89 protein-coding genes, 2 tRNA genes and 1 riboswitch (1 of these 92 cut by a window edge) are annotated in these 115,343 nt (G+C 48.8%); of the genes, 58 read left to right on the forward strand and 33 right to left on the reverse strand.

All coding sequences use genetic code 11. The annotated features are described in order from the left end of the window. Positions 1 to 35: 35 nt before the first annotated feature. The 3 genes from BMY16_RS06990 to BMY16_RS07000 all read right to left on the reverse strand — a co-directional run bounded on the left by BMY16_RS06990 (position 36) and on the right by BMY16_RS07000 (position 2,558). Positions 36 to 704, reverse strand: coding sequence for a hypothetical protein (locus tag BMY16_RS06990; RefSeq protein WP_139207156.1), 669 nt, complete (start codon positions 702 to 704; stop codon positions 36 to 38). Positions 705 to 771: 67 nt separating this feature from the next. Then, positions 772 to 1,401, reverse strand: coding sequence for a metallophosphoesterase (locus BMY16_RS06995; protein WP_091841191.1), 630 nt, complete (start codon positions 1,399 to 1,401; stop codon positions 772 to 774). Positions 1,402 to 1,520: 119 nt separating this feature from the next. Next, a complete protein-coding gene (locus tag BMY16_RS07000; RefSeq protein ID WP_091841193.1) occupies positions 1,521 to 2,558 on the reverse strand; it encodes an RNA ligase, Rnl2 family in 1,038 nt (345 codons plus the stop codon). Between the two features lie 509 nt (positions 2,559 to 3,067). Continuing rightward, positions 3,068 to 3,181, forward strand: a riboswitch (SAM-I-IV-variant riboswitch). A 108-nt stretch (positions 3,182 to 3,289) separates the two neighbouring features. Here BMY16_RS07000 and BMY16_RS15465 point away from each other — a divergent pair. Further along, positions 3,290 to 3,436 (forward strand): hypothetical protein, encoded by a 147-nt coding sequence (locus BMY16_RS15465; RefSeq protein ID WP_170836035.1) that lies wholly within the window; start codon positions 3,290 to 3,292, stop codon positions 3,434 to 3,436. Positions 3,437 to 3,496: 60 nt separating this feature from the next. Here BMY16_RS15465 and BMY16_RS07010 read toward each other — a convergent pair whose 3' ends face one another. The 4 genes from BMY16_RS07010 to BMY16_RS07025 all read right to left on the reverse strand — a co-directional run bounded on the left by BMY16_RS07010 (position 3,497) and on the right by BMY16_RS07025 (position 8,303). Beyond that, positions 3,497 to 4,492 carry an HNH endonuclease gene (locus tag BMY16_RS07010; RefSeq protein ID WP_091841196.1) on the reverse strand — a complete coding sequence of 332 codons (996 nt, stop codon included), beginning with the start codon at positions 4,490 to 4,492 and terminating at the stop codon, positions 3,497 to 3,499. After that, positions 4,489 to 5,796, reverse strand: coding sequence for a DNA cytosine methyltransferase (locus BMY16_RS07015; protein ID WP_091841197.1), 1,308 nt, complete (start codon positions 5,794 to 5,796; stop codon positions 4,489 to 4,491). Before BMY16_RS07015 ends, BMY16_RS07010 begins: the two co-directional genes overlap by 4 nt. Before the next feature lie 714 nt (positions 5,797 to 6,510). Continuing rightward, positions 6,511 to 7,305, reverse strand: a complete 795-nt coding sequence (locus BMY16_RS07020) for a VapE domain-containing protein (protein ID WP_139207157.1) — start codon at positions 7,303 to 7,305, stop codon at positions 6,511 to 6,513. A 500-nt stretch (positions 7,306 to 7,805) separates the two neighbouring features. Next, positions 7,806 to 8,303: an ImmA/IrrE family metallo-endopeptidase gene (locus BMY16_RS07025; protein WP_262987325.1), complete on the reverse strand. Its 498-nt coding sequence runs from the start codon at positions 8,301 to 8,303 to the stop codon at positions 7,806 to 7,808. A gap of 98 nt (positions 8,304 to 8,401) precedes the next feature. On the opposite strand from BMY16_RS07025, the gene BMY16_RS07030 reads away from it, so the two are divergent. The 5 genes from BMY16_RS07030 (at position 8,402) to BMY16_RS07050 (ending at position 13,428) form a co-directional block, all read left to right on the forward strand. Further along, positions 8,402 to 9,619 (forward strand): AAA family ATPase, encoded by a 1,218-nt coding sequence (locus BMY16_RS07030; protein ID WP_091841202.1) that lies wholly within the window; start codon positions 8,402 to 8,404, stop codon positions 9,617 to 9,619. A gap of 322 nt (positions 9,620 to 9,941) precedes the next feature. Then, positions 9,942 to 10,982 (forward strand): N-acetylneuraminate synthase family protein, encoded by a 1,041-nt coding sequence (locus BMY16_RS07035; RefSeq protein ID WP_091841203.1) that lies wholly within the window; start codon positions 9,942 to 9,944, stop codon positions 10,980 to 10,982. A gap of 8 nt (positions 10,983 to 10,990) precedes the next feature. Further along, positions 10,991 to 11,689, forward strand: coding sequence for a pseudaminic acid cytidylyltransferase (gene pseF / locus BMY16_RS07040; protein WP_091841205.1), 699 nt, complete (start codon positions 10,991 to 10,993; stop codon positions 11,687 to 11,689). A gap of 4 nt (positions 11,690 to 11,693) precedes the next feature. Continuing rightward, the gene (locus BMY16_RS07045; protein ID WP_091841206.1) at positions 11,694 to 12,632 is read left to right on the forward strand and encodes a Gfo/Idh/MocA family protein; all 939 of its coding nucleotides are present in this window, start codon (positions 11,694 to 11,696) and stop codon (positions 12,630 to 12,632) included. 10 nt (positions 12,633 to 12,642) lie between these two features. After that, a complete protein-coding gene (locus BMY16_RS07050) occupies positions 12,643 to 13,428 on the forward strand; it encodes an SDR family oxidoreductase (RefSeq protein ID WP_091841208.1) in 786 nt (261 codons plus the stop codon). 10 nt (positions 13,429 to 13,438) lie between these two features. On the opposite strand, the gene BMY16_RS07055 is transcribed toward BMY16_RS07050, so the two are convergent. The 3 genes from BMY16_RS07055 to BMY16_RS07065 are packed head-to-tail and all read right to left on the reverse strand — an operon-like array spanning position 13,439 to position 16,356. Beyond that, on the reverse strand, positions 13,439 to 14,518 hold the full coding sequence (locus BMY16_RS07055; RefSeq protein WP_091841209.1) for a TIGR04133 family radical SAM/SPASM protein: 1,080 nt from the start codon (positions 14,516 to 14,518) through the stop codon (positions 13,439 to 13,441). Continuing rightward, positions 14,515 to 15,000 carry a radical SAM-associated putative lipoprotein gene (locus BMY16_RS07060; protein WP_091841211.1) on the reverse strand — a complete coding sequence of 162 codons (486 nt, stop codon included), beginning with the start codon at positions 14,998 to 15,000 and terminating at the stop codon, positions 14,515 to 14,517. Before BMY16_RS07060 ends, BMY16_RS07055 begins: the two co-directional genes overlap by 4 nt. Positions 15,001 to 15,057: 57 nt before the next feature. Next, positions 15,058 to 16,356 (reverse strand): MATE family efflux transporter, encoded by a 1,299-nt coding sequence (locus BMY16_RS07065; protein WP_091841212.1) that lies wholly within the window; start codon positions 16,354 to 16,356, stop codon positions 15,058 to 15,060. A 65-nt stretch (positions 16,357 to 16,421) separates the two neighbouring features. Here BMY16_RS07065 and BMY16_RS07070 point away from each other — a divergent pair, with 65 nt between their 5' ends. The 5 genes from BMY16_RS07070 to BMY16_RS07090 all read left to right on the forward strand — a co-directional run bounded on the left by BMY16_RS07070 (position 16,422) and on the right by BMY16_RS07090 (position 24,434). Next, positions 16,422 to 17,822 carry a sodium:solute symporter gene (locus BMY16_RS07070; protein WP_091841214.1) on the forward strand — a complete coding sequence of 467 codons (1,401 nt, stop codon included), beginning with the start codon at positions 16,422 to 16,424 and terminating at the stop codon, positions 17,820 to 17,822. A 477-nt stretch (positions 17,823 to 18,299) separates the two neighbouring features. Continuing rightward, a complete protein-coding gene (gene argS, locus BMY16_RS07075; RefSeq protein WP_091841215.1) occupies positions 18,300 to 20,084 on the forward strand; it encodes an arginine--tRNA ligase in 1,785 nt (594 codons plus the stop codon). Positions 20,085 to 20,102: 18 nt separating this feature from the next. After that, entirely contained in the window at positions 20,103 to 20,573 is a 471-nt protein-coding gene (locus BMY16_RS07080; RefSeq protein ID WP_091841217.1) for an RNase H family protein, read from the forward strand. A 109-nt stretch (positions 20,574 to 20,682) separates the two neighbouring features. Beyond that, complete coding sequence (locus tag BMY16_RS07085; protein WP_091841218.1) at positions 20,683 to 23,583, forward strand: ATP-binding cassette domain-containing protein; 2,901 nt, start codon at positions 20,683 to 20,685, stop codon at positions 23,581 to 23,583. A 47-nt stretch (positions 23,584 to 23,630) separates the two neighbouring features. Beyond that, a complete protein-coding gene (locus tag BMY16_RS07090) occupies positions 23,631 to 24,434 on the forward strand; it encodes a hypothetical protein (protein WP_091841220.1) in 804 nt (267 codons plus the stop codon). A 40-nt stretch (positions 24,435 to 24,474) separates the two neighbouring features. Here BMY16_RS07090 and ribD read toward each other — a convergent pair whose 3' ends face one another. Beyond that, positions 24,475 to 25,419: a bifunctional diaminohydroxyphosphoribosylaminopyrimidine deaminase/5-amino-6-(5-phosphoribosylamino)uracil reductase RibD gene (ribD, locus tag BMY16_RS07095; RefSeq protein ID WP_244512966.1), complete on the reverse strand. Its 945-nt coding sequence runs from the start codon at positions 25,417 to 25,419 to the stop codon at positions 24,475 to 24,477. A 129-nt stretch (positions 25,420 to 25,548) separates the two neighbouring features. After that, entirely contained in the window at positions 25,549 to 26,898 is a 1,350-nt protein-coding gene (locus BMY16_RS07100; protein ID WP_139207158.1) for a hypothetical protein, read from the reverse strand. Between the two features lie 197 nt (positions 26,899 to 27,095). On the opposite strand from BMY16_RS07100, the gene prmC reads away from it, so the two are divergent. The 3 genes from prmC to BMY16_RS07115 are packed head-to-tail and all read left to right on the forward strand — an operon-like array spanning position 27,096 to position 29,125. Then, entirely contained in the window at positions 27,096 to 27,929 is an 834-nt protein-coding gene (gene prmC / locus BMY16_RS07105; RefSeq protein WP_091841223.1) for a peptide chain release factor N(5)-glutamine methyltransferase, read from the forward strand. Next, positions 27,926 to 28,414 carry a regulatory protein RecX gene (locus BMY16_RS07110; RefSeq protein ID WP_091841225.1) on the forward strand — a complete coding sequence of 163 codons (489 nt, stop codon included), beginning with the start codon at positions 27,926 to 27,928 and terminating at the stop codon, positions 28,412 to 28,414. Before prmC ends, BMY16_RS07110 begins: the two co-directional genes overlap by 4 nt. Before the next feature lie 12 nt (positions 28,415 to 28,426). Beyond that, positions 28,427 to 29,125: a ComF family protein gene (locus tag BMY16_RS07115; RefSeq protein ID WP_170836036.1), complete on the forward strand. Its 699-nt coding sequence runs from the start codon at positions 28,427 to 28,429 to the stop codon at positions 29,123 to 29,125. 48 nt (positions 29,126 to 29,173) lie between these two features. Here BMY16_RS07115 and BMY16_RS07120 read toward each other — a convergent pair whose 3' ends face one another. Continuing rightward, complete coding sequence (locus BMY16_RS07120) at positions 29,174 to 30,046, reverse strand: RsiV family protein (RefSeq protein ID WP_170836037.1); 873 nt, start codon at positions 30,044 to 30,046, stop codon at positions 29,174 to 29,176. Between the two features lie 97 nt (positions 30,047 to 30,143). On the opposite strand from BMY16_RS07120, the gene pyrE reads away from it, so the two are divergent. From pyrE to BMY16_RS07155, 7 genes are all read left to right on the forward strand, one after another. After that, positions 30,144 to 30,773: an orotate phosphoribosyltransferase gene (pyrE, locus tag BMY16_RS07125; RefSeq protein WP_091841228.1), complete on the forward strand. Its 630-nt coding sequence runs from the start codon at positions 30,144 to 30,146 to the stop codon at positions 30,771 to 30,773. A 14-nt stretch (positions 30,774 to 30,787) separates the two neighbouring features. Further along, positions 30,788 to 31,219 carry an SRPBCC family protein gene (locus tag BMY16_RS07130; RefSeq protein ID WP_091841229.1) on the forward strand — a complete coding sequence of 144 codons (432 nt, stop codon included), beginning with the start codon at positions 30,788 to 30,790 and terminating at the stop codon, positions 31,217 to 31,219. Positions 31,220 to 31,225: 6 nt separating this feature from the next. Then, positions 31,226 to 32,557 carry an argininosuccinate lyase gene (argH, locus tag BMY16_RS07135; protein WP_091841231.1) on the forward strand — a complete coding sequence of 444 codons (1,332 nt, stop codon included), beginning with the start codon at positions 31,226 to 31,228 and terminating at the stop codon, positions 32,555 to 32,557. Continuing rightward, entirely contained in the window at positions 32,554 to 33,099 is a 546-nt protein-coding gene (locus BMY16_RS07140) for a hypothetical protein (RefSeq protein ID WP_139207159.1), read from the forward strand. The genes argH and BMY16_RS07140 overlap by 4 nt, the downstream gene beginning before the upstream one ends. An 86-nt stretch (positions 33,100 to 33,185) precedes the next feature. Next, positions 33,186 to 33,270 (forward strand) — tRNA-Leu (locus tag BMY16_RS07145). Between the two features lie 24 nt (positions 33,271 to 33,294). Further along, positions 33,295 to 34,329 (forward strand): DUF4369 domain-containing protein, encoded by a 1,035-nt coding sequence (locus BMY16_RS07150; RefSeq protein ID WP_091841234.1) that lies wholly within the window; start codon positions 33,295 to 33,297, stop codon positions 34,327 to 34,329. A gap of 31 nt (positions 34,330 to 34,360) precedes the next feature. After that, complete coding sequence (locus BMY16_RS07155) at positions 34,361 to 35,911, forward strand: YifB family Mg chelatase-like AAA ATPase (protein ID WP_091841235.1); 1,551 nt, start codon at positions 34,361 to 34,363, stop codon at positions 35,909 to 35,911. On the opposite strand, the gene BMY16_RS07160 is transcribed toward BMY16_RS07155, so the two are convergent. Continuing rightward, entirely contained in the window at positions 35,906 to 37,864 is a 1,959-nt protein-coding gene (locus BMY16_RS07160) for a DUF748 domain-containing protein (RefSeq protein ID WP_091841237.1), read from the reverse strand. The two genes, BMY16_RS07155 and BMY16_RS07160, sit on opposite strands and share 6 nt — an antisense overlap. A gap of 118 nt (positions 37,865 to 37,982) precedes the next feature. Between BMY16_RS07160 and BMY16_RS07165 the strand changes: the two genes are divergently transcribed. From BMY16_RS07165 to BMY16_RS07175, 3 genes are read left to right on the forward strand one after another with little or no spacing between them, the layout of a single operon-like run. Beyond that, positions 37,983 to 38,402, forward strand: coding sequence for a Fur family transcriptional regulator (locus BMY16_RS07165; RefSeq protein ID WP_091841238.1), 420 nt, complete (start codon positions 37,983 to 37,985; stop codon positions 38,400 to 38,402). Beyond that, positions 38,399 to 39,097, forward strand: a complete 699-nt coding sequence (locus tag BMY16_RS07170) for an HAD family hydrolase (protein WP_091841494.1) — start codon at positions 38,399 to 38,401, stop codon at positions 39,095 to 39,097. The genes BMY16_RS07165 and BMY16_RS07170 overlap by 4 nt, the downstream gene beginning before the upstream one ends. Continuing rightward, on the forward strand, positions 39,097 to 39,495 hold the full coding sequence (locus BMY16_RS07175; RefSeq protein WP_091841240.1) for an acyl-CoA thioesterase: 399 nt from the start codon (positions 39,097 to 39,099) through the stop codon (positions 39,493 to 39,495). The genes BMY16_RS07170 and BMY16_RS07175 overlap by 1 nt, the downstream gene beginning before the upstream one ends. Positions 39,496 to 39,511: 16 nt before the next feature. On the opposite strand, the gene BMY16_RS07180 is transcribed toward BMY16_RS07175, so the two are convergent. Continuing rightward, positions 39,512 to 42,364 carry a two-component regulator propeller domain-containing protein gene (locus BMY16_RS07180; protein WP_091841241.1) on the reverse strand — a complete coding sequence of 951 codons (2,853 nt, stop codon included), beginning with the start codon at positions 42,362 to 42,364 and terminating at the stop codon, positions 39,512 to 39,514. A 1,124-nt stretch (positions 42,365 to 43,488) separates the two neighbouring features. Here BMY16_RS07180 and BMY16_RS07185 point away from each other — a divergent pair. The 10 genes from BMY16_RS07185 to BMY16_RS07230 all read left to right on the forward strand — a co-directional run bounded on the left by BMY16_RS07185 (position 43,489) and on the right by BMY16_RS07230 (position 58,602). Then, complete coding sequence (locus tag BMY16_RS07185; RefSeq protein WP_091841496.1) at positions 43,489 to 44,643, forward strand: glycoside hydrolase family 43 protein; 1,155 nt, start codon at positions 43,489 to 43,491, stop codon at positions 44,641 to 44,643. A 172-nt stretch (positions 44,644 to 44,815) separates the two neighbouring features. Further along, positions 44,816 to 47,863: a SusC/RagA family TonB-linked outer membrane protein gene (locus BMY16_RS07190; protein ID WP_091841243.1), complete on the forward strand. Its 3,048-nt coding sequence runs from the start codon at positions 44,816 to 44,818 to the stop codon at positions 47,861 to 47,863. Positions 47,864 to 47,881: 18 nt separating this feature from the next. Further along, positions 47,882 to 49,552 carry a RagB/SusD family nutrient uptake outer membrane protein gene (locus BMY16_RS07195; RefSeq protein ID WP_091841244.1) on the forward strand — a complete coding sequence of 557 codons (1,671 nt, stop codon included), beginning with the start codon at positions 47,882 to 47,884 and terminating at the stop codon, positions 49,550 to 49,552. A gap of 167 nt (positions 49,553 to 49,719) precedes the next feature. Further along, the gene (locus BMY16_RS07200; protein ID WP_170836038.1) at positions 49,720 to 50,835 is read left to right on the forward strand and encodes a glycoside hydrolase family 88/105 protein; all 1,116 of its coding nucleotides are present in this window, start codon (positions 49,720 to 49,722) and stop codon (positions 50,833 to 50,835) included. Next, complete coding sequence (locus tag BMY16_RS07205) at positions 50,832 to 52,565, forward strand: heparinase II/III domain-containing protein (protein WP_244512969.1); 1,734 nt, start codon at positions 50,832 to 50,834, stop codon at positions 52,563 to 52,565. Before BMY16_RS07200 ends, BMY16_RS07205 begins: the two co-directional genes overlap by 4 nt. Before the next feature lie 358 nt (positions 52,566 to 52,923). Further along, positions 52,924 to 54,198, forward strand: coding sequence for a DUF2264 domain-containing protein (locus BMY16_RS07210; protein WP_091841246.1), 1,275 nt, complete (start codon positions 52,924 to 52,926; stop codon positions 54,196 to 54,198). 20 nt (positions 54,199 to 54,218) lie between these two features. Beyond that, complete coding sequence (locus BMY16_RS07215) at positions 54,219 to 55,550, forward strand: histidine-type phosphatase (protein ID WP_244512970.1); 1,332 nt, start codon at positions 54,219 to 54,221, stop codon at positions 55,548 to 55,550. Between the two features lie 162 nt (positions 55,551 to 55,712). Next, complete coding sequence (locus tag BMY16_RS07220) at positions 55,713 to 57,410, forward strand: helix-turn-helix transcriptional regulator (RefSeq protein WP_091841247.1); 1,698 nt, start codon at positions 55,713 to 55,715, stop codon at positions 57,408 to 57,410. A 92-nt stretch (positions 57,411 to 57,502) separates the two neighbouring features. Beyond that, positions 57,503 to 57,688, forward strand: coding sequence for a hypothetical protein (locus BMY16_RS07225; RefSeq protein WP_091841249.1), 186 nt, complete (start codon positions 57,503 to 57,505; stop codon positions 57,686 to 57,688). Positions 57,689 to 57,717: 29 nt separating this feature from the next. Beyond that, positions 57,718 to 58,602, forward strand: coding sequence for a hypothetical protein (locus BMY16_RS07230; RefSeq protein ID WP_139207160.1), 885 nt, complete (start codon positions 57,718 to 57,720; stop codon positions 58,600 to 58,602). Between the two features lies 1 nt (position 58,603). Here the strand turns inward: BMY16_RS07230 and BMY16_RS07235 are convergent, their stop codons facing one another. From BMY16_RS07235 to BMY16_RS07250, 4 genes are all read right to left on the reverse strand, one after another. Continuing rightward, on the reverse strand, positions 58,604 to 59,428 hold the full coding sequence (locus tag BMY16_RS07235) for a DUF3108 domain-containing protein (protein ID WP_244512972.1): 825 nt from the start codon (positions 59,426 to 59,428) through the stop codon (positions 58,604 to 58,606). Continuing rightward, entirely contained in the window at positions 59,412 to 61,406 is a 1,995-nt protein-coding gene (locus BMY16_RS07240) for an Ig-like domain-containing protein (protein WP_091841252.1), read from the reverse strand. Before BMY16_RS07240 ends, BMY16_RS07235 begins: the two co-directional genes overlap by 17 nt. Then, on the reverse strand, positions 61,403 to 62,896 hold the full coding sequence (locus BMY16_RS07245; RefSeq protein WP_091841253.1) for a GH3 auxin-responsive promoter family protein: 1,494 nt from the start codon (positions 62,894 to 62,896) through the stop codon (positions 61,403 to 61,405). Before BMY16_RS07245 ends, BMY16_RS07240 begins: the two co-directional genes overlap by 4 nt. Before the next feature lie 69 nt (positions 62,897 to 62,965). Beyond that, positions 62,966 to 64,678, reverse strand: coding sequence for a sensor histidine kinase (locus BMY16_RS07250; RefSeq protein ID WP_170836039.1), 1,713 nt, complete (start codon positions 64,676 to 64,678; stop codon positions 62,966 to 62,968). A 206-nt stretch (positions 64,679 to 64,884) separates the two neighbouring features. Here BMY16_RS07250 and BMY16_RS07255 point away from each other — a divergent pair, with 206 nt between their 5' ends. Next, positions 64,885 to 66,474 (forward strand): transporter substrate-binding domain-containing protein, encoded by a 1,590-nt coding sequence (locus BMY16_RS07255; protein WP_091841256.1) that lies wholly within the window; start codon positions 64,885 to 64,887, stop codon positions 66,472 to 66,474. After that, positions 66,471 to 67,373 carry a transporter substrate-binding domain-containing protein gene (locus tag BMY16_RS07260; protein ID WP_091841258.1) on the forward strand — a complete coding sequence of 301 codons (903 nt, stop codon included), beginning with the start codon at positions 66,471 to 66,473 and terminating at the stop codon, positions 67,371 to 67,373. The genes BMY16_RS07255 and BMY16_RS07260 overlap by 4 nt, the downstream gene beginning before the upstream one ends. Here the strand turns inward: BMY16_RS07260 and BMY16_RS07265 are convergent. From BMY16_RS07265 to BMY16_RS07275, 3 genes are all read right to left on the reverse strand, one after another. Then, a complete protein-coding gene (locus tag BMY16_RS07265; protein WP_091841259.1) occupies positions 67,366 to 67,671 on the reverse strand; it encodes an STAS domain-containing protein in 306 nt (101 codons plus the stop codon). The two genes, BMY16_RS07260 and BMY16_RS07265, sit on opposite strands and share 8 nt — an antisense overlap. Before the next feature lies 1 nt (position 67,672). Continuing rightward, positions 67,673 to 70,051, reverse strand: coding sequence for a SpoIIE family protein phosphatase (locus BMY16_RS07270; protein ID WP_091841261.1), 2,379 nt, complete (start codon positions 70,049 to 70,051; stop codon positions 67,673 to 67,675). A 90-nt stretch (positions 70,052 to 70,141) separates the two neighbouring features. Beyond that, positions 70,142 to 70,990, reverse strand: coding sequence for an alpha/beta hydrolase (locus BMY16_RS07275; RefSeq protein ID WP_091841262.1), 849 nt, complete (start codon positions 70,988 to 70,990; stop codon positions 70,142 to 70,144). A 92-nt stretch (positions 70,991 to 71,082) separates the two neighbouring features. Here BMY16_RS07275 and BMY16_RS07280 point away from each other — a divergent pair, with 92 nt between their 5' ends. From BMY16_RS07280 to BMY16_RS07315, 8 genes are all read left to right on the forward strand, one after another. Continuing rightward, on the forward strand, positions 71,083 to 72,537 hold the full coding sequence (locus BMY16_RS07280; RefSeq protein ID WP_091841264.1) for a sialate O-acetylesterase: 1,455 nt from the start codon (positions 71,083 to 71,085) through the stop codon (positions 72,535 to 72,537). Positions 72,538 to 72,552: 15 nt separating this feature from the next. Then, complete coding sequence (locus BMY16_RS07285) at positions 72,553 to 73,086, forward strand: NUDIX domain-containing protein (protein ID WP_091841265.1); 534 nt, start codon at positions 72,553 to 72,555, stop codon at positions 73,084 to 73,086. A gap of 87 nt (positions 73,087 to 73,173) precedes the next feature. Further along, a complete protein-coding gene (topA, locus tag BMY16_RS07290) occupies positions 73,174 to 75,486 on the forward strand; it encodes a type I DNA topoisomerase (RefSeq protein WP_091841267.1) in 2,313 nt (770 codons plus the stop codon). Further along, entirely contained in the window at positions 75,483 to 76,010 is a 528-nt protein-coding gene (locus BMY16_RS07295; RefSeq protein WP_091841269.1) for a shikimate kinase, read from the forward strand. Before topA ends, BMY16_RS07295 begins: the two co-directional genes overlap by 4 nt. A gap of 13 nt (positions 76,011 to 76,023) precedes the next feature. Further along, on the forward strand, positions 76,024 to 77,916 hold the full coding sequence (speA, locus tag BMY16_RS07300) for a biosynthetic arginine decarboxylase (protein WP_091841270.1): 1,893 nt from the start codon (positions 76,024 to 76,026) through the stop codon (positions 77,914 to 77,916). A 26-nt stretch (positions 77,917 to 77,942) separates the two neighbouring features. Next, positions 77,943 to 78,716: an acetylglutamate kinase gene (gene argB / locus BMY16_RS07305; protein ID WP_091841272.1), complete on the forward strand. Its 774-nt coding sequence runs from the start codon at positions 77,943 to 77,945 to the stop codon at positions 78,714 to 78,716. Positions 78,717 to 78,783: 67 nt separating this feature from the next. Next, on the forward strand, positions 78,784 to 79,302 hold the full coding sequence (locus tag BMY16_RS07310; RefSeq protein WP_091841273.1) for an RNA polymerase sigma factor: 519 nt from the start codon (positions 78,784 to 78,786) through the stop codon (positions 79,300 to 79,302). Then, positions 79,292 to 79,765, forward strand: coding sequence for a hypothetical protein (locus tag BMY16_RS07315; protein WP_091841275.1), 474 nt, complete (start codon positions 79,292 to 79,294; stop codon positions 79,763 to 79,765). Before BMY16_RS07310 ends, BMY16_RS07315 begins: the two co-directional genes overlap by 11 nt. Positions 79,766 to 79,928: 163 nt before the next feature. Here BMY16_RS07315 and BMY16_RS07320 read toward each other — a convergent pair whose 3' ends face one another. Further along, on the reverse strand, positions 79,929 to 80,687 hold the full coding sequence (locus BMY16_RS07320; RefSeq protein WP_091841276.1) for a CPBP family intramembrane glutamic endopeptidase: 759 nt from the start codon (positions 80,685 to 80,687) through the stop codon (positions 79,929 to 79,931). Further along, the gene (locus BMY16_RS07325; RefSeq protein ID WP_091841278.1) at positions 80,684 to 81,619 is read right to left on the reverse strand and encodes a bifunctional riboflavin kinase/FAD synthetase; all 936 of its coding nucleotides are present in this window, start codon (positions 81,617 to 81,619) and stop codon (positions 80,684 to 80,686) included. Before BMY16_RS07325 ends, BMY16_RS07320 begins: the two co-directional genes overlap by 4 nt. A gap of 89 nt (positions 81,620 to 81,708) precedes the next feature. Between BMY16_RS07325 and BMY16_RS07330 the strand changes: the two genes are divergently transcribed. Continuing rightward, positions 81,709 to 81,782 (forward strand) — tRNA-Ile (locus BMY16_RS07330). Positions 81,783 to 81,802: 20 nt separating this feature from the next. Then, positions 81,803 to 83,824: a DUF4842 domain-containing protein gene (locus BMY16_RS07335; protein WP_139207161.1), complete on the forward strand. Its 2,022-nt coding sequence runs from the start codon at positions 81,803 to 81,805 to the stop codon at positions 83,822 to 83,824. 18 nt (positions 83,825 to 83,842) lie between these two features. Here the strand turns inward: BMY16_RS07335 and BMY16_RS07340 are convergent, their stop codons facing one another. Further along, the gene (locus BMY16_RS07340; RefSeq protein ID WP_091841282.1) at positions 83,843 to 85,171 is read right to left on the reverse strand and encodes an LruC domain-containing protein; all 1,329 of its coding nucleotides are present in this window, start codon (positions 85,169 to 85,171) and stop codon (positions 83,843 to 83,845) included. A 190-nt stretch (positions 85,172 to 85,361) separates the two neighbouring features. On the opposite strand from BMY16_RS07340, the gene BMY16_RS07345 reads away from it, so the two are divergent. The 8 genes from BMY16_RS07345 to BMY16_RS07380 all read left to right on the forward strand — a co-directional run bounded on the left by BMY16_RS07345 (position 85,362) and on the right by BMY16_RS07380 (position 102,407). Next, a complete protein-coding gene (locus BMY16_RS07345) occupies positions 85,362 to 87,560 on the forward strand; it encodes a hypothetical protein (protein WP_139207162.1) in 2,199 nt (732 codons plus the stop codon). 431 nt (positions 87,561 to 87,991) lie between these two features. After that, positions 87,992 to 89,995 (forward strand): hypothetical protein, encoded by a 2,004-nt coding sequence (locus BMY16_RS07350; RefSeq protein WP_091841285.1) that lies wholly within the window; start codon positions 87,992 to 87,994, stop codon positions 89,993 to 89,995. Between the two features lie 321 nt (positions 89,996 to 90,316). Further along, complete coding sequence (locus BMY16_RS07355; RefSeq protein WP_091841286.1) at positions 90,317 to 91,645, forward strand: hypothetical protein; 1,329 nt, start codon at positions 90,317 to 90,319, stop codon at positions 91,643 to 91,645. Positions 91,646 to 92,342: 697 nt separating this feature from the next. After that, a complete protein-coding gene (locus BMY16_RS07360) occupies positions 92,343 to 94,670 on the forward strand; it encodes a hypothetical protein (RefSeq protein WP_091841288.1) in 2,328 nt (775 codons plus the stop codon). Between the two features lie 148 nt (positions 94,671 to 94,818). Then, entirely contained in the window at positions 94,819 to 96,108 is a 1,290-nt protein-coding gene (locus BMY16_RS07365; RefSeq protein WP_091841289.1) for a nucleoside recognition domain-containing protein, read from the forward strand. Positions 96,109 to 96,160: 52 nt separating this feature from the next. Beyond that, on the forward strand, positions 96,161 to 97,606 hold the full coding sequence (locus BMY16_RS07370; protein ID WP_091841291.1) for a polysaccharide biosynthesis C-terminal domain-containing protein: 1,446 nt from the start codon (positions 96,161 to 96,163) through the stop codon (positions 97,604 to 97,606). A gap of 15 nt (positions 97,607 to 97,621) precedes the next feature. Then, complete coding sequence (locus BMY16_RS07375; RefSeq protein WP_091841293.1) at positions 97,622 to 99,748, forward strand: S46 family peptidase; 2,127 nt, start codon at positions 97,622 to 97,624, stop codon at positions 99,746 to 99,748. A 64-nt stretch (positions 99,749 to 99,812) separates the two neighbouring features. After that, positions 99,813 to 102,407: a sugar-binding domain-containing protein gene (locus BMY16_RS07380; RefSeq protein ID WP_091841295.1), complete on the forward strand. Its 2,595-nt coding sequence runs from the start codon at positions 99,813 to 99,815 to the stop codon at positions 102,405 to 102,407. Between the two features lie 33 nt (positions 102,408 to 102,440). Here BMY16_RS07380 and BMY16_RS07385 read toward each other — a convergent pair whose 3' ends face one another. Further along, on the reverse strand, positions 102,441 to 102,971 hold the full coding sequence (locus BMY16_RS07385) for an LOG family protein (RefSeq protein ID WP_091841296.1): 531 nt from the start codon (positions 102,969 to 102,971) through the stop codon (positions 102,441 to 102,443). An 85-nt stretch (positions 102,972 to 103,056) separates the two neighbouring features. On the opposite strand from BMY16_RS07385, the gene BMY16_RS07390 reads away from it, so the two are divergent. Further along, positions 103,057 to 103,881, forward strand: coding sequence for a flavodoxin (locus BMY16_RS07390; protein ID WP_244512973.1), 825 nt, complete (start codon positions 103,057 to 103,059; stop codon positions 103,879 to 103,881). Positions 103,882 to 103,886: 5 nt separating this feature from the next. Continuing rightward, positions 103,887 to 105,683 carry a DEAD/DEAH box helicase gene (locus tag BMY16_RS07395; RefSeq protein WP_091841298.1) on the forward strand — a complete coding sequence of 599 codons (1,797 nt, stop codon included), beginning with the start codon at positions 103,887 to 103,889 and terminating at the stop codon, positions 105,681 to 105,683. Between the two features lie 31 nt (positions 105,684 to 105,714). Here the strand turns inward: BMY16_RS07395 and BMY16_RS07400 are convergent, their stop codons facing one another. Both BMY16_RS07400 and BMY16_RS07405 read right to left on the reverse strand, forming a co-directional pair. Beyond that, complete coding sequence (locus BMY16_RS07400; protein WP_091841299.1) at positions 105,715 to 106,881, reverse strand: FprA family A-type flavoprotein; 1,167 nt, start codon at positions 106,879 to 106,881, stop codon at positions 105,715 to 105,717. A 4-nt stretch (positions 106,882 to 106,885) separates the two neighbouring features. Continuing rightward, positions 106,886 to 107,854, reverse strand: coding sequence for a carbohydrate kinase family protein (locus BMY16_RS07405; RefSeq protein ID WP_091841301.1), 969 nt, complete (start codon positions 107,852 to 107,854; stop codon positions 106,886 to 106,888). A gap of 150 nt (positions 107,855 to 108,004) precedes the next feature. On the opposite strand from BMY16_RS07405, the gene BMY16_RS07410 reads away from it, so the two are divergent. After that, positions 108,005 to 108,202 carry a hypothetical protein gene (locus BMY16_RS07410; protein WP_091841302.1) on the forward strand — a complete coding sequence of 66 codons (198 nt, stop codon included), beginning with the start codon at positions 108,005 to 108,007 and terminating at the stop codon, positions 108,200 to 108,202. 6 nt (positions 108,203 to 108,208) lie between these two features. On the opposite strand, the gene BMY16_RS15470 is transcribed toward BMY16_RS07410, so the two are convergent. After that, complete coding sequence (locus BMY16_RS15470) at positions 108,209 to 108,364, reverse strand: hypothetical protein (RefSeq protein WP_170836040.1); 156 nt, start codon at positions 108,362 to 108,364, stop codon at positions 108,209 to 108,211. Positions 108,365 to 108,452: 88 nt separating this feature from the next. Then, positions 108,453 to 108,620 carry a virulence RhuM family protein gene (locus tag BMY16_RS07415; RefSeq protein WP_262987323.1) on the reverse strand — a complete coding sequence of 56 codons (168 nt, stop codon included), beginning with the start codon at positions 108,618 to 108,620 and terminating at the stop codon, positions 108,453 to 108,455. A gap of 673 nt (positions 108,621 to 109,293) precedes the next feature. Here BMY16_RS07415 and BMY16_RS15475 point away from each other — a divergent pair. After that, entirely contained in the window at positions 109,294 to 109,413 is a 120-nt protein-coding gene (locus BMY16_RS15475; RefSeq protein WP_170836041.1) for a smalltalk protein, read from the forward strand. A 36-nt stretch (positions 109,414 to 109,449) separates the two neighbouring features. Here BMY16_RS15475 and BMY16_RS07420 read toward each other — a convergent pair whose 3' ends face one another. The 3 genes in view from BMY16_RS07420 to BMY16_RS07430 are tightly spaced (at most 47 nt apart) and all read right to left on the reverse strand, a layout consistent with a single transcriptional unit that may run on beyond the window. Further along, complete coding sequence (locus BMY16_RS07420; RefSeq protein ID WP_091841304.1) at positions 109,450 to 110,862, reverse strand: glycoside hydrolase family 28 protein; 1,413 nt, start codon at positions 110,860 to 110,862, stop codon at positions 109,450 to 109,452. Between the two features lie 47 nt (positions 110,863 to 110,909). Further along, positions 110,910 to 112,571 (reverse strand): RagB/SusD family nutrient uptake outer membrane protein, encoded by a 1,662-nt coding sequence (locus BMY16_RS07425; RefSeq protein WP_091841306.1) that lies wholly within the window; start codon positions 112,569 to 112,571, stop codon positions 110,910 to 110,912. A 20-nt stretch (positions 112,572 to 112,591) separates the two neighbouring features. Next, on the reverse strand, positions 112,592 to 115,343 hold the 3' portion of the coding sequence (locus BMY16_RS07430) for a SusC/RagA family TonB-linked outer membrane protein (protein WP_091841307.1). The gene runs 239 nt beyond the window's last position; only the last 2,752 of its 2,991 coding nucleotides appear in the window; the start codon falls outside the window, past its right edge; it ends in the stop codon at positions 112,592 to 112,594.

The following is a 115,343-nucleotide window of genomic DNA, read 5'->3' on the forward strand; positions in this document are numbered from 1 at the left end:
TTGTTCATATCAAATCAGTTAATTATTCGTATGGCCTAACAGGCATAAAATACGAGTCGGATAGAATCCTCTGAGCACCATTCATCAGTCAAAAACTCATGGATGAGGGCGATGCCTGCAGCAAATTCCTTCAACCAGATGATTTCGTTCAGTTCTTCCCCCAAGTAATACTCCAGCATTTCTCCCTGGTCAATGTAGTCGTCCTCGTCTTCCTGCTGCTTCTTTTTAGTTTCAATCTTTTTCCCATTGACAGCCGCAAGAATCGTATCGAGTTTCTCTGAGATGCCATAAGAGAGTTGTTTGGAGTGCTCCGTCAGTATAGCCGACTTACATTTCTCCAACTGCTCATCCAAATATGACTGCAGTTCTGTCAAGTAGCACCACGACTTGCCCCATCGCCAGTCTCCGCCAAATACGCCGACATCCTTCTTCGAATCTATTCTTTCCTGAACCTTGTCAAACATCTCTTTCAACTCAGGGCTCAAGTCGTTTGGAAAGCCCCTGTCATTGAATGGCGCATCGTGACCAACCAACAGGTCTCTAACGCATCCTTGGCGTACAAGAGTAAACATACAACCCATCTTCACTCCGCCAATCTCTATGGGGTGATTATCGTCGGGAGAGGGGCCTTCGCCAAAATATCTCCATTCTTTATAATCGAGGGGCACAATTCCTTCAAGCAAATGCCACTGATCCTTTTTCATGAATTCGATAAAAATACTGCTATAAGTTCCCATATTGTTTGTTTTTTGTTAATTCATTACCATTTGTTTACCTCACTTCACTACGATAGTTGTTCTGTGCATACTCAGCAAAGGTGTTGCAATCGTACTGCTTAATCTTCTCTGTGGCAGCGTTGTAGATATCTTCTAGCGTCAAGAAACGCAGATTGGCGAGAGACCCGTCTATTCCCACGTCAAAGCGGAGGTCCATTAACAAAGCATTATAGTCGTCAAGTTTGCCGTGACTATGCCCATGCAGCATTATAGATCCTCGAGGTTTCTGGTTCCATGTCACCATCGGGTAGTGGCACATCACCACGCATAGATCCTCTTTTAGGAACGGTGCCACAGAAGGCTTGAAGCGCATCTCCTTAATCTGATAGACCTCCTTGAAATAGTTCTTGTACGCTCGAATCGAACCATCGTGGTTTCCCTCAATCAGAAACTTCTGCCCAGGCAGTTTCTCCAACAGATGGCGGGCATTCTCACTCTTCAGGAATGTCAAATCACCCAGAATATATACCGTATCACGCTTGTCAACCGTGCTCTTCCAAAGGTCAAGCAACCATTCGTCGTGTGCCACGATATCCACCGTATCCGAAAACGGGCGCTTAGGTGAATGTTTCAATATGTTCGAATGGCCGAAATGCAAGTCGGCTGTAAAATAAATCTTGTTCATTGTTCTATTCTTTTGAATTTTCTACCTATAAGTAGGGATAAATATGAAATGTTACATTGCAGAAGAGAATAGATCTTTCTTTATGTCTCCCCCAGCCTTTAACTGGGAGAGACGAATTACTATTCCATGATATAAGCCTGGCTCATATAGACCTGCTTCACAAGGGCAGTACAGAATTTGTTGAGTTCCTTGTTCAATAGTTTCTGCTCGCTCTTTTCAAGTGCAGTATACAAATTGCCATGCTCCTTGAGGAAGTCTTCGAGTACATCCTTGGAGAACAAACCCATCACCTTGCCGAAGTCCTTGGGGAAGTGCACCTCACCGATATGGCTCACCACGTTTGCCAGACGGTTCTCAGTGACGTAGGTTTCACCCTCGACAATCAGGGCCTTCAATTCATCACTATAAGGCACTGGCTCGACAAAGAGCTTGGTACGGCGCTTGGCGCTCTTCCGCTCTGCGAACCGCTCGTTCTTACTCTTGATAAGCACTCGAGAGCCGTTCCTTAGATACATTGGAGTGACAGGACGGATAACGATACCCTCGCAGATGTTGTCCTCGATAGCAGGAAGTTCAAGCCACTCGGCAATCTTGCTTTGGAAAGCGTTAGGCTGCTTCAGGCACTCGGCCAAAGTCCCTCTGAAGAGAGTCTTGGCATAAAAGAAACCACAGGTCTCAAAGATCTCGTTAACCTCATCAACAGGGAGGAACCTTCCACCCTCCTCAGTGAAGAGGTAGATGTCGAAGCCATAAAACTCATGGTCAGGAGTATAACAGACACCTCTTTGGATTAGGCCGACTTTCTGTTTTGCTTTAACCCCATCATGAGGATAAAGACCGCCGAACATCTCACCGAATACGGAGATGTGAGTTACCTCTGGATACTTAGCCTTGATGTCACCGAAGAGTTTCAGCACTCTGTCCCTGTATCTCTCGAGCAACTCAGGGTAGTCATAGAACTGCTCTCCGTCCTCCAGCATCGACGTACGCTTGGCAAACCTCACGGTCTCACCATCGCAGAGGAAGCTGGTGTTGGCACCATGTACCTTCTCCTGTACCACATATTCCAAATCCTGTGGCATCTCTGCCACTACGTGCTCCATAAACTCACGGCTAAAGGAGTTCTCGATAGAGCTGTACTTCTTGAATTCTAACATTTTCTTTTTCTTCTTTTGTGCGCATCGCGGCGCGGTTAATACTGTTGTGATTAGCGTATGCCCAGCTGCTAAGGCCGTGGAGAAGTACGGGAAATGGACACACAAATAACGAAAAAACCGTTGGAAAGTTTGGTAAACTCTTTCCAACGGTCTCGCTATCTTCTATGCTCTGATGGTCGGCTGCATCTATGCCGTCCGGTCAGATTCTCTATCTAATGATGTTCGTTGGAAATTTGGCGTGTACCAGTCACGTGCTGCAATACTCATCGAGTCGTTCGTATGAACATAGCAGAAGCCTCCAAAGCTCTCTTTGCCCTGGAGTGGTAACAGTGTTGATATGTTCATTCTTTGTTGCAGCATTGCTCTTAATTTACATAAATTTGAAAAACGGCGGCAAAAATATACATTTTTTCACAAACCACCAAACTTTTTCGTATCTTTTTTGCATTTTTAGTCAATTTCACCCAAGAAAGATTGGATATTTCGCATAATCTTAGTATTTTTGCACCCGAAAGCATCAAGAGCAGTCATCTTCGGATGGACTCGCCAACCGAGCAAAACGTAGCCACGGTGGTTAGTACGATGCGGAAGCAATAGTATTCACTTCAAAACAAAACGTTATGCAACAGCACATTTATTACATCAAGTTTGCTCTGCGCTTCGCAGATATGCAGATTCTCGAGTTAGTAACAGTATTCAACGCTCACGTGCAAAGCCGAAACTGGTCTAGTATGCGTTCTTATCATGATAAGGCGTTAGTGGATGAGTTCCTACAGAGAGGCATCGACGTATCATCAGTTTATGATGGCAAGGTTCTCTCCTTCGCCCATCCAGTCAAGTATGACCTACCCGACAACAAATTAATAGCCATCGGGTAACCCTATTCAATACACTCTGTCCCTGCCGTCTGCTCTTGGCTGTGGCAGAATTTACAATTATTATCCCTTGAATACTGTACTACGATGATATTCTAAATATTTTGCGCGAGAATCATTTATGGGCAGGAATTGAAATAATTGATTCTCCTTTATACCTATGCGTTCTTTCACTTGGCGTGACAGCCAATTGGAAATTGTTACTCGCTTGTCAACTGTGAAAGTGATATAACCTCGATCAAACAATTTGTCATATAGTGGTGAAAGTATGAAGCCATTGTTGGGATCTATACGTTCCTGAGAGTCAGAGACCGCCCAAGGCTTAATGTGGCTAGCAATTAACAAAGACTCTTCGTTAATCATGGTGATAGGACAAAACGGGCATTCTTCCAGTAATTTCCTGCGGTATTCATCCTGACCTTCACGGCTATATCTTATTTGAGGTCTTGGTTCTACATAATCTTCTCGCACACCATAGAAAGGATCTTCATTTTCCTGTTTAATTGTCCCGTAGTTTTCGATAAACGCTTTACGTTTCTCTATTTCTTCAAAATCAGCAAACAATTTCAGATAGAACATTGGTTGCCCGTTGTAATCAAGACGCATAGCAGAAATATAAGATACTAATGGCAGGGATATCTCACGTATCAGCTTATAGACTTTATCTGTTGAATTGACATATCCTCGCGAACCTGTAATTTGCGATTGTTCTTTGACCGTGAAAACAACAATGCCTGATGGCAGCGCGTTAATCTTCTCCATTCGTTCTGACCACAACATCCGCATTTCATCTTTTCCTCTGTATTCTTGTGAGGGAGTTAAGTATTCTGATTTAATGGCCAGCATATAGGCTTGTAAGTCTTGACGAAGCACAAAACATGTAGCTGTAAATCCAATCTCTCCAAAGAAACTCTCCATTTTGTCACGAGATCCTACATACAGCTTTGCTTCACCATTACCATCACCCAATTTGTTTTTGGGCATTACCCAACTATCAGCAACGGTAATGGGCGTTTCGAAAGTATCTTCAAACTTAAAGTTCTCCCCCTCAATAATCATAATTGAATTCCGTATTTAGTAATGTCCATCTGTTTCAAAATAGCAATCAGCACATCGACAACTATACTATTGCCTGCCTGTTGGTACATAGAGGTGTCCGAAACGACAATCTTGAATGTATCTTTGAAGCCCATCAGACGCAAACATTCCCTTGGAGTCAACTTACGGATACGCCCTTTATGAGTAACATAGTTGTCTACGCCAGCCCTATGCATTTTGTGCATGGATTGCAGTAGCGGACGAGCTACATCTAGATCTGTTTCTGTCGAAGTTTTAAAGTTTTTGGTACCTCCTGCCAACACATAGCGTGCCACCTTATCCGACAAATAATACTTTTCTTCCACATCGTGTACATCGAAAACGAATTCATCAAAAGCCTCGTCGGTAGGTGTCAATTCAGAATCTGGATGATACACAAAGTCACCATGCCAATTAAATTGCTGATTACGTTTCTGGCAAAGTTGAATTTCTCCATTTATCTGAGTGTAGAACTTGTCATGGTTCTTATGGCTGGTCACAAACTTGATACCTTTCTCCTTAAGAAAATACTTAGTGTCAATATAGTCTTCTAAAAAATCGTACATCTTATATTCTAACTCAATCGGTGCGGGGAACTCAAACTTCGTCTTTTTCTTGAAGCCAAGACAATAAACGCGTTCACGATGCTGTGGTATGCCATAATCACAACTGTTCAACACACGGAACTTTACGTCGTATCCCAATTCATTGAAGATGTCGTACATTACATGCCAGGTACGTCCTTTATCGTGATTAAGCAATCCACGTACATTTTCAAACAAGAACACCTTCGGCTGCGTTTCTTTTACCACACGGGCAAACTCATAAAACAACGTTCCACGAGCATCTTCAAAACCAAGGCGGTGACCCACCATAGAGAATGCTTGACAGGGCGCACCACCGATGACGAAATCTACATTTCCCTTATATCGGCGGGCATCGAAGTTGCGTATATCAGTAAACCAATCTTCCTCTTTAATGTCATAGTTTGCAAAATAGCTTTCCTTACATTTGGGTTCGATATCGCCAGCAAACATAATCCGATGCTTTAGCCCAAGGCGCTGGAAAGCGTGTTCAATAGCACCTATACCACTGAACACAGTCCCTATCCTAACAATGTTTCTTGGTTGAGAGAATTGTAAATCCTTCCACGATGGTCCTTCTGAAATCGGTGTTTGTGGTATCTGCTTTTTGTATTCCAGTGCCAACGCACGATCTTTTACGATGCGCTTTACTTCGTCTATCTTCTCTGAACTTTCGTTGATATCCTTTACTACTGTTGACATAAAAAGCCCTCTCCTCGTTTCGAAAAGGGGGCGTGGAGAGATTGGTAGAAGCAAGGCTTAGGACGGCCTACATCAGGCAACAATCGTATAGTCCACGCCCGTATGAGCGTAAACATCCGTTGCCTTGTCTGACTGATGTGTTTCCAGAGGTCCTAATTCTGCTTCTTCAGCCTAATCAAGGATGTCAAAGACTCTTATTACTATTCCTTTATCGTTAGTTCGTTCTTTTATAGTTGTTCGCCTTCACCCATACGAACAAGTATCACATTCGGTTAACTACAAAAGAAAAAACGTGGGTGCTTAACTCATGCCTGTTCGCTGTTCGAGGCCTTCCACAGCCATAGCAAGTAAACAGACAGAGTAAACACCCACGCAGGAGTATATAGACACCCGTAAAGTGTGCTAGTGAGGACATGATTAGCCCTCGCAGCACACTACGGAGAGTATATACTACACCCCGTGGAGTTACATCTGCATTTGTCTTGACTTGCTATTTCGATTGTGGAAGTTTCGAACAGCCAAAAACAAAGCGTCAGTAACGCCTTTCAATATGTAGTGCTCCGCCCATCGGCTCCGTCATCCTCAGATGACATCACAGCCCTATGGGCAGATAGCATTTGCAAAGATACAAAAAATTCTATTATCTTATTAAAATAAGGTGTAATTTAAATCAATTTTAACCGTCTGAGGCATATAATCCCACCTAAACGGCAATTATTTCTCGCAGAGCCAGTATTCCGAGCAGCCGTTCACCATGCGATGCTTGAAGCCGAAACGATAATTATTCATCGACTTGCCCAAGACAGTGGGTGTCGCCCTTTTCGCATCAAAGTAGGCATAGCGGCTGGCAAAAGTAGAAAGGATCTCCGTGGTTCCCCACCAACGGCCCTCGCCGTCTTTCGGCTTGCGGAAGGTCTCGTTGATCATCTCCACCAGATCGACGGTACGCTGGTAAGGCACGTTCTCCTCTATCAGCGTCTGTATCTCGTCATCTTCCAGCCAGAACCGTTCCCCATTATTAAACAGATGCAAGGCCTGGGCATAGAGCTGGCGATGGTTCAGATTGTCAGTGAAGTCGATGTTCTTGCCAGCAGGAATGCCCACGCAGACGAATCGGCGGGAGCCAGTAGGATCAACCAGCGGTTGCAACTGATTGGTGGTTCCGATGAACGAGGTATAGCGCCTGTACTGCTTGATGGTCTTGCCGTAAGGCGGACGGAACTTCACATCGCTCGACGATAACAGGTACTTCAGCCCTTTCTGCATCTCCTTATAGTTCATGCATTCTGCGGCAAAGAGCAGACAAGGCAGGTTCACCGTATGCTTCGAGTCATCAAGGGTAATCTGTCCGTCAGGCAACCTCTGGGACTTATAGAACTGATAGTTCAAGCGAAGATCGAACACTTTGTCTTTTTCAGGATTCTCACGGATCATCTTTGCAATCTCCCTTAATTCAACGCGCTTTATGACCTCCTTCTTTCGCGCTATTTTCAACAAACTTACTTTCAAATAAACGTTATTTTAGTTCTACCTCTACTAAATAATCACAAACTGCCTGCAAATATACTGATTTTACTTGGTATTTGCAAGTTTTTCATTAGATTTTTACCTCTACTTTACTTCTACTAAAGTTCTACTAAACCTCTACTAAACCTCTACTATATCTCTTCAAACTGAATAAGCGTTCCTTAACCAGCAATAAGGGCACCTTATTCTGCAATAAGGATGCCTTACTTGTCAATAAGTGCCTCTTATTCTTCAGGTCATAAAGCCTCTGGCTCAGTATTTATTCCCACCTTGGGAATGTTTTATTCCCAGGCTGGGAACATTTCATTCCCAAGGTGGGAATAATTGTTACCTTTACTATAAAAGTACACAAAGCAGTAGAGGTTTGGTAGAGGATAAGTAGAGGATAAGTAGATGATTAGTAGATGTATAATTTCATCCAAACTACTAATATACATCAACTTACGCAGTATTTGTAGATGTAAACTGTATTCTCCATTATATTATACCAGCTCTAACTGTTCACGGACTACGTAGATTGACTCATTCAGCAACTCTGATGCCTTGGAAAAGCTTATCAGTTCAGATGCCAAGGCACGATAAACCAGGCTACTAAAACGATTAAACTTTTCTTCGTGGAAGGTGCTCTTCTCAACCTGTTCCCTGAATGCTTGATTCTTGTTCTTTGTAATACAAAAATACTTATAGCGCGACTCGCTAATTATGCCCAGCTGCTTTGCTTTGAACATCTGAGCTTCTACTGATATACCATAATTAGATTGAATAGCCCGAAGTTCGTTCAAAGAAATGTCGTGGCGAGATACACCCAACAACTTCTTAAATACATCCTGAGATATCAGCATTTCGTTGGCAAATAGATTGCAGAAGCGCTCAACATCCTTTTGTGGGAGAGTGTCATCAAAGTCAAGCAACAAATGTCCCAGTTCATGCATAGCGGTAAAGCGCTTACGCTCAACAGGAAAGCTTAATGGGCGGGAAATAAATCATAAAATAATTGCAGAAATTAGAGTTTTCTCTTGGAATTTCGAAAGAAAACTCTTATTTTTGCAGAAATTTCACAAATAAGCGAGTTATCTTTATGATTATCCAATTTTCTGTTGAGAATTTCCGCTCTATTATGGAGCCTGCCACTCTGTCGTTGGTAGCATCACCACTTAAAGATGCTCGCGTTGCGGCAGAGGATGTGATGTTCGACATTGACGGAATGGATGTCAGTCTCTTAAAGAGTGCTGTCATTTTAGGTGCCAACGCTTCAGGCAAGAGTAACGTTATAAAGGCTCTCGATTTCTTCAAGAGCTATATTATTGATTCATTTAAGAATCTGCAAGCTGGGGAGGAGATTGGCGTTGAAGCGTTTAAACTGAATACAGATAGTGCCAAGGCACCCAGTTCTTTTGAGATGATATTCATTCTGGATGGGTACCAATATCGTTATGGCATGGATGTCAGCCGTGAGTCTGTGCATGGCGAATGGCTGTATAGGAAAGCCTGTCGTAAGAGAGCCAAGGAGGTGGAATTGTTTTTCCGTGAAGGAGAGGAAATGAAAGTCCATACATCTTTCTCAATCGCTACTGACTTAGTGAACAGGAAGATGATACGCAACAATGCCCTCCTGCTTTCTGCCGCAGCTCAGTTTAACGACCCTACTGCAGTTCAGATTATCAATTGGCTTGGGGAAACAACCATCCTTACATGCTCTGACGAAGAAAGGATGTGGAATATGGCCGTAAATCATCTTGACGATGTAGAGATGCGGTCAAGAATCGTGGAATTTTCCAAGTTTGCCGACCTTGGTATTGAGGATATAGAGAAAAGTGACAATCACATCCTTAGCCGACATCTGCAGTATGACACAAATGGAGCGGCAAAAGGTGAAACCAGCTTCCCATTCCTGAGCATGGAATCGGAAGGAACCATCAAGTACTTCTCTATGGCTTACCCTATCATCAAGGCTCTTGACAACGGATCGAGACTTGTCATTGATGAGTTCGACTCCAAACTGCATCCGGTTCTGACAAATCGGATTATCTCTCTGTTTAATTCTCGCGAAACCAATCCACGAAACGCTCAGTTGATACTAACGGCACACGACACCAACATCCTCAGTTCTGGTTTATTCCGTCGTGATCAAATCTGGTTCACCCAGAAAAATCGATTTGGAGCCACCTCTCTCTATTCTTTGTCAGACTATAAAGTCAGAAGTGATGCTCCTTTCGAAAAGGATTATCTCAGTGGTAAATATGGAGCCACACCCATTATCGGTAATCTGGAGTCAGTATTAAGGAGGGCAGAGTGATAGTTGAGCAACTCCTACAGTTCATAGAGTAAAGATTTCTATTGGTTTCATCTTCTTGAATCCAAGCCCATCCTGAAGCGCCTTAGAAAGAGTCCTGTAGGTCAAAAACCTACGGGACTTTTCTTTTTCTCACATTTCTTTTCCTACGGAACTGCGAGTTCCCATGGTGGGAACAAAGGGGAACAAACGTCTGAATGATGTACGAATAAGATAGTTTCTGGGTAGAAGAGATGATATAAACAAAAATTAGCACCAAATTCATCGTCAATTAAAAAATATGTATTACCTTTGCAGCTGATATCAGAAATTACGATTTGATCAGATGAAAGAAACATATATTATTGGTGAGATTGGTCAGAATCACAATGGTTCTGTCGATTTGGCAAAGCTCATTGTTGACCTGGTTTCCCGCCCTATCAAGGAAGAGGCATTCGGCTTGACGTTAAAACCCATGAATGCTGTCAAGATGACCAAGCGCGACCTTAAAGAGGAGTTGGCAGATTCGCAGATGAACATGCCCTACGACTCGCCCAACTCTTTTGGAAAGACTTACGGCGAGCACAGGGCTTTCCTGGAGCTTGACGAGCAGCAGCACTTCGAGGTATATAAATATGCCAAGTCGCTGGGATTGGATTTTGTTGAGACGCTCTGCGCCAAGAAGTGTCTGGATATGCTGAAGCTGTTTATGCCAGACAAGTTGAAGGTGGCAAGCCGTGATCTGACGAACCTGCCCCTGCTGGCTGCACTGGCAGAGACGAAGATCCCCATCATCCTCTCGACGGGAATGGCTGGGAAGAAAGAACTAGACGAGGCACTGGATGTGATTACAAGGTATCATTCGGATATCTCAATCCTGCACTGTGTGTCACAGTATCCCACCCGTCCGGAGAACCTGAACCTGAACACCATCACCTATCTGAAGAAGCACTACGGACAGTATAAGATCGGCTTCTCCGACCATACCATTGGCATTTCAGCCCCAGTGGTAGCCGTGGGTATGGGTGCGGAGATTATCGAGAAGCACATTACGATCGACCGTAGGATGAAAGGTACCGACCAGATTGGTTCGCTGGGTCCCGACGGTGTGAACCGTATGGTGCGTGACATCCGCTATATCGAGATGAGCATGGGTAAGGAAGACATCTATATTGACAAGAGCGTAGAGGCCTCAAAGATTAAGCTGGAGCGCTCCATTGCCACCAGGCACACCATCAAAGCGGGCGAAACCATCACTATTGACGATATCCACATGCTCAGCCCTGGCGATGGATTCAAGTGGGATGAGAAGGATATGGTCGTCGGTAAGGTTGCCAAGCACGAGATCAAAGGCAACGAGATTATCTATCCTGATGACATCAAATAGAATTGATCATGGGAAAACTACTTTGTATCATTCCTGCAAGGGGCGGAAGTAAAAGAATTCCCCACAAGAATATCGCCCTTTTTAAAGGAGAACCTATCATCTCGTATTCCATCAAGGCAGTACAGGAGAGTGGCATTGCTGACGAGATCATGGTATCGACAGACGATCAGGCCATTGCCGATGTCGCCATCAAGTACGGTGCGAAGGTGCCCTTCTTCAGAGATGCCTCCACCTCAAACGACAAAGCAGGTGTGGCAGCCGTACTCGTAGAGGTGGTAAATGAATACAAGAGGCGAGGCATGGAGTTTGACTACGTACTCAGCGTATATGCCACCCAGCCCCTCCTGAAGCCAGAGAATCTGGTAAAGGCTTTCGAGCAACTGAGCACTACGGAGGGGGCAGAGTCGATCTGTACCGTAGAGGCATATTCCTATCCTCCCCAGAGAGCCACCGTCATTGTGGATGGCGAACTGAAGCAGTTGCACCCTGAGAACTACTATGCCCGTTCACAGGATCTACAGAAAATCTACCACGACTGTAACCAGTTCTTCCTCTTTAAGACCTATGCCCTGATGCGCGACCAGAAGCTCTATACAGAGCACACTCTGCCCTTTATCCTGGCAGAATCGGAATCGCAGGACATCGACACGATGGAGGATTGGAAGCTGATGGAGATGAAATATGATTTGATGCACCAAAAGGACTAATCTCATGAAAGTATTATTTACAGCAACAGGCTCTATCGGATCCCGTCATATCACCAACTTCTCAGAACTCTGCAAAAGCAGGGGTATCGCTTTGGAGATTGACGCCATTAGATACAGCAACCGGGTTCTGCCTGAAGCCATCGCCCAGAAGATCAGGCGAGAGATCAGAAGCGAGGCAGACCTCGACAGCCACTATGATATCCTATTTGTGACGGACGAGACCAAGACACACTACTATAACATCATGAAGTATCGTGATATCTGCGACTCGATGTTCATCGAGAAGCCCATCTTCGATACACTCGACTATCCTATCGAAGCCATCCGCCCCAAAAGGGAGGAAGATGTGTATTACGTGGCCTGTCCTATCCGTTTCACGAAATACGTAAGAAAGCTGAAGGCTTGTGTGGACAGCCATCGGGTATATTCTGCCAGAATCATCTTCTCAAGCTATATGCCGAGCTGGCAGCCTGGCAGGGACTACCGCAAGAGCTTCCGCTGTTTCAACGACAGGGGTGGTGGCGTAGATGTAGACCTGTTGCATGAAATCGACTATATGATCCACCTCTTTGGCAAACCTCAGAAGGTACATCGTGTTGCAGGAAAATTCTCACACTTGGAGATGGATGCCTGCGACCTCGCCACCTATATCTTTGAATATGGGGACAAGGTGGTGGAGATGCACCTCGACTACTTCGGAAGGGTAAGAAACCGTCAGACGGAACTCTATGCAGAGGACGACGTCGTGGTGGTGGACTTCAACAAACAGAGTTGTGAACTAAAGGCCAAGGAAGAGGTGGAGCACTACGGAGCTGACGACCATTTCTATCAGGACGAGATGGCCTACTTCCTGGACCTCTACCTCTCGAAGGGCAAGATGGAGAACATCAACACCCCCGAGATGGCTTACGAGACACTAAGCATAACAAAAGGTTTAATTTAAAACAGATACGATGATGGATTATAAAAACATGTTTTCCCTCGAAGGACGGAAGGCCGTGATTACAGGTGGCTGTGGCTATCTGGGCCGTGAGATTGTCAAAGGAATGGTTGACTACGGAGCTGACGTCTATGTTATCGACTACAAGATCAGCGAGATTGAGGATATCAGCGATAAGAACAGAATCCACTATATTGCCTGCGACTTGGGCGACACCGAGGCCATCAAGGCAGCCTTGAAGCAGGCAGCAGGTGAGGCTGGTGTCATCGACAACCTCATCACCATGGCTGCCAATCTGGGTGCTGGTGTGATGACGGATGTGGAGACGATGGACGACGCCTATTGGCAGAAGGGTATTGACGGAACAATTGGCTATACCTTCCGTACCATCCGTGAAATCATCCCCTATATGAAGAAGAGCAAGAGCGGCAGCATCGTAAACATCGGATCACTCTATGCCGTAGGTGCTCCTGACCCCCGTACTTACTTCGACACACCCTTCAACAGCACGCCCAACTACGGTGCTGGCAAGGCAGCCACAGTAGAACTGACGAAATATTGTGCTGCTTACCTGGCCAAGTATAATATCCGTGCCAACAGCGTCAGCCCTGGCTCTTTCCCTCATGAGAACGTACAGGAGAATAAACTCTTTAAAGACAGGCTGGCCTATAAGACGATGCTTGGCAGAATCGGTTACCCCGACGACTTGGTGGGTGCCATGATCTACTTATCATCAGAGGCTTCCAAGTATGTGACTGGTGTCAACATCATGATTGACGGTGGTCAGACAGCGTGGTAAGGACAGACTTCTATTTTTCTTGCAGTCGATGGAGATGGCACAGCAACAGCTTGCCATCTCCATCGCGTAGATGCATGCCATTGCCACGGCAGTAACGGAAGTATTTGCAGGTGGCACACTCACCCGTCTTCATCCACTCGTGATTGCGGTAGGGATGATAGCGGTTTTCCCATACATCCATGAAATCATCCTCATAGATATTGCCCTGATTATAGTCGGCACGGATGCTGGCACAGGCAGCAATGGAGCCATCTGCCATCACAGAGCCTACGGTGATACCTGCCTGGCAGGAGAAGAGACGGGTACGCACCTCACCTTCGTAATTGCCAAGGAAACCCTCGCATCCATAATCCACTCGGATACGACCTTCCTCCCGCGTCTTCTTCAGATACTCAAAGACACCACGAAACTCCTCATTCGTCAGCCTCATCATCGGATCAAGGGCTGCACGACCTACGGGAAAGACGGTAAAGAGACGCCAGCGTTTCACACCCTTGGAGATCAGGAACTCCTTGATATCGTCAAGTTTAGGATAATTGCGACGATTGACGCAGGTGACGATATCAAACACAAAGCCCTCAGTGGCAACAAGCATATCGAGTGCCTGGCTCACCATCTGGAAACTCTTGTCGTTACCCCGCATCCAATTATGGTCTTCCTCCAATCCATCGAGGCTGATGGCCATCGAACGGATGCCAGCCCTGAGTAAGCCTTTCCAGCGCTGGGGCGTCAGATGAAGGGCATTGGTGACCATACCCCAGGGGAAGCCCATTTCATAGATAGCCCTTCCACACTCCTCAAGATCGCGTCGCATCAAGGGCTCACCACCCGAGATGATGACAAACACCTGATGGGGATCAGTCTTCTGGGCAATGCTGTCGAGTACTCTTAGGAAGTCCTCCTTGGGCATGTCCATGCTCTCAGGCTGCATCTTACAGTCGCTGCCACAATGGCGGCACTTCAGGTCACAACGCAGGGTACACTCCCAGAAGAGCTGCTTCAGGGGATGTTCCTCCCTGATGATCGCCTCCCGTTGGCGCCAGAGTTCCAGGGCGAGTTTCTTCTTGAGGGTTAGTGGGGTTGGTTTCATTTCTTCTTCAACTTAATATCTTGTGTTATGGCAAAGGTGCCATCGCTCCAATAATCATCCTTATCGGGCTCCTTCACCTTCTTGGCGTTGTCGAAGTCAATGTCGATAGTGTCGTTCATAAAATTACCGCCATTGGCCTCGCCATCGAGATCCTCGACGATCAGTTTGAGGATGTGCTCACCTAAGAATGCCTCGCCTTCGACGGCATACTTACCCTTGCTGTCTGTCAGCGTGGAGTCAACACCGTAAGTCTCTATAAGAGTACTGTCATAACGGCGATAGACATTTTTGGCCGAGACCTTGATGCCCATTACTGCTGAGCCACTTTCGTCAGTCACCGTTCCCATGAACTGATAATCAGCATGTGGCGTTCCATACATACATATATATTCAGGATCATCAGATGACGAGCATCCATAACCAATGATTGACAGCAGAGCTGTTAAAACAGCATTGTACCAGCGATTGAATCTAACTTTCATACTTCTTCTTTTAATGGGTTCTTTCTCTAAGAACTGATGATGAGAGGAAAGCTTGCATCATATTCCGTTAATTATTCTTAATCTATACCAGATGGTCTGCAACACACCCCTCATGGAAAGGTAGATGACTAGCGAGAGCCAAAGACCATGATTGCCTAAGAAAGGCTCTGTCAGCAGATAGACAGCGAAGAAGCAGAGGGCAGAGACGAACGACGAGACGAGCATCCCTCGGGTGGCTGTAAGTCCGATGAAGACGCCATCCCAGATAAAAGCCACACAGCCTGCAGCAGGTATGAGCCATATCCACCAGAGATAGTCGCTTGAGGCTTCTATCACCTGAGGCTCATCTGTCAGGAGGCTGACAATCCATTTTCCCCCTCCTATATATAATAAGGTGTAGGCTGTAGTCACGATCAGCATCCAAAGCCAGAGCCTGTTGAGGGTTTCCCGGAAGGCAACACCATTCCTCGCCCCGTAGGTTCTGCCTCCCAAAGCCTCACCAGCATAGGCGAAGCCATCCATAAAGTAGGAGAAGAAGAGGTAGAGCTGCATCATCACCGTATTCACAGAGAGGATAACAGCCCCCTGACGGGCACCTGCTGAAGTGAAATAGAGGTTCACTGCCACCAGACAGAGTGTACGGAGGAAGATGTCGCGATTGACATTAAAGAAGACTCGGATATCGCTGAACAAACGGTCCTTACTGAAATACTGGAACAATCGCCCATAATACCTCGTCAACAGTCCCAAAGCCACGATGAAACCGGCATATTGTGCTATGACTGTACCCAAGGCCACGCCCTCTATCTTCATGCCAAAACCATAGACAAGCGTCAGCGAGGCAAGGATATTCACGATGTTCTGCATGATGGAGATAAACATCGGAATGCGTGTGTTCTGCATACCGATATACCAGCCCATCAGACTGAATAGTGCCAACGAGGCAGGCGCTCCCCAGATGACGATATTAAAATAGGTGGATGCGAAAGGCGCCACGTCGTCTGTAGGGCCTATCAGCGCAAAAGCTGCCCATTTCATCGGTATTTGCAGCACCAGCAGCAACAAAGCGATGGCTAGGGCTATCAAGACAGAGCGCACCAGCAGCCTCATCACCTCCGTCAGATCCCTGCGCCCTAAAGCCTGCGAGGTCATGCCACTGGAGCCCATACGCAGAAAGCCGAAGAGCCAGTAGACGAGATTGAAGATCATGGAGCCTACAGCCACAGCCCCTATATAGACAGGACTCCCCATATGGCCCACGATGGCCACATCGATCATCCCCAGCAATGGAACGGTGATGTTCGACACGATGGAGGGCAGGGCTATCTGCAGAATCTGGCGATCTCGGATATTCATATCGACTGCAAAGTTAATGTTTTTTTTGGCACTAACCAAAAATTTGCCTATCTTTGCACCCTGATATGATGATACTCCTGACAGTTCTGGCCTATTTCGCCGTTCTTTTCTGCATCAGCCGCTTGACGAGCAGGCGTGCTGACAACCAGACCTTCTATCGTGCCAACCGTCGTGCCCCTTGGTACATGGTGGCTTTCGGTATGGTTGGCGCCTCTATCTCTGGCGTCACCTTTGTCAGCGTGCCAGGTATGGTGCTTACATCGCAGATGACCTATCTGCAGATGTGCCTCGGATTCATCGTGGGCTATATCGTGATAGCCTTTGTGCTCCTGCCCTTGTATTACCGTCTGAACCTTACGAGCATCTATACCTATCTAGGTCAGCGATTAGGCAACCGTTCGTATCAGACGGGTGCCTGGTTTTTCCTGCTCTCCAAGATGATAGGCGCCAGCGTCAGGTTCTACGTGGTGTGTATCATCCTCCAGCAATTTGTCTTCGACCCTGCAGGCATACCCTTTATCGTGAATGTGGCGATGATGGTGCTGCTCATCTGGCTCTACACCCACAGAGGGGGCATCGCCACGCTGGTGTTCACCGATTCCTTCCAGACCATCTGCCTGTTTACTGCCCTGATACTGATCATCTTCGATGTGATGGGCCAGCTGCATCTCTCTGTCGGTGAGGCTGTTAGCGCCATTGCCGAGAGTCCGATGAGCCAGGTGTTCGTATTCGATGACTGGGTGTCGCCCCACCACTTCTGGAAGCAATTCCTGAGTGGAGCCTTTATCGCCATCGTCATGACGGGTCTTGATCAGGACATGATGCAGAAGAACCTGACCTGTAAGACCCTGAGGGATGCGCAGAAGGATATGTGTACCTATGGTGTGGCCTTCGTACCTGCCAATCTGCTCTTCCTTGCCCTGGGTGTGTTGCTCTCGATGGTGCTGGGCACAAGTCTTAAAGGCGACGAACTGCTCCCCTCTTTCATCCTCTCGTCCTTTCACCCCCTCACCCTTCACCTCTTTATCCTAGGCATTGTGGCAGCCTCATTCTCGAGTGCCGACTCTGCCCTGACTTCGCTCACCACCTGCTTCTGCGTGGACATCCGTCGACAGCCAGACAACGAGTCGTTGCGAAAAAAGATGCATGTGGTGATGTGCCTGATCTTCGTGGTGTTTATCCTCTTGTTCAGGGCATTCAACTCCACCTCGCTTATCGATGCCATCTATACGCTGGCCAGTTATACCTATGGTCCCCTGCTGGGCCTTTTCGTCTTTGGACTCTTCACCAAGAAGCAGACCAACGATCGTCTGGTGCCCTATATCTGCATCGCCTCGCCCCTTGTCTGCTATGCCCTCGACACCATCACCCAACACCTCTGGGGCTACCATTTCGGCTACGAACTGCTGATGCTCAACGGGCTGTTTACCTTCCTCGGACTGTCAATAAAAAGTGCCAAAATTTAACATTTTCTATTTGCTCCTTCTAGAAAAACAGGAAGGCTGTTTCGGGCTGAAAACAGGTCAGGTTACGGCAGAGTATACGTTTACCGTAAGCAAACCATGACTTTAGTCGGACTAAAGTATAGGTTTAGTCCGGGTAAACCCTATCTATTTCCGTAGCAAACCTGGGGCATTTTACGATGAAATCGGGGCTTTTTCAGGCTTTTTCAGGGTGTTTGGAGTAAAGAATCATGACAAGAAAAACATAACTTCCACACTATCAGCCACTTAGCAAAAAGGCTCATATTTCGCGAAATTTCGGCCTCGGATCGACTTGAGCTCTAAAACGCGATTCTCACGAGGCGGTTTGTAAAGGGTTTTTGCCTATTAGCCATACAGACATACATATACTCCGCCAGAACTGAAAACAAAGTTTTCGGCCTTTTTGACGCAATTCTCAATTAAAATATGTACCTTTGCACCCAAATTTCAAGATAAGGTATGAATATAGAAGCATTGATCAGCAAAGCTGCAGGTGAGGCCGTGAAGGCGCTCTATGGCATGGATGCCACAGAGAAGATGCTGCAGTTGCAGAAGACGAGAAGTGAGTTTGAGGGCAACCTCACGTTGGTGGTGTTCCCCTTTGTAAAGGCTGCGAAAAAATCACCTGAGCAGACAGCCCAGGAGATTGGCGAATACTTGCAGCAGAATTGTTCTGCCATTGAGAAGTTCAACGTGGTAAAGGGCTTCCTCAACCTCAGCATTGGCGACGGTGCATGGACAGAACTCCTGAGCGCCATCGACAACGATGAGCACTTCGGCATGAAGCAGGCTACGGAAGACTCACCCCTCGTGATGATTGAATACTCCTCGCCCAACACGAACAAGCCCCTCCACCTCGGCCATGTGCGCAACAACCTGCTGGGTTGGTCGCTGGCTCAGATCATGCAGGCAAACGGTAATAAGGTGGTGAAGACCAATATCGTGAACGATCGTGGTATCCACATCTGCAAGTCGATGCTGGCCTGGCTGAAGTGGGGCAATGGCGAAACCCCCGAGAGCTCTGGCAAGAAGGGCGACCACCTGATTGGCGACTACTACGTGGCTTTCGACAAGCACTACCGCGAGGAAATCAAGGAGCTCGTGGCCCAGGGCATGGACGAAGAGAAGGCCAAGCAGGAGGCTCCACTCATCAAGGAGGCCCACGAGATGCTGGTGAAATGGGAGCAGAACGACCCTGAGGTGCGCGCCCTCTGGGAGAAGATGAACAACTGGGTATATGCCGGCTTCGATGAGACCTACAAGAAGATGGGCGTCAGCTTCGATAAAATCTACTACGAGAGCCAGACCTACCTGAAGGGTAAGGCTAAGGTGGAGGAAGGTCTTGCCAAGGGACTCTTCGAGCGCCACGACGACAACTCCGTATGGGCTGACCTCACCAACGAGGGTCTCGACCAGAAACTGCTGCTCCGCAGCGATGGAACCAGCGTTTATATGACTCAGGACATCGGAACGGCTGAGATGCGCTTCCAGGATTTCCCCATCGACAAGATGATCTACGTCGTAGGAAATGAGCAGAACTACCACTTCCAGGTGCTCTCAATCCTGCTTGACCGCTTAGGCTTCAAGTGGGGCAAGGAACTGACACATTTCTCTTATGGAATGGTGGAACTCCCCAATGGAAAGATGAAGAGTCGCGAGGGAACGGTAGTGGATGCTGACGACCTGATGGAACTGATGGTGGAAGATGCCTACAAAACCTCGATGGAATTGGGCAAATTCGACGATATGACAGAGGAAGAACGTCGTGAGATAGCCCGTATCGTAGGTATGGGTGCGCTGAAATACTTCATCCTGAAGGTCGATGCCCGTAAGAACATGCTCTTCAATCCTGAAGAAAGTATCGATTTCAACGGCAATACAGGTCCTTTCATCCAGTACACCTATGCCCGTATCCGCAGTATTCTCCGTAAGGCCGAGGCAGAGGGACTCAAGCCTGCCATCACCTCTGTCGCACTCTCAGAGAAAGAGGTGGAACTGGTTCAGAAGATGAACGAGTTTGGTGCAGCTGTAGAGCAGGCTGGTAAGGACTACTCTCCTTCAGGCATCGCCAACTACTGCTACGAGCTCACCAAGGTGTTCAATCAGTTCTATCATGACTACTCGATCCTCAACGAGCCTGATGAGCAGAAGAAGCTCTTCCGCCTTGTTCTGGCCAAGAATGTGGCCAAGATCATCAAGAACGCCATGAGTCTGCTGGGCATCGAGGTGCCAGAGCGCATGTAACATATTAAAGATTCAGAATTGAAAATTGATAATTTAAATCCCCCGACAAATCGTCATGATACCGTACTTCCATTACCTTTGGAAGTACGGGCTGACGCTTGGGCTGTGGATGCTGCCTGTTCAGGCAACCCCGGGCCTATGGAATACCAGGCCATCGACCTGCAGACAGGCTATCGTGTATTCCACTATGGTCCTGTCCACGGCACCAACAACATCGGGGAGTTTCTCGCCATCGTCCATGCCCTTGCCCTTTGCTGGAATCAGGGTTTGCACGACAAGGTTATCTACAGCGATTCTTACAATGCCATCCTCTGGGTTCAGAAGCGCAAATGTAAGACAAAACTTGAGCGCAACCCCAAGACGGAACCGCTCTTCCAGATCATTGCCCGAGCAGAAAACTGGCTCAACACCCACAACTATCGTAATCCCATCATCAAGTGGGAAACGCAGAAATGGGGTGAGGTCCCAGCCGATTTTGGGCGCAAATAAGGTGGTTTAATTCTTTTTAACTAACATAACAAGCTTGCAATCTGAAATTTTTAATATATTTGCAAGCAAAATTGCAATTTGGACATTGTGTTAGTTCGCATTTAGGAAGATGACTGATATACTACTATCCAGTTTTCTGAGCTTGTTTGCCTTGTTTGGCAAGGAAGAAAAAGTTGATACGGCATGGGCTCAAGCCATGCTGGAGAATTATTTGCGGCATCATTTCGGAATCAGAAATATTGAGGCCTATCTCGGCTTTTACAGTGATTTGCGAAACGTCTATGAGATGTCGAGTAAAGGAGGCGTGGACCCACAAGTGACTGTCGACGGTATCTGCAAAGAGCTGAAAAGCAAGATTTCCCGCAATGCGGCTGCTCTGTTGCTCTTGCGCTTGATGGAATTCTGCAGTTACAAAGAAGGACATGCAGACTTCCTGTTTACCACAATGGCCAAGACACTGCAGATTCCTGATTCGCAATACAATACCTTTGTTGATTTCGTCAACAACCGTCAGAACGAGCATGTGATGATTCACCAGCTCGATGACACCCAAGGAGAACTGAAGACATTGCTGGATCCAGAAAGTGGCAACTTGCTCTTTACCTACACAGGTCCAGACACTGTGATGCTCAATGACGTGCCTGTACTCTCGGGGACTTATCAGGTGTGGATCCAGAGCAGTGTGCTGAAAGGCGCCAGTGGCAAGCCCGTCTACTATTCCACCATCCTCTCTGCCTATAAGAATGTCAAAGGACTGGACCTGGACAAGGCTGAAGAGGTGGAGTTCTGTGGGCGCAACATCAACTTCCGCTTCCCCAACAGCGATAATGGCATGCACGACCTGAGCTTTACGCTCCGCAATGGTGAGTTGCTGGCTATTATGGGTGGCTCAGGTACAGGTAAGACCACCTTACTCTCCCTGCTGAATGGCACACTGAAGCCACAGGAAGGCAGCATCACCATCAATGGCCATGATATCTCTGAACCAGCAGCCAAAGCCTTGATAGGCTACGTGCCACAAGACGATCTGCTGATTGAAGAGCTCACCGTCTATCAGAACCTGTGGTTCACGGCTAAGCTTTGTTTTGAGGGTATGAGCGAAGAAGACCTCGACAAACGCGTGATGAAGACCCTCAAAGATCTGGGTCTCGATGCCGCCAAGAATCTCAAAGTGGGCTCCGCCATCAATAAATTCATCTCTGGTGGTCAGCGCAAACGCCTGAACATCGCCCTTGAGTTAATACGCGAACCAGCTGTGCTCTTCCTGGACGAGCCTACGTCTGGCCTCTCCTCTGCAGATACCGAGAAAGTGATCAACTTGCTCAAGGAGCAGACCCAGAAGGGAAAACTGATCATTGTGAATATCCATCAGCCATCGAGCGACGTCTATAAACTCTTCGACCGTCTCTGGCTACTTGATAAAGGTGGTTATCCCGTCTTCGACGGTAATCCCATCGACGCCATTACCTATTTTAAGACGGCAGCCAAATATGCTGATGCAGAAACCAGCGCCTGCCCCACTTGTGGTAATGTGAATCCTGAAATCGTGCTGAACATCATCGATGAAAAGGCACTTAACAGTAATGGAGAGATCTCTGATGAGCGAAAGATGAGTCCACAGGAGTGGCACAAGCTTTATCTGGAGAAGAGGGCAGAGTTGCCTGAGCCTGTCGTCAAGGATGTACCACACTCTGACCAGAAGAAACCCCATGCATTCAAGCAGTTCCTGATATTCCTACGTCGTAATTTCCGTACGAAAATCACCAATGTCCAATATCTATGTATCACCCTGCTTGAAGCACCGCTGCTGGCTGTGGTCTGTGCCCTGCTGACACGTTATGCACCACCAGAAGGTTACTCCGTGATGGACAACAAGAATCTGGTGAGCTATTTCTTCATGGCAGTCATCGTCGCCACCTTTATTGGTATGAGCGGTAGTGCCGAGGAGATTATCAAAGACCGTGCACTTCTGAAACGAGAGAGTTTCCTTAACTTATCCTACGGCAGTTATATTTCCTCGAAGATTGTCTATATGGCAGGTGTTTCATTGGTACAGACCCTGCTGTTTATCCTCATCGGTAATTACATCATGGGGCTCCACGGACTGTTCCTGACTTGGTGGGTCATCCTCTTTGTCACAGCCCTCCTGTCGAGCTTGATGGGTCTGCTGCTCTCCCAGTGTCTGAACTCCGTGGTGGCTATCTACATCTCCATCCCCATCCTGTTGATTCCTCAGATTCTGCTTTGCGGACTGGTAGTCAGCTTCTCTGACCTGGCCCCCAAGAGCACCACAGGCAACGTTCCTTTGATTGGTGAAATCATTCCTTCACGCTGGGCTTATGAGGCATTAGCCGTCACCTCCTATTCTGACAATATCTATGAGGCGCCATTCTTTGAGATGGACCAGAAGAAATATGAGACACAGTTCTATAATTTCGGATATGTCAACGAGCTCCAATCACAATTGGAGACCATGAAGAGTGAACAAGAGCAGGGCAAGGAGGTTGATCCGAACCATCTGAAAACCATCCGTATCAACCTGCCACTCGTGACTTCCTATTGTGACATGGAACCTTATAAGGGTGATTACGATTACCCGTCACTTCGCCAGTATCTGAAAGATGCCGAAAAGATTCTTGTGACTCGCAGCAACACCATCTCACTCAAAGCCGACAAGCAGATTTCCGCCATGGTACGTGAGATGGGCAAGGATGCCGTATTGAAACTGAAACGTGATAACTACAACATCAAACTGGAAGACTGTGTTGCAGGGGCTGACCAAAAGAACATGCTTGAAGTCATCGACGGATACATCGTGCCACGCATGCAGACCATATTCCTCACACCGCGTAATCACTGGGGGCGCGCTCCTTTCTACAGCAGTGTGAAGATTCTGGGTAGCTGGCATATCAAGACTCTATGGTTCAACATCTCCGTCATGTTGCTCATGGGACTCATCCTCTCCATATTCCTCTTCACCGATTGGCCGGGAAGAGTGATCAGAAAGTAGAAATAATTATTTAATTCATTTATTAATAACAATCAATTCAAAAAACAATGAAAAAATTATCAATTGTCGCTGTAGCATTTGCAGCAGTCGTATTTGCAGCATGTGGAAACAAGACTGCAAACAATACTGAATCAGCCGATTCAGTAAAGAGTTTCGAACAGGAGCAGATTGAAGAGAGCATCAAGATGCACGTTGACAGTCTGGCAAGTGAGATCGGTAAGCTGAAGCAGCTTCCTTTCCTGCAGAAAGACAACGATGGTACCTTCAAGCTGACAAAGGAAGAGAAGCAGGTGAAGCCCGACTATCTGCTGAGCCCTTCTGTAGCAGAGGCTGCCACCACACTCGCAGAGAAGTATCGCGTATTGTCTGCTCTCGAAGTTGACAAGAATATTGCCAAGCTCTATGAGATGCCTCTGGATGAATATGAGAAGGCTATTGCCAAGTTGGCTGCTGATATCAACGATCCTTCTCTCAAGGTCATTGAGGATGGTACCAATGCAGCAGAGAACACACAGGCTCTTTACGATGCAATGAATGAGAACGGTCGTATCAACTTCTTCTGGCAGATTGCTGCCGCCTCTCTCGTTGAGCAGATTTATTCTGCCAGCAAGAACTCTGACAGATTCCTCGCTGCTTTCGACGACGATGCTGCTGCAAACACCACCTTCCGCCTGGTGCTGATCCTCGATGCTCTGAATCGTCTGGCTGAGTACGATCCCGAAATCAAGCCCGTTGCAGATGTCCTTTCTACCCTCGACGCACTCAACGCTACAACCGTTAGCGAGCTGAAGGCTCAGCTGGCAGAGTCTAAGGATCAGATTGAGGCTGCCCGTAAGGCTCTCACCAAGTAAGAGATTACACCTTATTAATATATATAATCCCCGGAAGTCGTCAACTTTCGGGGATTATTTTATGATAACATACTATCTGATTCTCACCATCTCTGATGGTTTCTTTCACCTCTGCCTTTGCAGGTATCCGTGGTGCATGAGTACCATCGCTGACTGTCAATCCATAGTTTGTCTCTACACGAAGCTCATCCCAAAGGTCCTCATCAAGAAACGACTGTAACGTTTTAGCTCCCCCCTCCACTATCAATGACTGGATCTGATGGGCATACAGACTCTCCAGATTCAAGGGATGAGCATGGTCGATGACCAGGCGTTTAGGGTCTGAGCCACTCCACTCACGAACATTCAACTGTGGTTTGTCTCTTTCATCCGTCACGCGACCCACAAGGATAGCATCTTCCTCTGAACGGAGTTTATGGGAGAGCATCTTGGTAAAGTCTGAAGATATCTGCGTAGGCTTGAAATGGTCGTCAATAAAACCATTAGCCGTCTGAGCCCATTTCAGGATGATATAAGGCCGTTTCTCGCGATGGAATGTGAAGAAACGGCGATTCAGTTCCTTGCACTCCTTCTCAAGAACACCCACCTCTACCTCAATACCTGCCTCACGGAGTTTACGGATACCCCGACCTTGCACTTCTGCAAATTCATCAATACAACCCACGACAACTCGACGCACCCCTTTCTTGATAATCAGATCAGCACAAGGAGGAGTTTTGCCATAATGCGAACAGGGCTCCAGAGAGACGTAAATGGTGGACTCTGGCAACAGGGCCTCGTCTTCTGCACTTACAGAAGCAAAGGCATTCACCTCGGCATGCCCCTCACCGCAGCGTACATGATAACCTTCACCAATGATACGGCCATCAGCACTCACAATCACAGCTCCCACCATGGGATTGGGCTTGGCATTCTTCTGGCCGTTCTTCGCCAACTGGATGCATCGTTGCATGTATTTCTCGTCGTTTGTCATACGCTTTTCCATTTCTTTGCCACAAAAGTACACAGAATCTCCGAAACTACAAAACATTTGAGGCAAAAAAAGAGAGGGTATGTCTATAAGACACACCCTCATCTTATATGATGCAACAAAATGTATCAATTATCTGATTATTTATTCGTTATTGGTCAGAACTCCATCAACCAAAATGGGATTCACGGTGTAGGTCCAGTCAGATGGGCTCAAAATACTAACCCACTCAGTAAATGGAGTATAAGCATCACTGATCTTGACATACTCATCAGGATAATCTGTACCAATAGGAACACATATCTTTTGTGGGGCTGAGCCTACTTTTGCTTCCAAATTATAGGTATTCTCGGCATTATTGTTGGATTTAACCGTCACAGGAATTAAATCAATACTTGCATACTTTGGCTGACCATTTACTGCTTCTATAGTGAATTCCTGATAATCAGCATGGTTCACGCCAGTATTTGTCATTTGACCAAGTGTTACATCAACATCAGCAATACTGATAGGAAGTTTACCACCATGTGCGAGAACCTTAATCTTAATCTCACCTGTCTTCATAATCCAAGCATCAAAGACAACGTCGTTGAAGTCGAAGTCGTTTGCTCCCATATCCTCACAAAGCACACGGCCTTCAGCAGCAACGGGATTAGGAGTTGTCGGAGTATATTTCTCGGCTGCAGCAATCTTAATAACCCAGAAACCTGTTTTACCATTTTGTGGTGAGGTAAAATAGAAACCTAAGAAATCTCCATAAATGCTTTGGGCATCATTCTTATGATAAGAAAAATCGGGGAGGAAATAATAATCATAGTTATAATAATAACTAGTTTGGCCCTTCACCTTTTCTTTCATCTTTACACGGAATATTTTATTGCCATTTTGGGGGTCGCCATTACCACCCATATCAGTCATCAAAGTTGTACAAGCAGCAGTTGTATTCATTTCAGCGAGGAAATTTATAGATTCTGCTGTGATCTCAACATCGTATTCTTTTTCGATTTGGAAATCTGTCTCGTTCTTTCCAGCATTGAAATTTTTAACTTCCTCCCAGGCTTTGCTATTTGAGTTATAAGCCTCCAGACATACGATATCAACCTTAACATTCTTAGGCATATCTACATGCTGTAACCAATAATTCTTAAACTCCATATTGAGAGTCTGAGAAAGGTTGGTATTAAATGCAGCTTGCACAGCATTGGCAGCAACTCCTTCCTTGGTTCTTCTACCATGTGTGAAGTTCTCTGGAATAATCCACACCTCATGAGTCTTGTCTAAAGATGTACGTGTTAAACTACGACCTGTGGTCTGGTCGAAACCCCACTTATGACCACTAGCGATGGTACCAAACTCCTTGGTAAATGCCTGATCATAGTCAAAAGATCTCTCTTTTTCTACATGCTTCTCATCGTAAACAGTCTCATGAGAACATGCGGCGAATGCAAAGCCCATTGTCAGCAATGCCATTCCTTTAAACATAATTTTCTTCATACGTGATTATTATAAAAGATTTTAATAAAAGTTTTTGTGCAAATTGTTTGCGGTTGATTAAGGCCGTTTTTGCCTTTGTGTTTGCAAAGGTACATATATCACGTACATTATTATATATTTAGGATGTTTATTTACGTTTTTTTAACTTTATGACTCTTTTGGTCATTTCGATAAAAATGTATATCTTTGCAGGCGCTATGTCATACGAAGCACTCTGGCACAGACTAACACCCATTTATGATGCTGGCGAGGCGAAGGCTATCGTCCGCTGGTTACTTGATGTGCGTTTTGGACTATCAATGGCGGATATTCTTTGTGATAAGATGAAGGAATTATCCAAAGAGGACCAAAAAGCATTGGAGAGGATGATGCAAAGACTCGAAAGTGGTGAGCCCATACAATATATATCAGGTGTAGCTGACTTCTTTGGGCGATCCTTTCATGTGGCACCAGGGGTGCTGATTCCTCGTCCAGAAACGGCAGAACTCTGCGAATATGTGCTTTCCTGCAGAAAGAGTGAAAAGAAGATCCTCGATATCGGCACAGGGAGTGGGTGCATCGCCATTACCTTGGCTTTGGAGATACCTGAGGCTAAAGTCACAGCATGGGACATCTCCGACGATGCCCTTCTGATTGCCCAAGAGAATGCCAAAGCCCTAGGTGCGAACATCGCCTTCGAGAAAAGAGACATCCTGGATACCTCTCTTTCCACTTCGCAAACATGGGATGTCATCGTGAGTAATCCGCCTTATATAAAACCAAAAGAGCGCAATGGAATGGAGAAAAACGTTCTCGACTATGAACCCCACCTCGCCCTCTTCGCACCAGAGCAGAACCCTATCATCTTCTACCAGCGCATTGGCGACTATGCCTGGCAGAGCCTCAACCATGGTGGACAACTCTTCTTCGAACTGAATCCCTTGACAGCTGATGACGTGGAGAGCTATCTTAGCAACCTCAGATTCTCAGACATCGAGATTCGCCAGGACCAGTTTGGTAAGCAACGATTCCTTAAAGCTAAAAAGATATGAAAAAAGAAATGAACGAGCAAGAAGCCTACCTGCAATTAGCAGCACTTTGTGCCCAAGCAGAGCACTGCGAACAGGAGATGCGCGACAAGATGAAACGTTGGGAACTCGATGAAATGGTGCAAAACCGCGTAATCGATCGTCTGACAGAGGAGCGATATATTGATAATGAGCGTTATGCCAGAGCCTTCGTCAAAGACAAGATCCGCTACAACAAATGGGGACGGCGAAAGGTGCAGCAAGCCCTCTGGATGAAACGCATCGATACCGACATCCAGCAACGGGTGCTCGATGAAATCGACGAAAAAGAATATCTTGACGTGCTTCGCCCCCTGCTGAAGCAGAAACGCAAGAGCATAAAAGCCGGGAATGACTATGAACTCAATCAGAAACTCGTGCGCTTTGCCCTTAGCCGAGGCTTCACGTTCGACATCATCCGCCAATGCCTGAACGTCGATGAGATCGATGAATATGAGGAAGATTTCTAAATCGAAAGCCAAATGATCATTAGTTTCTGGCGACGTCTACTCGACTTGATATCCCCACGACTCTGTGTGGTCTGTGGCCATAGGCTGACAGTTACGGAAGAAGTCATCTGTACCAAGTGTAACTTCCATTTGCCCAGAACCGATTTCCACCACAATGCCTACGAGAACGAGATGGCCAAACTCTTCTGGTATCTGATACCCATCGAACGGGCTACGGCCTATTTCTACTATGAGCCCCATTCCAGCACGGCCAACATCATCTATCAAATGAAATACAAGGATCATCCTGAAATAGGTGAGGTTATGGGGCGGATGATGGGAAAAGAACTGATGCCATCAGGATTCTTCGATGGAATCGACGGAATCATACCCGTTCCCTTGACGAAGAAGCGCCAACGCCAACGAGGTTACAATCAGAGTGAAGAGATAGCACGAGGTATCAGCGAGGTTACTGGCCTCCCTCTCTTCGGCAAGGTCGTCAAACGTGTGAGCTTCAAAGGCAGTCAGACCAATCTGGGCCGTTGGGAGCGCAATGAGAACGTAGAGAAAGTCTTCGAACTCATTGATGGCGCAACGATTCAAGGCAAACATCTCCTCGTCATCGACGATGTGGTAACCACAGGTGCCACCTGTATAGCCTGCTCCAAGGAACTGGTAAAGGCCAACAATATCAAAATCAGCATTCTTTCCCTCGGCTTCGCCAAGAGCTAACGGTAATCGTGAGGTTTACTCCGGGTAAAGTGGGAGAAAGGTACGGGTTTACCTATTATTCAGAAACAACTTAACTGCCTGGGGGGTGAGATAGGGTCTGATGGCGGCATAAGGGATAGTGAATTCCGGTTTGCCTGCTGCGTAGTAGGAAATCTCGTAAGGCTGATAAACGAACTTAACACCTTTTACCGTCAGGTATGGCTCTGAGTCGGGCAGAGGGAGTTCATCAATGCTGCCACTATATGAAACAAGTTCTTGCAGGAGATCATCGTCGCTTATAGGCTCCTGACCCTCAGTGCTGAAATACTTTCTCAGGCCTTCCTTGATAAAACGCTTGAACTCAGGAGAGTCAGTGCCCTTCATCATGTCGTAGCCAAAGGTCTTCCCATTGCTCTTGCTAAAGGTTACGCCTGTTTCGAAACCTATGCCATGAAGGCCGCCTGTGTAATGACCTCCCGACGTCATGAAGGTGATGAAAGCGTTGGTTTCATAGCCCCTTTCCACAGACTTATAGTAATACAGCTCAGATACATCCTCCAGATCAGCATCGCCACACATCTCCACGAAATTACCATACATAATTTCTCCGTTCTTCTTGATCATCGCTTTTCCATCGTCCAGCGAGCCATCATAAGCCCCACCCAGAAAATCGTTGATAAACCCACGAACGACTTTGACCAATGTGTCATCGCCTTCCACTGGATAATCTGCCAAGAGGTTAAAACTATATTTGCCCTCCTCTTTAGAATAGGATAAGGTATCTGTCTTTAGCGAATCTTTGCGCAAATCATCACTTGTCTCTGGAGCAATGGTATCCACCGCTACAGAGTCCTTACTATCAGCAGGGCGAGTTTGGCCCTTGCTATTGCAACTGATGATGGCCATCATACCAAGGATGGCAAATAAAAGTTTTTTTCTCATTGTAGTGCAAAGGTAAGGCATTTTTTGGAAATATCCAAATAAATTTGGTATTTCACTCACTAATTTGTATCTTTGCACCCAAATTAAGTATTACGTTATGGACATTAAGAATCAATTAGCAAGAAAGCTGATGGACATCAAGGCCATCAAGTTGCAACCCAACGACCCGTTTACATGGGCCTCTGGTTGGAAGTCACCCATCTACACCGACAATCGTAAGACGCTGTCGTTTACCGACTTACGTTCGTTCGTCAAGTTGGAGTTATGTCATGCCATTCAGGAGAATTTCCCTGAGGCAGAGGCTGTGGCAGGTGTGGCAACAGGCGCCATTGCCCAGGGTGCATTGGTAGCCGACCAGTTAGGGCTGCCGTTCTCTTATGTCCGTCCAAAGCCGAAGGATCACGGTATGGGCAACCAGATTGAGGGCGAAATCAAGAAAGGTGCCAAGGTGGTGGTAGTAGAGGATCTGATCTCTACTGGCGGCTCTTCGCTGAAGGCTGTGGCTGCCTTGCGTGAATATGGTGTAGAGGTTGTTGGCATGGTGGCATCGTTCACGTATGGCTTCCCTGTGGCAGAAGAGGCTTTCAAGGAGGCAGGTGTGAAGCTCATCACATTGACCGACTATGAGCATGTGGTGGAGGAAGCTGCCAAGACTGGTTATATCAAAGAAGAGGAGAAATCTGTTCTGGCTGAGTGGCGCAAGAGCCCCTCAACGTGGAAACAATAAGAAAGGAGGAGAATATGGGTATTTTTGGAGGAGATTCAAAATTCGAGAGTAGTGTAAAGCTGGTGCCTTATCCGCAGCAGGCAGTCTATAACAACATTAGCGACCTGAGCAATCTGGAGAAGGTGCGCGACCGCATTCCAGAGGACAAGGTCAGTGACTTCAGTTTTGATCAGGATACCGTCAGTCTTCAGGTGCCTCCCGTTGGCGAGCTGAAGTTGCGCATCTGTGAACGGGAGGAGCCTAAGTGCGTCAAGTTTGAGACAGTACAGTCGCCCGTTCCCTTTAATGTCTGGGTACAGGTGCTGCCCGTCGACGAGAACAACTCGAAGATGAAGGTAACGGTGAAGGCCGAGCTGAATCCGTTTATCAAGAGTATGGTGGAGAAACCTCTCCAGGAAGGCGTGGAGAAGATTGCCGAGGCGCTGGCACAGATCAAATATGAGTGAAGAGTCATGAAACTTTGGGAGAAGAATTTCGAGATTAACAAGGAGATTGAGCGGTTTACCGTTGGGCGTGACCGTGAGATGGATCTCTATCTGGCCAAGTACGACGTGCTGGGCTCTATGGCTCACATCACCATGTTGGAGAGCATTGGCCTCTTGGAGAAAGACGAGCTGACACAGCTGTTGGCTGAACTGAAGAACATCTACCATCTGGCAGAGCGCGGCGAGTTTGTGATTGAGGACGATGTGGAGGATGTTCACTCCCAGGTGGAGATGTTGCTGACCCGTAAGTTGGGTGATATGGGCAAGAAGATCCACTCAGGCCGCTCACGTAACGATCAGGTGCTGGTAGATCTGAAGCTCTTCACCCGTCACGAACTGAAAGAGATAGCCGACGAGGTGAAGATTCTCTTCGATGAGCTCATCCAGAAGAGCAATCAGTACAAGGACGTGCTGATGCCAGGATATACCCATCTTCAGATTGCGATGCCCTCGAGTTTTGGCCTCTGGTTTGGTGCCTACGCAGAGAGTCTGACAGACGATATGCTCTTTCTGCAGGCAGCCTATAAGATGACCAACCGCAACCCCTTAGGTTCTGCTGCAGGCTATGGTTCCTCGTTCCCCCTGAACCGAACGATGACAACAGAACTGCTGGGCTTCGATTCGATGGACTACAATGTGGTGTATGCCCAGATGGGTAGAGGCAAGATGGAGCGCAACGTTGGTTTCGCCATCGCCACCATCGCTGGTACCATCGCCAAGATGGCTTTCGACGCCTGTATGTTCAACTCGCAGAACTTCTCGTTCGTGAAGCTGCCCAAGGAGTGTACCACAGGTTCGAGCATCATGCCCCATAAGAAGAATCCCGACGTGTTCGAGCTGATTCGTGCCAAGTGTAATAAGTTGCAAAGTCTGCCGCAGCAGATAACACTGATCATGAACAACCTGCCTGTGGGCTACTTCCGTGATTTACAGATTATTAAGGAAGTGTTTCTGCCCGCTTTCGGTGAACTGAAAGACTGTCTGCAGATGGCCGCATACATTATTAATAAGATAGAGGTCAACGAGCATATCCTCGACAATCCGATGTACGATCCGATGTTCTCCGTAGAGGAGGTGAATCGCTTGGCTGCCAATGGTATGCCTTTCCGCGATGCCTATAAGAAGGTGGGACTTGACATCGAGGCTGGATCATTCAAGGCCAGTCATGATATCCATCACACCCACGAAGGCTCCATCGGCAACCTCTGCAACGACCAGATTCAGGCCCTAATGCAGCAGACGCTCGACGGATTCCATTTCGAACGGATGATGTCAGCAGAGAAAGCTTTGCTGGCATGAAGCGACTACTGTTTATAAGCCTTTGTGCTTTGTTGATGAGCTGTGTTGGCGAGAATAACATCTCCCGTGAATACGAGTGTTACTTCGTATTCGACACCTCGCTCCATCCCCTGCCCTGCCAGCTGACGGGCATCCTCGGCAACCCTGGACATTTCTGCAAGGTGGAGAGCAGTATGGTACAAGGTGTGCGCCATCTGAAGACCACCCGCAACTACGACAATGCCACGGAAGACATCATGCTTCGTAGTGAAAAGGAGTCGAAGACCGTCTGTGAGCTTGGTGCCAACAACTGTATCATCGTGGGAGTCAGCAGTTTCAACGGGCTGGTGGCTTACGATGGACAATGCGCCAACTGCCTGAAAGAGCTAGGCGGCACCAACTTCCCACTCACCTGGCAGAACAACGGCACGCAGCTCCACTGCGCCAAGTGTGGTCGTACCTACGATGCCAACAACGGGACTGTCGCCAGTGGCACACCAGGTCGTCAACTTCTGAATTACAGGGCAGTGTTCAACGGCACGATACTGAGCGTTTCCAATTAATTATCTGCCGCCATATATTAAATAATGTAGAAAAGTTTGGCTATTTGCAAAAATTGCCTTACCTTTGCAGACGCAAAACGAATTTTGCCGCGATGGTGGAATGGTAGACACGAGGGACTTAAAATCCCTTGGCCCGAAACGGCTGTGCGGGTTCGAGTCCCGCTCGCGGCACTAATACTAAGGCACTTCCAAACTATGCTGATTACCCAGAAGAAGCAATTGTACGACTTTGGCAGAAGGGTCTTTCCCCTCTACCTGATTCTTCTTTTGTTGACTTCATGTGGCGGCAATGACGGGAAATTCAGAATCGAAGGCAGTTTTAAGGGTATGAACCAAGGCGAGCTGTATATCTATGGCATCAATGGAAATCAACAACTCGACACAATCTCCCTTGCCCGAGGAGAGTTCAAGTATCAGATTGCACTGGAAGAGCCTACCACCATGGTTATCGTATTCCCCAACTTTTCGGAACTGCCCGTCTTTGCAGAGCCTGGAGCAACCGTTGAGATCAACGGCGACGCCACCCACCTCAAGGAAACGAAGATTAAGGGTACCGACCTCAACAAGCAGATGACAGCCTTCCGCCTACAGACAGCAGAGATGACACCCCCTGAGGTCATAAAGACCGCTAGTCAATTTATCAAGGATCACCCTGACTCTCCCGTCAGCCTCTATCTGCTACGCAAACATTTCATTCTTCCTGTTGATGCCGACTATCGGCAGGCCCGAGAGCTCGCAGAGCTGATGAGCAAGGCCTTGCCCGAGAATGAAGATTTGAAGGCATTATCCCAAAAGCTGTCAGGACTACAAACCCTGAAAACCGGAGAGAAGATACCTTCATTCAGCGTCACCGACATCAATGGCAAGACAGTCTCCTCAGCAGATTTGAACGCAAAGGCCAATGTCATCATTGTCTGGGCATCATGGAACTACGAGAGCATATACATGCTGAGCCAGCTTCAGAAAATGATGGGACACTACGACAACAGGCTGAAAGTGCTTCTCGTCAGCATGGATGCCGACGTCAAGGACTGCCGGCGCATCCTCAACAGAGACTCCATCAAATGGAGCACCATCTGCGACGGACGCTTTTGGGAGTCGCCTATTCTCCAAAAGACAGGACTCTCCCATCTACCCGACAATCTCGTCTTCGACAGTCAGGGAAAAGTCGTCGACCACTCGATGAACTACCAAACGATGTTGGAAACATTTGACAAGATGATAGAATGACACCATAATTAATACTTAAATCATTGATACTATGCTTGTTAAAACATTCTGTGCAGCCGTAATGGGGCTGGAGGCAACAACCATCACCATCGAAGTCAATTTGGCAAGAGGCGTCATGTTCCACTTGTCGGGTATGGCAGATACTGCTGTGAAAGAGAGCTATGACCGCATCCGTGCAGCCATGTCCAATATAGGTTTTAAACCACCGACAGCTGACCTGACTGTCAATCTCAGTCCTGCCGATATTCGTAAGGAGGGTAGTGGTTACGATTTACCTCTGGCTATCGGCATCCTTGCTGCTCACGGGAAAGTCTCCGACGCCATGCTGGCAGATTACATGATGATTGGCGAGTTAGGTCTCGACGGGAAACTGAAGCCCGTCAGCGGAGCCCTTTCCGTAGCCATCCGCGCCAGAAAGGAGAAGTTCAAGGGTCTGTTTATGCCAAAGGAGAACGCTCGTGAAGCAGCTGTTGTCAACAATCTCGATGTCTATGGCATGGAGAACCTGAGCGATGTCATCAGCTTCCTCAATGGTAATGAAAATAGCTACGAGCCTACTTTCGTCGACACTCGCAAGGAGTTTTATGAACAACAATACTCTTGTGACCTCGACTTTGCCGATGTCCGTGGACAAGAGAGCGTGAAACGTGCTTTAGAGGTGGCTGCTGCTGGTGGCCATAATCTGATTATGATTGGGGCTCCAGGCAGTGGTAAGTCTATGATGGCCAAGCGGTTACCAGGCATCCTTCCCCCACTCTCACTAGCTGAGAGCTTGGAAACCACGCAGATCCATTCTGTGGCAGGAAAACTCTCCAGCGGCACGTCACTCATCTCCCAGAGACCCTTCCGTAGTCCTCACCACACCGTATCACAGGTCGCCATGACTGGTGGCGGCAATAGGGCTCTACCAGGAGAAATCTCAATGGCCCATAATGGTGTCCTCTTCCTCGACGAGCTACCAGAATTCTCAAAATCCACTTTAGAGGTACTGCGTCAGCCCTTGGAGGATCGTAAGATTACCATCAGCCGTGCCAAATACACGGTAGAATATCCCTGTTCATTGATGTTCGTTGCCTCGATGAACCCTTGTCCATGTGGCTATTATGGTGATCCGACCCACCATTGTGTGTGCACCCCAGGACAAATCAGCCGTTATCTCTCGAAGATCAGTGGTCCATTACTCGACCGTATAGATATCCATTGTGAAGTGCAGGTAGTGCCCTTCAATCAACTATCGCAGATGCAGCCGGGAGAGTCGAGTGCCGTCATCCGAGAGCGCGTCATCAAGGCCCGCCAGATACAAGAACAGCGTTTCCACGATTTCAAGGGTATCCACTGCAATGCACAAATGACAGAAAGGATGATCCATCAATTTGCAGAACCCGATGATGCCAGCCTCGACATGCTGCGCCAGGCCATGGAACGACTCAGTCTCTCTGCCCGTGCCTACAGTCGTATCCTCAAGGTGGCGCGCACCATTGCCGACCTCGAAGGGGTAGAACAGGTACAGAGCCAACATATCGCTGAAGCCATCGGCTATCGTTCGCTGGATCGTGGTGATTGGGCCGAAAGAGCCCTATAACCACGGGAACTTCTTTTTCTTCTTTTGCCCCTTTTCAGCATTCTTTTGCTCCTTAGTCTTGGCATCACCCTTGTCTTTCTTCTGCCAAGGCCACTTGACGTCGTGAACCTTGAGGTTAGGTTTCACTTTCATCTTGTGGACGGAGTCGGTGTCGGTAAACGTAAAGTCACAAAGCAAGTCAACGTTTTTGTTCTTCTGACGGAGATTACCCTCTGCAACGGCACCATCACTGTTGACGACAACAACGATATCCTTGACCTTCACCTTTTTGTAACTGACCTCAGTTACTGTGGCATTAATCTTTCCGATAGGCAGCTTACCACCCTTCTGTTTTCTCATCACGGCTGTACGGGGCTTGGACATATCGAAAGTAAAGTTGGCATTACAGGCCACATCGCCGATGTCCTTCATTTCAAGCACCTTGCCTAAGTGGATGGCTGAGGTATTGACCTGTCCTAATACATACTTGGTGTTCTCGTCGAGCGTCACGTTAAAGTTCAGACTGCCTACATCCGTACGGAGCAAACCCTTGAACAGCTCCTTCTTATAAAGGATTTGTACATCGCCTGTATAATTGATGGTTCCCAACGCCTTGAGTTGCTTCATCATGAACTTCTTCACAGCAAACTGGTTGATGATGTCTATAGCCGTCTTAGTTGGTGTGGTCATGTTCTTCACGTGGAAGTGGATGTTCAGGGCCTCCTTCGGACTAAAGTGCTCCATACCGCCATCAGCATCGAGCTTCAGTTTATTATCAACGGTATTGACATGGATGTCTCTGAACACCATTGAGGTGTCGGTACCGCTCAATTTTACCTTCAACTCCAGAGGAATAGTAAAATTGGCCAGTACAGGAGCAAAGGGCCTCGAGATATCCTTTAATAGCGTACGACCAGAGATTTCCGAGGTGTGGTAAGTCAGCTTCCGCCCCTGTTTCTTACTTGGAAGAGTCAGCTCACCTTTATCGAACGTCAGCACTGTCGAGTCGTGCTGGATGGTCACATCACTCAGATACACCTTTTCTTTATTAATACCAGCCGTGAAGTGCAGGTCTCTCACGTTAAAGCCCGTCACTGAGTCCTTCGCCACAAACTTCGTCATCGTCACATTGGCCGTATCCTTACCATAGTGATTGATCCTCAATTGCATATTGGATGTCACGTCGAGATGTCCCACATCGAAAAAACCTCGCTTTGGTTTATCTGCGTTCTTACGGGGCAGATGATTGTCAATGGCAAAGTGCAGGTCCCCGATGTCAGCCATCAGATGGTCGCTCTTCTCAGACAATGTCAGATGGTCAAGTTCCACCAGATGGGTTCGCATTTCGCCCTTCTTCGTTGCCCTATCGAACTTTCCATGCAGATGGCGAATCTCTCCCTGCTGATGTCCCAGCCACGTCTTTTCATAGGTCATTTTCTCCAATTGGAACGTATCCTCATTAAAGACAACGTCGATGTTTTGCACCTTCAACTTCTTCAGGTCGAGATCCAACTTACTCTTCGATTTCTTCACCGTGTCCGTCTTCTCGGCCTTGGGTTTGTCGCTCTTAAAGGCATCTATCACGAACTGGAAGTTGGCTGCACTGTCCTTTGGTTGATACAAACGAGCCCTCACAGCATTGATCTCTGCTGATTCTATCTCCAGTTTTTTCGTAATCAACTTCCATAGGTCCAGCTTTACACTCAACTTTTCGGCCTGAAGCATCTTCCGCTGCTGACGGTCCTCCACGTCGAGTCCCATCAGATTAACGTCGAAGGTCAGGAAGTTGATGTGTATACTGTCAATCTCCACCTTCGTCTGCAACTTCGTCCGTAGTTGTTCTGTTGCATAAGTCAGGGCTTTGTTTTGTACGGAAGAACTATTCAGTAAGAAGGCGGCCACCACTAAAATCACCACAATCGCAGCCACAAATCCGCCAACGATCTTCAGCGCAAGAACCAAGTATCTTTTCATCGTTTTATCAGTTTTTAGTATATTCGGCTACAAAGATACGAATAAATTAAGAATTTTGAATGAAGAATTAAGAGTTTTTTGTACCTTTGCAGCAAAATCAAGTAATAACCCTATCATCATGGACGAAACAACCTACGTCTCACTGCTCGAAGAGCACGGCATCAAGCCCACCGCCAACCGCATCGTGTTGGCCCGGGCCCTCGCATCCTCCATGCAGCCCCAGTCGCTCGCCGAACTGGAGCGCAGAATCCTGACCATCGACAAGTCGAACATCTTCCGAGGTCTTATGCTCTTCCGTGAGCACCATCTCGTACATGCTATCGAAGGCAGCAATGATGGTACGAAATACGAGCTCTGCCATAGTCATGACCATGATCATGACGACGACCAACACCCCCACTTCTACTGTGAGCAGTGTCACGAGACCTACTGCCTCGACTATGCTGACATGCCAGAAATTGCTCTCCCCGAGGGCTTTGAGGCCACATCGGCCAACCTGATGATTAAGGGTACATGCCCACACTGTCAGAAACGATGAATAACTTCAACGACATACGTGTCATCGCCTTCGATGCTGACGATACCCTCTGGGATTGCCAGTCGCATTTCGAGGCCGTAGAGAACCACCTCTACTCACTGATTGCCCCCTATTGCATTGAGCCTGCCCAAGAACTATTTGTAACTGAATCCGGCAATATGGCAGACCTCGGCTACGGTTGCAAGGCTTTCACCATCTCTATCATCGAGACAGCGCTTCGCGTGGCTGGCGACCATCTCTCTGCCGAACAGCTCGCCGACCTGCTCAGCCACAGCAAGTCGCTACTCCACTTGCCTGCCACACCGCTCCCTGAAGTAGAAGAGACACTCCAACGTCTTCAAGCCTGGCCTTTCCGTCTTGCAGTATTTACCAAGGGCGAGCTGCAGGATCAGGAAAACAAGCTCCATCGTAGCGGTCTTGCCAAATACTTCTCCCATGTCGAGATTACCAGTAACAAGACTGAACAGGAGTTTCAACAGCTCTGTGAGCATCTCGGCATCCTGCCCCATCAGTTGCTCATGGTGGGCAACTCACTGAAGAGCGACATTGCCCCAGCCCTCGCTATCGGTGCCTCAGCCATACACATTCCATTCCACGTCACCTGGCAATTAGAACGCCATACTGAAGACATTGAGCACACGAATCTTTACAAGATTACCCATTTCAACGAAATCTTCAAAATCCTCAATTCATAATGAATTATATCTTTGAAACCCGCATGGAGGTTCGCGATTACGAATGCGACATCGAGGGCATCGTCAACAATGCCAACTATCTCCATTATGCCGAACATACCCGTCACCTCTTTCTCCGTAGCCTCGGCGTCAGTTTTGCCAAGCTCCACGAGCAGGGGGTTGATGCCGTTGTGGCCCGTATGAACCTGCAGTTCAAGACACCCCTGCGATGCGATGACGAGTTCATCTCGCGCCTCGCCCTTTCTAAGGATGGCATCAAGTACGTGTTCCACCAGGCCATCTACCGAGCCAGCGATGAACAGCTCTGTTTCAAGGGTGACATCACCCTCGTCTGTCTCATCAATGGTCGCCTCGCCCCTAGTCCAGACTACGACGAGGCTTTCAAACAGTTCATCTAAAGCATCTGATTCAACTTCACTTTTGTTCGATAAACTCACTGGGGAGCACACCAAATTCTCTCTTGAAGAGTTTAGTGAAGTACTTTGGTGTATTGAAACCAACCGACATTGACAGTTCGCTCATCTTGATGTCGGGTCGCTGACGCATAATGCGGCAGGCCTCTTTCAGGCGGATACTGTTGATGAAGCTTGTCACATTCTGATCAGTCAGTGCACGGAGTTTATTATATAAAGTAGAGGACGAAACACACATGTCAGAGGCAAACTGCTCACGGTCATAGTCTGCATCATCAAGATGTTGCTTCACACAGTCGATGGCGCGGCTAAGGAACAACTCATCGGGCGAAGAGTGCTGCTGCTCCTCGGCTTCGAGAGTCTTTCGGGCACCTTCATACTGTTTCATGACCATCATCTCACGATAATGGAGCAACTCATTAACACGCTGCTGCAGACGGGCACGGTGGTTCAAACGGTTCTTATACCACTCTTTGACACCATAGGCAGCAGAACCCAATAGCAATAAATAAATAAGGTATGCCCACCACGTACGATACCAGGGTGGCAACACACGTACTTGAATGGCATATGGCAACTCCACCAAGTTACCATAGCTGTCAATGGCACGGAGCTTGAGTTGATAAGTACCGGAAGGGAGGTTCTGATAGGCGGCCTGACGATTGTCGGCATCAACATGATGCCAATCATGGTCATAACCCTCAAGGCGATAGGCATATTTACATTGTTGTTCGTTTTGATAGGCCAATAGTGCAAACTCAACCGTGAACTTCCGAATACTGGCAGGAATCGTGATTTGACGAGTGGTATAGGGTGGCTCGGCAGATATACGGTGTTGTAGAACGGAGTCAAGCCATTCGTAGGGACGGTCGTTGATCTGTAAGCCAGTAACTAATAAAGAAGCAGAATCCGCTGGTTGCCAGTGATCCATCTGAGCTGGCTTGAAGGAAAAGAAGCCATTGGCGCTACCCAGGAACAATTCTTGGCCGAAACGCGAAAGGCCGTTGGCAGAGAAACGGATCTTCTCCAAGCCATCCTCTACGCTATAATAGGCAGGATGACATTTCCCTTTATCATCAATCTTCAGACAAATAAGTCCTTTGTCCGTGGAAAGCCAGAGCTGTCCCTTCTCATCGCCGCCAATAGCATAGATACGGTTGACATTGAGATGATAACGTTGGTTTACCACGATGAACTGATCTTTTTCCACATCATAAAGGAACAGTGCTCCACCATTAGATATGGCCCAAATCCGATGGTGCGAGTCTTCGTAGACTGCCGTGGCATCTTTGAGGGGATAGTTGCCTTTGACAGGAGCGTACAGCCTACTCTGTATCGATTGTGGTTGATGCATATCGCCTGTGAAGCTAATGATACCAGAATTATCGGTTGCAACCCATATACGATGATCGTGACCCTCGATGATGTGACGCACATCAACATTGCTCACCAAGAGACGACCTTGCGTATCGGAGAATGCCACACCGATACCGGCACTTTGTCCCACAAGCACCGTTCCATCGTGGAGCTGGCAGAAGGTGTTCACATTTCCATCACCTATAAAAGGGGTCCTCTCACGAGGCAGCAGCCGGGCTGGTTCGCCAGTCCGACATACCACAATACCCTGTGAACTGCCCAACCACAATTCCTGCTCACTACGCTGTATGAAAGCATAGATTGTCTGGACATGTATACCACTGGTACCCGTCATCTGCTGCATACCCGGTATATGGGTATTATAGTTGACATGATTTGCCCTGCGATCATATAACGCCAGCCCATAAGGCTGCAGTCCAAGCCAAAAAGAATTGCCATCGGAGGTATAGACGGTTTGTATGCGATTGACGGGCAACTCTAATCCTGTTGTATCGAGATGGTAGAAATGGAAAGGCGACGGCTTGGTACTAAGATGAACCAGACCTTGATTACGGGTAAGCACCCACAGATTGCCATGCCCGTCGGTAGCGAGACTATAGCAGAAACAGAGTTCGGAGTGGTTCTCCACCTTTTGTTCGTCATCAAGGTCAACGCTGGTAAGGCCCTCAATGCAGCAGCCCCAGATGGCATGGCTTACAGAATCCTCTACCAACTGATGGAACGTCCTGAAGTCAGGCCGTCCCTCGTTCATCCTATGGACGCCGGGATTAGACTCATTCTCGGGATGATCCAGACGGATGATACCATTCTCCCATGTACCAATCCAAAGTCGGCCACGACTATCCACCAGTTGCGATTGTACCGTATTGCGCTCACTCAACCGGGGATAAGCCACAAGCTTACCGCTTTTAGGGTTTAAACGGAAGAGACCGCCTTCCCAAGTTCCAATATAGATATTACCTTTCTTATCTTCGGAAAAAGACCGCACACCAGCAACCATGCTGATGTCTGTGAATTCGTCGGTTTCAGCATCATAGCGCGACACGCCATTAGACGTTCCTACCCAAATCGTTCCATCAGAAGAAGTAAACAAAGCATCAATCGTTCGAGCATTCTGACTCTGAAGATGATAGGACCGGAACGTATTCCGACGGCGATCGAAACATGTCAAACCGTCGCGTGTGCCAAGCCACAAACGATCCTCAGGAGCTTCTGTGATTCTGAGTACATAGTTATTGGGCAGAATACCTGGCGAATAGGCATCGTTTCGGTAAGTCCTGAAACGATAACCATCGTAGGCACACACGCCCAGATCAGTACCTATCCACATCAATCCGTTGTGGTCAAACTTCAGACAACGTGCCTCCTCAGCCCCCTCCACTGGAGTCTGAGACACAATCCTGACTGGCACATGCCATGCTACCATTGAGATACTGCACATCAGGACTGACAGTAGCAGTAATCCTTTTTTTGTCATTAGTTAGCTCTTATCGCCCGCAAAGTTACAAAACATTCTCCAAATGGCAAAAAAAAAGCTGAAAATAGTTAGTTTTCACGATTTGTTCCCACAAAATAACGCTGAAGAACCCTTGATATAAATCAATCTTCTTAATTTTGCATCCGAAATCATCAACTAACAATTACAACATGAGAAAGCTACAACTATTACTCTGTCTGGTAACCATTGTTTTTTCATCCGCAGAAGCTAAAAGACAACAGCAACTGTCGGAAAAAGATATGGGAGCCTATCTTTTCACCTATTTCAATGATCCTACACATTCGCTCTTCATGGCCATCAACTATGACGGCTATACATTCACGGCGATTAACGGCTGTGACCCTATCATTTCTGGCGATTCCATCGCAGACCAGCGGGGAATTCGCGATCCTCACCTCTACCGTGCACCCAACGGAAAGTTTTACATCGCCATGACCGACCTACACGTATTTGGCAAGCAGAAAGGACTCCGTACCTCACAATGGGAGCGCCCTGACAAATACGGCTGGGGTAACAACCGCGGATTGGTACTGATGGCTTCAGACGACCTAATACACTGGACCCATACCGAAGTACACATCGACGAACTCTTTCCCGAGAAGTTCGGAGAGATTGGTTGTGCCTGGGCACCCCAGACTATCTGGGATCCGGAAGTTGGTAAGCCGATGGTCTACTTCACCATCCGTCAATCCGCGGGCGGTCGTACCAAATTATATTATAGCTATGCTAATGAAGACTTCACAACCTTGGAGACAGAGCCCCAGATGCTTTTCGAATACCCTGACAAGAAGATACAGGTACTGGATGCCGATATCTATCCGATGCCCGATGGCCGTTACTTCATGACTTATGTGGCCCAAGAGAATCCCGGCGGCATCAAGTATATGATTTCTGACAAAATCAACCATTTCGACGACTATCACGCTGAGCAGATCGACGGTGAAGACCGCGGCTGCGAGGCACCGAACGTGTGGAAACGCATTGGTGAGAACAAGTGGGTGGTGATGTATGATATCTACAGCGTCAACCCCCACAACTTCGGATTCGTGGAAACCAGCGACTTCAAGAACTTCAAGCCTTTGGGACGTTTCAACGAGGGTGTGATGAAAGCCGCCAACTTCGTTTCCCCTAAACACGGTTCCGTCATTCAGATTACCAAGGCAGAAGCCAAGCGCCTGGAACAGTATTGGGCTGCGCAACCCAAGAACAAGACCATCAAGAGTGGTGGGCTATGGCTCGATGACAGCGGCCGGCATATCAACGCCCACGGCGGTGGCATCATGAGATATGGTGATACCTGGTATTGGTTTGGGGAGCATAAGGCTGACACCACTTCAAGTGCTATGGTGGGTGTGATGTGTTATGCCTCGAAAGACCTCGTGAACTGGAGGAATTGCGGTGTGGCCCTTTATGTGAGTGACAAGAAGGGCTCGGACATTGAACGCGGCTGTGTGTTGGAACGTCCGAAGGTTATATATAATAAGGTGACGGGCAAGTTTTGCATGTGGTTCCATCTGGAACTGAAAGGAAAAGGCTACAGTGCCGCCCGCTACGGCGTAGCTGTCAGCGACAGACCCGAAGGTCCTTACAAGTTCCTTTACTCCCAGCGTGCAAATGCAGGCACTTATCCTATTGAATTCGGGGACAAAGAGCTTACAGTGCTCGACACTATGGACATCAACCACTTTAAGGAATGGTGGACACCTGACTGGTACGAAGCCATCAGACAAGGGCTCTTTCTGAAGCGCGACCTCGGCTCAGGGCAGATGTCGCGCGACATGACCCTCTATATTGACGATGACGGGAAAGCCTACCATATCTTCTCGTCGGAGGATAATCTTACCCTGCACATCGCCGAATTGACAAACGACTATCTACATCACTCGGGCCGCTATACCCGTGTGGCCCCAGGAGGACAGAACGAGGCACCAGCCATCTTCAAGAAGGATGGCACCTATTGGATGATTACCAGCGGTTGCACAGGTTGGGCACCTAACGAGGCACGCATGTTCTCTGCACCCAGTATCTGGGGACCGTGGACACAGCACCCCAATCCGTGTAGGGGACCGAAGTCAGAAATCACCTTCGGGGGACAGAGTACCTATATCCTACCTGTTGGCGAACAGCTGATCTTCATGGCAGACATCTGGCGTCCAAAACATCCCAGTGATGCACGCTACATCTGGTTGCCTATTGAGTTTGAGGACGGCAAGCCCGTCGTCAGGTGGCAGGACGAATGGGAATTATCCGTTAAGTAAGGTAAAGGCAGCGGTAAAATCGGCAGTTTTCACGATTTGTTCCCCCAAAATCACAATAAAGAGACATTGATATAAATCAATTATCGTATCTTTGCCGCCAGAACCGCAATCGTTTACGCTAACATATTTATTCATTATCATAACTAACAATTAACAATTAAAACAGTAACAAATGAAGTATGCTAAATTAACTCTTCCATCCAAGAAGTTATGCTTTGTGATGGCGTTGGCAGCAGGAATGGTGGCATTCCCATTGCCGACTATGGCAGAACAGGCTGTACAGAACGTCCAGCAGGCTGGCGTTGTGAAAGGCCAGGTAACTGACAAGAACGGTGATGCCGTCATCGGTGCCACCGTAAAAGTCAAAGATGCCCAGACAGGTACAGTGACCGATTTCAACGGAAACTTCTCACTCAGTGTCCAGAAGGCAGGTTCCATCGTTGTTTCCTACATCGGCTACCTGACGAAGGAAGTGGCTTTCACCCCGGGCCAGAGCCTCAACATCACGATTGAGGAAGACGCTACGGCACTCGATGAAGTGGTAGTCGTAGGTTATGGTGTTCAGAAGAAGTCGGACGTAACCGGTTCTGTCACCTCTATTAATAAGGATCGCCTGAGCAAGCTGCCTGTAACCAATGTATTGCAGGCTGTACAGGGTGCCGCTGCTGGTGTCACCATCTCACAGGGTTCTTCTATCCCTGGTGACGCTCCCTCCGCATTGGTTCGTGGACGCAACTCCATCAATGCCGGTACAGGTCCTTACATCGTTGTCGACGGTATCCCCATCTCGAAGAGCGGTGGTTCGCTCAACGATATCAACCCCGGCGATATCGAGTCCATGGAAATCCTGAAGGATGCCTCAGCAACAGCTATCTATGGTACGAACGGTGCCAATGGTGTTATCCTGATCACCACCAAGCACGGTAAGGACGGTAAGCCTTCAGTAAGCTACAATGGCTACATCGGTTTCGAGAACTTTGCCAAGAAGATGGACTTCTGTAACGGTGCTCAGATCACTCAGCGCTACAAGGACTATGTAGCACAAAATCCTGGCGAGACCATGTACAACGACTACGTGAAGAACCAGAACGAGGCCGACGCTCAGGCTGCAGGTAAGGAGACTGACTGGCTCTACGATATGGTTTCACAGACAGGTATCATCCAGGATCACAATGTGACGGTTAATGGTGGTGCTGATAAGATCAAGTACTTCATCTCTGGCGACTACATGAGCCAGAAGGGTGTACTGAAGGGCTTCAACTACAAGCGCTACTCACTCCGTATGAACATCGATGCCGACGTGACCGACTATCTGAAGATCGTTACCAACAGCTACATCGTCAGCCACAACCGCGATGGTGGCCGTGTGAACTTCCTGATGGCCGAGGCCATGTCACCTTATGGTAAGGTCTATGAGGACGACGGCAGCTACTGCATCTACCCGATGTACACTGAGAGCTTGTTCTTCAACCCGATGCGTGATGTGAACCAGGATCACGAGCGCCGTCAGTGGAACATTAACCTCAATGCATACGCCGACATCAACTTCGGTAATATCTGGAAGCCGCTGGAAGGCCTGAGCTACAAGTTCAACTTCGGTTACTCTTTCGTTCCCAAACGTGAGAACTATTACAATGGTGCCGAGCAGAATGACCAGAACGGTTATGGTTACATCTTCAATGCTGAAACCCAGAGCCGTACGGTCGAGAACATCCTGACCTATGCCAAGGATATTAAGAAGCACCACTTCGATATCACATTGCTTTATGCTTCTTCACGTAAGAAGTATCACGACAACACCGCTACCGGTGCCAAGTTCATCAACGACGAGCTGCTGTGGCACAACCTTGGTGGTGGTGCTACTCAGACAGCTAAGTCATACACCGATCTCTATAAGACCGTTTCTCAGATGGGACGTCTGAACTACTCTTACGATAGCCGCTACCTCTTCACCTTCACAGTACGTCGTGACGGATCGTCAGTGTTCGGTTCTGACAATAAATACGGTACCTTCCCCTCTATCGCTCTTGGTTGGAACATCGCCAACGAGAAGTTCATGGAGAAAGTCGACTGGCTGAACAACCTGAAGCTGCGCCTCTCTTACGGTAAAGCCGGTAACGAGGCCATCGGCGTCTACGAGACCCTCGCCAAGATGTCGAATGCAGCGCTCACCATGGACGGACAGTCGGCCACAGCCCTCTACCCAAGCTCTCGCATGGGTAACAGCGGACTCGGCTGGGAAACCACGAAGACCTTCAACATCGGTATCGACTTCGGTATCTTGAACAACCGTATCAACGGTAACATCGACTTCTACACCTCGAAAACCACAGACTTGCTGCTGCAGCGCAACCTGCCGAAGATTTCTGGTTATTCGAATGTATATATGAACATGGGTGAGACCGCCAACAAGGGTCTTGAGATCACCATCAACTCTAAGAACATCGTCACCAAGGACTTCACCTGGGGCACCTCACTCGTATGGTCATGGAACAAGAACGAGATCAAAGACCTCTATGGTGACAAGCAGGACGACCTGGGTAACCGCTGGTTCATCGGTGAGCCTATCAGCGTCATCTACGACTATGTGATGGAAGGTATCTGGCAGAAGGACGAGATTGAACGTGGCGATCATCTGAATCACGATCCACAGGCTCAGCCCGGTGACGTGAAGCTGGCCGACCTCGATGGCGATGGTAAGATCACACCCGAGGGCGACAAGAAGATTCAGGGACAGACCACTCCGAAATGGATTGGCGGTATGACCAACACCTTCACCTACAAGAACCTCTCACTGAGCATCTTTATCCAGACCGTTCAGGGTCTGAAGCGCAACAACTCCCTGCTGGCTATGGCCAGCGACGAGATGGGACGTCGTAACTCTACCACAGAGATTGGCTATTGGACAGAGAGCAACCCCTCCAACGAGTACCGCTCACTGAGCAAGACCTCTAACCGCTGGGGTTATGGATTCCCACGCAGTGCCGCTTTCACTCGTATCAAGGACATTACCCTGAGCTATCAGTTCCCCGCACAGATCTGCAACATGCTGCACCTCAACGCCCTGACTGTCTATGCCAGCGGTCGTAACCTCTTCACCTTCACCGACTGGAAGGGATGGGATCCTGAGTCTGACATCACCCAACGTGGTTGGGGTGGCTACGAGAACAACTACCCAATGACGAAGAGCATGGTATTCGGTCTTAACGTTACATTCTAAACTAAAGGAGAAATAATTATGAAACTAAGAAACATTATATATTCAGCACTGGCTGTCAGCGCTCTGGCTCTGACCTCTTGCAGCGACAGCTACTTGGATGAGAAGATGTACTCAAACTACGGCACCGATGTGGCCGATGTTGAGGCAAAGCTCATTGGTCTGCATTACAAATATGGTGCCCTCTGGGGTATGTCAAGCCGTCAGGGTTTCACAGGCATCTGGCAAGACGGTACCGATGTTGGTGCCCCTGGTGATACAGAAGGCGTTGAGGTGCCTTTCTTCCAGTATGGTTCACTCGTATCAGATAATGGTGGTGTAAGCTTCCTCTGGGAGAATCTTTACAGCATGATCAACAGCGCCAATATCGTTATTAACACAGAAGGCGTTGACCCTGCCGCCAAGGGCGAGGCAGAGTTCTTCCGTGCCTATGCTTATAACCTGCTCGTGACCCTTTGGGGACCAGTACCCCTCATCACCGAGAGCAAGGCTGTGCCACGCACCGACTTCACCCGCAATGCCGTTGCCGAGGTGGATGCCGTTATCGCAGCCGACCTGAACGATGCCATAGCCAACCTGCCTGAGGTAGGCAAGACGAAGACACAGAACCGTATCAACAAGGACTGTGCCCGTATCCTGGCTGGTGAGGCTTTCAACCGCATGGGTAAGTACAGCGAGGCCGAGGCTGCCGTATCCGCTACCATCAACAGTGGTAACTACAAGCTCATCTCTGAGCGCTACGGTAAGTACCTGAGCGAGGCTGGAGACTACTACAGCGATATGTTCCGCTGGCACAACCAGCGCCGTTCCGAGGGTAACACCGAGGGTATCTGGGTATATCAGATGGAGTACAACCGCGACGTAACAGGCGGTACCATCGACAACCCACAGCAGCGTCGTAACTGGGTGGCTGCCTTCCACAAGATCGACGGTATGCAGAATGCCGACTCTATCGGTGGCCGTGGTAACGGACGTCTGCGCCTGAGCAACTACGTGAAGTATGGTATCTACGAAAAGGGTGATATCCGCAACTCTAACCATAACATCCGTCGCATCCTCTATTATAATAAGCCTAACTGGTCGGGATCTGTATGGGTCAAGGATGGATTCAAGGTTGACGAGGGTACCGCTGGTGCCACCAAGATTAGCGTAAAGACTGGTGACAAGGCATACTGGACTGTTAAGGATACGCTGAACGTGATGTATCCGCATACCACCAAATGGGGTGGCTATGACCCGACCGATGACTTTGGTTATGCCCTGGTTAAGGACTGGCCTCTGATGCGTCTGGCCGACGCCTATCTGCTGCGTGCCGAGGCTCGTATCCAGCAGAACAATGCTGCCGGTGCCGCTGAGGATATCAACGTGCTGCGCGACCGTGCCTTCAAGCAGTATCGTGCTGAGACTGGCAACGCTGATGCAGGTAAGGTGACTGCAGCCCAGATGAATATGGACTTCCTGCTCGATGAGCGTATCCGTGAGTTGGTTGGCGAGGAGAACCGTCGTTACACCCTCTGCCGTACCGGCAAGTTGGCTGAGCGCGTGAAGATGATTATGGACCATTGGGCAGAGGGTACAGAGAGCAAGAAGATTACAGGCTTCGATGCTTCTAAGCACTGCCTGCTCCCGATTCCTCTGTCAGAGATCCAGCTCAACAAAGATGCTGACCTGCAGCAGAATCCTGGTTACTAAGAACATTTCATTTCGTTCATACATAATTAGGTTATTAGTTAGTATTTTTCTAAGGCGGAGGGGCAGTCTGCGCGATGTAGGCTGCCCCTTTTGTAAGAATTAACAATCTGACAGCCTGATTTGTGACCAATTATTTGTATCTTTGCAAACACCAAACACAAACGATTATGAGAAGACTACTATTAGCTATCACACTGCTCTCAGCCCTGACCCTTCAGGCTAAGAAATGGACGCCTGATGAGATAAAGGACATGATCAGGAAGGTGAACATCTACTGGCAAACCAACAATTCCGCAGAGGTGCGCTCGTTCTGGGACAATGCCGCCTACCATACGGGTAACATGGAGGTCTATAAACTCCTACAGGATCAGCAGATGCTCGACTACAGCATCCGATGGGCAGAACACAACCAGTGGAAGGGCGCTACGGAGCCCGACCCTGCCAAGTGGAAATACAAGAACTACGGCGAGGGACAAGACTACGTGCTCTTCGGCGACTGGCAGATCTGCTTCCAGACCTACATCGACCTCTATAACCTCCAGCCCGATGAGAAGAAGGTGGCCAGAGCGAAGGAGGTCATGGGCTATGAGGCCGATTCGAAAGTTCACGACTACTGGTGGTGGGCTGATGCCCTCTATATGGTGATGCCCGTGATGACGAAGATGTACAAGCTCACTGGCGACACCAAATACCTGCGCAAGCTCTATGAGAACATCTGCTATAGCGACTCTATCATGCTCGACCACGAGACAGGATTATATTTCCGCGACGGCAAGTATATCTACCCGAAGCATAAGACGGATAGTGGCAAGAAAGACTTCTGGGCGCGTGGTGACGGCTGGGTGCTGGCAGGACTGGCCAAGGTGCTGCAGGACATGCCTGAGACCTATGTGCGCCAGCCGTTCTTCGTAGAGAAATATGTGAATCTGGCCCGTGGCGTGAAGAAAGTACAACAGCCACAAGGCCATTGGACCCGTTCGATGATGGATCCGAAGCAGGCCCCCGGCTACGAGACCTCGGGTACGGCTTTCTTCTGCTACGGTCTGCTGTGGGGCGTCAACCACGGCTACCTCTCCAAGAAAGAGTTTGGACCAACCATCGAAAAAGCATGGAACTACCTGACCAGCATCGCCTTGCAGAAGGACGGAAAGATTGGCTATGTGCAGCCTATCGGTGAGCGTGCCATCCCTGGACAGACGGTAGATGCCAACTCCCAGGCAAACTTCGGCGTGGGTGCCTTCCTGCTCGCCGCCTGTGAATACGTTAGATATATCAGCCGATGAATCTGCTTCTAACGATAGGTCTGGCGATAGCCAGTCTGCTGCCACAGGCTGATGATACGTTCTGGCGCGACTCCATCCCCGTGGAGATGCGCCAGAGCTATGTCACATATGGAGAACAATATATCGGTAAGCCGTGGACAGTCTTGCCGTGGACGGTCTTCGCCGAAAACAAGATCACCGGCAACCGCGTCAACTACGAAGGGCTCTGCTTTGAGAAGCGCCGCCAACTGGCTGCCCTCGTCATGGCCGAGATCATGGAGGGGAAAGGCCGTTTCATAGGCGACATTGTCAATGGATTGGGCAGCTTCTGTGAAGAGACATGGTGGGGCATCCCTGCCCACTACGGCAAGGCCATCCCCCTGGCAGAGCTTCAGGAGGTGGACCTCTTCAATGCCGAGACCGCCAGCCTCATCGTCTGGACCAAGTACATGCTCCAGAAGCAGTTCGACGCGTTCTCCCCAGACCTCTGCCAAAGGATAGACCGCGAGATAGAGCGGCGCATCCTGATACCTGCCCTCGAGAGGGACTACTGGTGGAAGACGGCCGGCATGAACTGGAATCCCTGGATTTGTAGCAACTGGCTCACATGCGTCTTGCTTTGCGAGAAAGACGAAGCCCGTAAGGCAGAAGCCATCGCCCAGATAAAAAAGGCCACCCAGGCCTTCATCGATGCTTATCCAGAGGACGGCGGCTGCGACGAAGGCCCCGGCTATTGGGACCGTGCGGCAGCATCGATGTTCGAGGTTATGCGTCTACTGGACTTCGGTGCCGATCATCCGAAGGTTCAGAAGATGGCCGCCTATGCCTATAAGACCTATATCGGCAACGACTACTGTGTCTGCTTTGCGGATGCACACGAGAACAAGGCCGTGCAACAAGTGAACATCGTTTACCCCTTCGGGCTTTGGCTGAACGACCAGACGATGCGGCAGTTTGGTGCTTACCTGGGTCGTCAGAAAGGCGTGCTCGTCAATCCGGCAGTCCTCTACGACAAAAGCGGCAACTTCCCAACCTTGGGACGGGAATTGTTCTTCCTGCGGCATATCCGCGAATTCATCAACGAACAGCCTCGCGAGCCATTATTAAAAGATGTGTGGCTGCCCGATCTCCAGATCATGACGGCCCGCCGTGGAAATCTCTATGTGGCCATGAAAGGCGGCACCAACGGTGAAAGCCACAACCACAATGATGTGGGCTCCTTCGTGGTGTATGCCGATTGTGAACCGCTCTTCATTGATCCTGCCGTCGGCGAATACACCGCCAAGACCTTCAGTAAGGATCGTTACGACATCTGGACCATGCAGTCGGGCTACCACAACCTGCCTCAGATCAACGGGTTCGACCAGAAGGACGGCAAGCAATATGCCGCTAAGGTTGTCAGCCATAAGGACGGTCAGCTCACCCTCGACATCGCTGGCGCCTACCCTGCCGAGGCAAAGGTGAAATCATGGAAACGAACGGTATCGGCAACGAAATCGGGGGTGACGGTTACTGAGGACTACGAACTCGACAAGTACCGTCAGCCTACGCGACTGATGTTTCTTACCCTCGATGCTGATGCCCTGAAGCATCTCCACTTCGATGCTACTCAGATGGAAGCCACTGTCGAGGACATCAGCGACCAGCTCGACCCTGTGCTTCAGGGTATGTGGGGGAAGCACATGTACCGCATCGTTCTCACTATTAAACCCGGAAGACTAAAGAATCGGATTAAATACATCATCAGGTAAAACCGAAGGGATAGGCTTTCCACATGAAAGAAATAGTTTCCGAATAAGTAAAACAAATTGTTTTGGTGTCGTTAAGATAGTCTTAAACCTGTAAAGGAATGGCACTTTCAACACCAAAACAAATTGTTTTGGTATTATGATGGTATATGATGCTTTTGCAAAAAGGGTCATATAACCAAACAGGCAGATAATCAATAAGTTAGCATCGATTATGATGCTTTTACAAAAAAGCACTTTAAGAAATAATGGCAGTACATGTGAAATTAAAATTGTAAATGGATGGTAATCTCTAATCTTTTTTGTAAATTTGCAAGCAAATATTAAACAATAAAACCAATCTGATAAAAACTGAATAAAAATGAAAAAGCGCTACTTACTTGTCTTGACAGCAGTCTTTGCACTGCTTTTGCCCTTACACGCAGCAAAGAAAGTAAAACAACAGACTCAATCCGACCGTGAGTACTGGTGCTCGCTGGCCTATAAGATGGCACAGCCCGTATTGGAAAACATGGCCAAGGGAGAGTTGCAGAAGAACATGAAGACGGAGTTCTCGCCTTCCTTCGACAACCGCGACCGCTCTGTGGTCTATATGGAGACCTTTGGCCGCCTGATGGCAGGCATCGTCCCCTGGCTCACCCTACCCGACGACGGCACGCCCGAGGGCCAGCAGCGCAAGCAGCTCCGCGAATGGGCACTCCAGTCGTATAAGAACGCCGTTGACCCCGAATCGCCCGACTACCTCTGCTGGGGCAAGGCAGGACAGAACCTCGTGGATGCCGCCTACATCGCCGAGTCGTTCCTCCGTGGCTGGGACACCTTCTGGGTACCCCTCGATGATGTGACCAAGCAGCGTTACATCAAGGAGTTCCAAAAACTGCGCAAGATCGACCCGCCCTACACCAACTGGTATCTCTTCTCGTCAACCATCGAGAGTCTGATTGCCAAGGCCACTGACCGTAAGGAATACGACGAGTTCCGTGTGAACATCACCATCCGCAAGGTGGAAGAGTGGTATATGGGTGACGGCTGGTATGCCGACGGACCCGTGTTTGCTTTCGACTATTACTCAAGCTATGTCTTCCACGCCATGTATCTGGAGACCCTTCAAGCCATGGTCGATGCCAAGGTCAATTCACGCCTCGACTACCAGAAGTACTACGACCGTGCCCTGAAGCGCGCACAGAAGTTTGCCATCATCCTTGAACGGTTTATCTCGCCTGAGGGCACCTTCCCCGTCATTGGCCGCTCTATCCCCTATCGCACAGCCGCCATGCAGACATTAGCCCTGATAGCATGGTATCAGAAACTGCCTGCCGAACTCTCTAACGGACAGGTACGTGCTGCACTGACGAAGGTACACCACCGTATGTTTGACTTCCAGCAGAACTTCAACGACGCAGGTTACCTGACCATCGGTTTCTGTGGTTCCCAGCCTGAGGTAGCCGACTGGTACACCAACAATGGCTCGCTCTATCTCACAAGCCTCAGCTTCATGCCCCTGGGCCTGCCCGCCGACCATCCCTTCTGGACCGATGCCCCGCAGCCCTGGACCCAAGTCAAAGCCTGGGGAGGCCAGCCCTTCCCCAAGGATCACCGCTGGGGTGATGACATCCGTACTCACGACAAGTGGTAAAACGATTAAACCATAATAATATGAGAAAAAGAATTGTACTGATGATGGCCATCGGATGTGCGATGGCTGTGCAGGCTCAGAAGGCGCCTGTTTTCGAGACTTCTGCCAAGGAGGAGATTATGGCAAACCGCTTCCTCGCCGGTAGCAACTATCTGGACTACGACCGTCAGCTGCCCACCAAGGCACTGACCCCTACCCCGAAGGGCTACGAACCTTATTATATGAGTCACTACGGCCGTCACGGCTCGCGCTGGCTCATCAGCGACGGCAACTACTCTAGGCCCATCGCCACACTGGAGACAGCCAAGGAGATGGGCAAGCTGACAGCCAAGGGCGAGGAGGTGCTCGAAACGCTGAAGGCTATCTACAAAACGAGCACCAAGCGTCTGGGCGACCTGACCACCGTCGGTGAGCGCCAGCACCACGGCATCGGCAAGCGCATGACACAAAACTTCCCCGAGATCTTCAAGAAGAAAGATGTGATGATCGATGCCCGCTCGACCGTTGTCACCCGCTGCATCCTCTCGATGATTGCCGAGTGTGAAGAGCTGGCAGCAGCCAACCCCACAGCCCGCATCCACAACGACGTCAGCGAGAGCCTGCAGTACTACCTGAACCAGCCCTGGGAGGGTATCGTGAAGGAGATGGGGCGCAACACGGGCGACAAGGAAGACCGTGACTACTCCATCAAATGGACACACCCAGAAAGACTGATGAAGGTACTCTTCAACGACCAGGAGTTTGTGTACAACAACATCAGCGCGGGCGCCCTGATGCGCCAGCTGTTCCATGTGGCCTGCAACATGCAGAGCCACGATACCGACCTTGAGCTCTTCTCACTCTTCACCGACGAGGAGATCTACGACCAGTGGCGTCAGAAGAACATCGGCTGGTATCTCGACTACGGCCCCTCACCCGTCAGCGGAGGCAAGATGCCGTTTAGTCAACTGAACCTGCTGAAGAACATCATCGAGACGGCCGACACGGTAACCAAGACACAGGCCACGCTGCGCTTCGGCCATGAGGTGTGTGTGATGCCGCTGGCCTGTCTCTTAGAGCTCGACAACTGCGGCATGGCCGTCGACAACCTCGACGAGCTCGACAAGTATTGGCGCAACTACCGCATCTTCCCCATGGGCTGCAACATCCAGCTGATATTCTACCGTCCGCTGCCGATCAAGCCAAAGGGAAAAGGAAAAGGTCTGCCCAAGCCCGGCCCTGTGCTGGTAAAGGCACTGCTCAACGAGCGCGAAGCCTACCTACCTATCGAGACCAACCAGTGGCCCTACTACAACTGGCAGGACCTCAGGGAATACTATCTGAAGAAGATAGAGGATTTCAGTAAGCACTAGACAAATACAGAGGGAAGACACTTATCTTCCCTCTTTTATCTGATTGTACCAAAAGAATCTGTGCTGCTTAAATATTCATAAAAGAATGCTGAAAAACCCTCACTCAACTCCTTCTTCATCAAAAAAGTGCTATCTTTGCAACAATTTAGTAAAGAAGCGACGATGAGAGAAAACATAAACATTGTTTCCCTTATTCTTTTCACCGTGCTAGCGTTGATGACCGCCTGCTCGAAGCCTGACCGCAACGATGAGTCAGTGGCATTAAGCGAAGAGATTGTCAATGAGGGATCAACCAACATTGAATATGCTTTGGTCCGTGTGGATAGCGCTGAGGAGGCTGGAGTGTTCTCGGCGGTTCGCGCCAACACCCTCAAAGCCATCATCTATGAGAATGCCTCTCGATGGCGGCTGGCGGCCTATTACGCAGAGAAAGCGATTGCAGCAGAGGCGGGGCATGCTGTTACCACGTCTGCAGACAGCAACCTTTATTCTAAGGCCCGCTGGATTCTGGGCGACTGCGCATACGCCAATGGCGAGTATGGAAAATCGCTCGCCCTCTCCAATGAAATTCTCGCATTTGTGGGTGACAGTAAAATGCCAAAAGATATTGAGATGAAGTGCAGGGCTCTGTCGCAGATGGCAGATTGTGAGAACAAACTGGGGCATATTGAGGAATCCGAGCGGCTGTTCCTGCAATGCATCGATGATTTGATGGCGAGTACACAGCATGCCACCAGTTTTGGTGAGATTGATCCGCTCATCTACACGCTGCTTTCGCTCAACGACCTGTATATCGACCATAAGATGCCAGAGAAAGCGCTGCCCCTGATGGCGAAAATGGACACGGCCTTGAATCGTTTTATACGCTGTCCCAATACGCCCGACTGGGCGATGCAAAAGCGCCGCAACAACGTGACCATCAGTAAGGCGATGGTCTATGCTGCTAATAATCAGAAAGAGCAGGCAGAGACCCTTTTCCGCGAATATCAACAGTTCAAAGGTCCTGGCGTATTAGACAAGGCAGCCGAAGGCCTGTACCTCTCGCTGACAGGCCGTTACGACGAGGCCGTCCGCTTGTTCGACGAGACCGACTCTATGATGCGCTCGGATGATGAACCCATCACCGACCTCTATGTCAAGACCCTGCTCAATTACAAGTACGACGCCCTGCAGAAGGCGGGACGCACGGCGGAGGCTTTGGCGATGAGCGACCGTATACGGCTGTTGACTGACTCCATACGCCAGCAGGAGCGGCAGGCCGACGTGGAGCAGTTGCAAGAAATCAATAGGCAGGAAGAGGAGATCATCCGCAAACGTCAGTCGCTGACGATACACCGCATCGTCCTCGTTGCCGTCATCCTACTGCTGTTGATGGCCATCTACATCATCAGGCGCGTCCACCGCGACAACCGCCGATTGGCCGAGAAAAACCGTAGCCTGTACGAGCAGAAACAGCAACGCCAGCATGCCGAGGCCGAGGAACAGCGACAGTTGGAGGCGCAGCCAGAAGAGAAACTAACACAAAACCAGCTGCTCTATCGCCGCCTGTGCGAACTGGTGAAGAACCCGGACGTATATACCGACTCTGACACCAACCATGAGACACTGGCCCGGCTGCTGGGCACCAATTATCAGTATGTGTATGCCGCCTTGCGCGAGTGTGCCGACACCACGCCAGCCGACTACCTCAATCACTTACGCATACAGTACGCAGCCCAGTTGCTGGAAAAGACTGACGACCCGATAGGGCTCATCATCGAGCAGAGCGGGTTTACCAACCGCACCACTTTTGCCCGTCTCTTTGCCTCCTACTATTCAATGACACCTTCAGAGTTCCGCAAAATAGCGCATAAACAGTAGTTTTTCAAGATTTGTGGAAAACATTTCAAGCAGTGGGGAAGGCCTTTCGGTCTTTCCCACTACCTTTGCATCCGTATTCAAACATAGAAAAAATGACTGACATCACATTTATCATCATTGGCGCTCTGGCAACGGCTTTCCTGCTGTTGACCGTACTGCTCATCCTGGGGCTTATCTATTACCGCTGGCGGCTCTCCGACAGCCAGCACATGCTGGTGCGCTTCATCCGCGAGAATTTCCGTCTGCACGAGAAATTAAACGAAAACGGTATATATTAATAAGGTATAACAATAAAAACATGAAGAGTATGAAAAAGATTATGATGACGCTCGCAGCCGTCCTTTGCTGCACAATATCCATCTTTGGCCAAGACGAACCAACGGACAGGAACCGGACGTATAGGATTACGTTGAACAACGTACAATATGCCCACCACGACGAGAAGATGTCGGCGGGTGATGCTGTAGGCAAGATTCTCAGTGGCGCACTGACTGGACAGACCTCTGTACAGGCTACCGAGTATGAAGATGATGTTAAGAACGCTATCATCAAGGGGCTCTCTGGTGCCTACCGCTTCAGATACAACGACGGACTGGTGCAGTTGGACGATGTTACGGAAGAAGGCAACCTTGTGGTCGATGCCATCATCACCAATATAATGTCCAATTCAAGCAGCCGCACATGGAAGGATAAGAACGACAAGACACAGGTATCCACCACATATACGGGCGTGGCTGAGGTGATGCTTACACTGAAGGATGCCAAGACGGGTGAAATCTTGGCCAATCCCTCGTTTAAAGGTCAGGGAACCTCAGCTTCATCTTATTCAACCTCCGGTAAGGCCATCCTGGATGCGCTCAATGGACTCTCAAACCGCATCGCCGCCTGGCTCAACAATTACCGTCCGATACGTGCCAACATTATAGAAGGCGGTGCTGCCAAGAAGGACAAGCAGAAAGAAGTATATATCGATCTTGGTAGCAACGAAGGTGCTTTCGTTGGTTTGCACATGGGTGTCTATAAAGTGAAGACTATCGCCGGTCGTGAGGCAAAAACACAAATAGGCAAACTGAAGATTGAGGCTGTAGAGGGCGACGACATCAGTCGCTGCAAGGTGCAGAGCGGTGCTAAGGAGATAAAGGCCGCCATCGATGATGGTGAACAACTTAAGGTAATAAGTCTTGCCAAATAAATCATTTGATCCTCGAGGTCATTGGACTGCGGACACCCTTATACGACTTCAGGTACGCCTTGGCACTTCCGAACGAAAGGAACATGTCGAGGCGTACTGGTATATGATTCTGATCATCGGTGATGTAGAAGCGGATGAGCTCATGGGTCTTACCCTCATCGCGCTCATAGAACGAGAACACCAGGCAACGGAACTTCTCCTTCGAATCATTCATCTTGAAGTTCTCCTTGCCTCGGTACTCCAGCCACGAATTAGTCAGGCTCTTGGCATCGCTGATAGGCATGGGGATCACCTCGCCCTTCTTCATCTTGGCACCGTCGAAGTTACGGGCACGGAGGAAGATCGACATCATATCATAGATACAGGAACGATAGGTAGAGGTCTTCCACGTATGTTCGCCATCGGCAGCGATGCGGTGCTTCTTCAGCTGGCAGAAGCTGTTGGGATAGCTGTACCATATCTCGTCGACATAGTAGCGGTCTCCCTCACGGGCCCCTTTGCGGAAGTAGAGGGGCGACAGGTCAGGGTTGCAGTATGACATCAGCGTGTCGCGCATGGTAAAGTACTTGTCGAGCTTTTCATTGCCTCGCGTGATGAGATATGACATCCAGGCATCCTTGCCCTCAAACTTGGTCATCTTCGTATCCATCTGCGCCGTACCTACCCTCATCCAGATGAACTTCCAGTTGAAGAAGAGTTCGTAGCTCAGAGACTCACCACTCTTAAAGGCTGTGTTCTCTATACCACATTGAGCCAAAGAGGCTAAAGGCAGTAAGGCATAAAGGCATAGAAGCCATGTGCGCATCGTCTTATTCATTTTCTCCATCTTTCTTGTCTGATTTCTTTTCTGATTTTTTACCTTTTTCTTTTTTTACCTCTATTTTATTATAGGTAATGCCTAACTCCTCGGCACGCTTGATATTACGGTTCTTCAACTTCTTCTCAGCATCAGGCTTCTGCTTGGTAATCTTGCCGGGCTTCTGACGATAGCGCGGCGTGGCACTGACATCCCACACTTGCGACACATCCCACTTCTCCTTACACTCAATCTCACGGGGGTAGTAGTACATGGATTCAGCCTGTAGGTCGGCACCATAATCACCTGTATCCCAAAGACCGTTGCCGTTGCGGTCGATGAAAACACGCACATAGTACTGGCCGGGCTTGACGAACGTGAACAGGGCCTCATGGTTTTTAGCATACATTTCCTTGATGGGGGCATCGGAGCTGTTGAGCAACTGGACGATGGCCAACGAGTCGTCGGCAAGGCCAGAGAGGGTGAGCTTCAGACTGCAGAAGTCTTCTTCGCTATTTACTTTCAGTCCTTGTTTGAAGGGGGCAGACACATGGCCGTAGATATCCTCAAAGGCAGCTGAGTCGATTTCAAGACTGTACTCAATACCCTGGCGCCAGTCAGCAAGTATCTCATACCGTCGGAGGTTGTGGGGTACGGGCACCATCTTGCAAGTGGACTCATACCATACGGAGTCGATCATCGAATAGAGGTGTATGGCCGAGGTGTCGCAACGCGATAACGGCACGGGGGTCTCCATCGTTATTTTGTCAGCAGGGTCTATGGCCGAGGGGACGCTGATCTTGACGTCCAAAGGCTTCGCGGGATAGATGGAATCGTATTTCTCTCCGCGCTTCTTACGTTTGTCCTGATCCTTCTGCCACTGTTCCATATCTTTGGCAAGCGCCTTCTGACGCTTCTCGTACGAGGTCTTGGCGACGGCATCGAGGGTATCAGTCTGAGCCACCAGGTTACCCAAGGTGTCGGTCATCATATACGAAATCTCCATGCGGAGGGTATCCTGATTGACAAGAGCGGTGTCGCGCAGCCAGAAATGGATAGTATCCTGCTTCTCACCAGTTTCCACGACAAAAGCGCTGTCGGCATCAAAGTTCAGACCTTTGATCTTTGGCAGTTCCTCATGGCCGTAGCTGAAATACATCGAGAATTTTTCGGCCTCCGCACGCTCGGTCTTGATGAGATAGCGGTCGGTGAGCGTCTGCGTGAAGGCAAGCAAGGTGATGTCGTCGGGCAGGAAGTGGGTATAGGGCACTTGCAACAGCCGGTCAATGTGCAGGGAGTCGCGCCATACGGTATCTACCCTGATGTCGGGTTTCGAGCTGGGCGAGAATGTATCGTGGCTGAAGGCTATCATCTCACTCTTCTGCGAGAAGCGGAAATCGCCGTCAACATCCTGCAGGGCATAGGCACGATAGGTGCCGGGAGCGATACCCTTGATGACGAAGCGGCCCCGGCTGTCGGAACGCGACACACGGAGCATTGGCTTGGTCTTGAAGGCCGAGTCGGCGAGGTCGTCATAGAGACCGACGGAGATTCCCTTGACAGGCTCCAGGTTGCTGGCATCAAGCACATAGCCCGACACTTCGAAAGTGTCGATCTGCTCACCCGTGGAAAAGCTATAGGTGAATGAGCCCATAGGATTGCCCTCATTGTTGTCGCTGATGGCATCGCTAAAGTCGATGGTATAGGTGGTGTTGGGCTTCAACGAGTCCTGAAGCTCCACAATCACCCGCTTTCCTGAGGCCTTGATCTCGGGCATTTCCAGCTGTGGGGGCGACACGATGACCTTGCTCGTAGCATCCTCGAGCTTGATATATTCATTGAAGAAAATGGTGATCTTCTTGGAATTAACGTTCACCGACTGGTCAGCAGGCGAACTGCTCACCACTATGGGCGGGTCATCGTCATACCAGCCACCATCAGGACTACCCATTCGGGCGCAGGAGACGATGGCACAAACCACACAGAATATATAAACCAGCTTCTTCATGCGTTGAGTTTCAGTAATTGATCAATACTATCGCGGCTGTTGCTGAGACGGGGCACCTTGTGCTGACCGCCGAGCTTACCACGCATCTTCAGCCAGTCGTTGAAGAGATTCGGACGGGCCTCGATAATCTCCAGGTGCTGGAGCGTGATGTCCTTATAACGCTTGGCCTCGTAGTCGCTATTGATTTCCTGTAGCCGCTTGTCGAGCAGGTCTGCGAACTGCTGCATATCCTGTGGACGCTTCGAGAACTCGATGAGCCACTGGTGGCGGCACTTCGCATTAGCATCCATAAACACAGGGGCAGCCGTATATTCCAGCACCTCGGCACCCGTCTGCTCACAAGCATAGGCCAGACCCTGCTCGGCATTGTCGACAATCAACTCCTCGCCAAAGGCATTGATGAAGTGTTTCGTGCGCCCGGAGATGATGAACTTATAGGGATTGGTCGACGTAAACTGGACTGTGTCGCCAATCTCATAGCGCCAAAGGCCACACGAGGTGGAGATCACCATCGCATAGTTCTTTCCCGTCTCCACGCCCCAAAGGGGAACGGGGTCGCCACCGTCCATAGGAATAAACTCATAGAACACACCGTAATCGAGCATCAGCAGCATTGACTTGTCTGCCGGGTCGTCCTGAATGCCAAAGAAGCCCTCGCTGGCATTATAGGTCTCCATATAATGCATACGGGGCGAGGTAATCAGTTGCTCGTACTGTTTACGGTATGGCGTAAAGGCCACGCCGCCGTGGAAGAACACCTCAATGTTGGGCCACACTTCTTCGAGATGCTTCTTGCCTGTCATCTCCATCATACAGGTCAATACGGAAAGCATCCATGAGGGCACACCCGAGATATTCGTCACGTTCTTGTTCATTGCCTCCTTGGCAATACGTTCGCGCTTCACCTCGAAGTCGGAAAGCAGGGCTGTCTGCTTCTTGGGCACACGCACCAGGTTGACCAGCGGATTGATGTTCTCGATAAGGATGGCACTGAGATCGCCCACCAGTGAGTCCTTGAGGTTATAGTTCGGGGCATGGCTGCCGCCGAGAATCAGCCCCTTGCCGTCGAACATCCTCGACTGGGGATTGTTTCTCAGGTAGATAGCCACCGAATCACGGCCGCCAGCATAGTGTATCTTCTGTAATCCCTCGTTGCTCACAGGGATGAACTTCGACTTGTCGTTGGTGGTTCCTGAGGATTTGGCATACCACTTCACACGCCCTGGCCAGAGGATATCCGTCTCGCCCTGACGCATACGGTCGATATCGCCCTTCAGTTCCTCATAGGTATTGACAGGCACCTGACTAATAAAGTCGTCATAGCCCTTCACGGCCGCAAACGCATGGTTTCGGCCGTACTCCGTATCCTTGGCCGACTGTATCAGATGGTTGAGCACTGCCCGCTGCAAGGCCTCACCCTCCTGCTGATACCGTTCGAGGGCATGCTGACGAGGTACAAAAACTTTTCCTACAATCTGAGTCAGACTCATCTTTAGCGTAATTTTTGGTGCAAAATTACGCTAAAGTTTTGTAACACGGGAAAAAATTACATTTTTTTATCACTTCTTCGGCAAATCGAAGATAAAGCGCGAGCCTTCGGTATAATCGGGATCGAGCCATATCTTACCTCCCAACAGCTTGACGATGGCCTTGCAGATGGGCATACCAAGACCATTCAGCTTGACGTTCTCGCCCAGTTCACGGAAGGTGTCGAACACATGCTCACGACGCTCTGGCGGTATGCCTCTACCGGTATCCGTCACACTGGTGCGCACCATGTCGCCATACTCTGTGATGGACAATGTGATGACGCCCTGATCCGTGTACTGTATAGCGTTATCGAGCAGATGTCTCAACAGTGCTTCAATCGCCTCATAGTTGGTCTCTACGGCATAATCATCAGACAGTTCGGATTCAAAGAACATCCTTACGCCCTCCTTACAATGGGGGCGCATACTGTCGACCATGTGACGGCAGAGATGATTGGGCGAAATGGTGTAGTTCTTCGGTAGTGACTTCTTACTCTCATAGAGCGACAGCTCGGCCAGCTCGTCGATGATCTTCGTGATATGCTTCGAACTCATCTTAATATGCTGGGTCAGTTCCTCACGCTCCTCAGGCTGCAGTTCCATGTCCTTCATGCCAAGGATATCCGAGAAGCCCTCAATGGGGTTCAGTGGTGCCCGCAACTCGTTGGTGATATTGTTGATAAACTCATTCTTCATGTCGAAGGCCTCCTCGGCTTTCTTCCGGGCCTTTTCAAGTCGGGCATTCTCCTTCTCCAGGCGCTTGATGCGCATATGGTGCTGCCAGATGACGATGGCCAGAATGAGCACTACGGCACCAAATAGTGTATAGAAGAACAGTCGTTTCCATTTTTCACTCTCTTCTTCCAACAGTTTCTGCTCCAGTTTCATGCGCTCATTGTTCATCTGAACATAACAGCTCGCCACCACGTTGCCATGCGACACCAAGACTATCGAGTCGTTGATCTTCTTGAACTTCGCCATATATTCATAGGCCTTGTCGTTGTTGCCCATGCGGTGGTAAATCACGGCCATGCGCTCAGCCCGGCTCTCGGGTGAGAGATCCTGACAGAGGCGTAAGGCCTCTTCATAATTGCCATTGATAATATGGTAGTTCACTTCCACCACTGGTTCGATGGTACCTATGCCGTCGCTCTCTTTTAGGGCTTTAAGTTCGTCGTAGATGCTGTCGTAGAGCTCCTTCTTGTTCTGGTTGAAGGCAAACTGACTCAGACGGAACAGGGCCCTTCCTTTATGGATGGGCGCCACGTTCGGCTCTGCCAATATCTGACGGGCATACTTTAATCCAGCCTTCTGGTCCTTGCGGTGGTTGGCAATCTTCATCAGCTCCTGCAGGTCGTCGCCCGCACTCTCGCCGGGGAAGTATTTATGTCGGAAGTCCACGGCTTTCAGGAATCCCCCCTCAGCCTCTTCATAGTCCTGCTTCTGCAAGGCGTTCACCGCCTTTACATGCAGGGCGACATAGTTTCCCCAATAGCTGTTTTGCCCTTCAGCATATTCGGCAATCTGATTGGCTATATCGTCAGCCTTCATATAGTTCTGGTGCGTAGCCTCATAGGTAGACAGGTTACCCCACGCGGTGTAGAACAGTCGCTCATCGCCTATTTTCTGGCATTCAGCTTTCAGCGCCTCGGTCACCTCATAAAACTTGTCTTTGTCATCTGTGCTGATTAGTCGCAACATTTCCGACTGCATCTTCATGATGTAGAGATGGTCCTGAGCCATGGCGTTTAGGCTAGTTAGGCAGATTGCGGTTAATACCAAAAAGTTAGTCTTTAGTTTCATAATGTCTGTTTTTTTTTACTGACAATTACTATTTTTGCGGATTGATTCCGTTGGCAAAGGTACAAAAAAATATTTAAATTCATTTGGTTTTATCAGAAAAATAATTTATCTTTGCAAAACTTTTTTTAATAGGAAGCCATATAAAGATGAACAGATTGTTGATAATCTTATTGTGCACACTACTCATCAGCAATGTTTACGCCCAGACGGACAGCGCTCAGGTTTATCCTGTGGAGAAGACTCTGATTATTGAAGACTCAGAGAGCATTTGGCCCTATTCTTTCCTAAATGAGAAGGGCGAGCCAGAGGGATATTGTATTGACCTGATCCGCCTGCTGATGAACGAACTTCACATCCCATATGAAATCCGCCTGAAAAACCACCAGGAAGTGCTTCAAGACCTGAAAGAAGGCCGTGCCGACCTTATCCTCGGCTTGGCTGACGTCTATGAAAAGAAGTTCGGTCATTATGGCCGCACAACCATTACCTTGCTCACCCAGAGTGTCGCCACCCCCAAAAACAAGAAGGTGACCATCAAGAATTTCGGCGACCTTAAGAACCAACAGGTCATGGTGAAGGACTCTAGCCTGTGTCATCACCTGATGGTAGACTATGGCTGGGGTGATCGTGCCATTGTAACCCACGATATGACCAAGGCCATCCAGGAGGTCAATGATAAGAAGGAGGGGCAAATTGTATGGAACACCCTCACGCTGAAATGGCTCATCAACCACTATCATCTCGACAACCTGGAGCTCACCCCCGTGAACATGCCCTATGGCGAAACCAAGTTCCTAGCTTCCGACCAGCGCCTGCTCGACCTTATCGACAAGACCTATGCCGAGCTCAACGCCACTGGACAGCTGTTGCCGCTCGAGCAGAAATGGCTCTATCCCGACCGTAAGGAGCCCGGACGCCCTATTTGGGAGTGGTATCTGGCAGGTCTGGCACTACTGGTGCTCGCCTTTGTCCTCTATCTATTCCTACGCATAAGGAATAATAAACGTCAAGCGTCAGCTGAACACCAGACACTATCTTCGCAGATCTCCCAAATTACCCAGAACGGTAAGATACGCTTTTGGATCTACCTCGTTCAAAAGGACCAGTACGTGTGGTATGACAAGACCGGGGCACCCTCCGTTGCCTTTAGTGCCAATGACTTCATGAAACGTTACAACAAAGACGATGCCGCACAGCTGACAGACGCCATTGACCGGCTCGTCACCCGTCATAAAGACAACAGGGGACATGAAGTACAGGAAGAGACTCTTGAGCTGAGAGCCAAGGATACGGAGTATGGCGACATGGAACTCCACGACTTCATCGTCAACCTCACCATTCTACAGCGCAACAGAAAGAGAAGACCCACCGTCATCGTTGCTGTCAAGCGCGACATTACCAAAGAGCATCGTCTCAAGCGTATTAATGCAGAGCGCTCGCTGCGCTACCTCTCGGTATTCTACAACGACGAGTCGGGTAACATCTTATTCAATAATGAAGGCGTGTTACAGAACGCCAATCCCAAAGCCAGCGAACTGCTTGAGTGTGACATCGACGAGATGGTCAAGAATCGCGTACACATCAATGATCTCTTCCACACCTCTTTCACCAACCTAGAGGAGGCTGACGGCCACCGCGGTTCTATGACCACAGGTAGTCACACCGTCGACTTCCAGATGAAGGCGATATACAATGACAAAAAAGAATTGATAGGTTTATTTGTTTTCTGCGTATGAGACTCCGATATATCACCTTTTCGGTCCTGCTTCTGGCTGGTATTCTTCAGGTTTCGGCTCAGTCACTGACCGAGAGATACAGCAAACAACGCCCCGTCGTCATTGCCTGTGACAATGAGCACCCGCCCTATATGTTCATCAACTACAAGGACGAACCTTCTGGCAGTTGCGTTGCCATTTCCAAGACCATCACTGAAAAGATGGGACTACCCTGCAGGATTGTGATGAAGCATATGGCCGGAACCCGCCAAGCCTTTGAGCGCGGTGATGCTGACATCATCCTCTCCGATAGCCGGAGTTACAACAATCCCGCCTATTTCATTTCAAAGAATGTCATCTACTACTTCTACGCCAACGAAGACTCCGTGGCCGAGATCCGCTTTATCGGCAAAGACCACCAGCTCATAGAACAAATTGACGATCAGTTTACACGCATGAAAGAGAGTGGCGACATTGCTGCCATCCAGAAGCGTTGGGCCCATCCTGAGGACTCTATACCCGAAGCGCAACCTATAGCTCTCTACATCGCCAAGGGGCTGCTTGGCATTGCGGCCTTAGTCCTGTTGGTCACGATAATATTCATGCTTTTCATCCACCATATTCATCGCAACACGGCTGTACTCAAAGGGATGGTCAGTCAAGCTCCAAACGTGGATCATTACTATGATATTGAGGACAATCAGGCTGCCCATGACCTCATCCACAAGTATGAGGCTATCCTCAGCAACCCCTTTGTCGCCATCTCGTTCTATGACCACAACGGCCATCTGATTACAAAAAACGACGCCATGCGATTGCTCGATGGCAAAGATATCTCCTCCTACCGCCAGCCGCTATACAATGCAGATGGTGAGGTGACTAATTACTTTGTCGCTATTCGGCGCCCAAATGCTACTTAAACTGGAACAGGTGTACAAATCCTGTGGTCTGAAATACATCGTACACCTCTGCCCGCAGGCCCTTGATATAAAGGTCGCAATGGTTGGCACAGCAACGTTGGTTAATGGCCATGAGCAGTCGCAGTCCACTCGATGAAATATACTCAAGTCGGCTACAGTCGATGACGATCTCATAGTTCTCATAGTTAAAGATCGGCTCCACTTCTTTCTCTGTCTGTTGTGTCACCGAGGTGTCCAGGCGCCCGTCCAGAATCAAGGTTACCCGGTGGCCGTCATCCTTTCTGATTGTTGCTTCCATATTACTTTGTGTTATTATTTGATTTCAGATTCTTCTTCATTGTTAACACGTTGTGTCCATCAGTGTACTGATAGCTCACTTCGTCCATATAGTGACGTATCAGGTGGATACCCAATCCGCCAACAGAGCGTTTGGCCACATGATTATGCACGTCAACCTCAGGCATGATAGTAGGATCGAAGGGCACACCGCTGTCCTTGAGTACAAAGGCGATGGTCGTCTCATCGGCTGTCACCTCTAAATGGATATCGCCTCTTTCACCTTTCTTGTAAGCATAGTTCATTACGTTTACAACGGCTTCTTCGATGGCCAAATGGACACCGGCTCTCGACATGTCATCGAAACGCATGTCATCGCAGATACCCCCGATAAACACTGTCAGCACCGGCACCTCCTGCACATCGTTGTTAAGTAGGATGCTCCGGTAATAAATCTTCGGGTCTACCTTTCCGCGGTATTTGATAGCCAGCAGTGAGATGTCGTCCATCTGGGGTATTCCACCCACAAAAGTTCGCTCCGTCTGTCGGATGTCTTTCACGAAAGTACGTGAGTCAAGTCGCCTAGCCGCCAATCGGATTGCCTCCTTGAACATTCGGTCTCGGCCATACTGCTTGTTGTCCACAGTCTCCGCCTCAGTGAATCCGTCGGTATAGAGGAACAGCGTCGTGCCGGAAATGATGGTCACCTCTTGCTCGGTGTACTCCCATTCCGGACGCAAGCCCAATGGAATATTGTTCTGCACAGGCAGGAATCGGGTGTTAGAACCCACCAGCACGGGTGGCTCATGCCCCGCATTCGCATAAAGCAGCTTTCCACTGGCCAGGTCGAGCACACCCATAAATAGCGTTACGAACATATACGAGTCGTTACTTTGGCATACCGACCTGTTGATCGACTCCACAATCTGCTTGGGTGAGGTGTACTGCATTGATGCACTGCGGAACATCGAACGCGCCACCGCCATTAACAGCGAGGCCGGCACACCCTTACCGGCCACATCGCCGATGCTGAAGAAGAGTTTTTCGTCGCGAATGAAGAAGTCGAACAAGTCGCCACCCACCTCTTTGGCCGTCACCACCTCACCATAAATATCTATGTCGGTACGTTCGGGGAAGGGAGGATAGCTCTTCGGCAGCATCCGCATCTGAATGTCACTGGCAATCTTCAGCTCCTGCTCCATTGCAGCCTTCGAGGCCGTTGTTTCCTGAAGTTCTCCAATATATTTCGTCAGCGAGGCCTGCATATCCTTGAAAGCATTACGCAGGGCGTCAATCTCACGGCTCCTCACCTCCGGCAACTCAATGTCGAAGTTTCCTTGTGCCAGTTCATCAGCAGCCATTACAAACCGCTTCAGCGGCCTCATGTTTTTCCGGATATAATGGCTGCAAAGGAAATAAATCAGTAGCAGGCCCACAAAGAATACAGCTAAGATCATTGAAGCCAACACGTCACCATTATGATAGATGATGCTGGTTGGCACCACCACAGCCACTGTCCAGTCCGCATATTTCACGAACGAGTAAAACACCCATAAGTCAATGCCCTCATCCTCCAGTCTTACGGTTCCACTCGAACCCGCCATCATCTGGCGCACCATCAGATCATCCTTTAAACTAGGTGTCTTCACCGTCATATCTTGCAGTTTCTGCTTCAGCACCCGATTCTCGTCGGGGTGAATCAAAAACGTTCCATCGTGGTCGATGACGAAGCTGTACGACTTTTCCTTAAAATCCCTCTCGAACCGCTCGTGGTTTTCCGTATCAATACGCTTGGTTCGTTCACGCAGCCACTCCAGCGATACGTCGGCACCCAGCATACCTACACGTCGCCCCTTATGGTCCCTAATGTGGGTCATATACGTCGTCGTCAACTGTTGTGAGGCCGCTCTATCGAAATAAGGCGGTGTCCAATCACCTTCCTTATTGTCGAAGGCAGCCCTGTACCAGTCGTGTATCAGGAAGTCCGGATGATCCTCGTTCATCTGACGGCTATGCACCTTACCTGTCGAATCACGCCAAGCATAGATCTCAAAGTTCTGCCCCTTAGCGGGAAACACGTCCGGCTCGAAGATCAGTCTGCAACTCGACATATACATGTTGTCACTCACCATCCGTTCCAAATGAATCTGCAACTTATCTGGATTGTCGAGGTCGCTCTCAATGACATTGATATTGTTGATGGCCGCCACGTAAACGTCCGAGAGCACACCACGAATCTTCTCATTTGCATGCAGGATGACACTTTCGTAGCGCGACTCCACCTCACGGGCCATCGACTGTCGTGTGATAAAATACACGAGCAGCATGATGGCCGCCGACATGACAATCAACACAGCCATGATCCTGATACTTAATCTGTTCGCAAGCGTTAACTTCTCCATTGCATCAAAAAGTTTGCAGCTGTTCTAAACAACTGCAAAGATATGGTTTTTCAAGCAAAGTACCAAATCTTTTTGCAAAAAAATGCTTTTTCAGAAACTCTGGAGCCAAGCTTGCAGCTCGAAGATGACATTGTAATGGAAGGGGAACGACTCGCGATAGCCCCAGCCATGACCGCCTGAGGGGTAGATGTGGATAGAGGCGGGCACGTCGTATTTATAGAGTTGTTGATAGTAATTAAAACCGTTGGCGGCTGGCACAGCCTTGTCGTCGTCGCTGAGGGCGAGGAAGGCGCGCGAGGTATTACGGTTAACCTGCAGCTCATTACTGAACTCCGCCTCAAGTCTTCTCAGTTCTTTCTGGTCTTTCTTGCCGTCAGTGAAGGAGCCGAGGAAATTATCATGAGAGCCCTTATGGGTGAAACCGAGATCCATGGTGATGACCGGATAGAAGAGAATCTGGAAGTTGGGCGCGGCATCGCCAGAGGCATGGGTGGCGATGGTGGAGGCGAGGTGTCCACCTGCAGAGAAGCCCATAATGCCCACGTCATTGACATTAACATGCCACTCGGCGGCATGGCGACGCACAGTCTTCATGGCCTCTTCGGCATCGGAGATTGGGATAAGGCGATTGCCGTGAGGCATACGGTATTTAAGCACAATAAAGGCGATACCCTGATTATTGAAGAATGTAGCCCACTGGTGACCCTCATGATCCATGGCAAGATGTGTATATCCACCGCCAGGGCAGCAGACCACAGCACGCCCCGTGGCACGCTTGGCATCAGGCAGATAAACAGTTATTTCTGCGTGGTCGTTAGTATCAGGGCTGACCACTGTTGCCCCTTTGGGCCATAATTCCATCGTTGTTCCTTTTTGTGAATAGGCGGCTGCCGAACAGGTCAGCAATAACGCGGTGAATACTGTTTTTAGACTTTTCATTGTTGGATTTGTATATTTTTGGGTGCAAAGATAATAAAATTAATTATTTTTTCGTACCTTTGTCCGCTGAAAAAAAACTTAAAAACCCAAAAATGAAAAAAATTCTCTTAATTGTGGCACTCATGGCACTGGCTATCGGTGTTGAGGCGAAGGTAAGGCTGCCGCACATTCTCTGCGACAACATGGTCATACAACAGCAGACTGATGTCCGCCTCTGGGGCTGGGCTGAACCAGGAAAGCAAGTGAAGGTAAAAACCTCATGGAGCGAGACCACAGCCACGGTAAAGGCTGACAAGGACGGACGCTGGTTGGTAAAGGTAAAGACACCCAAGGCTTCGTACGAGCCACTCAGCATCACTTTTGACGACGGTGAGCAGGTAAGCATCAACAATGTGTTGGCCGGCGAGGTGTGGGTCTGTGCAGGACAGTCGAACATGGAGATGCCGGTAAAAGGCTTCTGGATGTGTCCCGTGGAAGGCTATAATGACGTAGTGGTTGATGCCAAAAAGCATGCAGGCGTGAGAAGCGTGAAGATTCCAAGCACGATGAGTGCTACACCTCAGGACGATGCCCAGTGTGCGTGGCGGGTGTGCACGCCAAACACTGTAGGCGACTTCTCGGCCACGGGTTATTTCTTCGCCCGTAAGATGCACGAGGCCCTCGACATACCCATCGGACTCATTGAAGCTAATAAAGGAGGTACGCGCGCGGAAAGCTGGCTGACAAAAGAGAATCTGGAGAAGTACACCAACGACCCGACAGACTCGGTAGAGATCTGTAAGAAATGGTCACAGTGGGACTACCACCGATCACTGCTTTGGGGCAACGGCACATTTAACCCTATTCTGAACTATACGGTGAAGGGAATCCTCTATTATCAAGGCTGCTCGAACGTGGGCGACCCTGGTGACCAGTATTCTGAGCGTATGAAGTTATTGGTGGACCAGTGGAGAGGACAATTCGGTCTGGGTGAGATTCCCTTTTACTTCGTGCAGATTGCACCCTACCGTTATGATGACGACAACAACGCCATCAGCGGTGCCCTGTTACGCGAGCAACAGTTCAAGGCCTCACAAATCATCCCCAACAGTTCGTTGGTGTGTACCAACGATTTGGTGTATCCCTATGAGTTCTCACAAATCCACCCCACACAAAAACAGCAGGTAGGTGAGCGGTTGGCCTATACGGCACTGGCCCGTGACTACGGCTTCGAGGGACTGATGTACGAGAGTCCTACCTATAAGGACATGCTGGTGAAGGAGGATGCCATCTTCATCCATCTGGACCATAACTACCATACGGACGCACCTTTTGAGGACATACAGGGTTTTGAGATTGCGGGTGAGGATAAAGTGTTCCATCCGGCAAAAGCCCAGCACTTCTGGCAGCCGGGCGGCGGTTATTGGGACGAAGCCATTAAGATCTCGTCTCCAGAAGTAAAGAAGCCCGTGGCAGTGAGATATTGTTTCAGGAATTTCCAGATTGGCAACGTAAAAAATGGAGGAAACTTACCACTCTTTCCGTTTAGAACAGACAAGTGGGAGTAAGACGGCGTTTGAGTTATGAAAGATCATCCATTAGAACTGTTTCACTTCTGTCCGAAATGCGGGAGTAAGAATTTTGAGATTCATAATGCATTAAGCAGGCATTGTAATGACTGCGGGTTTACATACTACCAGAACCCGAGGGCCTCAACGGCAGCATTCATCCTAAACAGTAAGGGGGAACTGCTGATTGCGCGTCGTGCCAAGGACCCTGCCAAGGGTACCCTGGACCTGCCTGGCGGATTCGTGGACAATGCAGAGACCGCAGAGGAGGGTATGGTACGTGAAATCAGGGAAGAGACGGGTCTTGAGATCAAGCCAGACCGCGTAGAATATCTTTTCTCTATACCCAACATATACCGCTACTCAGGCATGGACATTCACACACTCGACCTCTTCTTCCTCTGCCATGTCGAAGACGGGCAAGAGGTTGCCGCAGATGATGATGCCGCAGAGCTGACATGGTTGCCATTGAGGGAGGTGTATGTGGAGCGCTTCGGACTCAAGTCTATCCGACAAGCCGTACACCGATTCCTGGCACGAAACTGTTAATAAAACAAAAATTCTCTATATAAATAAGGTGGGAGCAACTTTTTTATGTACTTTTGCAGCCCGAAAGTAAAAAGAAAAGAGTAAGATATGCAAAAGAACTTAGTGATTGTGGAGTCTCCTGCCAAGGCGAAGACCATTGAAAAATTCCTTGGAAAGGACTTTAAGGTCATGTCGAGCTATGGCCACATCCGTGACTTGAAGAAGCGTGAGCTGAGCATCGACGATCGGACTTTGGAGCCCGAATATGAGATTCCCGAAGAAAAGGCCAAGCTTGTGGCCGATCTGCGCAGCAAGGCAGACAAGGCAGAGAAGGTATGGCTCGCATCCGATGAAGACCGTGAAGGAGAGGCTATATCCTGGCACCTTTGCGAGGTGCTGGGATTAGACAAACAGAAGACGAACCGTATCGTGTTCCATGAAATCACCAAACCCGCCATCCTTGAAGCTATTGAGCATCCGCGCCACCTGAACATGAATCTGGTGAATGCCCAGCAGGCACGTCGTGTGCTCGACCGCATCGTAGGTTTTAAACTCTCGCCAGTACTTTGGCGCAAGGTTAAGCCCGCCCTCTCTGCCGGACGTGTGCAGAGTGTGGCTGTGAGACTGATTGTGGAGCGTGAGCGTGAGATACAGAACTTCCAAAGCGAGGTTTACTACAGTGTAAGTGGCATATTTGCCATTACCAATGCCGATGGCTCCGCCTCAGAGGTAAAGGCACAGCTTGCCAGCCGTTTCAAGACGGAAGGCGAGGTGATGGCGTTCTTAGAGAAGTGTAAGGATGCTACGTTTACTGTGGAGAGCATCTCGAAGAAGCCCATGAAACGTACACCGGCACCCCCCTTCACCACATCAACCCTGCAGCAGGAGGCCGCCCGTAAGCTGGGCTTCTCGGTAAGTCAGACGATGATGGTGGCCCAGCGCCTGTATGAGAGTGGACGAATCACTTATATGCGTACAGACTCTGTGAACCTCTCGAAACTCTGTCTGAGTGCCAGCAAGAACGAAATTGTGAACCTCTACGGCGACAAATACAGTAAGACACGCCAGTATCACACGAGTGCCAAAGGTGCCCAGGAGGCCCACGAGGCCATCCGCCCCACTTATATGGATCAGGTGGAGATTGACGGAACGGCTCAGGAGAAACGCCTCTATGAACTGATCTGGAAGCGCACCATCGCCAGCCAGATGGCAGATGCAGAGATTGAAAAGACCACCGTGAACATCCAGATAAGCAACACCAACGAGATGTTTGTGGCCCAGGGTGAGGTGGTGAAGTTCGACGGATTTATCAAGGTCTATCGCGAGTCGTCAGACGATGACGAGCAGCAGGATGAGTTCGGTCATATCCTGCCTCCGATGAAAAAGGATCAGGAGTTGACACGCCGGGAGATTCTTGCCACGGAACGATTCAGTGCAGGACCACAGCGCTATACCGAGGCCAGCCTCGTGAAAAAGATGGAAGAACTGGGCATCGGCCGCCCCTCTACCTATGCACCCACCATCTCAACCATCCAGCAACGCGACTATGTGCAGCGTGGCGACAAGAAGGGTGAGGAGCGTTCCTACACGCTGCTGCAGTTGAAGGGCAAGCAGGTGACACAGAAGACACGAAAAGAGATTGTCGGCTCGGAGAAGGGGAAATTGTTGCCTACTGACATCGGTATGGTGGTGAACGACTTCCTGATGGAGCATTTCAAGGATATTATGGACTACAACTTCACCGCCAAGGTGGAGCAGGACTTCGATAAGATTGCCGAAGGCGGCGAGATGTGGACGGACATGATGAAGCAGTTCTATAATAGTTTCGAGCCCGTGGTGGAGGAAACGATGAACAGCCGTCAGCAGCACAAGGCTGGTGAGCGCCTCTTGGGCAACGACCCCAAGACGGGACGTCCGGTATTTGTGAAGATTGGCCGTTTTGGCCCCGTGGTACAGATTGGCAGTGCCGACGACAGGGAGAAACCCTTGTTTGCCCAGTTGCCCAAGGAACAGAGCATGGAGACCATTACCATCGACGAGGCTATGGAACTGTTTAAGTTGCCCCGTGAAATTGGTGAGTATGAGGGTAAACCCGTTACCATCGGTGCCGGCCGTTTCGGACCCTATGTCCTCCACGACCGTCAGTACACTTCGATTCCCAAGGGTACCGACCCGATGGGCATCACGCTCGATGATGCCATCCTACTCATTCAGGAGAAGCGTCAGCAAGACAGCAAGAAACACATGAAGTTCTTCCTTGAAGACCCGAAGTTGGAAATCCTGAACGGCCGTTACGGTCCATACCTGACTTATGATGGCAAGAACTACCGTCTGCCTAAGAGCCTGCACGAAAAGGTGACAGAACTGACGTACGGCGAGTGTATGAAGATTATCCAGTCAACACCTACCAACCGTAAATGACGAGGATTATCCTGATAGGCTATATGGGCGCCGGGAAGACTACCGTTGGAAAGGCGCTGTCGAAGGAACTGGGTATTATCTTCTACGACCTTGACTGGTATATCGAGAGCCGTATGCGCAAGACGGTAGCCCAGATATTTGCCGAGAAGGGCGAGGAGGGATTCCGCAAGATAGAGTACAACATGCTGCACGAAGTGGCAGAGTTTGAAGATGTGATCATCAGCTGTGGCGGTGGTACGCCCTGCTTCTTCGACAACATGGACTACCTGAACCAGCAGGGGAAGGTGGTATATCTGAAGGCCGACCCCGAGGTGCTGTACAAGCACTTGCTGATGGGAAAGACGGAGCGCCCCCTGCTGAAGGGCAAGACGCCCGAACAGCTCATCACCTTCATCCGCGAACAGCTGGAGAAGCGCGAGCCCTATTACACCAAAGCCAGGTATACCCTCGACGTAAGCCTGATGGACAATTATGAGAAAATCAAAATCAGCGTACAGAAGATACGTGAATTACTAAACCTATAGACCGTCAACACAAATGAAGAAATGGACCATTGAGGATTCGAAGGAGCTCTACAACATCAACGGTTGGGGCACTTCGTATTTTGGCATCAACGACAAGGGCGATGTCTACGTCACTCCGTGTAAGAACAATACGCAGATTGATTTGCGTGAGGTAATGGACGAACTGGCGTTGCGCGACGTCACGCCACCAGTATTGTTGCGCTTCCCCGACATTCTCGACAACCGTATCGAGAAGACCTGGAGCTGCTTTAAGAAAGCCTCAGAGGAATATGACTACAAAGGTGAGAACTATGTGGTCTATCCCATCAAGGTAAACCAGATGCAGCCTGTGGTAGAGGAGATTATTTCCCATGGCAGGAAGTTCAACCTCGGTCTGGAGGCCGGTTCAAAGCCCGAACTCCACGCCGTGATAGCCATGCAGTGTCAGAGTGACTCCATCATCGTGTGCAACGGCTATAAGGACCAAAGCTACATCGAACTGGCCCTGCTGGCCCAGAAGATGGGCAAGCAGATCTTCATCGTCGTAGAGAAGATGAACGAACTGGAAATCATTGCCCGCGAGGCCAAGAAGATGAACATCCGTCCGAACATCGGTATCCGCATCAAACTCGCCTCGTCAGGTTCTGGCAAATGGGAGGAGAGCGGTGGTGACGCCTCGAAATTCGGACTGACAAGCTCTGAGTTGTTAGAGGCCCTCGATTTCCTCGACAAGAAAGACATGCGCGACTGTCTGCGACTGATCCATTTCCATATCGGTTCTCAGATTACGAAGATACGCCGTATCCAGACGGCCCTGAGGGAGGCCTCGCAGTTCTATATCCAGTTGCACAAGATGGGATATAACGTAGACTTCGTAGACTGCGGAGGCGGACTTGGCGTCGACTACGACGGAACCCGTTCACCTTCGAGCGAAAGCTCTGTGAACTACAGCATCCAGGAGTATGTGAACGATTGTATCTACACCTTTGTGGATGCCGCCAACAAAAACGACCTGCCCCACCCCAATATCATCACTGAGAGCGGACGCTCACTGGCTGCTCACCATTCAGTGCTGGTGATCGACGTGCTGGAGACGGCCTCTCTGCCCGAGATGCCTGAGGAATTCGAGCCCGACGAGAATTCACATCAGTTAGTGAAGGACCTCTATGAGATCTGGGACAATCTCTCGCCACGCAATGTATTGGAAGACTGGCACGATGCTGAGCAGATTCGTGAAGAAGTACTCGACCTCTTCTCGCATGGTATCGTCGACTTGAAGACCCGTGCCGAGGTGGAGGCTATGTACTGGAGCGTGTGTCACGAGATCCATGCCCTTGCCAAAAGTCTGAAACATATCCCCGAGGAGCTGATGAAGATCGACAAGCTCCTGGCGGATAAATATTTCTGCAACTTCTCGCTCTTCCAGAGCCTCAGCGACTCGTGGGCCATCGACCAAGTATTCCCGATTATGCCCCTCCAGCGTCTGGATGAGCGCCCAACCCGTAACGCCACCATCCAGGATATCACCTGCGATAGTGACGGTAAGATTGCCAACTTCACCACGAATCGTCATAACACCCATTCACTGCCTGTACATGCACTTAAGAAGAACGAGCCTTATTATCTGGGTGTGTTCCTCGTGGGTGCCTATCAGGAAATCTTGGGCGACATGCACAACCTGTTCGGCGACACCAATGCCGTACATATCTCTGAGAAGGACGGCACCTATCACATCGACCAGATCATCGACGGTGAGACGGTAGAGGAGGTGCTCGAATACGTACAGTACAATCCCAAAAAGCTGGTACGCCAGTTGGAGGTCTGGGTGGCCAAGAGTGTGAAGCAGGGTAAGATCTCACTCGAAGAGGGCAAGGAATTCCTCTCGAACTATCGTTCTGGGCTCTACGGCTATACCTATCTGGAGTAAAGGTAAAAAGGTAAGAAAGTAAAAGGGTGAAAGAGAAGCTGACTATAGTCAAGGTAGGTGGGGCCGTTGTCGAGGACGAGGCCCAACTCGCACAGCTCCTCAAGGACTTCAGTGCCATTGAGGGGAAAAAGGTTTTGGTACATGGTGGAGGCCGTCGCGCCACACAAGTGGCTGCCAGCCTCGGCATCGAGTCGAAGATGGTGAATGGCCGCAGAATCACCGATGCAGAGATGCTCAACGTAGTAACGATGGTCTATGGCGGTCTGGTGAACAAGAATCTTGTGGCCCGTCTGCAGGCCAACGGTGTTAATGCCCTCGGACTGACGGGAGCCGACATCGACGTTATCCGTTCACACAAGCGTCCCCTGAAGGATGGCATCGACTATGGATTCGTGGGTGATGTAGACAAAGCCAATGGCCAGATGCTCAGTCGTCTTATCGAAGAAGGCATCACCCCCGTGATGGCTCCACTGACGCACGATGGTCAGGGAACGATCCTCAACACCAATGCCGACACCATTGCCTCGGAAACAGCCAAAGCCCTGGCACCCTATTACGATGTTACGCTGATCTTCAGCTTCGAGAAGAAAGGTGTGCTTAGCAATCCTGATGACGACGACTCTGTGATTCCCGTCATCACGCACGCGGACTTTATTAAATATAAGGAAGACGGCACCATCAGTGGCGGTATGCTGCCAAAGATTGAGAATGCCCTTGCAGCCATCGACGCCGGTGTAGGCCGTGTCATTATCACTCTTGCTACGGCCATCGATGGTCATGCTGGTACAGTAATTCAATAAAAAGGCGAAATTTTTTTCGCCTTTTTGTAACTTTCCCCCGTTTCAATCGTCATTACTATTAGAGAGGATGAAAAAAATCAGTTTCCGGAATGATATCCTGCCGCTCAAAAATGAGCTCTACAGGCTTGCCCTCCGCATCACTCTCAACCCTGCGGAGGCGGAAGACATTGTTCAGGAGACAATGATTAAAGTATGGAACAAGAGGGAGCAATGGAATGACATTGAATCGATAGAAGCCTTCTGCCTCACCATCTGCCGGAACATCTCGCTCGACAAGATGCGGAAGATGGAGAACCAGAACCAAAGCTTAGAGGAAAGTGAGCATGATGCTCCAGACCAAAGCTACGCATCCAATCCCGAGGAACAGGCCATGCAGCAAGACAAGCTCATGCTGATACGCCGCCTCATCAACGCTCTGCCGGAGAAACAGCGAAGTGCCATGCAGCTCCGAGACTTTGAGGGGAAGAGCTATAAGGAAATCGCCCAGATCATGGACATCAGTGAGGAACAGGTGAAAATCAACATCTTCCGAGCTCGCCAGACCATCCGGCAGAAATTTTTAGAAACAGAAGAATATGGACTATAAGTATATTGAACAACTCTTGGAGCGCTACTGGCAGGGAGAGACCACCCTGCAGGAGGAGACCATTCTGAAGACCTTCTTCAGTCAGCCTGATATTCCTGAGGATCTCAGGAAATACAGTGCCCTTTTCACCTACGAGGCAGAGAAAACCGAAGGCTTAGGCGACGATTTCGATGCCCGCATGCTGGAGATGACAGGCGAGGCTCCCAAGGCAAAGACCGTGACACTGACGAGCCGTCTGATGCCGTTGTTCAAGGCTGCTGCCATCGTGGCCATCGTCCTGACCTTAGGCAATGCTGCCCAAGCACCATGGAACTACGGATGGGAAGATCCGAAAGAGGCCTACGCCAAGTTCCACCAGCAGAAGGTTGACTCAGTGAACGCTCTGGGAACCATCCAGGCAGAAAACGTTGCCGACAGTGCCAAGACCACGACACCTGCAGAACAGCCTGCCTATTATGAGTAAGAAATTAATTCTATGCTTTCTTTATAACAATCATTATTAAACAAAAGAAACTGTGAAGTTTCATTCTCTCAAATCATTGGAAAATACTAACAACGAAGAACGGGCTGCCACCGAATATCGGGAGCAGCCCACTTCATTTTCTTGAGGTTCCACTTTTATCTTTTCACTTCGCCAACCGCTGATTCAACTGAAAGAGCGACGGCAGGAAGATAAGCAACGAGAAGCCCAGTGCCATCAGCACCTTCTGTTCGCTGCCAAACATCTCGACCAGTGTGAGGTCGGGATCAGAATAGATATTATATAAAATGTAAGCCACCGTATTGTTCACCCAGTGATAGACCACCCCTGGCACGATGCTGTCCGTACGCCAATACATCCAGCCCAAGAGCAGTCCGATGAGGAAGGCATGCGGCATTTGGGCTGGGTTCATGTGGACCACGGCAAAGAGCAATGCCGAGATGGCGATGCCTACCCAAGGATTCTGTTTCCATCGGAGCAGACTGCGCAGGATGGCCCCACGGAACACCATCTCTTCGGCCAATGGTGCCAGCAAGCCTACGACAAAATAGCCCCAGCGGTCTTTCATGATCATATCGAATTCCCCCTCTACCACATTGGGCAATTCGGGCATGTGCTCCTGTAGCCATACCGATGGCACAATGGCACCCAAAGCTGCCACGACACACCAGAACAGTACAAACCAAGGACGGGTACGCACCCAATGGCGCGACACCACACTCCACTTAGCCAGCAGGAACACGGCCATCGTAAGTATACTGAACACAGCCATCGTGATGATCAGCCCTGTGGCATTCATCACCGTGTCTTTTCCCATCACCAGTGTCCAGACGCCCTGGACGATGAAACTCACCACCACCTGGATGGCTCCAAAGATGACCGCATAAATCAAAGCATTCTTCATACCAATATCTTTCTTACTCTTTCCTTGTCTTCTTTCAGTTGCGCCACCAATGCCTCGGGGGAAGAGAAACGCTGTTCCTCGCGCAGACGGGTTACAAAGGCGATGGTCACCTGCTGCCCATAGAGGTTGCCTTCAAAGTCGAGGATATTAACCTCTAACGTCTGGCGCTTTCCCTCAAACGTGGGGCGCGTACCTATATTCATCATGGCAGCCCGCCGCTGGCCGTCCTCAAGTGTGGCCCATACAGCATAGACCCCAGGGGCCGGAATCAGCTTATCTGCAGAAAGGGGCTCCAGATTGGCCGTTGGGAATCCCAGCTGGTGGCCGATATGCTCACCTGGCATCACCTGGCCCGAAAGCTGATACTGACGTGTGAGACACTGTGGCATCAAGTCGACACGCCCCTCTTCCGCCAACAGCTGACGAATCACTGACGAACTCACGGCACAGCTGCCATCAGCCATCAGCTCCTTATCGCCACGCAGTACCTGCATCCCCAGCTCCTGACCATAACGCACATAATCGTCGAAACCTTCAGCACGGTTACGGCCGAAACGGTTGTCGTAGCCAGTGATGAGAGTCTGCACATGCAATTGCTGGCGTAACACCTGTTGCATAAAGTCACGAGCCGTCAGTGCAGCCAAGTCCTTCGTGAAAGGCAGCACCACCAGGGTCTCTACGCCAAGGGAGGCGATGATAGCCTCCTTCTCCTCCAGGGTGGTCAGCACCTGAGGACGGAACGTAGGATCAAGCACCTGACGAGGCTGACGGTCGAAGGTGATGACCATCGGACACAAACCACGGCTGCGAGCCTCTTCCCTGACCATACGGATCAGCAGCTGATGACCTGCATGCACACCGTCGAAGACTCCGATGGTTGCCACACTCTCAGAGAGCTGAAAAGGCCCCTGATTCAGACAAATTGTTCTCATAAGGGCGCAAAGTTAAGCATTTTTTCGTTATTTCCGCAAAAAAATTTGGATATTTAATGAAATTGCTGTAACTTTGCATCCCAAATCACGGACTTGTAGCTCAGTTGGTTAGAGCAACAGACTCATAATCTGGAGGTCCCAGGTTCAAGCCCTGGCTGGTCCACTCTCCTAAAAGCCAGCCGTATGAAGCAGAGTTTTTTAACTAAATATGTGGTTGCCCTTGTTATTGTGTTGATGGCAACCAGCTGTTCCAAACAAGGTTCTTACAGTCAACCGGAAATAACAGAAAGTTTCAGGGCACTTGTCATGGGTGGTAAGGATATCGACCCTAACCAGACATGGAGTACGGCCACAAACACCTCCGTCACCATTAACGTCAACTTGAAGGCCGACGAAGAATATACCGTATATATCTATCACACCCATCCGGCCACCAGCACCTCGACCCCATATCTCGGCATGGCCACTATGAAAAGCGGTGAATCGAAGACCATCTTTGTGGCCCAGCCCGTCAATGCCAAACAGCTGTATGCTGCCTGCTATGATGCCAAGAAGCAGGCCATCTGTATGCCTGTCATCAACGGTCAGGTAACATTCAGTGGCAGCATCAACACCTCCACAGCTATCCCGTCTATCACTACCGGCAACAATTGGAGCGTTCCCTATAAGGCTCTACCCGATCTCTCCAAATACACAACAGGCGACTTGATAGATATCGCCAACCTCAATCCCGAATTGCCTGAGGATGCTGAGGCACACCTGAAGATCAGCAGCAGCTATTCAGGATTCATCCCCTTCCTGGGTACCCATACCAATATGTCGGTCTATGTCACCTCTGAATGGACACTCACCTTCGACCAGCGTATCAACAGTGGCAACGTGATTGTCGTGGGCCAGGGCGGAAAGCTCATTATCCCCAAAGGCTTTAAGCTGACCACCACTCCTCAGGGCGAGTCGAGTGTTATGGGCAGGATCTACGTGATGAAAGGCGGAGAGATTTCTGGCGAGGGAACGGTAGAGTTCTCCAATGAGGCCGATGGCTACAACTACAGCGAAGGCACCATTTCTACAGGAGAGATTGCCATTGCCAGCGGTTCTTTCTATAATGGCGGAACTATCCAGAATGCCCGTCTTACTGGCTCTGGCACAACAGCAGAATTCGTCAACCTCAACTCAGCATATCTCTCTGAGGCCGATGGCACCTCGCTCTCCATCATGAACGCAGGTACCATTAACATCACTGGTAAACTGACATTAGCCAACAATACCCGTATGGATGACGGCAGTAACATCCGTTGCGGTTCGCTCACCCTTCAGGGCAATGGCAATAGCGTGCTCTATATGGGTAACAATGCCTACCTGAACTGTAGAGGAAACATCAGCGTCAGCGGCTACGGCGTATGGGGTCCCTCTGGCGATAAATACAAGGCCAATGCCCGCTTCAGGGCTGGGGGCTGCTCACAATACAGTGCCAACTCAGGTAATGCCAACGAGTTCATGCTCGACAACGTACAGTTTGAGACGCCACTGGGTGCTTCAAACCTTGACCTCCTTGCTGGTTGGGTGAACGGCACAGGCATCGATGGCAATCGCCAGACCTGTTTCTATGTCCTGGAAGGCAATCCTGATACGCCAAAGAGCAACTACATCTTCTATGCCTTCGAGGTTCCTGACAACTACAATGTACGCGACTTCGACTATAACGACCTCGTGCTGCGTATCAGCACGCCCTTCGACAATGGCGACGGCACCTATACCGTTTCCGTAAATGTGGCAGCCATCGGCAGTGACCAGCAGATGAACGTCGTCTATAATGGTGAGGATTTCGGTAAAGAGGTCCACGAGGCCATGGGTATCGCCACTTCTGCCACAATCAACAACAACAGCGTGACCCGTTCTCCCGAAGTCTTGGGAATGATTACAATCAACGATCCCAACATAGCCATCGACAAACTGGCATTCTCACTGCGCAAGACCAACAAGGCAGGCACCTCAACGACCTTTAGACAGTCGACCGATTCGGAGGATGCACCTCTCTTCCTGGCCGTCTGTGGTAATGCTCAGGGGAAATGGCTATGGCCAAAAGAGAGCTCGAATATCGGACTGGCCTATAAAGACTTCAGCACCTGGGCCAATAATGCCCAATCTGCCCTTGACTGGTACGATAGCAAGAATGCCAGTTCCAGCAGAATCGTCAGTTGGTAAGAAAAGAGGAAAAGCTCTTTACCAGATATAGACCTGGCTCCTTGTGGCGTAGTCGTTCAAATACCAGTCTGTAGCCTTATTACGATTTACCGACCACTCACCAAAGGCATGGCCCTTCTCGGAATAGGCGCCAAAGAGAATCTCTACTCCCTCATTATAATCCTTTCGCATGCGGAAGCCGATATTCTGGCCATGCAGTGGATGCCAGAACGAACCTGACGGGATGACCAGTGCCCAAGGCAGGTTCTGAACATCAATATACTTATTCTCATAAAGCGCATCCACCTTACGGTAAGGGAAGGTGTGAATCTCCCTGCGCACATTGCCATAGAGCTTCATGACGAAGGGGTCAATATCCTCAAGGGTCAGGTAGCTCAGCTTCAGCGGATCCTTAACCTTCAGCACGTAGACTATCTCGCGAGGCAAGAGCTCAGCCGTCGTAGAAGTGGTACCATAATTCACGTTATACTGCTTACGGTTGAACTGACCATATTCATTATTCTTGACATCACCAATGGCCCAGTGGGCATCGGCAAAGAGGTTGATGATGGGCTCACCGTTTTTACCACTCACTAAGAGCTTACCCAACAGGTCTTTGTCCTCCACATAGCTGTTCTGCTGCTTGATTTCATCGCCAGCCATATTCACATTAAACGAACTGCCACCCACAGCATACAAGGAGTCGATGTCGTCCATCGTGTATTCAGGCAGACGGATGAGACCAGCCAATGGGGTAGTGGAACCCACGGCAGCCAGTTTCACGTGGATTCGCATCTCTTTTTCGCCAGTGCGCTCTAAAGCCAGATGCATCACCACCTCGTTATAGTCGTAATCGCCAGGCTCAGGCATCTCTCCCTCATAGCAGTAGGCATAATACAGCAGCGAAGGCTGTTTGTCCAGTGACCTCGACTGATAGGTGGGCTTAGAGAAATCCACACGGTTCGAGCTCGACGGCTTAAAGCTCATGACCGTATAGTTCCCCTCGGCATCGACGAGAGCACCATAGAGCGTACTCAAGCGCCGAGGATAAGAAATGTTCATTGAGAACTGGTCGCCCTCCTCTACAGCTCTCTGGGCAATGATGTTTGCATCCGAAGAAGCCGACGGGTCGTCTGTCAGCACCTGGAACATCTTGGCCCCCACGCCACCGTTGATATTCACAATCAGCGTTTTCTTCTCCGTCAGTACCCACGTGTGGTTAGGATCAACCGTATCTACTGGCGACTTTATCTCTATCAGTGAGTCATACATCTTCTCACTGAATGCATGCTTCGAACATGATGAACTGACACCCGTTATGACACAGATGCCAACGAATATGGCAAATACCAATGCTATCTTTTTCATACCTTATTATATTATAAGCAGATTTCGCGCCAAAATTACAAAAAATATCGCATACAAGGTATATAAAACGATGTGTTTTGCAGATTTTAACACCAAAATAGATACAACTTGTGGATTTTTTGCTTAAATTTGCAGCCGAATCGATTCAAAATATATAAGTTACGTAACACTATTAAGTATTTTTTGTGCAATGAAAAAGTATTTGATTACAGGAGCAATGGCTCTTTTAGCTGGGTTCTATCTTACCAGCTGTACTCATGATGACATCGAGTACTCTTCACTTTATGAAGAGAAGACGCAGTCTTTCGAGAAAGTTTTCAAGGATTTGTATGGCACGATTGACCCCAATCACGACTGGGGTTTCACACCTTATGTTGTTGACAACAATACGACAGAAGCTACCGCTGGTACTCGTGGTACTCGCGCCTTAACTCGAGGCGCATATCCCAATGCCAACGATTGGGCAAAAGAAGGATGGAATGTGCCCGATCCCCTGCATGCAGAACAGATTGCTATTGTCAGAAAGTATTTCCAGCAGTTTAGAGATCCAGTTGATGAACCCATCAACTATAGCGACTTCTTTGTTCAGGATGTCTATAAAGGTGGTACTTATGCCAAAGACAAAGACCCAGATTCTAAGACCACAGAGACATGCTATTCTGCCTATGGCGATCCCAACAGCCCTTTCTATGGCAGTAACCAAATGGATCAGCTGAGCGCTGGTATGGGCGACCATATTAGCAACTATAACAATGCCCAGTGTTCACCTAACACCAACGTATCTAGTGCTAATCCAGATTTAAACCCACATACTGACAAGATTATGCTCATGACGGGTTCGAGCACCGCTTATTTCGGTTATAACAACTCTCTTCAGAGCAGCTATAAGTATAATGATATGTTTACCCGTGTATCTGGTAACACCATCATGCAGTGGGCGAAAGACAACAATATCACTGTTCCTTCAACTGGTGATGTAACCGGCATGCATTTCGTGGGCTTTGACTATGAGGCAGACCTCAGTCATGGTCTCACAGACAATATGCAGGGTAATTCATATTTGGTCACTGAAGTTCCCGCTGGCACTGCTGGAGCCTTCCAGATTCCCAACAAGCAGAACGACGACAACTGGCAGAAAGGTAAATGGTATATCGCTGGCGCTCGCGACCACTATTATTCTGACTGGATTGTCCGCATTATCCCTGGCACAAAGAGGGACACCAGTAAGGATCAAGATAAAGAAGAAGAGGAGACCACAACCAGCAAAAAGTATACAGCCAAGCGCCACGAAATAATTGCCATCGGCCGTGTCTTTGTAGAGGACCTCTATAATGCATCCCGTGCTGATATCGACTATAACGATGCCGTGTTTGATGCCATCATTTGGAAAGATGACAGCATTTTGGTAGAGCCTAATTTCTGGGGCCAAGAAACAACCACGACAATTAGCAGAAAATATCGAGTAGAAATCGCCTTGCTGGCAGCAGGTGGTACTATCCCCATGAAGATTGCAGGCAGCAAGTTTGGGGATGTACACCAAGCCTTCGGAGTAGGACTTACTACTATTGTTAACACTGTTGGCGAAGCTTCCAATGTCTTCGGCTCTTTGGTAACAGGTAAGGATTATGTTTATAAAGAGTTCGACTACACAGACGAACTTAAGTTAAAGAATAAAATTTCTCTCAACGATATTCCCATAGACGTAGAGTGGATTACAGGCGATGTCAAGGTGGCTGCCCGACTGAACAATAAAGAAACCCATACTTACAAGAAGGATGCAGAAGGCAAACTGGTTGTAGATGCTAATCGCGATCCTATCGTAGAGGATGCTGGTGCACCTGTTGTTCCTCATGTATTACAGGTGCCTATAGGTACAGCATGGGCTCAAGAGCGTGTAAATATTGGTCTTGGAAATGAAGGCCCATACCACGATTTCCCAAAATATGTTAAGGATCATACAGTAAACTTCTGGGAGAACAATGTGGACAAGTTCTATCTCTACTTGGGCAACCGCTCACCTCTTGCTTTCAAAGACAAAAAGAAAGGCTATACTTATCTGACAGACATCAAGACTATTATTTGGGAAGGTCCTAAAACATTCAAATATTATCCAATAATAAGTGAAATCGTTAATTATTTTACTTCTGAGAAACTAAATCTTCCAGAGGGTGGAGTAAAAGAGGGTCAAGTAATGACATTTATATTCACAAATTATCCAGGATATTTCAAAGCCCAAACGAATGATGGAGCAACTATTTATGATGGTAATGTTACAAGTGAATCTATTTCCATCACTTTGACCAGTGATCAGGCCGCCAAGATTAATAGTCAAAAGAAAATTAAAGTTTCGGGTAGTGATTTGACCCTTAAAACTATTACAATACGATAGAATAATCAAATACAATAATATTTTGCACATTTATGTGAGGGGGCTTCTGCGTGAGCAGAGGCCCTTTTTTATATTGATGTCCCCAAGTCTGTAGCCCTAAAGATAGTGGCAGCGGACTGTCCGAAAGTCGTAAGAGGACTCTGAGTATTACCGTAGCAAAGTGAGCGAAAGTCGTAAGGGGACGTTGAGTAATGCCGTAGCGGACTGGCAGGGAGAAAGCATGAGAAAGGCAGGGAGAAGGCAGGAGAAGGGGAGTTTTCGCTCGACAGAAAGACGGATTCCCTACACAAATTTTTAGCCGTTAACTTTGTTTAACTACGAAAATACCCCTTCGTATCTATATTTTTCGTATATTTGCAGCAAAGAGCCCGAAAAAGGAAACATTCTAACGGAAATATTAACCAAAGATTAAACTTTAAAATTTTACAATTATGAAGAAGTATTTGATGATAGGTGTAGCAGCCCTCGCTTTCGCTGTCACACTCACCAGTTGTTCAAAGGCTGGAGACCTTTACGACGAGAGTAGGGTCGAGCAGCAAAAGGAAGCGACAGTAAATGAGAAGTACGCCGCTGCCTTCGAAAAGGCATTCGGCAAGGTAGGTCCTAATGTAGATTGGGGTTTCAGCAGCAAGAGTTCCAGTACGCGTTCGTTTACCCGAGCTGTGGGAACTTATGCTCAGTATAAAGGTAACATGCAGCCAAGCATTACTTTCCCATCAGACTGCAACGCCAACAATTTTAATCCAGATCTCACGAATGTACCTTCGTATAATGATTATTTGATAAGCAAAGGTACACAATGGTGGACCCCAGAGGAAATAAATGATGGAGGAGTGGTCTATATCAACGCAGTCCAGCCTATTAAAATCTCTGGCGGCTCTGAAGAACAGCATGCAAAACTTTACATCAAGGCAGGAACGTATGATTTCAGAGGTGTATCGTTTGATCTAAACATTAATACAGACTTGGTATTATTAGAAGGTGCAACAGTTACATTCGATAACACTGTTGCTTCAACCGCCATATTTGATATATACATCGCTCAAGGAGCAGAACTGATAGCAAATGGCGAAAAAGGTTTGGTAGCGAATTCCGGTATCCATGTATATAACCATGGTACAATTACATGTTCTAAATTTGAGGTTAACTCGACCAGTTTTCTCTATAATGTAGGTACATTGACAGCAGATAGTGTGAAGGCCGAAAGCAATGATAGCAGAATCGTCAATGATGGCACTATTAATTCTACCACTGTTGTAGTTAATGCAGGTGCTGTGCAGAACAATGATATTTGGACTGTTTCGGGCACCACTAAGATCAATTCCAACAACTCTGGCTGGGTAAACAATGGCCATTGGACGACTTATGATTACGCTTATATCGGTGGAAGCGAGAACGTGATTAATAATTGCTTGCTTACGGTGACTCACGACTTTGAAATGAATATTTCATCAGAAACTGGAGCATTTAAGATTGATGGTGGCGGCGGTGTATTGACTAAGAATTTCTATGGAGGTAGGGATTCAAGTACAGGTGCCATTTCGGGTCCGTTTAGAATCAATATGGGTGCGAATGCCGTATTTGTCGTTGAGGAAACCGCTCAGTTTGAGTCTGGACGTGGCGACGATGAAGGATTTGGAATCTTTGGTGTCTCTTCAGATGCCCCTGCCGTATTCCAAGCCAGGGATATCGTCAGAGACCCAACGCTTCTAAGTCAGAGAAGTCATGGTGCTGTAACCTATGGTGGCAACTTGTACGTTTCTGCAGAGACTCATTTTGCACAGGGAGATGATGGTTCCAAACCATTTATTTATGTAAAAGACGGTTTCACCATAGAAAACAACATCTATGCCTCAGGCTTCAAGTCTGGCAAGCCCAGCATCACCATTCCAGAGACTCCATGTAGCCCAGGCTTCATTGGCGGGAATCCGCTCTATCGCGTGATTGCTGAGGACCTGTCAGCTTCAGAAGCTGGTGACTTCGACTTCAATGATGTAGTGTTCGATGTTGTGAAGGCCGAAGGTGGTAAGACAACACTGAAGCTGATCTGTGCAGGTGGTACGCTTCCACTGAGAGTAAGAGGAGCAAATCAAGCTGAAGGCGTAGAAGTCCACAGCGTATTTGGAGAAGACGCTCCAGGCGAAAATGGTAAGTATCAGATGTTTAACACTGGAGCTGGACCAACTGTACCTGAAGCAACCTTTACTGTACAAGGCGAATACACCACTCCCGAACAGATTAAGAACATCATCATTGAGGTCAAGAAGGACAACACGTGGATGCCTCTCCCTGCTAAAACAGGCGAGCCTGCTTGCAAGATCCTAGTTGACGATACGTTCAAACCTGTTATTGAGAGGAGGAATATTGCTAACGAGAACAAGAAATTCACCAACTATGTACAAGGTACGTTCGTGGATGACTTCTGGTGGAAATAACAACATCATCAAATACCTAAATGGAGGGGGACTTCTGCGTCATGCAGAGGTTCCCTCCTTACTTTTTGCCCCCCAAACGGATAGGGAAAGCCCCTTATTAACAACGATTCCGCAACTGACCCAAAGTTGTAGCAAAGCGGGAGTTTGCTCGACCAAGGAATTGATTCCTCGAACGATTTTGCCCAGATTAACTAAATTTAACTCACAAACTATTGCTTGGCATTATCTTTTTTTGTACTTTTGCCAACGATTCAGGGAAATAAATGCCATTAGAGTCGAAATATTAACCAACAATTATAAACATTTTAAATTTTATCAATTATGAAGAAGTATTTGATGACAGGTGTCGCAGCCGTCGCATTCGCTGCCACACTCACCAGCTGTTCAAAGGCTGGAGACCTTTATGACGAAGGTAAGGTTGAGGAGCAGAAAATTGCTTCTGTTACAGAAAAGTATGACGATGCCTTTATCAAGGCATTTGGACAGCCCGCAGCAAATCAGGACTGGGGCTTTGCCTCTAGAAAATTGCCCGCTTCGTTTGGAGCAGGTACCCGTACTTCTCAGACTAACTCAAATCAGTGGGGTACTAATCAGTGGGATGGCAGATATCTCAATTACCCGAAGCCTGCAGACATTACTCCAGAAGAAAGAGAGGCTGTGTTGGCTGTATTTAATCAGAAAGGAAAAGAATCCTATAAAGATTTAGTAAATTTAAGGAACTTTTTTGTGCAGCAAGTTTATTGTGGACCGAACGGTTCTAAAATGAACCAACTTGCTTGTGTAACTAATTGGGTTAACGTAAACGCAAACTCATGGCCTGAAAAATGGGAGCAAGGTGATACATATACAGATGATGAAGTTAACAATTTCAATACAGGAAAATATAGTGGTAATGCAGAGCAAGGCTGTATGTTAATGTTTAACTCTTCAACATCTGACTGGAGCTTTAAGACTTCACAGAGTGGTGGGCAAAGAATCTATGGACATTGGCGTATGGAAAAGATCAATGGAAATTATTATGTCGGTCTTGATCATGAAGCTTGGAGACAGGCTCCTGCAAACGCAAATGAGGAAGATAAGAGAGACTTTATTTATAATGACTGGATTATTAAGATTGTTCCGGGTGTAGGTACTATTATTGAGCCAGAAAGGTATACTGTCCGTATCATCTGCGAGGACTTGATGGCTTCAAATAGTTCAGACTTTGACTTCAACGATGTTGTCTTCGATGCTTCATACGTTAAGGGACAAACCAAAACTTATATTACAGTCAAAGCAGCTGGTGGTACCATTCCTCTCTATATTGAAGGAAATGAGGTTCACAAGTTGTTCCAGGATCAGTATCCTAATGATGGCATTATTCTTCCTGCTGATGGCGTAAAGGGCACAATGATCAATACCCGCGCTACAGGAGGCGTTGAGGTCGGTGACGCAACGCTGATTATTGATAGGATTATCGCTCCATGGGATATTGCTATTACCATTAACAACGGTGGAACCACTATCCCCCTGAAAGCCGAGGTTGGAAGCCCTGCAGCAAAGATTGCTGTTAATCCATCATTCGATTGGCTTGATGAGAGAGCTGATATTACAAAGGTATGTCCAAACTTCTCATCTTACGTTCAGGACACGACTGTAAATTGGTATTAAAATACATCAAATACTTAAAATAACTAAATTAAGAGAAGGGGCTTCTGCGTGATGCAGCGGCCTCTTTTTCATTTTGTACTAAGGGGACTCGGAGAGACTGCCGTGTAAAGTGGGACTTTAGTCGGAGTAAACCCTGACTTTATGACGGGTAAAGTCCAAGATTCTCTAGAGAATTTCCGGGTTTGGACTACCCTTTCTGATAGTATGTCGTAATACGACTTTGGGGTTAGATAGTGCAAAAAAAGAAAGTTTTGCAATAAAACACCCACCACCTAACCAACATCTCTTGGAATACCCTTATACACTGGGGATTCAGTTGGTGGGGTGTTGTTCTAACTCCCCACCAACACCCCACCAACACCCCACCGACAAATGGAAACAGACCAATAGGCTAGGATAGATGCTACAGCGGATACACTTACCCATTGGGTGGGGTGTTGGTGTAGTGTTGGTGTAGTGTTTGCAAACACCCAACCCTGCTCAAACTCTAGTAAGCAAAGGGACTCTGAGAGATTTGGGTTAGATGTTAGCATAAAAATAGAAATTCTTCATGAAATGAAGATAATCAGAACCTCATTCGTGAATTTCTGTTAAATATAAGGCAAAAGAGTTGCTTGTTATCGATATTTTTCTTATCTTTGCACGAATAATAGTATCTTTTAATAGAAATTAGCTAATTGAATAAAAGTATTTGAGTATGAAGAAGTATTTATTGACCAGTGCAGCAGCCCTTGCTTTCTGCGGGCTTTTCACCAGCTGTACACACGATTTTGACAATGATGGGGGATCTGCCGCCCAGAATTCTGTCATGAAAACCTATGAGCAGGCTTTCGTAACTGCCTTTGGCCAGCCCGATCCCAATCAGGAGTGGGGCTTCGGCTCTTCAACTGTTGCTAGTACAAGGGCTATGACGAGAACTGACAAGCCAACCAAGCCATCATTCCGTGATGGAAATGACGGTATGCCTGATTTTAGCAAACCAGAAAAGCCGAGTTTCTACAATACCGTGGCAGAAGCAGAAGCAGCTGGAGTAACTGTTGTAGTAGCTGGAGCCAATACTGAACCACAAGCTAACACGACATATGCCATTAGCAATAATACGTCTTTTAATAATTTGCAGAATAAGTCTGGTATCACTCTTTATGTAACGGAGAATATGAAATTTGCCCCCAGTTTTAGTGCTGGTGGTAATACTATTGTCGTAACTAGAGATACGAAATTAACGTTAGGAGGAGTACTGAATGAGAAAGTTAATGTGTATCTGGCACCGAACGCAGAACTCATATTGCCAACGTACGAATATAAAAATATTATTTGGTGGCCGGAATATAAGGAGGAAACAGTATCTACTGATGAATACTCATTTAATAATAATTCTAGCGAGACTCCCTATAAATTATACCTAAGTTCAGGAAGTAAGATTACCGGAGGATCCATTCAAATTGACAATGGCTATCAGGTGTTGAATGACGGAGGTACGATTAATTCAACTAGCATCAGAGTCCAGAAATCCACTTTGTGGAATGAAGGAAAAATCGACCTTACAGGAGACCTTTGGTCATATAACGGTGAGGCCAGTATCTTCAATGCTGCGGGCGATACAATTAGTGTTGGAGGTAAGCTTGAATTAACCAATAACAATGACCTCCTTTACAATAATGGTTATATGCCCATTACAGGAGACATTAAAATGAAAGACGGTTCTAACGAAATCGTCAACAATGGTACCCTGAATTCATCTAGTGACCTTGATATGAAAGCGGGCGGTAAGTTCCACAATGTTGGTTATGCAACTATTTCTGGTCGCTCATACATCTATAACACGAATTCATACTGGGTTAACGATGGTCATTATACCACTGGTACCTTTGATGACCAGAACTGCGAGAAAGTTTTCAACAACTGTTACATGACTGTAACTGGCGATTTCCATCTAGGTGTCCCTGCGGCTGCAAACGGCCACTCTTTCTTTACAATAGAAGGTGGTGGTGAAGGTGAAAGAGAATCAGGTGCCTATGTATATTGTGGCGGTGATTTTATATATGGTGGAAATACTGATCTTTGGTTAGGAAACAAATCCTATTTGGAAGTGATTGGCGAGTTCAAGTCCACAAATATTAACAAACCATATGGTGTTCACGGTCCCGAAAGCGGTTCTTATGCTGTCATTAAGGCAGAAAGCTTTACACAAGATAATAATGCTAAGGCCGCTGAACGTTGTATAACATTTTTCGGAAAGTTATATATTGACGCTCCAATTCAATATAACAACTATGTTGCAGAGGGTACAAACGTACAATTCAGTTCCAGTCATCCAGAGAAGCCCGTTAAGATTCCTAGAACAGAGTGTAATCCTGGTTATGGCAGAGATCCTGAGCCAGATCCTTCTTCTGACGTTATCCGTGTGATCTGTGAGGACTTGTCTGTAAGAGAAAGCACCGACTGGGACTTCAACGATGCAGTCTTTGATGTACAATTGTTAGATAACGACAGTAAGGTTAAGATTACGCTGCTTGCTGCAGGTGGTACTCTGCCTCTGACCGTTGCTGGTGAGGAGGTTCACGGAAAGTTCAAGGAGTTTAATCCTGATCTTGGCATTTCTACAGGAACAATGTTAAGTACTGGCTCGACTAACTCTACAGGAAAGTACGACCATATTAATTGTGTCGCTCCCTATTACATTATCGACAACATCTTTGGCTCGACAAATATTAGAGAAGTTGCTAAGAAAATTCCTGTACAAGTACAGAAACTAGTTAATGGCGAAAAGACTTGGGTTACATTAGAGTGTGAAAAGGGTAAGGCTACTGCAAAAGTTGCAGTAAGAGATAATTACAATTGGTGTGATGAACGTCAACATATCAACATAAAGTATACACTTACTGATATGCGTGGCAATGAATATGGAGGATTTACCCTTTATACAGAAGGTATCGTAGGTGGTGCTGAGGATCCTGAGCGCTGCTGGTACAATTATAATGGCCCTATCACAGACGAGATGGTACAAGAGCACTTAGGTCATTAATAAAGAAAATACTTCAATAAGACAATACTTAAATACGAGTGGTGGGCATCTGCGTGAGCAGGTGCTCACTCTTATTTTTTCTTAAAATCGAGAAAACGGTCGAGTATTGTTGTTTAATTGAAGTATTTGTTGTACCTTTGCAGTCAGTATGGTACTAAATTGGATTTGGGTTGCGTTTTTCATCGTTGCATTCGTGATTGCACTGGTGAAACTCGTATTCTGGGGAGACTTCGAGGTGTTCCCAGCTATGATGGATTCGACGTTTGCTTCGTCGAAGACGGCATTTGAGATTTCGTTAGGTCTGACTGGTGTGCTTTCGCTCTGGTTAGGTATCATGAAGATTGGCGAGAAGGGCGGCGTGGTGAATGTGCTGGCCCGACTGCTGAGTCCTATCTTCACCAAGTTGTTTCCTGATATCCCCAAGGGCCATCCCGTGACGGGCTCCATCTTCATGAACATCGCAGCCAACATGCTGGGACTGGATAATGCAGCCACACCCCTCGGACTGAAGGCGATGGAACAGCTGAAAGAGATTGAAGACGGAAGATTGAAGACGGAGAAAGAACAAGGCAGGATCAGTGACAGTCAGATGAAGGAGATGAGCGTCACAGCCACGAATCCGATGATCATGTTCCTCGTGCTGAATACCTCGGGTCTGACGCTGATACCCATCTCAATCATGGTGTATCGTGCCCAGATGGGTGCTGCCCAGCCTACGGATATCTTTATCCCCATCCTGCTGGCTACGTTCTTCTCGACACTGGCAGGTATCGTCATCACGAGCTTCTACCAGAAGATCAACCTGCTGAACCGCACCATCCTGCTCACCCTGGGTGGAGCTGCCCTCGTGGTGGCTTCCGTCATCTGGGGCTTCGGACAGATGGACTCGATATTGATGAACAAGGTGAGCACCTCGACAGCCAATATCATGCTGATGGTGATTATCATCGCCTTCATCCTGGCTGGTGTGAGAAAGAAGGTAAACGTGTATGATGCCTTTATCGAGGGAGCTAAAGAGGGATTTACGACAGCCGTCAGGATTATCCCCTATCTGGTGGCCATCCTTGTGGGTATCGGCGTGTTCCGTGCCTCTGGCGCGATGGATATGCTCATCGATGGCATCCGTTGGTGCGTGGAGGCCTGTGGTGCCAACAGCGATTTCGTGGGAGCATTGCCCACAGCCCTGATGAAGCCTCTCTCTGGCAGTGGGGCACGAGGCATGATGGTCGACGCAATGACCACCTATGGTGCTGATTCGTTTATTGGACGTCTGAGCTGTATCTTCCAAGGCTCGACGGATACCACCTTCTATATTCTTGCCGTCTACTTCGGTAGTGTGGGCATTGTAAAGACACGCCATGCTGTGGCTTGCGGACTTTTGGCTGATCTGGCTGGCATCATCGCCGCCATCGCAATAGCTTACCTGTTCTTTGGGTGAGATTGAAAATTGAAGATTGGAGATTGAAGATTGAAAATTGAAAATTGAAATAATGGCAAATCTGAAATCACTGGCAAAGGATACGGCCATCTACGGCCTGAGCAGCATCGTTGGCAGGTTTCTGAATTATCTGCTCGTGCCGCTCTATACGCACTATATGCCCAAGGATTCGGGCGACTATGGCATCAGCACAAACATGTATGCCTATACTGCACTGATTCTGGTGATACTGACCTTCGGTATGGAGACAACACTGTTCCGCTTTGCCAACGACGAGCGGTTCAAGCCCGATACCGTCTTCTCGACAGCCATCGTGGGCATTACTGCTCTGACAGGACTGTTCGTAATGCTGATTTTCGCCTTCATCACGCCTATCAGCGAGGCCATAGGCTACGCCCAGCACCCTGAGTATATCTTGATGATGACGATCGTGGTTGCACTCGATGCCATGCAGGCCCTGCCTTTCAGTTATCTGCGTTTCCAGAAGCGGGCCGTCCGCTTTGCCTCGCTGAAGATGCTGTTCGTCGTCCTGAACATTGGCCTGAATCTCCTCTATTTCGTTGTATTAGGCAAGACTTCAGTCTTCTATGTCTTCTTCATCAACCTGCTCTGCACAGGTTTTATCACCTTCTTCTTCCTTCCAGACCTGTTCCGTATTGATTTCTTTTTCAACAGGTGGTTGTTCAAGAGGATGGTCAGCTATTCGTGGCCCATCCTTATCTTGGGTATTGCAGGCATCCTGAATCAGGTGGCTGATAAGATTATCTTCCCGTTGGTCTATCCCTACGAATCGCAGGCCAATATACAGCTCGGCATCTATGGATCGTGTGTGAAGATTGCGATGATCATGGCAATGATTACCCAGGCCTTCCGTTATGCCTATGAGCCCATCGTGTTTGCCAAGAACAAGGATGCAGACAAGACGGAATACTACGCCACAGCGATGAAATTCTTCCTGATCTTCACGCTGCTGGCCTTCCTCTGTGTGATGGGCTGGATGCCACTGTTGCAGTATATCATTGGTGCCGACTATCGTGAGGGTTTAGGCGTGGTGCCTATCGTCATGGCAGCAGAGATCATGATGGGCATCTACTTCAACCTCTCGTTCTGGTACAAGCTCATCGACAAGACTGTCTATGGGGCGTGGTTCTCGCTGGCAGGCTGCTTCGTGCTCTTCGCCGTGAACATCATCTTCATCCCAAGGTTCAGCTACTGGGCTTGTGCATGGGGCGGTGTGGCTGGCTATGGCACAGCAATGGTGCTGAGCTATATCGTAGGCCAGAAAATGAATCCTATCCCCTATCCTTTGAAGGATCTTTGCCTGTATGTGGTATTCACTGGCTGTCTCTTTGGTCTGATGCAGATAAGCAAGGACTGGCCCATGATTGGTTCGCTGGCCTTTAACACATTGCTCATTGCCATCTTTGTGGCCTATATTATCAAGCGCGACCTGCCACTCAGCAGCCTCCCCGTCATTGGAAAGTATTTTAGAAAATAATCAAAAGCTACAGATATGAAAAAGTTTTTTCTATTGGTTTTACCCTTCTACCTTTTTACTTGTTTACCTATAAAGGCTGATGAGGGTATGTGGACACTGTATAATCTGCCCAATGCCGTCTATGAGACGATGAAGCAGGAGAATTACGAGTTGCCTTACGGAGCACTCTATCAGGGCGATGATGCCATTAAGAACTGCGTCGTCAACTTTGGCGGCTACTGTTCTGGCGTGGTGGTATCTCCTGACGGACTCGTGTTTACTAATCATCATTGTGGCTTTGAGGCTATCCGCAGTCACTCTACTGTGGAGCACGACTATATGTTGAATGGCTTTGTGTCGAACTCATATGAGGAAGAACTGCCCAACAAGAACCTCTTCGTCAGTTTCATGGTGGAGCAGAAGGACATCACAGCCTATCTCAACAGCCTCGGACTTGACAAGATTGCAGAGGGCAAGCGTAGTCATTTCGTCGATTCCATCGAGAATGTGATGCTGAAGGAGATTGAAAAGCAGGACTCTACCCTCCGTGTGGAGATCAAGCCTTTCTATGAGGGAAACCAGTATTACCTGACCACCTATCGTGACTATAACGATGTACGCCTGGTGTTCGCCCTGCCCAAGTCGATGGGTAAGTTTGGTGGTGAGACCGATAACTGGATGTGGCCCCGCCAGACCTGTGACTTCTCCGTGTTCCGTATCTATGTAGACCCCAAGACGGGCGGTCCTGCCAAGTATTCGAAGGATAATGTACCCATGAAAGCGAAGAAATGGGCACCTGTATCGCTGCAAGGCTATGTGCCAGGATCGTTCTCGATGACCATCGGCTACCCTGGAAGCACCAGCCGTTATCTCTCGAGCTATGGTATCAAGGAGCGTCGCGATGCAGACAACGAGCCACGCTATAAGACCCGTGAGGTAAAACAGAATATCATGATCCGCCACATGAGAGCCGACGAGGCTGTACGTATCAAGTACGATTCGAAGTATGCCCAGAGCTCCAACTACTGGAAGAACTCCATCGGTATGAACAAATGTATCGACAGCATCGGACTGATTCAGCAGAAAGCCCAGTTCGAGCAGAAGATCCGCCAGTGGCAGGACTCTACAGGCTTCCTGAAGGGAAAACTTGATTTTGCCAAATTGGAGCAACTCTACCAGAAGCGTTTCAAGGCTGTACGTGCCTTGACATTCTATAGCGAGACCTTTGGTAGGAGAAACACCGACGAGATGACCCGCAGAGCTGTCCGCGTACAGAATGGTGCCATCATCAACGGTAAGGACGGTAAGCCTAAGTCGCATTATATTGAGTTCAAGAACAACAGCGACGAATGGGATTACGATACTGACCGCGAGATTCTCGCTGCCCTGCTGAAACATTACCGCGAGCAAGTGGAGGTCAAATACCAGCCAGATTTCTTTAATGTCATCGACCACGATTTCAAGGGCGACTACCAGAAGTTTGTCGACCATATCTATAAGAAGTCAAAGCTGATGAAGAGCGACAAGAAGATCTATGTGAACAAGAAAGGTTATCACAAGGATCCTGGTGTGGTCTATGGCGAGAGCCTGGTGAGCACCTTAGCCGACATCCAGGCCGACATTGTGGAAACCTACGATTCCATCGAGGTCTTAGAGCGTTATCTCTGTGCTGCCAAACTGCGTATGGAAGAAGATATGCCCAACTACAGCGATGCCAACTTCACCATGCGACTCTCTTACGGACAGGTGGGCGAATACCTGTTGGCAGGACAGCCCTCAGGCTACTACACCACCGCCGAGAGCATCGTGGAGAAGATGGACAAGGCCAGCCAGATTATCGACTACGAGGCAGAGCCCATCATGAAGGAACTGCTATCTGTCAAGGACTTCGGAAAGTATACCGATAAGACCACTGGCAAGATGCACCTCTGCTTCCTCTCCAACAATGATATCACTGGCGGCAACTCTGGTTCACCGATGTTCAACGGCAAGGGTGAACTGATAGGTCTGGCCTTCGATGGCAACTGGGATAGCCTCTCGTCAGACATCTTCTTCGACAAGCAGTTGGCACGTTGCATAGGTGTCGATATCCGCTATGTGCTCTATATGATGGAGTCATGGGGCAAGGCCGACCGCCTGCTGAAAGAGATCAACGCGAAGTAAAGGTAAAAAGGTAAAAAAGTAAAAGGGTAAAAGGGTAAGAGCTCAAGAATAAACTGAAGACCAAATGAAAAAACTAACTACGTTACTACTAATGACTGTCCTCTGCCTGCATGTTCAGGCAGAGGATCAGTCGAAACGAATCAACCTGAGCGGCACATGGCAGTTTGCCCTCGACCGTCAGGGCACCCTCAAGGCTGGCGATCCGCTGGCAGACACCATCCTCCTGCCAGGAACTACCGACACCAACAAAAAGGGTGATTTCACCGCAAAAAGCGAGGAGACCACCTTCCTGACGCGCCCTTGGTCATATAAGGGTCGTGCCTGGTATCAGCGCGAGGTTAACATCCCCGCCAGTTGGAAGGGAAAACCCGTCTACCTCTTCTTGGAGCGCACCAAACCATCGGAGGTCTATGTAGACGGCAAGCTCGCAGGAAGCAGTAATGACATCTCCACTCCACAGGTATTTAACCTTGCGAAAAGTCTCACCCCTGGTAAACACCAGCTGACTATCATGGTCGACAACGGCAGCGGAGTGCCCAAGCAACTTTATGAGAGCAGTCATGCCTATACCGAGAGTACCCAGACCAATTGGAACGGTATCATCGGAAAAATCGAGTTGTCGACATCCTTACCAAGCGCTCCTGTCGCCAAGGAGATTCATTCGAACTTCAAGAATTTCTGTATCAAGGGACAACATTTCTATGCCAACGGACATCCCATCTTCCTCCGAGGCAAGCACGATGCCTGCGTCTGGCCATTGACGGGACATGTGGCGATGGATGTCGAGTCATGGCGCGACTATCTTGGTACTTGCGATGCCTATGGCATCAACCATATCCGCTTCCACTCCTGGTGCCCACCAGAGGCTGCTTTCGTGGCTGCTGATGAATTCGGCATCATCATGCAGCCAGAGCTTCCCTTCTGGGGCAGCTTCGATGAGAAGGACGATACGCTCATGACCTTCCTCCATAAAGAGGGAGAAAATATCCTACGCACCTATGGTCATCACCCTTCCTTCCGCATGTTTGCCTTAGGCAATGAACTTTGGGGCAGCATCGAGAAAATGGCAGAGTTCATCGAGGACTTCCGCAAGATAGCCCCAGACAAGGTTTACACCTTCGGCTCCAACTACTACCTCGGTTATCAAGGCGTGAAGAAAGGCATGGACTACTTTACCACCTGTCGTGTAGGCGGTGAGGGCTGGGGCAACTACAACACCCATACCCGTGGCTCGTTCTCGTTTGCCGATGCTGCTGACGGTGGTATGATCAACCACTTCTACCCCAACACAATGATGAACTTCGAGGAAGGCTGTAAGCTGGCATTCCCTGAGGGTGAGCCGTGGACCAAGGCCGTACCTGTCATCTCGCACGAGACTGCCCAGTTCCAGACCTACCCCGACTTCGATGAAATCAAGAAATATACGGGCGTGCTCTATCCTTATAATATGGAGGTGTTCCGCTCTCGTCTGGAGAAGGCTGGCATGTCAGATCAGGCCAAGGACTTCCATCAGGCCAGCGGACTCTGGTCGCTCCAGCTCTACAAGCAGGATATCGAGATGGACCTCCGTACCAAGAATATGGCTGGCTTCCAACTCCTTGACCTGCAGGATTACCCTGGGCAAGGCTCTGCTTATGTCGGCATCCTCGATGCCTTTATGGAGCCTAAAGGTCTCTGCACGGAAAGAGAGTGGCGCCAGTGGTGTGCCCCCGTGGTGCCCCTGCTGATTGCCGACCGCTTCTGCTTTACCAACGAGGGAGGGCTACACGCTTGGATTCAGGTGGCCAACTACAGTGGACAGTCGCTGAATGGCAAGACCCTCCGTTGGGAACTCACAGCGACAGAAACCGTCAGCTCTGGCGAAATAAAACTCCCCTCTACCGAGGGACTCTTCACGGCTGGGGAGCTGAATGTCGACTTGTCGGCCTTTACCAAGCCTACGCAGTTGCAGCTTAGCCTCAGCATTGATGAAACGGAGTATTTCGGAGTGCCCTATCACAACACCTACGACCTCTGGGTCTATCCCTCATGGGTCGACCTGAGTAAGTTGGAAAGTATGGTGACGGTGACCAATGTGCTCGATGAGAGAGCCATCGCCCAGTTGGAGAAAGGCGAAAGTGTGTTGCTAATGCCCGACTCTACGGACCTCTGCGTTGGCGGACTCTTTACCACCGACTACTGGAACTACCGTATGTTCAAGACCATCTCGGAGAATAACAAGAAGAGTGTTTCGCCTGGTACGCTGGGTATCCTGACAGATCCGAAGCATCCTATCTTCAAGAGCTTCCCCACCCAGATGCATACCAACTGGCAGTGGTTCCCCATTATCAAAGCCAGCCACCCGATGATGCTCGACAATACGGGTAAGGACTACCGCCCCATCGTACAGGTTATCGACAACATCGAGCGTAACCATAAGCTCGGACTCGTCTTCGAGTTCCAGATTGGCAATGGCAAACTGCTCGTCTGCATGGCCGACCTCGAGGCTGCCTCATCCTATCCCGAGGGTCGCGCCTTCTATCGCAGTGTGTTGGAATACATCACTTCCCCAGACTTCGCCCCCAAGACCCATATCACACTGGAGGACTTCCAGAAGCTGATGACCACGCCTGTTACGGAAGGAAAGATCGGAGAACTGAACAATATCTCACCTTATTAATAATAAAGAAGCCCCGCAATCGCGGAGCTTCTTCTATGATATGAGGCGGCTGATTTCTTCAATGGAGTCAGCCACTTTGATATACTGCCGCCAGTCACCACGAATCATCCCCTTTGCCTGCAAGCCATCGAGTAAGGCTATAAGATCATTCCAGAAACCTTTCATATTGTATAGGATGACAGGTTTGTGATGATATCCTATCGTGGCGGAGGCTGCCACCGTAAACACCTCATCGATGGTGCCTATGCCACCTGGCAGGGCGATAAATACGTCGCTCTGATCCATCATCAGCTGCTTACGGTCTGTGAGGTTATCACACGGAATCTCTATTTCTACATAGTCACTGATACGCCCTGTCTCCTCGACTTTAGTCGGTATCACACCAATTGTGCGACCTCCAGCCTCTTTTGTTGCCTTGCCAACACACTCCATGAGGCCTTGGTTCACACCACCAAAGACTATCGTATGACCATTCTCTGCAGCCCACTTTCCCAACGCTTCCGTCATGGTGAAGAACTCAGGGTCTATCTGCTGATTTGCCGAACAAAATACACATATTTTCATAATGCTTGCAAAATTACTATTTTTTTTGTAACTTTGCAAGCGAAATGAGGAAATAAGAAGTATAAACCATAAAATAATTGAACTTATGAAGAAGTTATTATTATCACTCGCTGTGGTAGCTGGTATGACTACAGCATGTACACAACAGAAGGCTGTGGAGAAGACCAATCGTCAGCTGGTGCTTTATTATTCTGAGAACGGAACCACCAAGGCGGTGGCAGAGGAGTTACAGAAACAACTGGGTGCTGACATCGAAGCCATCGAGGCAGTAGAGCCTTACAGTGGTAACTTCCAGGCAACTATCGAGCGCTGCAACAAAGAGAGGGAAAGTGGTCAGACGCCAGCCTTGAAGGCTCTCCAGTCTAATATTGCTGATTACGATACCATCTACCTGGGTTATCCCATTTGGTTTGGTACATACGCCTTGCCTATTGCCACGCTTGTCAAAGAACAGACTTTCGAAGGTAAGACCATCATCCCCTTCTGCTCTTTCGGAAGTGGTGGTCTGAACACCTCGACAGCTGATCTGGAGAAAGCCCTGCCTAAGGCCAATATTCTGAAGGGGTATGGTGTTCGTACGGCTCGAGTAGCCTCTGCTGCAAAGGAACTGAATCGCTTCCTGATTGAGAATGGCTATAAGGAAGGAAGTGTAGAGGAGTTGCCAGAGTATTCTGCCCAACAGCCTGTGACAAAAGAGGAGAAAGCTATCTTTGATGCCGCTTGCTCAGATTACCAGTTCCCCCTCGGCACACCTGAGACCGTTGGCAAACGTGAGACAAGCGAGAGCACCGATTATCAGTTTGTCGTCAAGAGCAAAGGCCAGAATGGTGAAGAGGCCACTTCAACCATCTTTGTCACCGTAAGTAAGGAAGAAGGTGCTAAGCCGGAATTCACAGAGGTTGTAAGATAAGGCGGATGAGGTCATTCGAAGAATTAGGCGTCTGCGAGGAGATTCGCAAGGCCATTGAAGAGTTAGGATTTGTGCAGCCGATGCCTGTGCAAGAGGCAGTGATTCCGTATCTGTTAGGCAACGAAAATGATGTGATTGCTCTTGCCCAGACGGGAACGGGTAAGACTGCCGCCTTCGGCATCCCCCTGCTGGAGCGCATCGACACCTCACGCCGTGAGACTCAGGCATTGGTACTCTCGCCAACGCGTGAGCTCTGTTTGCAGATTACCGACGATCTGCGTGACTTCGCCAAATATATGGATGGCATACACGTGGAGGCTGTCTACGGTGGTGCTGCGATAGAGCCCCAGATGAGAGCCCTGAAGAAGGGCGTGGAGATCATCGTGGCAACGCCTGGTAGATTGGTGGATCTGATGCATCGTGGCTATGCTCGTCTGGACTATGTGTCGAATATCGTGCTCGACGAGGCCGACGAGATGCTGAATATGGGCTTCTCGGATAGTATCAACGAGATATTCGAGTCGCTCTCAGTTGATCACCATACCCTGATGTTCTCTGCCACCATGAGTAAAGAGGTGGAGCGCGTGGCCAAGAAATACCTGAACAACTATCAGGAGATTGTAGTGGGTAGCCGTAATGAGGGAGCGGAGAACGTGAACCATATCTATTATATGGTGAATGCCAAGGACAAGTATCTTGCCCTAAAGCGCATCGTAGACTACTATCCGCGTATCTTTGCCATCATCTTCTGTCGCACGAAAGTCGAGACACAGGAGATTGCCGACAAGCTCATCAAGGACGGCTATAATGCCGAGTCGCTGCATGGTGACCTGAGTCAGCAGCAGCGCGACCTGACGATGCAGAAATTCCGCAACCACCTGACGCAGTTGCTGGTGGCTACAGATGTGGCAGCCCGAGGACTGGATGTGGATGATCTGACACACGTCATCAACTTCGGATTGCCTGATGATATCGAGAACTACACGCATCGCTCTGGTCGTACTGGCAGAGCAGGAAAGAAAGGTACATCGATTTCCATTGTCCACTCTCGTGAGAAGTTCAAGATCCGTAATATTGAAAAGGAGATTGGCAAGGAGTTCGTGAAAGCAGAGATTCCTTCGGCTGAGGAAATCTGCAAGAAGCAGCTCTACAAGGTGATGGACCAGATCGTAAAGACAGATGTAGACGATGAGGAGATTGCACCCTTCATGCAGGATATCAACCGCTATTTCGAGTATATCGACAAAGAAGAACTCATCAAGAAAATAGTATCATTAGAGTTTGGTAAGTTCCTGGCCTACTATGCCGAAGCACCTGAGATCGAAGAGGTGAAACCCGATAAAAAGGAGAAGAAGCCCCAGAGCGACAAGCAGAAACTGCAGAACAAAGCACAGAAAGGCTATCGCCGCCTGTTCATCAACCTCGGCAAGCGCGATGGCTTCTATCCTGGTGAACTGATGCAGACGCTGAACCGTTTTGTGGGTGGCCGTCAGGAGGTGGGGCATATCGACCTGCTTGATACCATCTCTTATTTCGAAGTACCCGAGAAGGATGCCAAGAAGGTGATGATTCAACTGTCTGGCATCAGATATAAAGGCCGCACCGTGCGCTGCAATGATGCGGATGAGGGTGGAAAGCCATCTGAAGGCAGATCAGCAAAGTCAGGATCAAAGCCCAAACATCCCCAAAAGGACGACTGGCGCGGATTGATGGAAAGAGCCCAACGTGGTTTCAAGGGGCCAGAGCCTGATTTCAGCGAAGAAGGTTGGGCGATGCGTAAACCCCGAAAGAAAAAGAAATAAAAGAAGCCCCGCGATTGCGGGGCTTCTTGGTTTATTTCAGCAAATTATCAGCCAGCTGCTCGAGTTGAGCCTCGTCGGCCGCCTTCATGCGAGAGCGGATGGTGACCATTGGCTCTACGATTTCACAGTCTTTCAGGGCCTCAATCATGCCACGCATCACGCGACCTGCCGTAGGCGCCCAACTGCCGTTCTCGACAATGCCGAAGCGACGCTTCTGATAGTTTTTGATCTGAAGGTGGTAGAGGAAGTCGTGCATCACGGGGAACACGCCTGCATCGTAGCTCGATGCAGCCACCACAACGGTAGGATAACGGAAAGCATCCTCGATGACCTCGGCCATATCGTCGCGGCTCAGATCGCTCACCACCACCTTCTTTGCACCCTTCTCGCGGAGAATCTCCCCCAGACGTTCGGCAGCAGCAGCCGTTCCACCGTGAATGCTGGCATAGGCAATGAGTATACCCTCGCTCTCGGGCTCGTACTTGCTCCAGGTATCGTAGAGTTTGACGGCAGCAGCCAGCTGCTCACCCTTGAGCACAGGACCATGCAGCGGACAGATGGTCTGCACATCAAGTCCTGCCATCTTCTTGATGACACTCTGCACCTGAGTACCGTATTTGCCACAGATATTAAAGTAGTAACGGCGAGCCTCGCAAGCCCAATCATCAGTCTCGTTGACCAACGCACCGAATTTACCGAATCCGTCGGCAGAGAAGAGCACTTTGTCCAAGCTATCGTAGCTCATGATGACCTCAGGCCAGTGTATCATCGCTGCCCCGATAAACTTTAACTCATGACGGCCCAGCGAGAGTGTATCGCCCTCCTTGACGGTGATGACACGCCCCTCAAAGTTGCAGCCTTCGAAGAAGTTGGAAAGCATCTTCACAGCCTGAGCGCTACACACCAGTTGCAATCCGGGATAAGTCTCCAGCATCCAGGCGATAAGAGCCGAGTGGTCGGGCTCCATGTGGTGAGCCACCAGATAGTCGGGCTGGCGACCATTGAGTGCAGCCTGCAGGTTTGCCTTCCACGCTTCTCCTTTGCGACGGTCGGCAGTGTCCATGACTGCAATCTTCTCGTCGTCGATAAGATAGGAGTTATAACTCATGCCTTCAGGCACCACATACTGACTCTCAAACAAATCGATGTCCAGATCGTCGACACCGATGTACTTAATGGTATCACTTATCATATTCATTGTTTTAATTATTCTCTTCCATTTCCTTCAGACTTGCTTCCCACTCGCGTTTCTTCTGGTCGGCAAAGTCCTGGTCGATGCTGTTGTTGATACTCTGGCACACATTGGCTGCAAACTGCTGGGCCTCACCGACCAGCTGGCCCCACTGCTCGGCAGAGAGACCTGCCTCCAGCATCTGCCGGGTAATGCCATATTTCACCAGCCCATAGACGAAACCTGCGTTGAAGTTGTCGCCAGCACCAATGGTACTTACCGTCTTCGTCTGTTCCACTGGGTACTGACCACTGAATCCACCCATGCCCCGGATCTCCAACGGATCGGCCCCCTGAGTATAGATGAAGTACTTACAGTAGAACGACACCTCTGAACGGTATACCTTCTCAGCCTCCTGCATGCCAAACATCACCTCAAAGTCCTCCTTGCTGCCCCTGACAATGCTGGCCAACTCCAGATTTTCCAGGATATTGGCCTTCACCTTCATCAGCTCAGCACGGTGAGAGGCGCGGTAATTCACGTCATAGTAGAGAATAGCGCCGCGCTCGCTGGCGTAAGTCAGAAACGCCGCCATCTGGTCGCGGATAACGGGATTGACGGCATAGAACGAGCCATACATCACGATGTCATCGGGCTGGATGTCAGGATAGATCATGTCCAGACGGTCGTGGGGATGATCTTTATAGAAGATGTACTCTGCATCGTTCTGCTCGTTGAGGAATGCGAGCGACACGGGCGATTTCGACTCCGGATAGACACTCACACTGCTGGCATCGACGTGGTTCTCCTCCAAAAAACGGATGATACGCTGACCGACACGGTCGTCACCTGTCTCACTGATGAAGGCTGCCGACATACCGGCACGGCCTAAAGAAATCAGGCCATTAAACATGGAACCTCCAGGCACAGCCCCTATCGGCTGGTCGTTCTTGAAGATGATATCGAGAATGGTCTCGCCTATTCCTATTACTTTACGCATACACTTTTAACTTTATGGCTGCAAAGATACGAAAAGTTTAGAAATATCGTGCGAATTAATTGTTTTTTCTCCAACTTCTCTCTATCATTCAGCGAACTCTCCACCTAAAGCTTTATACAGTTGTATGGTGGAATCCATAAATCCATAGCGATGGCTGAGCAGGGAGAGGCGCCTTTCAATCCGCTATTCGCAGACAAAAGACTAACCCCAGACCTCAGCAGCAAGGAAGGCTGCGAAGGACTGGGTCTGTGCCTCATCAACAATCTCGTGGAGAATATCTCCTACAAATATATGTATGGCTTGAATATCGTCCTTATCAAAATCACTAACGAAGAATCCAAGCCATGACTCTACCTACTTCTCTTTAAAGGGGCCATGGCTTTTTGACGACATACAACTAGCCATACCAGCCCCGTCTAATTCCAATTTCACATAATCATCCAAAGCAATAGCCTGTGCTGCAATAATCTCACTAGGTGATTTCCTAATTTCAAAAGGATTCTTTTTCATATCTTTAACCATTAAATTGTTTTATTGCTGCAAATATACGTTTTTTATTTCAAACAACCAACAATTTTCCTGTTTTTTTTCATTTTTCTCAAAATAGCAGATGTATCGACGACTGTCTGAATAATGTTCCGCGTTTTGATTTAACACGATACCCTACCGATATTATGACATCAAGATTGTATGCCGTATATTCATATGGCTGATCACCTTCTTTACCCATATGTGCAAATTTTGCACATGTGATGTCTTGTACCAATTCTCCTTCTTTATAGATGTAAAATTACAAATTACAAATTACAAATTACAATAAGGATTTTTGGAGTGAAAAAGACAAAAATCCTATATAATATGGCCTTATATTTCAACTTTTTAGCCGAAATCGAGCTAAAAAGGTCTTAATGTAATTTGTAATTTGTAATTTGTAATTCTTGGAAACTTTCTTACGAAAGAGTCTTCAACCTATTTAATATATAGTCATATTCATCTATTGTCAGATAACTGCGTTTGCTGTGTTTGAGTGATGACAGATTCGGATCGTCGTGCAGCAGCATCATCACCTGACACCGAATAAGATATGCCTGCCTTGCGGGCTTGGATTTAGGCCGTTTTAGCATTAACTTTGTACTCAGATTCGAGCCGACCGGATGCGGACTGAACGAAACTCGTAAGGGGACGCAGAGTCATACCGCGGACGACGCTGTGAAACTCGTAAGGGGACGGAAGGAAACTCGGTGGCAGACTCGACGAAAGTAAAAGCTTAATTTTCAATCGAGATCGAGAAGATGGGCGAGGCCCCCAACATCAAGCGTGTGCGTACCCTCGTGCCGATGGACACCTGGCGACAGCAGAACCCGATTACGCAGTAAAGGTAAAAAGGTAAAAAAGTAAAAGGGTAAAAAAGTAAGAAGGTAAAAAAGTAAAAAGGTAAAATGATGAAGAAGAATGGCGTTTGGGAGGTAATCCTCCGCATATTCATCGCTGCAGCTACGGCTGCTCTGACGGCACTCGGTACCACCAGTTGCATGGGTAACGGACCCATCTGGTTCTAGAAGAGAGGGGGAAGATTAAGGTCTTCCCTCTTTTTTTTAGCGCTCGGGCATGACATTGGTCATGACAACTTGCTCTGCGTCGTCGAAGACAAAGGGAGGGCGGAAGTCCGAATCGGCAAGAGACAGGCGGACGTTCTTGAAATGGATGCCGCTGACATGGCGGACATAGAAACCCCATGAAGGCAATTCGCCGAACATGGTGAATTCAGGGTATTTCCTAATCTGCTCGGGGATATCCTGAAGACGCCATAAGGGGATATAGGCCATGCCCTTGGTGGCCCGCCCAGGATACTGGATTTCGATATTCTCAAGCAGGATATCCTCGATTCTATTGTCAGGAATGCCACAGATGCTGCTAGGGAAAGGATTGTGGAAGAAGTCGACCTCAGGCCCTCGCAGATCGTAGCCCTCGTCTGGTCGACCGAAAGGCACGTCGCAAGTGAGGTTGCGGATCGTGATGTTCCTCAGAACACCCTTGCGATGACCAGCCCGCTGACCAAGGCGCATAAACAGAGGATTGCCAGTATTCCTGGCCACGATGCCGTCGGCCACCACATCTTCCACGATGGCACCGTCGACGCTCTCAATGGCCAAAGCAGAACGGAAGGTGTCGAACACCCGGATATCACTGATACGGATATGACGGAAACCACCCCAGGAGGCTGAGCCGAACTTGATGGCAGAGGCACTACTGCGAATCTCACAGTGGCGGATAGTGATGCTGTCGTTGCCGCTGTCGGGGTCATAGGACTTCAGGCAGATACCATCATCGGCACTGTTCACGTTGCAGTGCTCTACCAGGACCCGCTTACAATCGGTGAGGTCGATGCCGTCGTTATTCCAATAGGCACGATTGAGGATATCAAGTCCACGAAGCGTCATGTCGCAGCACTGATGGAAGGACAACCCCCAGCCAGCACTGTTACGCAGACGGACATCCTCTACACGAACATCCTGACAGTCTACAAAATTGAATAAGGTGGGACGAGCCAGTTCGCTGGGACGCTGCCGCCTGACATTATAATGCGCATCGACGAGCTCACCCTTATGGTGCAGGCTGTCGATGGTCAGGGCCAGCTCCAGACCCTGTCCGTCGATGGTGCCCTTGCCCGTGATGGCAATATGGTGGGCATTCTTGGCAATGATAAGACCCAGTTGCGACTTGTCGTTACGCTCATCGCCTGCCGTCGGCCTGGTATCCACCTGATGATAGTCGTAAGGTGAGGTGCTGCCCAGAATGACGGCACCCTCCTCCAGGTGCAGCTCCACCCCACTCTTGAGTTCGAGCTGGCCTGTAGGATACTCGCCCTTGGGAAACACGATCCGCCCTCCGCCCTTATCGGAGACCTCGTCGATCAGCGACTGCAAACCAGGGGAGTCAGCACCGCATGGTACTACAATCTCAATAGAATTCTGGGCAGCCACGGCGGTGACTGCCCAGAAAATCATAGAGGTTATAAAAAACTTGACGTTTCTCACTGTAGGCTCTTCACTTCTTAATAGCCGGCATTCTGCTTCCAGGTAGGATTCAGGTTGAGAATATCCTTGTGGATCGGGAAGATACGACAGGTCTTCTCGAAGCGGGCTGTTGGGAAGTTCTTGTAGTGGGGGAAGTACTCGTCCTCATAGTGACCGAAGCGGATCATGTCGTTACGACGCCAGTTCTCATCGAAGAACTCACGGCCACGCTCATCGTAGATCTCCTCCAGTGTGGGCTCTCCATTGATGGTAGGAGCTCCAGCATAAGTACGGATCTGATTGAAGAGCTCCTTGGCACCACCCTGTCCCTGACGGGTAAGGGCCTCGGCCTTCATCAACAGCACGTCGGCATAACGGAAGAGGGGCACGTCGTTAGACTGGTTACGGCCATTCTTAAAGTCGTCGTCGATCACATACCACTTCACTGAGCGGCAACCCTGGCTATAACCATTGATGTTATCACCCATGTCGAGAGTAGGATCGTCAGGTGTAGCCAACTTCACATTCACCTTGAGTACGATAGGATCACTACCGGCTCCTTCAGTGAGAGCAATCTCATTGGTCATCTGCAGATTAGACTTATTATAAACGAATACCTTGTTCTCGTCCTTACCCTCTACATAACGATAGTCGTCAAAATTCTCTGACAGGCCTATCACGCACTTGTTACGCTCGTCGCCCTTCAGGATGAAGGTCTTCTTCACGAACTCCGGGGTCATAGTGATGTAACCACCACCCGACTGTGAGAGTGCCTCGCCGAAGTAGCTCTTAGCCATCTTCTTGATGTTCTTCCAGCAACGGCTACGACCATACTGCATACCCTGACGGGTCTGGGTGTCGAAAGGCATGGCATAGATGAAGTCTTCTACCTGAGGACCATTGTTATAAGAGAACTTCTCGCGATAAGACATCGAACCGAGGTTGAACTTACCAGAGTTGATGATATCGTTACACTGAGTGATACAATCAGCCAGTTTCTCGTTCTTGGCAGTAGCAGCATCGTAATTCTCTACAGCAGAGGCAGTGTAAACGGGCCAGTTGATGTAGAGCTTAGCGAGCAGAGCCTTGGCCATCCACTTGGTCGGTTTACCATAGGTGTTGGCGCTAACCTCCTCTGTCAGGTCGGGAATAGCAGCGAGCAACTCAGACTCAATCCACTTTGCGACTTCAGCACGTGGTTTACGATCAATCGTCTCACCATCCTCAGGGATACGGTCGAGGATGGGCACATCGCCCCAACCATCCATGATAATCCAGTGGAAGTAAGCACGGATAGCACGGGCAGGTGCGATAGCTGCGCCAGCCTCGCTACCACCCAGGTCGACAATGGCCTTGTTGGCCTTAGAGATACCCTCGGTGATGGTGCCGAACCAGTCGAGTGTAGCATCCTCATAAGTGTAATTGTGGAGAGCGGGGTGAGCATAAGCACCACCATCGTACCAACCACCACCAAAAGATGCTGCTGAATACTCATCGCTAGAGAGACACATCTGCTCCATGTAACGACGGCCGAGCACACCACTGAAGTGGTAGTAGATATCTGCCATCTTTGCCTCTACGGCGATATCATTCGTCGGATATTCTGTGTATTGGGAATCCACATCCACATCCAAATTTGTACAGCCGACAGCCATTGCAGCAAGGCCGGCCAGGAATAGTCCCTTTATATTTGTTTTCATATGCTTGTTCCGATTATAAATTAGAAATTAATCTTTGCGCCGACCATGATGGTACGAGTGTGGGGATAAGTGCTCCAACGATAGTCGATACCAGGATCAATACCACCCAAGTTAACCTCGGGGTCAAGGCCCTTATAGCTGGTGATAGTAAATACGTTGTTGCAAGTAGCATAGAGCTGCAGGCTCTGTACCCAATCTGCAAACTGATCGAAGGTGTAGCCGATGGTCAGCGACTGCAGACGGAAGTAAGAACCATTCTCCAGATAACGGTCAGACGGATAATTCGGCAGATTGTCCGTAGCAGGACGATCTGTTACAAACTCCTTCAGCACGTTCTTGCCGTTGGCAAACATCTCAGGGCTGGTATAATTGGCACGAGAACCGTTGTAGATCTTGTTGCCGAAGACACCAGTGAAGAACAGAGAAGCACTGAAGTTCTTGTAGTTGAACGTGTTGTTCCAACCAAGGTTCAGCTTAGGCTGTGCACAGCCTGTGATGGTACGATCCTTGAAAGCAGGCTCGTTGGTTACCTCACCTGTGCGCTGGCCAGTTGCCTCATCGCGAACATAATAGGTAGACTTCCCACTAGCATCATATCCTGCGAACTCATAGGTGTAGAAGGTTCCAAGAGGCTCTCCCTCGATGATGCGCTGTGTGTAACCGTTAGAAGATACACCTGCAACCATCGGGTCACCCTGTGTGAAGGTTCCAACCTCAAATTTGTCGTTTGACAACTTATTAACGGTGTTCTTATTGTGTGACAGGTTGATCGTGGTCATCCAGTTAAAGTCTTTCGTGCGGATGGCATCGATGTTGACAGTAAACTCAATACCTGTATTGGTGATCTCACCCACATTGGCAGAGATGGTGCCGAAGGGATATATATTGGTAGAAACGGGATAGTCCCAGATCAGGTCCTTGGTCTTCTTATTATAGAACTCGATAGTACCGTTGATGCGGTTTTTCAGGAAACCGAAGTCAAGACCGATGTTCAGCATACCCGTACTCTCCCACTTCAGGTCGGGGTTCGGGTTCTTCGTAGCAGCCAGTGTGCGCCAGCTCTTACCATTGTAATCAAAGAAGCCAGATGCACCATAGGTAGCATAGGCAGTGTAGGCACCGAAGCCCATGGCATTACCTGATACACCATAACCTGCACGGAGCTTCAAATTAGACAGGAAGTTCTGATTCTTCATGAATGCCTCCTCTGTGATGTTCCAAGCTGCAGAAACAGAGGGGAAGGTACCCCAGCGGTTATCTGGGCCGAATACGGAAGAACCATCACGACGGATAGTAGCCTGCAACATGTACTTACCAGCGAAAGAGTAGCTAGCACGACCATAGAATGAGATGTTGCGGACCATTTCCTTTGTGCCACTTACCACACCACCTGCGATACCGTCGATGGTGCTGGCATAACTCAGGTTGTTCCACTTCAGATAGTCATCATAGAAATCGTGTACGATCAATCCGAAGCCGTCGCCATTCTTCTTCTCTTCCCAAGAGTAACCAGCCATCAGGGCTAAAGTATGCACGTCAGCGAAGGTCTGGTTGTAGTTGGCAAAGATCTCGAACAGATGCTCATCACCAAACCAGGTGCTGCGGTCAGCACGACCGTTGTAGGCGCTGACACCCTCAAGCTGAGTGTTGTGTGTGTCGTAAGCGCTATAGGTACGCTGGTAGTGATTGAAAGAGTAGTTGGCATTCAGTACCAGACCGTCGATAATCTTCAGCGAAGCCTTGGTGACAACCTGATTACGCTTCCAGATATTCTCCATCGTGTCCTCGTTGATGAGCGACAGTGGGTTGTAGTTCTTTGAGCCAGAACCCTTGAACCAATTGCCGTTCTCATCCTTAATAGGATTCAGCGGAGAGAAGTAGTTCATGGCATCGAGTACAGAAGCACCCTCATTGTCCATCTTCACACCCACGAACTTACCATACATGGCGTTCAGACCTGCTGACAGCTCCAAACGGTCCTTCAGTACCTTTGTAGAAAGCAATGAGCGAACATTCAGACGGTTGTTGTAAGAACCGCGAATGACACCCTGACGATTAGAGTAGTTCACGCTGACCATATACTTGGTGCGCTCTGAACCACCATTGATAGCAACGTTGTGGTTGTGGCTGACAGCAGTGCGGAGCACCTCATCCTGCCAGTTGGTGTTGCCACCCTTGTCATAGCCATAGTCGATGCCATTATTAGAAACGTAGTTGCGGAGGTCACTGGCCGTAGCGATATCGAGTTTCTTAGAGATATTGTCGATAGCCAAATAGCCATTATAGCTGACATTAGTACGCTCAGACTTGCCACCACTCTTAGTAGTGATAATGATCACACCGTTGGCAGCCTTAGAACCGTAGATAGCGGTAGCAGTAGCATCACGGAGCACGTCGATTGACTCGATATCATCGGGAGCCACCATCGAGATATCCACACCAGGGATACCATCGATCACATAGTAAGGCGACATAGCACCACTACGTAGAGAAGAGGCACCACGCAATGTGATAGAAGGCGCACCATTCGGGTCACCATTAGAGGTTACAACCAGACCTGCCACCTTACCTTGTAACATAGAAGCGGGGTCGGTGAACACACCTCGGTTCAGGTCTTCGGCCTTTACGGTGGTGATAGATGAAGTCACATCCTTACGGCGCATGGTACCATAACCTACGACCACCACTTCGTTCAAGACGGTGTTGTCCTCTTGAAGCGTTACCTTCATGCCATTCCTGGCAGCGAGCGTCTGGGGAGTGTAGCCGACATAC

It is taken from the genome of Prevotella sp. ne3005 (assembly GCF_900110085.1).
In the GTDB taxonomy this organism is placed as follows: Bacteria; Bacteroidota; Bacteroidia; order Bacteroidales; family Bacteroidaceae; genus Prevotella.

Excerpts from the sequence above, each read along its gene's own strand:
- ribD (WP_244512966.1), bottom strand. The coding sequence starts at position 25,419 with ATGGAAAAGCGTATGACAAACGACGAGAAATACATGCAACGATGCATC.
- BMY16_RS07165 (WP_091841238.1), top strand. The coding sequence starts at position 37,983 with ATGGACGAAACAACCTACGTCTCACTGCTCGAAGAGCACGGCATCAAG.
- BMY16_RS07315 (WP_091841275.1), top strand. The coding sequence starts at position 79,292 with ATGGACTATAAGTATATTGAACAACTCTTGGAGCGCTACTGGCAGGGA.
- argH (WP_091841231.1), top strand. The coding sequence starts at position 31,226 with ATGAAACTTTGGGAGAAGAATTTCGAGATTAACAAGGAGATTGAGCGG.
- prmC (WP_091841223.1), top strand. The coding sequence starts at position 27,096 with ATGTCATACGAAGCACTCTGGCACAGACTAACACCCATTTATGATGCT.
- BMY16_RS07120 (WP_170836037.1), bottom strand. The coding sequence starts at position 30,046 with ATGAGAAAAAAACTTTTATTTGCCATCCTTGGTATGATGGCCATCATC.
- topA (WP_091841267.1), top strand. The coding sequence starts at position 73,174 with ATGCAAAAGAACTTAGTGATTGTGGAGTCTCCTGCCAAGGCGAAGACC.
- BMY16_RS07205 (WP_244512969.1), top strand. The coding sequence starts at position 50,832 with ATGAATCTGCTTCTAACGATAGGTCTGGCGATAGCCAGTCTGCTGCCA.
- BMY16_RS07250 (WP_170836039.1), bottom strand. The coding sequence starts at position 64,678 with ATGGCTCAGGACCATCTCTACATCATGAAGATGCAGTCGGAAATGTTG.
- BMY16_RS07060 (WP_091841211.1), bottom strand. The coding sequence starts at position 15,000 with ATGAAAGTTAGATTCAATCGCTGGTACAATGCTGTTTTAACAGCTCTG.
- BMY16_RS07055 (WP_091841209.1), bottom strand. The coding sequence starts at position 14,518 with ATGAAACCAACCCCACTAACCCTCAAGAAGAAACTCGCCCTGGAACTC.
- BMY16_RS07400 (WP_091841299.1), bottom strand. The coding sequence starts at position 106,881 with ATGAATATGATAAGTGATACCATTAAGTACATCGGTGTCGACGATCTG.
- BMY16_RS07180 (WP_091841241.1), bottom strand. The coding sequence starts at position 42,364 with ATGACAAAAAAAGGATTACTGCTACTGTCAGTCCTGATGTGCAGTATC.
- BMY16_RS07230 (WP_139207160.1), top strand. The coding sequence starts at position 57,718 with ATGAAAAAGATTATGATGACGCTCGCAGCCGTCCTTTGCTGCACAATA.
- BMY16_RS07265 (WP_091841259.1), bottom strand. The coding sequence starts at position 67,671 with ATGGAAGCAACAATCAGAAAGGATGACGGCCACCGGGTAACCTTGATT.
- BMY16_RS07070 (WP_091841214.1), top strand. The coding sequence starts at position 16,422 with ATGATGATACTCCTGACAGTTCTGGCCTATTTCGCCGTTCTTTTCTGC.
- BMY16_RS07150 (WP_091841234.1), top strand. The coding sequence starts at position 33,295 with ATGCTGATTACCCAGAAGAAGCAATTGTACGACTTTGGCAGAAGGGTC.
- BMY16_RS07130 (WP_091841229.1), top strand. The coding sequence starts at position 30,788 with ATGGGTATTTTTGGAGGAGATTCAAAATTCGAGAGTAGTGTAAAGCTG.
- BMY16_RS07010 (WP_091841196.1), bottom strand. The coding sequence starts at position 4,492 with ATGATTATTGAGGGGGAGAACTTTAAGTTTGAAGATACTTTCGAAACG.
- BMY16_RS07115 (WP_170836036.1), top strand. The coding sequence starts at position 28,427 with ATGATCATTAGTTTCTGGCGACGTCTACTCGACTTGATATCCCCACGA.
- BMY16_RS07420 (WP_091841304.1), bottom strand. The coding sequence starts at position 110,862 with ATGATTTTCTGGGCAGTCACCGCCGTGGCTGCCCAGAATTCTATTGAG.
- BMY16_RS07190 (WP_091841243.1), top strand. The coding sequence starts at position 44,816 with ATGAAGTATGCTAAATTAACTCTTCCATCCAAGAAGTTATGCTTTGTG.
- BMY16_RS07035 (WP_091841203.1), top strand. The coding sequence starts at position 9,942 with ATGAAAGAAACATATATTATTGGTGAGATTGGTCAGAATCACAATGGT.
- BMY16_RS07355 (WP_091841286.1), top strand. The coding sequence starts at position 90,317 with ATGAAGAAGTATTTGATGACAGGTGTCGCAGCCGTCGCATTCGCTGCC.
- BMY16_RS07340 (WP_091841282.1), bottom strand. The coding sequence starts at position 85,171 with ATGAAAAAGATAGCATTGGTATTTGCCATATTCGTTGGCATCTGTGTC.
- argS (WP_091841215.1), top strand. The coding sequence starts at position 18,300 with ATGAATATAGAAGCATTGATCAGCAAAGCTGCAGGTGAGGCCGTGAAG.
- BMY16_RS07240 (WP_091841252.1), bottom strand. The coding sequence starts at position 61,406 with ATGAAGAAGCTGGTTTATATATTCTGTGTGGTTTGTGCCATCGTCTCC.
- BMY16_RS15475 (WP_170836041.1), top strand. The coding sequence starts at position 109,294 with ATGATGAAGAAGAATGGCGTTTGGGAGGTAATCCTCCGCATATTCATC.
- BMY16_RS07235 (WP_244512972.1), bottom strand. The coding sequence starts at position 59,428 with ATGGAGAAAATGAATAAGACGATGCGCACATGGCTTCTATGCCTTTAT.
- BMY16_RS07000 (WP_091841193.1), bottom strand. The coding sequence starts at position 2,558 with ATGTTAGAATTCAAGAAGTACAGCTCTATCGAGAACTCCTTTAGCCGT.
- BMY16_RS07085 (WP_091841218.1), top strand. The coding sequence starts at position 20,683 with ATGACTGATATACTACTATCCAGTTTTCTGAGCTTGTTTGCCTTGTTT.
- BMY16_RS07210 (WP_091841246.1), top strand. The coding sequence starts at position 52,924 with ATGAAAAAGCGCTACTTACTTGTCTTGACAGCAGTCTTTGCACTGCTT.
- BMY16_RS07370 (WP_091841291.1), top strand. The coding sequence starts at position 96,161 with ATGGCAAATCTGAAATCACTGGCAAAGGATACGGCCATCTACGGCCTG.
- pyrE (WP_091841228.1), top strand. The coding sequence starts at position 30,144 with ATGGACATTAAGAATCAATTAGCAAGAAAGCTGATGGACATCAAGGCC.
- BMY16_RS07345 (WP_139207162.1), top strand. The coding sequence starts at position 85,362 with ATGAAAAAGTATTTGATTACAGGAGCAATGGCTCTTTTAGCTGGGTTC.
- BMY16_RS07160 (WP_091841237.1), bottom strand. The coding sequence starts at position 37,864 with ATGAAAAGATACTTGGTTCTTGCGCTGAAGATCGTTGGCGGATTTGTG.
- BMY16_RS07170 (WP_091841494.1), top strand. The coding sequence starts at position 38,399 with ATGAATAACTTCAACGACATACGTGTCATCGCCTTCGATGCTGACGAT.
- BMY16_RS07295 (WP_091841269.1), top strand. The coding sequence starts at position 75,483 with ATGACGAGGATTATCCTGATAGGCTATATGGGCGCCGGGAAGACTACC.
- BMY16_RS07140 (WP_139207159.1), top strand. The coding sequence starts at position 32,554 with ATGAAGCGACTACTGTTTATAAGCCTTTGTGCTTTGTTGATGAGCTGT.
- BMY16_RS07310 (WP_091841273.1), top strand. The coding sequence starts at position 78,784 with ATGAAAAAAATCAGTTTCCGGAATGATATCCTGCCGCTCAAAAATGAG.
- BMY16_RS07320 (WP_091841276.1), bottom strand. The coding sequence starts at position 80,687 with ATGAAGAATGCTTTGATTTATGCGGTCATCTTTGGAGCCATCCAGGTG.
- BMY16_RS07280 (WP_091841264.1), top strand. The coding sequence starts at position 71,083 with ATGAAAAAAATTCTCTTAATTGTGGCACTCATGGCACTGGCTATCGGT.
- BMY16_RS07410 (WP_091841302.1), top strand. The coding sequence starts at position 108,005 with ATGGCTGAGCAGGGAGAGGCGCCTTTCAATCCGCTATTCGCAGACAAA.
- BMY16_RS07255 (WP_091841256.1), top strand. The coding sequence starts at position 64,885 with ATGAACAGATTGTTGATAATCTTATTGTGCACACTACTCATCAGCAAT.
- BMY16_RS07045 (WP_091841206.1), top strand. The coding sequence starts at position 11,694 with ATGAAAGTATTATTTACAGCAACAGGCTCTATCGGATCCCGTCATATC.
- BMY16_RS15465 (WP_170836035.1), top strand. The coding sequence starts at position 3,290 with ATGCGTTCTTATCATGATAAGGCGTTAGTGGATGAGTTCCTACAGAGA.
- BMY16_RS07050 (WP_091841208.1), top strand. The coding sequence starts at position 12,643 with ATGATGGATTATAAAAACATGTTTTCCCTCGAAGGACGGAAGGCCGTG.
- BMY16_RS07065 (WP_091841212.1), bottom strand. The coding sequence starts at position 16,356 with ATGAATATCCGAGATCGCCAGATTCTGCAGATAGCCCTGCCCTCCATC.
- BMY16_RS07030 (WP_091841202.1), top strand. The coding sequence starts at position 8,402 with ATGATTATCCAATTTTCTGTTGAGAATTTCCGCTCTATTATGGAGCCT.
- BMY16_RS07155 (WP_091841235.1), top strand. The coding sequence starts at position 34,361 with ATGCTTGTTAAAACATTCTGTGCAGCCGTAATGGGGCTGGAGGCAACA.
- BMY16_RS07425 (WP_091841306.1), bottom strand. The coding sequence starts at position 112,571 with ATGAAAACAAATATAAAGGGACTATTCCTGGCCGGCCTTGCTGCAATG.
- BMY16_RS07175 (WP_091841240.1), top strand. The coding sequence starts at position 39,097 with ATGAATTATATCTTTGAAACCCGCATGGAGGTTCGCGATTACGAATGC.
- BMY16_RS07200 (WP_170836038.1), top strand. The coding sequence starts at position 49,720 with ATGAGAAGACTACTATTAGCTATCACACTGCTCTCAGCCCTGACCCTT.
- BMY16_RS07090 (WP_091841220.1), top strand. The coding sequence starts at position 23,631 with ATGAAAAAATTATCAATTGTCGCTGTAGCATTTGCAGCAGTCGTATTT.
- BMY16_RS07325 (WP_091841278.1), bottom strand. The coding sequence starts at position 81,619 with ATGAGAACAATTTGTCTGAATCAGGGGCCTTTTCAGCTCTCTGAGAGT.
- pseF (WP_091841205.1), top strand. The coding sequence starts at position 10,991 with ATGGGAAAACTACTTTGTATCATTCCTGCAAGGGGCGGAAGTAAAAGA.
- BMY16_RS07215 (WP_244512970.1), top strand. The coding sequence starts at position 54,219 with ATGAGAAAAAGAATTGTACTGATGATGGCCATCGGATGTGCGATGGCT.
- BMY16_RS07185 (WP_091841496.1), top strand. The coding sequence starts at position 43,489 with ATGAAAGCCGCCAACTTCGTTTCCCCTAAACACGGTTCCGTCATTCAG.
- BMY16_RS07390 (WP_244512973.1), top strand. The coding sequence starts at position 103,057 with ATGAAGAAGTTATTATTATCACTCGCTGTGGTAGCTGGTATGACTACA.
- BMY16_RS07270 (WP_091841261.1), bottom strand. The coding sequence starts at position 70,051 with ATGGAGAAGTTAACGCTTGCGAACAGATTAAGTATCAGGATCATGGCT.
- BMY16_RS06990 (WP_139207156.1), bottom strand. The coding sequence starts at position 704 with ATGAAAAAGGATCAGTGGCATTTGCTTGAAGGAATTGTGCCCCTCGAT.
- BMY16_RS07245 (WP_091841253.1), bottom strand. The coding sequence starts at position 62,896 with ATGAGTCTGACTCAGATTGTAGGAAAAGTTTTTGTACCTCGTCAGCAT.
- BMY16_RS07380 (WP_091841295.1), top strand. The coding sequence starts at position 99,813 with ATGAAAAAACTAACTACGTTACTACTAATGACTGTCCTCTGCCTGCAT.
- speA (WP_091841270.1), top strand. The coding sequence starts at position 76,024 with ATGAAGAAATGGACCATTGAGGATTCGAAGGAGCTCTACAACATCAAC.
- BMY16_RS15470 (WP_170836040.1), bottom strand. The coding sequence starts at position 108,364 with ATGAAAAAGAATCCTTTTGAAATTAGGAAATCACCTAGTGAGATTATT.
- BMY16_RS07275 (WP_091841262.1), bottom strand. The coding sequence starts at position 70,990 with ATGAAAAGTCTAAAAACAGTATTCACCGCGTTATTGCTGACCTGTTCG.
- BMY16_RS07375 (WP_091841293.1), top strand. The coding sequence starts at position 97,622 with ATGAAAAAGTTTTTTCTATTGGTTTTACCCTTCTACCTTTTTACTTGT.
- BMY16_RS06995 (WP_091841191.1), bottom strand. The coding sequence starts at position 1,401 with ATGAACAAGATTTATTTTACAGCCGACTTGCATTTCGGCCATTCGAAC.
- BMY16_RS07015 (WP_091841197.1), bottom strand. The coding sequence starts at position 5,796 with ATGTCAACAGTAGTAAAGGATATCAACGAAAGTTCAGAGAAGATAGAC.
- BMY16_RS07360 (WP_091841288.1), top strand. The coding sequence starts at position 92,343 with ATGAAGAAGTATTTATTGACCAGTGCAGCAGCCCTTGCTTTCTGCGGG.
- BMY16_RS07385 (WP_091841296.1), bottom strand. The coding sequence starts at position 102,971 with ATGAAAATATGTGTATTTTGTTCGGCAAATCAGCAGATAGACCCTGAG.
- BMY16_RS07260 (WP_091841258.1), top strand. The coding sequence starts at position 66,471 with ATGAGACTCCGATATATCACCTTTTCGGTCCTGCTTCTGGCTGGTATT.
- BMY16_RS07195 (WP_091841244.1), top strand. The coding sequence starts at position 47,882 with ATGAAACTAAGAAACATTATATATTCAGCACTGGCTGTCAGCGCTCTG.
- BMY16_RS07100 (WP_139207158.1), bottom strand. The coding sequence starts at position 26,898 with ATGAAGAAAATTATGTTTAAAGGAATGGCATTGCTGACAATGGGCTTT.
- BMY16_RS07220 (WP_091841247.1), top strand. The coding sequence starts at position 55,713 with ATGAGAGAAAACATAAACATTGTTTCCCTTATTCTTTTCACCGTGCTA.
- BMY16_RS07365 (WP_091841289.1), top strand. The coding sequence starts at position 94,819 with ATGGTACTAAATTGGATTTGGGTTGCGTTTTTCATCGTTGCATTCGTG.
- BMY16_RS07110 (WP_091841225.1), top strand. The coding sequence starts at position 27,926 with ATGAAAAAAGAAATGAACGAGCAAGAAGCCTACCTGCAATTAGCAGCA.
- BMY16_RS07350 (WP_091841285.1), top strand. The coding sequence starts at position 87,992 with ATGAAGAAGTATTTGATGATAGGTGTAGCAGCCCTCGCTTTCGCTGTC.
- BMY16_RS07225 (WP_091841249.1), top strand. The coding sequence starts at position 57,503 with ATGACTGACATCACATTTATCATCATTGGCGCTCTGGCAACGGCTTTC.
- BMY16_RS07285 (WP_091841265.1), top strand. The coding sequence starts at position 72,553 with ATGAAAGATCATCCATTAGAACTGTTTCACTTCTGTCCGAAATGCGGG.
- BMY16_RS07335 (WP_139207161.1), top strand. The coding sequence starts at position 81,803 with ATGAAGCAGAGTTTTTTAACTAAATATGTGGTTGCCCTTGTTATTGTG.
- BMY16_RS07395 (WP_091841298.1), top strand. The coding sequence starts at position 103,887 with ATGAGGTCATTCGAAGAATTAGGCGTCTGCGAGGAGATTCGCAAGGCC.
- BMY16_RS07405 (WP_091841301.1), bottom strand. The coding sequence starts at position 107,854 with ATGCGTAAAGTAATAGGAATAGGCGAGACCATTCTCGATATCATCTTC.